Genomic DNA, 93730 nt, shown 5'->3' on the forward strand with positions numbered 1-93730 from the left:
CACCCTCACCATGGCGCAGGCCATTTCCGAAGCGATTGGCCAGGAAATGGAACGCGACCCGCGTGTCTTCGTCATGGGCGAAGACATCGGCAAGTACGGCGGTATTTTCAGCGCCACCACCGGGCTGCTCGACCGCTTCGGGCCGGATCGCATCATGGATACGCCGATCTCGGAGACGGCGTTTATCGGCGCAGCACTCGGGGCAGCGGCAGAAGGGTTGCGCCCCATTGCCGAGCTGATGTTCGTGGATTTTTTCGGCGTGTGCTTCGACCAGATCTACAACCACCTGGCGAAGAACACCTACATGTCGGGCGGCCGTGTCGCGCTGCCCGCGGTTATCACGACCGGCATCGGCGGCGGCTACAACGACGCGGCCCAGCACTCGCAATGTCTGTACGCCAGCTTTGCCCACATGCCGGGCATGAAGGTGGTCGTGCCGTCCAACGCGTATGACGCCAAGGGCCTGATGATCCAGGCTATCCGCGACGACAACCCGGTCATCTTCTGCTACCACAAGGGCATCATGGGCCTGTCGTGGATGTCCTATTTCGAGGGCAGCACGAACGCGGTGCCCGAAGAGGCCTACACGATTCCCTTCGGGCAGGCCCGCGTGGCACGCGAGGGCCGCGACGTGACCATCGTCACGCTCTCGCAGATGGTGCAGAAGTCGCTGCTCGCGGCCGAGCAACTGGCGGCCGAGGGCATCGATGTCGAGGTGATCGACCTTCGCACCATCGTGCCGCTCGACCGTCAGGCCGTGCTGCGCTCGGTGGCCAAAACCGGGCGGCTGCTGGTGGCCGACGAGGATTACCTGAGTTTCGGCCTGTCAGGCGAGATTGCCGCCATCGTGGCAGAGAACCTCGACACCGTCGCATTGCGCGCGCCCGTGCGGCGGCTGGCGGTGCCCGATGTGCCCATCCCGTATTCCCGTCCGCTCGAGCAGTTCGTCATTCCACAGGTCGACAGCATCGTCGTCCAGGTGCGTGCACTGGTGCAGCACCAACCCGTTTCCTATTCACTCAAGCGAGAAGCAGCATGATCGACATCGTGATGTCCGACGCCGTCTGGCAGGACGTTGAAGACGGTACCGAGGCCCTGTTGCAGGATTGGCTGGTCAAGCCCGGCGATGCAGTGAGCGCGGGGCAGGCACTGGCGGTGGTCGAGCTGGTCAAGACCACGCACGAAGTGGCAGCGCCTGCTGATGGCGTTGTCGCTGTGCTGGAGGTGGCGGCGCAAGACACCTTCGGGCGCGGTGCCGTGCTCGCCCGGCTGGAGCCGAAAGCATGAGCGAAGCCCTCGCTTTCGTGCCCGATGCTGGCGAGCGTCGTGTCGTGCCGATTGCCGGCATGCGCGGTGCCATCGCCCGCACCATGAGCGCCGCCTGGCAGGTGCCGCGCGTGGCGCAGTCGATCGAGGTGGATGCCACCCGGCTCGAGATCGCCGTGCAGGCATTGCAGCAGCAGCTCGGGCCGCAGTGCAAGGTCACGCTGACGGCCTTCGTGCTGCGTGCGGTGGCGTTGACACTGCGCGAGCATCCGCGCCTGAACGCCCGCTTGCTCGAGAAAGAGATCGAGCTGATGCCCGAGGTCAACATCGGCTTGGCCGTCAGCCTGGATGAAGGGCTGATGGTGCCGGTGCTGCGCAATGTCGACACGCAGTCAGTGGCCGACATTGCCGCCGAAAGCCGCCGCTTGGCGGCAGGCGCCCGCGCCGGCATGTTGTCGGCCGGCAGCTATCAGCACGGCACCTTCACAGTGACCAATCTCGGCATGACGGGCATCGACAGCTTCACGCCCATCATCAACGTGCCGCAGGTTGCCATCCTGGGGGTGACGCGCGTTGCCAAGCGGGTGGTGGTCAAGGGCGACAGCATCGTGATCGCGCCAATGATGGGCCTGCATCTGATCTTCGATCACCGCGCGGTGGACGGCTACCCGGCCGCACGCTTCCTGACCGATCTGAAGACGCGTTTGGAAACTGTCGAAGGCCTGTGATGCTCGCGTCCGACTTTCTCTCCGACGGAATCCACTGCGCAGAAGAGCAGGAGTGGAACCGCGCGCAACTTGCGCAACCGGTCCTGCGGCCTGCGGTGCGGCTGTGGACGTATGCGGGCCCCGGTGTTGTCCTGGGCCGTGCGCAGGCGGCCTTGCATCCGGGCATGGCAGGCGGCGCCACACCGGTGGTTGTGCGCGACGCCGGAGGCGGTGCGGTGCTGGCCGGGCCCTGGATGTTGTCGGCGTCGATCGTGCTGCCGGCCGATCACCCGCTGGTGGCGGGCACCGGCACGGTGTCGAGCTACCGATGGTTGGGCGTGCTGCACGCAGGGCTGCTGCGAGACCTCGGCATTCCCGCCTATGCCGTGCCGCCCGAGGAACTGCAGATGACGCCGCCGGCCCGATCGCTCAAGTGGGCCTGTTTCGGTTCGTTGTCGCCGTGGGAGGTGGTGGTCGGGCAACGCAAGATCGTCGGCCTCGCGCAGGTACGTCGGCGCACAGGTGTGCTGCTGACGTGCGGCGCGCTCATCTCGCCGCCGGACTGGCCGCTGCTTTGCGCGGCATTGGGGGCAAACCCAGCGGATGCCCAGCGCCTGCAGGCCTGCACGACGTCCTGCACCGAGCAGCTGGGTGCGCCGCTGCTGGCAACCGTACTGGCCGAGGGCCTGCACCACATGCTGGTCGATGTGCTTGGCGAGCATGACCCCACGAATGAATCCCGCCATTCGCGCCGCGTGCCGCATCCGGCGCAGGCCACCCGGTCTGCCACGGCAGGCCCGTGAGTCGACGGTCAACGTTGTGCATTTCAACAAGATAAGGCGCGCGCTGTGCTCGCCCGATAACGGAGGCAACCAACATGAAACCCACGCCAGCCGCTGGCTCCGCCATGCGGGTTTTGGACAAGCAACCCAAGGTGTCGCGACGCGGCTTTCTGCGCGGTGGCGGCTTGGCCGCCATCAGCGTCACGGTCGTTCCTGCGGCCATGGCGGTTACCAAGGATGTGGTGGTCGAGCAGAGCTTTCCTCGTCTAGGCACCGTCACCGGCAAGACGCTGGTGCGCATGGCGCGCGACATCTATCCGCACGACAAGCTGGCCGAGAAGTTCTACGTGGAGGCGGTCGCGCCCTATGACGTGGCCGCAGGCAAGGACCCCGCAGTGAAGGCGCTGCTGATCGATGGCGTGCACGACCTGGACCAACGCGCCAGGCAACGCTATGGCGTGCCCTATGCCCAGGTGAAGACCGAGAACGAACGTGTGTTGCTGCTCAAGGACATCGAGTCCACGCCCTTCTTCAAGAAGGTCCAGGGCGATCTGGTCACCGGCCTCTACAACAACAAGAAGCTCTGGCCCCTGTTCGGCTACGAGGGCTCGTCGTGGCAGAAGGGCGGTTACCTGCACCGCGGCTTTGACGACATCGACTGGCTCTAAGCCTCGGCACATAAAAAAACGGAGACAACCATCATGACGGATCAGGCAAAGTTTTCCCTCGACGACGACAGCGTCGTCGTGATCGTCGGCTCGGGCGCGGGCGGCGGCACACTGGCCAACGAGCTGGCGCAGCGCGGCGTCAAATGCGTGGTGTTGGAAGCGGGGAAGCACTACACGCAGGCCGATTTCGAGAACGACGAGTGGGCCATGTTCAACAAGATTTCGTGGCTGGACAAACGCATCTCGGCGGGTGGTTGGCACCACACCAAGACGTATCCGAACCTGCCTGCCTGGATCGTGAAGGGCGTGGGTGGTTCCACGGTGCACTGGTCCGGCGTGGCATTGCGTTTTCAGGAACACGACTTCCACACCAAAACCACTTACGGCGCCATCGACGGGGCCAACGTGCTGGATTGGCCGATCACGCTGTCCGAGCTTGAACCGTACTACGAACTGGCCGAGAAGAAGATGGGCGTGTGCGGCACCAAGGCCAGCGGCTTGCCCCCCATGCCGCCCAACAACCACTACAAGGTGATCGAGGCGGGGGCGAAGAAGGTCGGCTACAAGCACATCGTGCGTCCGGCTGCGTCGAACTCCGAACCGTACGACGGTCGCCCGGGCTGCATGCAGATCGGCTTCTGCATGCAGGGCTGCAAGATCGGCGCGAAATGGTCGACGCTCTACACTGAAGTGCCGCGCGCCCAGGCTACGGGCAATGTCGAACTGCGGCCCGAGTCGATGGTGCTGCAGATCCAGCATGACAAGCAGGGTCGCGCCAATGGTGTGCTCTATGTCGACAACAAGGGCCGCAAGCAACTGCAGAAGGCGCGGGTGGTCTGCGTTGCGGGCAACTCCATCGAATCGCCGCGGCTGCTGCTGAACTCGGCGTCGGGCATGTTCCCCAACGGGCTCGCAAATTCTTCAGGGCAGGTGGGCAAGAACTACATGAACCACGCGACGGCGGCGGCGGTGTCGATCCACAAGAAGCCGGTCTACATGTATCGCGGCTTTGACATCGCGGCGGTGGTGGCCGATGAGGTGCCACTCAACACCAAGCGCGGGTTTGTCGGCGGCTATTACCTCGAAGGCCTGGCCATTCATCTGCCGTACACGGCCGCGTTCATGAAGCCGGGCGGCTGGGGGCGCGATTTCACATCGGCCATGGAGATGTACGACCACATGAGCTGCGTGTGGGTCTGCGGTGAAGATATGGCCCGCGAGCAGAACACCATCACGCTGCACCCCACGGAGAAAGACCAGTACGGTCTGCCCATCCCGATCGTCACCAAGACTTATCACGAAAACGACGAAAAGATTACCGCGCACGGCCTGGTGCAGTGGCGCAAGGTGTCCGAGGCGGTGGGTGCGACACGCGTGATCGACATGCCTGCCTATCCGGCCAGCCACAACATGGGCACCAACCGCATGAGTGCGAAGGCCAGCGACGGCGTAGTCAACCGCTGGGGCCAGGCGCACGACGTGAAAAACCTGTTCATTTCGGACGGCAGTCAGTTCACGTCCAGTTCGGCGGCCAACCCCACGCTCACCATCGTGGCCCTGGCGATCCGGCAGGCCGAATACATTGCCGGGGCATTGAACAGGAGGGAAATCTAAGCCAGCCAATCTCGTTTCCCTTGCGCTGCCGTTACGTTGCCATTACGTTGCGGCAGCCGGGTAAATCGATTAGCGTAGAACCGCATCTGCCCTCGCTCCAATGCCGGCAAAGACCGGTAGCACGGGCTTCGCACCCTTTCAAATGCGGCGGCTAAGGAGACAGTCGTGCAGCAAAAAGCACACCGCGCACATATCGAGCGGCTGCTCGCCTTCTCGCAGCAGCCGGGCGAGGCGCAGGGCGTCATCGAGCGCTCATGGCGGCGCTGCCTGGACGACTACGGCCGCGACCCCAGTCGCCCCACACCCGCTTATATCGTGGAGGCGCAGCGCCTGCGCGAGCACAAGGATCAGATCGAGGATTTCCTGAGCGTCGCGCGTACCGGCATGGAGCAGCTCTATAAGCGTGTCTCGGGCCTCGATTACGTGCTGCTACTGACCGATGCCTACGGCGTCACGGTCGACTTCATCGGCAACGACAATCTGGATCGCGAACTCAAGCGTTCTGGCCTGTACCTGGGGGCCGATTGGAGTGAGTCGCGCGCCGGTACCTGTGCGGTCGGCACCTGCATCGTCGAGCAGGCCCCTGTGACGTGCCATCAGACCGATCATTTCGACGCATGCCACATCACGCTCACCTGCAACAGCGCGCCGTTGTTTGACCCGACTGGCAACTTCCTGGGCGTGCTCGATGTGTCCGCTCTCAGTGCGCCGGCACCGCGCGAAGGGCAGCACCTTGCGCTGCAGATGACCGCCATGTACGCGCAGAAGATCGAAGACGCGAACTTCCTGCGCTACTTCCGCGACCAGTGGATCTTGCGGCTCGGTTCAACGTGGTCGCTGGTGGATGTGGATAGCGAGATCATGGTCGCCTTCGATGGCAATGGGGTGATTCGCGGGGTCAACAGCGGCGGCCGGCGCAAGTTGCGGCTTGAGAGCGATCCGCACGCCGACGTACGTGGCCATCTGCTGACCGAAGTGTTTCGCGAAAACATGAGCGAGCTGTGGCGCATCGCCCGTGCGGGCACCTCATCCGAGCGTACTGCGATTCGGATGTTCGACCACGGGCTGTATTACGCGACGGGGATCCCGCCACGCGGCGCCCCTGGTAAGCCGTCTATGCCGTCGGCGTCGGCCTCTGCGCCGGCGCTGCCCAGCCCCGAGGCGAGCGCTGCGCTCGAGGCTCTCGGTGCCGACGACCCGCAGATGCAGCGGTTGATCCTGCAGGCCAAGCGCCTGGCCAACAAGCCGCTCAACATCCTGGTGCAAGGCGAGACCGGCACCGGCAAGGAAGTCCTGGCCAAGGCCCTGCATACCGCCAGCGAGCGTCGCAGCAAGGCGTTTGTCGCGGTCAATTGCGCGGCCATTCCCGAATCTCTGATCGAGAGCGAGCTGTTCGGCTACACGCCTGGCACCTTCACCGGCGCCCGCAACAAAGGCATGCGTGGCCTGATTGCCCAGTCGGACGGCGGCACGCTGTTCCTAGACGAAATTGGCGACATGCCGCTCCATCTGCAGAGCCGGCTGTTGCGTGTGCTGTCCGAACGCGAGGTGATGCCGCTGGGCTCCGAAAAACCGATTCCGGTCGACCTGCGCGTGATTGCCGCCTCGCACCGTGATCTGCGCCAGCTGATTGCCGAGCAGCGCTTCCGCGAGGATCTCTACTACCGGCTGTGCGGCGCAACGCTGCACCTGCCGACGCTGCGTGAGCGCTGTGACAAGGACTACCTGATCGCACGTATCGTCGAAGAAGAAGCGCGTCAGCTCGACATGCACGCGAACCTCGCGCCGGCCGCGCTGGCGGTGCTGCGCAGCTACCCGTGGCAGGGCAATGTCCGGCAGTTGCGCAACGTGCTGCGCTTTGCGCTCGCCATGAGCGACGACGGCCTGATCGATGTCGACGCATTGCCGCCGGAGGTTCTCGAGAGCACGATAGACGGTGGGGCGTGCGGGGCTTCAAGCGCCGCCGATGCCGCGCCGGACAACGAGCGGGAAGTCCTGCTGGCCGCGCTGCGCCGGAACAAATGGCGCATCACCCACGTTGCGCACGAGCTTGGCATCGCGCGCGCGACGGTCTATCGGCAGATGGAACGGTTCGGGATTGTTGCGCCGAATCAGCAATAAGGTTGGGCGCCCCGGAAAAGCCAAGGGCGCTTGTCTCTGGGGTGGGGCGAATCGGTGTCGTTCTGGGGGAGGGGCGGCGGGTTGAACACCCGTCCGGGAAGCTAGAAATACAAAAAGGGTTACAGGCAGAACCTGTAACCCTTTTTTTATTCTGGTGCCGCTGACCGGAATCGAACTGGTGACCTTCGCATTACGAATGCGCTGCTCTACCGACTGAGCTACAGCGGCGTCGGAAACAGCGATTCTAACAGAACTTTTTGTCGCCCTGCAAGAACCGCCGGAACAACAATCTCACATGGCGTCGTTACGCTGTTTTCTTGGCTTCGAGGTGATATTGCGTGACGCGATCCACCTCGTTCTTTGAACCCAGAACCACCGCCACGCGCTGGTGCAGCTGTTCGGGCTGGATGTCCAGAATGCGTTGCTCGCCGTTGGTGGCGGCGCCGCCTGCCTGTTCCACCAGGAACGCCATGGGGTTGGCTTCGTACATCAGGCGCAGCTTGCCGGCCTTCCCTGGCTCGCGCTTGTCCCAGGGGTACATGAAGATGCCGCCGCGTGTGAGGATGCGATGCACGTCCGCCACCATCGAGGCGATCCAGCGCATGTTGAAGTCCTTGCCGCGCGGGCCTTCCGTGCCAGCCAGACATTCGTCGATGTAGCGGCGCACGGGCGGGGCCCAATGGCGCATGTTCGACATGTTGATGGCGAATTCCTTCGTGTCGGCCGGAATCCTCACGTCGCGGCTGGTCAGCACGAAGCTGCCAACTTCGCGGTCGAGCGTGAACATGTGCACGCCGTTGCCCACCGTCAATACCAGCGTGGTCTGCGGGCCGTACACAGCGTAGCCCGCGGCGACCTGCTTGGCGCCCGGCTGAAGGAAATCGGCCTCGGTCACGGCTTGGCCGGCCTGGGGCATGTGCAGCACCGAGAAGATCGTGCCGATCGAGACGTTCACGTCGATGTTGGACGAGCCGTCGAGCGGATCGAACAGCAGCAGGTATTCGCCCTTCGGATAACGGTGGGGAATCTCGTAGAACGATTCCATCTCTTCCGAAGCCATGGCAGCCAGGTTGCCGCCGTATTCGTTGGCTTCGAGCAGGACTTCGTTGGCGATCACGTCCAGCTTCTGCTGGGTTTCGCCTTGCACGTTGCCGGTGCCGGCCGAGCCGAGCACGCCGGCCAGCGCGCCCTTGTTGATGCTGTGCGAGATCGCCTTGCAGGCGCGCGCCACGACTTCGAGCAGCAGGCGCAGCTCGGCCGGGATGGTGTTGTGCTCGCGCTGCTCTTCGATCAGGTAGCGGGTGAGGTTGATGCGCTTCATGGGTTCTCCTGAGACGGGCGCGATTTTACGATACAAGCGGTGACATTCAGGCCAACGCCTTGCCGACGATCTCGCGCACATCGCGCGAGAGGCTCGGATGTGCCGCCACGCGCTTGAGCGCGTCCTGCATGGCGTCGCGCAGCGTGGGCACGTACTTGCGCCAGCGGTCCAGCGCGCGTGCCAGGCGGGCGGAGACCTGCGGGTTGATGGCGTCGAGCGCGAGCACCTGCTCGGCCCAGTAGGCATAGCCCGAACCATCGGCGGCGTGGAACTGCGCGGGGTTGCCCGAGCAGAAGCCGAAGATCAGCGAGCGCGCGCGGTTCGGATTGCGCAGCGTGAAGGCCGGATGGGCCATCAACGCGCGCACGGTGGCCAGCGTCGGTTTGCCAGCGGCACCTGGCTGCATGGCTTGCAGCGAGAACCACTTGTCGATGACGAGCGCATCGTCGGCAAAGCGCGTGTAGAAATCGGCCAGTGCGGCTTCGCGGCCCGGGGCATAGCTGGTGACCATTGCGGAGAGGGCGCCCATGCGGTCGGTCATGTTGGTGGCGCGGGCATATTGCTGTTCGGCCAGGGCCAGCGCTTCGGGGGCTTCGGTTTCCACCAGATAGCCGAGGGCGATGTTCTTGAGCGCGCGCTTGCCTGCAGACACAGCATCGGGCGAGTAAGCGCCTTCGGTCTGGTTGTCTTGATAGGCACGCAGCAGCTCCGCGTTGAGCTTTTCTGCCAGCGTGCGGCGCAGCGTGCGGCGGGCCGCGTGAATGGCAGCCGGATCGGCCACATCCATGCGCTCGGCCAGATAGCCTTCGGCCGGCAGGATCAGCATCTGCTCGCGGAAGGCCGGATCCAGCGAGGTGTCGGCGACCACGGCACGCAGGGCTTCAACTAGCGCTGGGTCGACCTCAGGCGCGCGGCCATGCTGGATGTCCGTCACCATGCGCAGCAGTGTGTCGGTGGCCAGGCGCTGGCCGGCTTCCCAGCGGTTGAACGGGTCTGAATCGTGCGCGAGCTGGAACGTGAGCTGCTCGGTCGTATAGCCGTATTCAACGATCACCGGCGCCGAGAAATTGCGCAGCAGCGAGGGCAACGGCGCTTCGGCCACATCTTCGAAGACGAAGGTCTGCTTGGTTTCAGTGAAGTCCAGCACGCGCGTGGTCACCGGTGAGGGCGATGCGGCTTCGCCACGCAAACGCAGCGGCAAATCGTGGCCCTGCTTGTCGATCAGCCCGATCGCAAACGGAATGTGGAACGGCTGCTTCTGGATGCCGCTGGTGGTCTCGATGCCGACCGGCTCGCAGCGCTGGCGCAGCGTGAGCGTGTAGGTGTGCGTGGCCGCATCGTGGCGCCCTTCAACGGCCACGACCGGCGTGCCAGCCTGGCTGTACCAGCGGCCAAATTGCGTGAGGTCGCGGCCGTTGGCATCGGCCATGGCAGCGCGGAAGTCGTCGCAGGTGACAGCCTGGCCATCATGACGCTGGAAGTACAGGTCCATGCCCTTGCGGAAGCCGTCGCGACCGAGCAGGGTCTGGTACATGCGCACGACTTCGGCGCCTTTTTCATACACCGTGACGGTGTAGAAGTTGTTGATTTCTTCGTAGCTGTCGGGCCGCACCGGGTGGGCCATCGGCCCTGCATCTTCCGGAAACTGCGCCTGGCGCAGCACGCGCACGTCTTCGATGCGCTTGACGGCACGGGCGCTGGCCGCAGCGGCTTCGTTACCGGCGGCCGCGGCCATGTCGGCGGAGAACTCCTGATCGCGGAACACCGTCAGGCCTTCTTTCAGGCTCAGCTGGAACCAGTCGCGGCAAGTGACGCGGTTGCCCGTCCAGTTATGGAAGTATTCGTGGCCGACCACCGATTCGATGTTCGCGAAGTCCACATCGGTTGCCGTCTCGGCATTGGCCAGCACGTACTTCGTGTTGAAGATGTTCAGGCCCTTGTTCTCCATTGCGCCCATGTTGAAGTCGCCCACGGCGACGATCATGAAGCGGTCGAGATCCAGCTCCAGGCCGAAGCGGCGTTCGTCCCAATGAATCGAGTGGATGAGCGAATCCATTGCGTGGCGGGTCTTGCCGAGGTCTTGCGCTTCCACCCACACCTGCAGCAGCTTCTCTTTGCCGGAGGCCGACCGGATGCGTTCTTCAATGCACTCCAGCTTGCCTGCCACCAGGGCAAACAGGTACGACGGCTTCTTGAACGGGTCGTGCCACACGGCTTCATGGCGGCCGTCCGGCAGGTCGCGCTCCGACATGAGGTTGCCGTTGGACAGCAGCACCGGGTAGTCCGCTTTCGATGCGCGCAGCGTGACGGTGTAGACCGTCATCACGTCCGGGCGGTCGAGGAAGTAGGTGATCTTGCGAAAGCCCTCGGCCTCGCACTGCGTGAAGAAGTTGCCGTTGGAAACGTACAGGCCCATCAGCGAGGAGTTCGCTGCGGGATTGCAGTAGGTGGTGAGTTCCAGCGTGAAGCTGGTGCCAACATCGGCCGGTACGGCATCGATGGTGAGGGTGTCGCCGGAGGCTTGCAAGCCGGACAGCGCTTTACCGTCGACGGTTGCGCCCGCCAGTTCCAGTCCTTCACCCACCAGCACGAGGGGCTTGCCGGCGTCCGTGCGCGTCATGCGCAAGCGGTTGACGACGCGGGTGCGCTCGGGCACGAGATCGATCTCCAGGGCCACTTCGTCAATGCGGAAAGCGGGCGCGGTGTAGTCCTTGCGGTAAATCGTGACGGCGGTATCGGTGCGCAACATCGGTAACATCCTCGTAGCGGTACGCAAAAGGCCATTGTACTCAGGCCCTTGGCGGGAATCTTCCGCGCGGGGCGTCACTCTGAGTAACAGAGCGCGCGCAGCCCCGCTTCCGGGGCCCGCGACCATCTGTCTGATTGAGAGTAGGGGGATTTTCTATGTGGAAATGGATCAAGACATCGGGCGTCTGGCCGATGGCCGGCGCGCTGATGGCGGCCAGCCTGCTGGCGGGCTGCGCGAGCACCGTCACCAGTCAGGTGACGGCGTTCCGGCAACCCGGCTGGACCGACAACCCGCCGCGCACCTATGCCTTCGAGCACACCGCAGCGCAGCAAAATGATCTGGAGCGCCAGACCTACGAGGCCTGGACATCAGACCAACTGGCCGCCCACGGCTTTACCAGCGTGCCGCGTGCCAGCGCACGCTATCTGGTTCGCCTGGACTACTCGACTGCCACGCAGCTCGTGCAGGTGCGCCAGCCTGTGTACCCGGATCCGTATTGGGGCCCAGGGCCCTGGGGGCCATGGCGCAGTCCTTGGGGGCCCTGGGGTCCGTGGGGGCCGCAATACGTGGATACCAACGTGCAGGTGCCGTTCTATGCCTATCACGTGGAAATTGACGAGGCAGCCACCGGCAAGCGCGTGTATCAGGTGACGGCGCAAACGCAGGGTGGGGATGGATCGCTGACGGCTGTGATGCCCTATCTGGTACGCAGCGCATTTGCCAATTTTCCGGCGCCGAACGCGCAGCCCATCCTCGTAGAGCTGCCCATTGATCCATCGGTGAAACCGGCGGCGAAACCCGCATCCGGGCCGGCACCCAAGTAGTGCGCCAGGGTGGGTTTTGGCCGGCGGTCTACGTTAGAATGCATGACCTAATCTGTAGGCCGCCAGCCGTATCCCGCTTGAGCGTTGTCACTTCATCCCTTCCCGCGCCGACCGCCACCCCTGGCCGGCGCTGCCTCCGCCCCGTCGCTACCCTCCTGACGGTGCTGCGCAACGCGTGCGGCCTCGCTCCCGGTTTCCCTCTGTTCCCACTGTTTTTCGCCACTTCGTCTCAGGGAGTTTCCGCCTGAGCGCACGGGCGCCTCATCTGCGGAACTCTTCATCAGGATTCATTGCTATGAACGACAAGCTTCACGACGCCTCGCCGGATTCCCAAGACCAAGGCGCCGAGGCCGAGCTGCGCCGCGCCGCGTTTGAATATCACCGCGCTCCGACGCGCGGCAAGATTGAGGTGCGCCCGACCAAGGCGCTGATCAACCAGCGCGACCTGTCGCTGGCGTATTCGCCGGGCGTGGCGTATCCGTGTACGGCCATTGAACAAGACCCGTCGCTGGCGGCGGAATACACCTCGCGCGGCAACCTCGTCGGCGTGATCACCAACGGCACCGCTGTGCTGGGCCTGGGCGACATCGGGCCGCTGGCCAGCAAGCCGGTGATGGAAGGCAAGGGCTGCCTGTTCAAGAAGTTTGCCGGCGTCGATGTGTTCGATATCGAACTGGCCGAACGCGATCCGGACAAGCTGGTCGACATCATTGCCTCGCTGGAGCCGACGCTGGGCGGGATCAACCTTGAAGACATCAAGGCGCCGGAGTGCTTCTACATCGAGCAGAAGCTGCGTGACCGCCTGAACATTCCCGTTTTTCACGATGACCAGCACGGCACGGCGATCATCTCGTCGGCGGCGCTGCTCAACGGCCTGAAGGTTGTCGGCAAGGACATCGGCAGCGTAAAGGTGGCCGTGTCGGGCGCGGGTGCCGCGGCCATCGCCTGCCTGGACGTGATGGTGGGCCTGGGCGTCAAGCGCGAGAACGTCTACGTGGTCGATTCGAAGGGCGTGATCTACGTCGGCCGCGATGCCAAGATGGAGCCGAACAAGGCGCGCTACGCGCAAGACACGTCGGCCCGTACGCTGGCCGACATCGTTCGCGATGCAGACGTGTTCCTGGGCTGCTCGGCCGCCGGCGTGCTGACCGCCGACATGGTCAAGACCATGGGTCCGAAGCCCATCATTTTGGCGCTGGCCAACCCCGAGCCGGAAATCCGCCCGGAAGTGGCCAAGGCCGCGCGCCCGGACTGCATTATCGCTACGGGCCGTTCGGATTACCCGAACCAGGTCAACAACGTGCTGTGCTTCCCGTACATCTTCCGCGGTGCGCTCGATTGCGGCGCCACCAAGATCACGGAAGAGATGAAGCTGGCATGCGTGAAGGCCATTGCTGAGCTGACGGAAGCCGAAACGAACGACGCGGTAGCCCAGGCTTACGCGGGCCAGGACCTGACCTTCGGCCCGGATTACATCATCCCGAAGCCGTTCGATTCGCGTCTGATCGAGAAGATCGCGCCGGCCGTCGCAAAGGCCGCGGAAGAGTCCGGCGTGGCTACGCGCCCGATCAAGGATCTGGATGCCTATCGCGCCCAGCTGAGCGACTTCGTGTACCACACCGGCCTGACCATGCGCCCGGTGTTCTCGGCTGCCAAGGCCAACCCGAAGCGCGTCGTGTACGCCGAAGGTGAAGAAGAGCGCGTGCTGCGCGCCGTGCAGACGGTGGTGGACGAAGGCTTGGCCAAGCCGATCCTGATCGGCCGTCCGCACGTGATTGAAATGCGTATCCAGAAGGCGGGCCTGCGTCTGAAGCCGGGCGTGCACTTCGAACTGGTGGACCCGGAAGACGACCGCCGCTATCACCAGTACCACACCGCTTACCACGAGCTGATGGGCCGCAACGGCGTGACGCCGGACATGGCGAAGTCGGCGCTGCGCCGTTCGAACACGCTGATCGGTGCACTGCTGGTGCGTCTGGGTGATGCCGATGCGCTGCTGTGCGGCACGGTTGGCCGCTTTGATGCCCACCTGGAACACGTGCGCGACGTGATCGGCCTGGCCCCGAACGCCAAGGTGTTCGCGGCCATGAACGGCCTGATGCTGGAGAAGCACACGCTGTTCATCACCGACACGTTCGTCAACGAGATGCCGAGCGCGGAAGAGCTGGCCGACATCACCAAGCTGGCAGCAGAAGAGGTGCGCCGTTTCGGCCAGGAGCCGAAGGTGGCGATGCTGTCGCACTCGATGTTCGGGTCGTCGAAGAACGCATCGGCCCGCCGCATGCGCGCTGCGTATGACCTGCTGAAGACCGAAGCGCCGGATCTACAGGTGGAAGGCGAGATCCAGGGTGACGCGGCGTTGTCGGAAGACATTCGCCACCACTTCCTGCCGAAGAGCGCCTTCTCGGGCAGCGCAAACCTGCTGGTGATGCCGTCGCTCGATGCTGCCAACATCGCGTTCAACCTGCTCAAGATCACGGGCGGGCAGGGCGTGACGGTCGGCCCGATCCTGCTGGGCGCCGCCAAGCCGGTGCACATTCTGAACCCGTCGGCCACATCGCGTCGCATCGTCAACATGACGGCGCTGGCTGTGGCGGATGTGTCGGCTACGCGTTGATCGGTTGATCCGACCATTGGGCCGCTGAACGTTGGCGGTCCAAAAGAAAACGGCGCCTGGGGAAAGTCCAGGCGCCGTTTTTCTTTGCTGCCGACTACTTAGAACTTCGCGCGGATGCCCACGCCGAAGGTGTCTGCCGAGCTGAGGTTCGTTACCTTGTCGCGCATGTACGCGGCGTACACATCGGTGCGCTTGGACAGCGAGTAGTCGTAGCCGACTGCCCACGTGTTGCGCTTCACGTCAGCCGCACCCGAGGTCTTCGTGTACGCGTACGACGCCAGGATGCTACCCGGGCCCACCGGCACCGACACGCCCAGTTGGCCGCCGTTGCTCTTCGCATCGCCCGAGTTGATGGCGTTCTTGATGTACTGGTATTGGCCGTACACCTTGGCCACGCCAAAGTCGTACGTGGCACCCAACTGCGCTGCCGTCTGGCGCGAGAAGCCTGCCACCAGCGCGTTCAGGTCACCCGGCGCGCCGTCGAAGCGCACTTGCTGGAAGGCTGCCGTGGCCGCGAAGTTGCCATGGAAGTACAGGAAGTTGCCGCCCCACTTGTTCTGGCCGTTGTGGCCGGCTTGCTCGCCCGCGCCGTAGATGAAGTTGGCGGTCAGACCGTTGAAGTCCGGCGTCGAGTACATGATCGAGTTGTTCCAGCCCGAATCACCCACCAGACCCGAGATGCCGCCGGGGCCGCTCAGGCCGTTGCCGAGGTACGTGTGGAACACCATCGGCGAGAACGTGTACGAATCGATGAACGGGTTGAACAGGATCGTCGAGACAAAGTACGGCGGCGTCAGACGGCCCAGCTTGATCGAGCCCCAGGTATTCGATTGCAGGCCCACGAACGAGTTGCGGGCGAAGAACGTATCGCCGTCAAAACGGCCGGACTTGCCGGTGTCCGGGCGGAAGAATGCTTCCAGCGTGAAGATGGCCTTCAGGCCGTTGCCCAGATCTTCGCTGCCCTTCATGCCCCAGTACGAGGTCGACATACCGCCCGAGTTGACGCCCCAGGCGCGATCCGATGCGCCCAGGCTCTTGGTGGCGCCCGCCCAGGCATCCACCTGGCCGTACAACGTGACGGACGACTGCGCTTGCGCACCGGCACTTGCTGCCCCCAGTGCCGACGCCACTGCCAGCGCGGCCACGCCACGCTTGAATTTCGACTGCATTGCTACCTCCTTTGTTGTTGAAGATCACTGCGGGTTGCGCCGCATTCTTTGATGCGGTCACAGGCCGGCTGGTCAGGCTCCATGCCGATCGGTGTCCCATGCCCCATGACACCGCGCCCACAGCGTTGTTTTTGCTGATGAACCTGAAAAATCAGTTTGCTGCGATCAAATCGGTCAGGCGGAAGCCCGCGATGCGATGAATCTGTTCGAGCGACGTACGCAGCTCGGTATCGCGGTCGTTCTCAACGCGCTTGCTGAAGTTCTCGATGATTCCGTGGCGGTCATAGCCGCGCACTGCCAGGATGTATGGGAAGCCGAATTTCTCGTTGTACTGGGCGTTGAGCGCCTGCAGGCGCGCAAACTCTTCCGGCGTGCACAGGTTCAAGCCCGCGCCGCTTTGTTCGCGCGTCGACTCGGCGGTCAGTTCACCGCGCACGGCAGCCTTGCCGGCCAGCTCCGGGTGGGCGCGCACCAGCTTGAGCTGAGGCTCAATGCCTGCGGTATCCACGGCATTGCGCATGGCGGCTGCGAGTGCCTCGGCCGAAGCAAACGGGCGCTGCGTGGCGGCCTGTTCAGCAACCCACGGCGAGTGCTCGTAGATGCCACCCAGGACTTGCACGAACTGGGGTGCGTCCATGCCGTTGAGTTGCGAGAGGGTGTAGGTGGTCTGGCTCATGCTGCGGTGCTCAAAACGGGTTGCTTTGAATACGGATGGTTCTGGATCCAGTGCTGGGCGATGTCGATGCGTCGGCAGATCCACACCTTGTCGTGCGATTGCACGTAGTCAAGGAAACGCTGCAGCGCACGGAAACGCCCCGGGCGGCCCAGCAGACGGCAGTGCATGCCGATCGAGAGCATCTTCGGCAGTGCGAGCCCGTTGGGATCGCCTTCTTCGTACAGCACGTCGAAGGCGTCCTTCAGGTATTGGTAGAAGTGGTCTGCCGTGTTGAAGCCTTGCGGGCTGGCGAAGCGCATGTCGTTGGTGTCCAGCGTGTACGGCACCACCAGGTGCGGCTTGCTCTCGCCCGACGAGGTCTGCACTTCGGTCCAGAAGGGCAGGTCGTCACCGTAGTAGTCGGCGTCGTAGGCGAAGCCGCCGTGCTCGACCACCAGGCGGCGCGTGTTGGGGCTGTCGCGGCCGGTGTACCAGCCAAGCGGCGCATTGCCGGTCAGCTCGCGGATGATCTCGACGCCGATGCGCATGTGCTCGCGCTCGGTGGCTTCGTCGATGTTCTGATAGTGGATCCAGCGCCAGCCGTGGCAGGCGATTTCGTGGCCCAGGTCAACGAAGGCTTGGGTCAGGTCCGGATGGCGCTGCAGGGCCATCGACACACCGAAGATCGTCAGCGGCAGGCCGCGCTTTTCAAACTCGCGCAGGATGCGCCAAACGCCTGCACGCGAGCCGTATTCGTAGATGCCCTCCATGCTCATGTGGCGGTCCGGGTAGGCCGCAGCGCCAATGATCTCAGAGAGGAACTGCTCGGAGCCGGCGTCGCCGTGCAAGACGCAGTTTTCACCGCCCTCTTCGTAGTTGAGGACGAACTGCAGTGCTACGCGCGCGCCGCCCGGCCAATTGGCGTTGGGCGGGTTCTTGCCGTAACCGATGAGATCGCGCGGATAGTTATTGTTTGTCATGGTTTTTTTCATGTCGAGGAGACTTCATACAACACAGGCCAGACAGTGGAATGCGGCTTTCCAAATTCACGACATCACAGCGGCGTCATGAACAAGACAAAGCGCCATCGCGTCAGGCCGGAACTGCCCGGGCAGCCTGCGCCAGTTCCAGCGCGAGCCTCCGGTGAACCGTGAGATGGGCGTCGAGCTCAAGCGTGGTCAGGCGGCCGTCTTCGATGACCACGCGCCCGTTGATCACGCTGTGCGCCACATTGGATGGGGCGCAGAACACCAGCGCCGCGACCGGGTCGTGGTCGGCGCCGGCAAAACCGACTTGGTGACGATCGAAGCTGACAAAGTCGGCCGACATACCGGGTGCGAGCGCGCCGATGTCGTCGCGGTTGAGCACGCGTGCGCCGCCAAGCGTGGCGATCTCCAGCGCCTCGCGCGCGCTCATCGCGGCGGGGCCAAAGCCGACACGCGCGAGCAGCATGGCCTGGCGTGTTTCGCCGAGCATGTGCGCTCCATCGTTCGATGCACTGCCATCCACGCCCAGGCCGACCGGCACGCCGGCATCGCGCATGGTGCGAATGGGGGCGATGCCCGAAGCCAGCCGCATGTTCGAGCACGGGCAATGCGCGACGCCGGTGCCGGTGCGAGCGAATACGTCGATGCCGTGCGCGTCGAGCTTCACGCAGTGCGCATGCCAGACGTCGCGGCCGACCCAGCCGAGGTCTTCCGCGTACTCGGCCGGCGTCATGCCGAACTTCTCGCGCGAATATGCGATGTCGTTGTCGTTCTCAGCCAGGTGGGTGTGCATCGACACGCCGTAGCTGCGTGCGAGCTTGGCCGATTCGCGCATCAGGTCGCGCGAGACGGAGAAAGGTGAGCACGGTGCCACCACCACACGCAACATCGAATGGCGATCGGCGTTGTGCCAGGTTTCGATCAGGCGCTGCGTTTCCTTCAGGATGGCCTCTTCGCCTTCGACCACGCGGTCCGGCGGCAAGCCGCCCTGGCTGCGGCCGACGCTCATGCTGCCGCGGGCTGCGTGAAAGCGCATGCCGATCTGTTGCGCGGCTTCGATCGAATCATCCAGCCGACTGCCGTTCGGATACAGATACAGATGGTCGCTGGAGGTCGTGCAACCCGAGAGCAGCAGTTCCGCCATCGCCGTGAGTGTGGACACACGCACCATCTCGGGCGTGAGGCCTGCCCATACCGGATACAGGTTCGTCAGCCAGCCGAACAGTTCTGCGTCCTGCGCGGCGGGAAGGGCGCGCGCCAGGCTCTGATACATGTGATGGTGCGTGTTGACGAAGCCCGGTGTGACCACGTGGTCGCGCAACTCCATCACGCGCACGTTGGGCTGACCGATGGCCTCGCGATACTGCGACGGCAGATCCGCCGTGGCGCCGACCCATTCGATCACGCCACCGCGCGCAACCAGGGCGCCGTCCGGGATCTCGCGGCGTTGCGCATCCATGGTGACCAGCACGTCGGCATGACGGGCGATCAGAAGCGGGTCGTTGTGCGCGACAGTGGCGTTCATGCAATTACTCCGTGCCGTGGGTGTTGGCAGCAGCGTCGCGCATTGCGTGCTCGGCCGACGGCATGCCGTTGTAGTAAAGGTTCAGGATGACCGCGACCAGCGTGCCGAGCACGATGCCGCTGTGCGTGACCGGCTCCAGCCAATGCGGCAGGTACTGGAAGAAGGTCGGTGCCAGCGTCGGGATCATGCCGAAGCCGATCGAGATCGCCACGATGAACAGGTTGTGGCGGTACTTGTTGAAATCGATCGAACCGAGAATGCGCACGCCCGTGGCGGCCACCATGCCGAACATCACGATGCCCGCGCCACCGAGTACGAACGAGGGCACAGACGCCACGATGTGCGCCATCTTCGGGAACAGGCCCATCGCGATCAGGATCAGGCCGCCCATGGCTGCCACGAAGCGCGAACGCACACCCGTGACCGTCACCAGCCCCACGTTCTGCGAGAACGAGGTGTACGGGAACGTGTTGAACAGGCCGCCGATCACGGTGCCCAGACCGTCGGCGCGCAGGCCGCGGGTGAGGTCATCGGTGGAGAGCTTCTTGCCGGTGATTTCCGCCAGCGCGAGGAACATGCCGGTCGATTCCACCAGCGTGATCAGCATCACGATGCACATCGAAGCGATGGCGCCGAAGTGGAAGGTGGGCATGCCGAAATGCAGCGGCGTGATCACGGCCACCCAGTCGGCCTCTGTGATGCCGGCAAAGCTGACCTTGCCGAACGCCATGGCGATGAACGTGCCGATCACGATGCCCAGCAGCACGGCGATGTTGCCGATCAGGCCACGGCCGTACTTCGTCAGCAACAGAATGATGACGAGCACTGCCAGTGCAATGCCCAGGCTGCTCAGATCACCGTAGGCCGGGTTGGGCACGGTCTTGAGCACGCCGTCGACCATGGTCTTCATGGTCGGCTGGCCGCCAGCAGCCCAGTTGATCCCCACGCCCATCAGCGACATGCCGATCAGCGTGATGACGGTGCCCGTCACGACCGGCGGGAAGAGCCCAAGCACCCGCCCCATGAGCGGCGCGACGATGATGCCGAACAACCCCGCCGCAATCACCGCGCCGTAGATGCCCAGCAGGCCGATGCTGGGGTCTGTGCCGATGGCGATCATCGGCCCCACCGAAGCGAAGGTCACGCCCATCATGACCGGCATGCGAATACCGAACTTCCACACACCGAAGGCCTGGATGAGTGTGGCAAGGCCGGCGGCAAAAAGATCTGCGTTGATCAGGAAAGCGAGCTGTTCCTTGGGCAGATGCAGTGCACCGCCCACAATTAAAGGCACTGCCACGGTGCCTGCATACATCACCAATACATGTTGAAGGCCCAATGCGAGCAGGCGTCCGTACGCCACGCGCTCATTGGTCAGGTCCGCCGTGGGGGCGGCGATGGTGCTGCTTGCCATAAAGGTCTCCTTTGGGTGGTAAGCCGGACGGCGTCCAGCTTTGAGCCTGCCCACGTTCCTGCTGCGTGCTTCGGGCTTGCCTGGTGACACTCGCCGTACTCGTGCAGGGCTGTGTTTCCGGGGCCAACCTTGGGCTGATTGCTGCGGATCGTGAACAGGTTCTTGGGCGGCCGGCCTCTGTCGTGCCGGCTCGCCCTATACAGCTAAACCGGTCCTAGACTTTGTCCTTCCCGCCGCGCGGGCCCAATACCGAACGCAGATCGAAATCAGCGGGCGCTTCGGGGCGCACGCGATCCGCGCAACATTGCAAGTGCTGGGCCATGTGGGCCTGTGCAGCGCTGGCGTCGCCACGCTCCAGGGCATTGAGGATGTCGAGGTGTTCGTCGAACGAGCAGGCGTTGTTGCCCGGGGCCTCGACGCTGGCGATCATCAGGGTGGTGCGCGACACCAGCCGGCGCATCATTTCGACCACCAGCGGATTGCCCGACTGCTCGGCCAGCGCCACGTGAAATTCCGCAGACAGGCGAATCCAGCGAGGACGATCGTGCGTAACAAACGCCTGGCGTTCCTGCTTGACGAGTTCCATCAGGGGTGCGATGGCCGCCTTGGGGTTGCTGCTATGGCCAACCTTGTCGAGCACCGCGCGCTCCAGGATCTGGCGCAGCTCGAACATGGCATGGGCTTCGTCAATGGAGGGCGCCGCGATGAACGCGCCGCGGTTCGGCTCCAGGTCGACCAGACCGTCGGCGGCCAGTTGGGAGAAGACCTTGCGCACCGTATGACGGGCGGTGGCATAGATTTCGCAAAGCGCATGCTCCGTCAGCTTCGTGCGCGGGGGCAGGCGGTGTTCCATGATCGCGTCGTAGATCTCGTGATACATCCGTTCTTCGACCGACATGCGTGTTGCCCCCGATGTCTTGGCGCCCGACTTCGACGCCACTTCCGTGGAGACCAGCTTGAGATTCTTGGACATGGCAGACCTGCCTTTCATTAGTGCGCCGCGGCATAGACCACTGCGAAAACCTGTTGACAATTATTCATAGCCGCCTTCAATATTGTCAACAAAATGCGTTCGGGAATCCGACAAACTAGGGAAATCCCTGTTTCGAGCCAGGTCTAGGGACACGGCAGAGATAAGGCGTCGGACCCAGAACGAGCGACGGCTTTGCCGGTTTGGCATGCTCCTCCCCACATGGGTGGCAGGCGTAAACCGGCTGGACGCGCGCCGGGATGCGTGCATAGCACGTACCGAGCGGGCCCCGACGCCAGCCCTTGCCACACAAGGGTTTGGCGCGAGGTGCAAGTGGAGGCAGCGGCGCTTCTGAAAATTCAAACTACAGAGGAAGACAAATGGGACGCTTGACCACCCATGTGCTCGACACCGCCGCAGGCACGCCAGGTCAAAACCTGGCGATTGCACTGTTCAAAATTGTCGACAATCAGCGGCAACCAATCAAATCGGTCCGCACCAATCATGATGGCCGTTGCGATGCGCCGCTGCTCGAAGGCGACGCGCTGCAGGCTGGCGTGTATGAACTGGACTTCGGCGTGGGCGAGTACTACCGCGCTGCCGGCGTCAAACTCCCCGAGCCCGCGTTCCTGGACGTGGTGACGCTGCGCTTTGGCGTGGCCGATACCAGCGCGCACTACCACGTGCCGCTGCTGGTGTCGCCGTGGTCGTATTCGACCTATCGCGGCAGCTAACAGGGCAGGGAGTCATCATGGAAGGCTATATCCTCGACTGGGCCAACTTGCTCTTGCGTTGGCTGCACGTGATCGTCGCGATCGCGTGGATCGGTTCGTCGTTCTACTTCGTCTGGCTCGATAACAGCCTGACCAAGCCCATCGCACCGGATCTGAAGGACAAGGGGGTCGACGGTGAACTGTGGGCCGTGCACGGCGGCGGGTTCTACAACCCGCAGAAGTACCTGCTGGCACCGAAGCAACTGCCCGACCATCTGCACTGGTTCTACTGGGAGTCGTACTCGACCTGGATGTCGGGCTTCGCCCTGTTGACGGTGGTGTACTTGTTCAACGCCAACGTCTACATGATCGATCGCAGCGTGTTCGACATGACGGCGACAACGGCCGTGCTGCTGGCGCTGGGTTTCCTGGTGGTCGGCTGGCTGGTGTACGACACGATCTGCCGCGTGTTCGGCAAGAACGACCGCGTGGTGGGCATTCTGGTGGCCATCTATGTGGTGATCGCGGCGTTTGCGGCGTGCCACCTGTTCTCGGGCCGTGCAGCGTTCCTGCTGATCGGCGCGATGATCGCGACCATCATGAGCGCCAACGTGTTCTTCTGGATCATCCCGGGGCAACGCAAGGTGGTCGCTTCGCTCAAGGCTGGCGAGAAACCGGACCCGATCCACGGCAAGCGCGGCAAGCAGCGCAGCGTGCACAACACGTACTTCACGCTGCCGGTCCTGTTTGCGATGCTGTCGAACCACTACAGCATGACGTACGCCGCCAAGTACAACTGGGCTGTGCTGGTCCTGATCATGCTGGCTGGCGTGCTGATCCGTCAGTTCTTCATCCTGAAGCACAAGGGCGTGATCAACTGGGGCTATCCGGCAGCAGGCGTAGCGGTGCTGGTGGGTGTGGCGGTTTGGCTGGCTCCGGTGCCCCGTCCGGCCGTTGCGGCCACGGAAAGCGCGCCGGCCGCAACGGCGCAAGGCGTTGCGGTTGCTGCCACCGCGGCATCCGGCGGCTCTGACTTCGCCAAAGTACAGGCAGTCGTTACCGCACGGTGCTACCAATGTCACTCGGCTCATCCTACCCTGATGCCTTCGCCGGCTAAGGGCGTGTTGCTCGATACGCCGGAAGAACTGGGCAAGCATGCGCAGCTCGTCTACCAGCAGGTCGTGCAGCAGAAGCTGATGCCGCTGGGCAATGTGACGCAGATCACCGACGACGAGCGCACGATTATCGCCAAGTGGTTCGAAGGCGGCGCCAAGACGAACTGAGGCGCACGCTGATCAACAACAGAAAGGTTTATCGGAGCATGCCATTCGTTCCCTAGCGGGTGGCATGACCGGTGAGGGTTGAACGGGGCTACGGCCCCGTTTTTTTTGCTAAACATCAGCGGCGATGTGCTCCGCGTCGCCCGATTTCGGCTCGGTGATACAAGCCTTGGGGCGTTGGAGGGAGCACTGGGGGGCGCCCTCCAAGCGGGCTGCGAAGCGTAAGCAAGCTCTGAGCTGGCGCCAGAGCTCGATCTCTACGACTTACTTCCCAACGCCGAGCAACGCCAGCACTCCCAGCACCAGGAAGATCAGCGCCGCAATCCGATGCACCAGCGTGATCGGCATGCGCGCCGCAAACTTGTTGCCCATCAGCACAGCCGGTACGTTGGCCAGCATCATGCCGAATGTCGTGCCCGCGACCACCCACACGATGTCGTGAAAGCGCGCGGCCAGGGCCACCGTGGCGATCTGCGTCTTGTCGCCCATTTCGGCAAAGAAGAACGCGACGATGGTCGTGCCGAAGATGCCCAGGCCACGCTGCGTGTCGCTGGGCGCTTCTTCTTCGTCCAGCTTGTCGGGAATCAGCATCCAGCCCGCCATGGCGATGAAGCCCACACCGAGGATCCAGCGCAGCACGTTTTCGCCCAGTACGTGCGTAATCCAACCGCCGACCGCGCCGGCAAAGGCATGGTTGACGAGCGTGGAGACGAAGATACCGAGGATGATCGGGACCGGCTTGCGGAAACGCGCAGCCAGCAAGATCGACAGCAATTGCGTCTTGTCGCCGATTTCAGCGAGCGCGACGATGCCGGTGGAGACGAGAAAGGCTTCCATGTTGTTGTGGTGTCCGGGCCGTGTGCGAACCAATGACGCGCCACTGCCGGCCCTGTCCGCAGTGGGTTGTCATCGGTCTCGCCAGGCGCGTCACCGGGTGCCGGGGTGGCACCCTGAGTGCGGCTGACCACGCCATAACCGTCTGCCTGAATCTTAGCGATCCTGGCGACGGTCAAGTCTGTTGACGTGGCCCCCGGGGTATCGACCCCGGGCGGCTACTCCCCAATGGAAGCGAGGATTATAAGTGCATCAGGCGTTGGCGCCAACTGCGAATTTGGCGGGCTCGCCTTGGATGTAAGTGGCGGATACAGCACGGTCCTCACCCAGCAGCGCCAACGAAAACAGCAGCTCTTCCAGCGTTTCCGAGCGCGCATTGCGGCGTGCCAGAAGCGGCGTGGCCGCCGGGTCCAGGACGATGAAGTCGGCTTCCGCGCCCGGCACGAAGCTGCCGATGCGGTCTTCCCAGCCCAACGCTTCGGCGGCGCCGCGCGTGGCCAGGTAGAACATGCGCAGCGCAGTCAGGTGATAGCCGCCCATGCGCGCGACCTTGTGCGCCGTGCCCATCGTGCGCAGCATTGAGAACGAGCTGCCCCCGCCAACGTCAGTGGCCAGCGTCAGTGCCAGGCGGTGCGCGTCGTTCTTGTGGAAGTTGTACAGGCCGCTGCCCAGGAACAGGTTGGACGTGGGGCAGTGCGCCACGGCCGCGCCGGATTCGGCCATGCGCTGGCGGTCGCCGTCGTCCAGCCAGATGGCGTGTCCGTAAAAGGCGCCTTTGCGCAGCAGGCCGTAGCGGTCGTAGACGTCCAGGTAGCTGCGTGCGTTGGGGAACAGGTCAGCCACCCATTTCACTTCGTCGGGGTTTTCGGCGACGTGGGTCTGGATGAAGACGTCTTTGTATTGCTTGGCGAGCTCTGCGCAGGCTTGCAGCTGCGCTTCGCTCGATGTGGGCGCAAAGCGCGGTGTGATGGCGTAGGCCAGACGATCCTTGCCGTGCCAGCGGGAGATCAGGTCAGCCGTGTCACGCGCGCCGGATTCAGCCGTGTCGCGCAGATATTCCGGGCAGTTGCGGTCCATCATCACCTTGCCGGTGATCATCCGCATGCCGCGTTGTTGAGCTTGCGTGAACAGCGTCTCGGCCGAGCTGCGATGCACGGTGCTCCACACCATCGCGCTGGTCGTGCCGTTGCGCAGTAGTTCGTCGAGGAAGAACGAAGCGACGCCGGCGGCGTACTCCTCGCTTTCGAAGCGGCGCTCTTCCGGGAAGGTGTACGTCTCCAGCCAGTGCAGCAGGCCCGGGGACGGCGACGCGATGATGTCCGTCTGCGGGAAGTGGATGTGCGTATCGATGAAGCCGGGCACGATCAGCTTGCCGCTGTAGTCGTGCAGTTGCGTGCCGGCGGGCAGGTTCTCGCGCAGTGCGGCGTAGTCGCCGGCCTGCACGACCTTGCCGCCCGCGACCACGAGCAGGCCGTCTTCCCAGTACTCATAAGCATCGCGCTCGCGATACTGCGGGTCGTGCAGGAAATGCAGCACGCGGCCGCGGTAAGCGTGAACGTTGTTGGAAGGCGGGGGCATCGTGGTCATCGTCGTCTCGTGGATTTTTAGTGTGTGGCTTTCCAGTGGTCGTCGACCTTGGCAAGCCACAGGGCTTTGTCCTGTTCGGGCAGGAAGGACGCCTCGAAGCTGTTGCGTGCGAGCGTGTGCGCATCGGCCGCAGACAGGTCGAGGGCGTTGAAGGTGGCGAGCCAGTTGGTGTTCATGTAGCCGCCAAAGTAGGCCGGATCATCGGAATGCAGCGTCACTGCGCAGCCCGCGGCCAGCAGTTGTTTGAGCGAGTGGTCGCGCAGGTCCGGATAGACCTTCAGTTTTTCGTTCGACAATGGGCAGACCGTCAGCGCGATACGTTCGGCGGCGAGGCGCTTGATGAGTGCGGCATCGTCGATGGCGCGTACGCCGTGATCGATGCGCTCCACCTTGAGGATGTCGAGGGCGTCGGTCACGTATTGCGCCGGGCCTTCTTCGCCGGCGTGGGCGACCAGGCGCAGGCCGAGTTCCTTGCAGCGTGCGAACACGCGCGCGAACTTCTCCGGTGGGTTGCCGCGCTCGGACGAATCCAGCCCCACGCCGATGATGCGGTTGGTCGGGTCCTGGATATAGGGCAGCGCCGCTTCGAGCGTGTCGAATGCGTCTTCCTCGCTCAGATGGCGCAGGAAGCAGAGGATCAGCGCGCTGGAAAAACCATGCTCGCGCTCGGCGTCGTCCAGGGCGCGGACGATGCCGTGAATGACCACATGCATGGGCACGTTGCGCGCGGTATGCGTCTGTGGGTCGAAGAAGATTTCGGCGTGGTGGACGTTGTCGGCAAGCGCGCGCGCGACATAAGCGGCCGTCATGTCGTAGAAATCCTGCTCGGTGAGCAGCACGCTGGCGCCCGCGTAATACAGGTCGAGAAACGATTGCAGATCGTCGAAGGCGTAGGCGGCACGTACTTCTTCCACCGACGCATACGGCAGCTTCACGCCGTTGCGCTCGGCCAGCGCAAACATCAGTTCGGGTTCGAGCGAGCCTTCGATGTGGATGTGCAGTTCAGCTTTGGGGCTGGTGGCGATGCGTTCTGCAAGCGCGGAAGAGATCGGCATGATTAGACAGGCGTGGGGACTCGGTAAGGGACCGCCGCGCCGCTGCTGGCACTGGTGAGCGCATGCTGTTGCAGCTCTCGCACCTGCAGAAGTTGCGCGACGACGGATACCGCAATGATATCCGGCGCCTTGTCCACGATGCCCGCCACGCCAATCGGGCACACCATTTCTGGCAGGCGTGCCGGGTCTACGCCGTGCTCGACCATGCGGTGCTCGAAGCGCGCGCGCTTGGTCTTGGAACCGATCAGGCCGAAGTAGGCAAAGTCCGTGCGGCGCATGATGCGTTCGCACAGCGCGAGGTCCAACGCATGGTTGTGCGTCATGACCAGGAAGTAGCTGCCGGCGGGCGCGTGATCGATCACGGCTTCCGGCGTATCGGTGGATTCGATGACGACGTTCGACGGCACTTCCGTGGGGAAGGGGAACATCGCATCGCGCTCATCCACCCACGTGACGCGGCAGGGCAGATGCGCCAGCGCGCGCACGATGGCGTGGCCGACATGGCCCGCGCCGCACAGCACGATCGACATGTCGGGCGGCAGGACGGTTTGCGTGAAGCCGCTGGCGTCGAGTTGCACGCCGGCCGCGGCGGCGTCGCCTACGTTTGCTTCAACCGCCACCGCAGGATCAGCGCAGACGAAGCGGCGCAGGCTGCGGCGTTGGCGCATGGCGTCGTCTGCCAGCGCGATCCATCCCACATCACGCGTGTCGAGTCGCTCAAGCGACAGCCGCACCACGCCGCCGCAGCATTGGCCAAGCGCAGGCCCAAGTGGAATGCGTACGAACTGGCGGCGAGCTTCGCCGGTGGCCTCGGGCGCATCCATCATGATCTGGGCGATTTCCATCGCGCGCCATTCCAGATGGCCGCCGCCGATGGTGCCGAAGAAACCGTCGGTGCCCACCAGCATGAGCGTGCCTGGCTCGCGCGGGGCAGAGCCTTGCACGTCCGTCACCGTGACCAGCACGCACGGCTGCCCGGCCTGCACGGTGGCAAGCACATCGGCGAAGCGGAAGGGGCGCAGTTGCGTGTGGTCCATGGGGGCTCCCAACTCAGGCCGACAGCGGGGCGCTGCGGATAGCGTCCACAGCCTTGAGGATTTCCTCGCTGGTGGCGGGTGCATTCAGCGGTGGGCTCGTACGGCCATCGCCCACGGCAGCCACCGCATCGCGAATGGCGAAGAACACCGAGAACGGCAGCAGCAGCGGCGGCTCACCCAGCGCCTTGGAGCGGTGGATGCTGTCTTCCACGTTGGCGTTGTTGAACAGGTGCACGCGGAAGTCCGTCGGGCAGTCGTTGACCGTCGGGATCTTGTAGGTGGACGGCGCGTGCGTCATCAGCTTGCCGTTTTTGTTCCACCACAGCTCTTCGGTCGTCAGCCAACCCATGCCCTGAATGAACGCGCCTTCCACCTGGCCGATGTCGATGGCCGGATTGATCGATCGGCCGGCGTCGTGCAGCACGTCGGCGCGCAGCAGGCGCCATTCGCCGGTGAGCGTGTCAACCACTACTTCCGAGACTGCCGCGCCATAGGCGTAGTAGTAGAACGGACGGCCCTTGAGCTTGGCTTGATCCCAGTGCAGCTTGGGCGTGGCGTAGAACCCGTCGGACCACAATTGCACGCGGGCAACATAGGCCTTGCCGATCAGTTCATCGAATGGCACGCGGCGTGCACCGATTTCCAGATGGTCGCCCACGATCGCCACCGTCTCGACGGGCACTTCGTAGTGCTCGGCGGCAAACGCGATCAGGCGCTGGCGGATCTGGCGTGCGGCGTCTTGCGCAGCCTTGCCGTTCAGGTCGCTGCCGGTCGAGGCGGCCGTAGCGGATGTGTTGGCCACCTTGCTCGTGTCCGTCGCCGTCACGCGGATGCGCGTGAACGACACGCCCAGTTCGTGCGCCACCACCTGCGCGACCTTGGTGTTCAGGCCCTGGCCCATTTCGGTGCCGCCGTGGTTCACCAGGATCGAGCCGTCGTTGTAGACGTGCACGAGCGCGCCGGCCTGGTTGAAGTGCTTCACGTTGAACGAGATGCCGAACTTCACCGGCGTCAACGCCAGACCGCGCTTGAGCACCGGGCTGGTCGCATTGAACGCGCGAATCGCTTCACGGCGCGCGCGATAGTCGGAGGTGGCCTCCAGCTCGTCGAGCAGTTCGTGGATGACGTTGTCTTCCACGGTCTGGCCATACGGCGTGACGTTGTTCTTGTCCTTGCCGTACAGATTGGCGCGGCGCACATCGAGCGGGTCCTTGCCGACCGAGCGCGCGATGTTGTCCATGATGTACTCGATGGCAAACGCGCCCTGGGGGCCGCCGAAGCCGCGGAAGGCAGTGTTCGACTGCGTGTTGGTGCGTGCGCAGAAGCCGTCGATCTCTACCTCGGGCAGCCAGTAGGCGTTGTCGAAGTGGCAGATGGCGCGCGTCATCACGGGGCCCGACAGGTCGGCCGAAAAACCGGCGCGCGACGTCATGTCCACCTTGACGCCCTGGATGCGTCCGTCGTCGTCGTAGCCGGCTTCATAGGCGAAGCGGAAGTCGTGCCGCTTGCCGGTGATCATCATGTCGTCGTCGCGGTCCGGACGCAGCTTGACCGGGCAGGCGAGTTTCCATGCCGCCAGCGACGCACAGCAGGCGAACAGGCCCGACTGCGATTCCTTCCCGCCGAAACCGCCGCCCATGCGGCGGCATTCGACCAGCACCTGGTTGGCGTGCCAGCCCAGCATGTGCGACACCATGTGCTGCATCTCGGTCGGGTGCTGTGTCGAGCACCACACGTGCATGCCGTTGTCTTCCTTCGGCACCGCGTACGAAATCTGGCTTTCGAGGTAGAACTGCTCCTGGCCGCCCAGCGACATCTTGCCGGTTTCAGAGCGGGGTGCAGTGGCGATGCGCTCAGCCGGTTCGCCGCGCTTGAGGTGCATCGGGGGCAGCACGGATTTGCCGGCCGCACGCGCCTCTTCCGGGGTCAGCATCGGGGGCAGAACTTCGTATTCGATATTGCCCAGACGCGCCGCGCGGCGCGCAGCATCGTGCGATGTGGCCACCACGATGAACATCGGCTGGCCGATGAAGTGCACCGTGTCGGTGGCGAGGATCGGGTCGTCGTGGATGATCGGGCCGCAATCGTTCGTGCCGGGAATATCGGCCGACGTGAACACCGCCACCACGCCGGGCGCGGCCTTCACGCGGTCCAGATCCATGTTGACGATGCGCGCATGCGCCTGCGTGCTCATGCCGAGCGCCGCGTGCAGCGTGCCGGCCAGTTCGGGAATGTCGTCGGTGTACGTGGCGGTGCCCGCAACATGCAGGTGTGCGGATTCGTGCGGGCGAGAAATGCCCACCACAGCGCCGCGCTGGCCAGACATGGCCGCAGCAATATCGGCTTCCGCCAGCAGGAAGGCTTCGGTTTGCTTGTTCATGTTCTTACGCTGCCGTGAGGGTATTCAATTCGACCGCGCGCACATTGATCTGTTCGGGTGCGAGTGGCGTATCGGTGCGGGTTTCCAGCCAGAAGCGGTACACCGTGTTGGCGGCCGATACGCGGCGATAGTTGTCGGTGGCGCGCATGTCGGTCAGCGGGGTGTAGTCGCGCGACATGGCTGCCATGGCAGCACGCACGGTCGCTTCATTCCAGGGCTGGCCGACGATGGCGTTTTCCGTCTCCGTCGCGCGCTTGGACGTTGCCGCCATGCCGCCGTAGGCGATGCGTGCGCTGCGCACGATGTCACCGTCCAGTTCGATGGCCAGCGCTGCGCACACGGCAGAAATGTCTTCGTCAAAGCGCTTGGACAGTTTGTACGTGCGAAAGCGCAGAGCATCACGGCCCTCACGCGCGGGGATGCGCAGGCCAGCCACGAATTCCCCTTCTTCCATCGCGTTCTTCTGATAGGCGAGGTAGAGGTCTTCGAGTGGCAATTCGCGGCGGACTTCGCCACGTTGCAGCACGACGCGCGTGCCGATGGCAATGAGCGCAGGCGCGGAGTCACCAATCGGCGAGCCGTTTGCGACGTTGCCGCCCAGCGTGCCGGCATTGCGGATCGGCAGCGAGGCAAAGCGCTTCCACAGCTCGGTCGTCTCAGGGTAGTCCGCCGCCAGGAATTCGTAGGCTTTTTCCAGCGAGACAGCAGCGCCGATCTCGATCCAGCCGTCGCGCTTTTCGAGTGCGTACAGGTCGGCCACTTGGCCGATGTACAGGATGTCGCCCAGGTCGCGGAACTGCTTGGTGACCCACAGGCCGACGTCGGTGCTGCCGGCCAGGATGCGGATGTTCGGATGCGCGGCTTTGATGGCGGCAAAGGCCGATGCGGTGCGCGGTGCGTAGAAGCGCGGTGCGTTCTCGGTGCCGACCGGCGCATAGCTGAAGGTGTCCTTGCGTTGCAGCTTGCGCAGCGTTTCGGCCAGTTGCGTGCGGTCGATGCCGGCAGGGGAGGGCAGCTCGAACATGCGTTCGCCGGCGTCGATGATCGGACGGTAGCCAGTGCAGCGGCAGAGGTTGCCGGTGAGCGAATCGCAGATGGTCTGGCGCGAGGGAATTGGAGCCTGATTGCCGGTGTTCTCGTACAGGGCGTAGAGCGACATGACGAAGCCTGGCGTGCAGAAGCCGCACTGCGAGCCATGGCACTCCACGATGGCCTCTTGCACCGGGTGCAGCGTGCCATCCTTGCCACGCACGTCTTCCACGGTGAACAGCGCCTTGCCGTCGAGCGTGGGCAGGAACTGGATGCACGCGTTGACGGCCTTCAGGCCGACGCTGCCGTCTTCCTGCAGTTCACCGAGCACGACGGTACAAGCACCGCAATCGCCCTCGGCGCACCCTTCCTTGGTGCCGGTGCAGTGTGCGTCTTCACGCAGGTATTGAAGCACCGTCCGGGTGATCGGGGCGTCCGTGACGGTGCGGACCTGGCCGCGGTGGAAGAAGCGGATGGGCTGAGTCTCCATGGGGGTTCTACGCCTGTTTGTGTGTGTAACGGAACCATAGCACCGGGCCAGGAATGCAATATTTGGCCCATGTGATAACCCGCATCGGAAAGCCAAAATCCGGGGTATACCCGCCGGTAGCGGTCTGGCGGCGCGGCGTGCAGGTGACATACACTGACAGCGTCCCCAAGCACTTCTTTTAGAAGGGTCGGCGCAGCCGTTACCCGCCTCCAGATGCACGGCAAAGATCACCTCGATACCTACCTCCTGCGCGTTCTCTACACGCTGCTCACCGAGCAGAGCGTGACGCGTACGGCGGTCAAGCTCGGCCAGTCGCAGCCGGCCATCAGCAATACGCTCAAGCGCCTGCGCGAGATCACCGGCGACGCCATCCTGGTGCGCGGCAAGAACGGCATGGTGCCGACCGAGCGCGGCCACGATTTGCTGGCGCTCGCGCAGCAGAGCCTGGAGGCGATGGAGCGCATCGCCCGCCCGTCGCAGGAATTCGACCCCGGCAACACCACCCGCACGTTTCACCTCGGTGCGCCGGATTACCTCGATGCCTTTTTCCTGCCCAACATCGTCGAGCGTCTGCGCAAGCAGGCACCGCAGGCCAAGTTGGTGGTGCATCCGCTCAATGCCGGCGTCGATTACCTTGCCGCGCTGGAGCAGGGCGGCATGGACCTCGTGATCGGCAACTGGCTCTCGCCTCCGGAACATCTGCACATTTCGCCGTTGTTCGACGATGAAGTCGTCTGCATGTTGGGGGCGCAGCACCCGCTGGCGCGCAAGGGGATCTCGCTCAAGCACTACGTGGAAATGCCGCATCTGGCGCCCGCGCCGTACGCCGTCATGCAGCGCAGCATGATCGATCAAGCACTTGCGGAGCAGGGGCTGAAGCGGCAGATCCAAGTGTCGCTGCCATATTTCGGGCTGGTGCCGTATGTGCTGATGCGCACCGATCTGGTCTTCACCACTGGCCGCCAGTTCGCTGCGCACTGCGCCCAGTATTTGCCGATCCGCATCCTGCCGACGCCCATGGCGTTCCCGAAGATGCGCTTCTACCAGCTCTGGCATGAACGCAGCCATGCCGCGCCCGATGTGATGTGGCTGCGCCGCATGATCGGCGAGGTGGCGGCAGAGTTGCCGCAGCATTCGCAGTTGGAATCGGCGGTGGCCTGAAGCTGCACCGCCGCCGCTCAGCCATGCCGCCGCGCGGGGGGGCTACTTTCCGCTTGCGACGGCCTTCCCGTAGTCCGGGAAAAACACCTGTTCCCCGTTGACCTTGAAACCGGCGATCACTTGCTGACCCTCCGGTGACGTGATCCATTCGATCAGCCTGGTCGCATCAGCGTAGTTGACGCTGGGGTATTTCTTCGGGTTGACCGCGATGATGCCGTAGGGATTGAACATGCGCGGGTCTCCGGCCAGCACGATGTCGAGACCCGTCTTGGCGCGGTAGGCGCCGTAGGTTGCGCGGTCCGAGAGCGTGTAGGCGTTCATCTGCGCGGCCATGTTCAGCACTTCGCCCATTCCGAGCCCCGCGCTGACGTACCACGGCCTGCCTTTCGGGTCGATGTTGGCCGTCTTCCAGTAAGCCTTTTCCATGACGTCGGTGCCGGAGTTGTCACCGCGCGAGATGAACTTGGTGCCGGCTTTTTCGCCCGCCGCGGCGATGGTCTCCATCCCCTGGATGACGTTCTTCTGGCCACGCACGTGAGCCGGGTCTGCCTCGGGGCCGACGAGGATGAAGTCGTTGTACATCACGTCGCGGCGGTCGATGCCGCCGCCTGAGGCGACGAAGGCGTCTTCCAGTTGGCGGGCGTGCACGAGCACCACATCCACGTCCCCCGATTCACCCAGCTTGACTGCCTTGCCGGTGCCAACGGCAATCACGTGCACATGGATGCCAGTGGCCGCCTCGAACTTGGGTAACAGGACTTTCAGCAGACCGGAATTTTCAGTGCTGGTGGTGGTGGCCATGCGGAGATCGCCAGCATATGCGGCCGTGGCGAGCGCGAGTGTCATGCAGATGACTGCAGACAGCCGAAGGGTTTGGGACAATCCGGGCATGTTGTGGGGTCAGCGGGAAGGCGTGGACGCTTTATGTCGGATGCTGCATGATGACAGCAACGTCGGGGGCGGTCAGCGGCCACGATATGCCCGCCCCGGGGATGAGCAGGATTGTTCTCCCGGGCCACGGCGGAAGTAAATAGGAAACCATAAACATAATGACATTCCAGTTCGAAGTATTTCCGGTGGTGGGGCCGGACGACAACCCGCGCGCCAACGGCAAAGTGTTTCAGTTGCTGCGGGCGGTGCGCGAGACGGGGTCGCTGCACCGGGCGGCCAAACAGGTGGGGCTGTCGTACCGGCACGCCTGGGGGGTGATGCGGTCGTGGGAAGAAATGCTCGGCCGCTCGCTGCTCGACATGGAGCGCGGCCGGGGGGCTTCGCTCACGCTCTTTGGCGAGCGCATGTTGCGCGCCGAGATGCGCTTGCGTGAGCAACTCGATCCGGCGCTGCACCAAGCCATGGGGCAGTTCCTCTCCGAGCTGGAAGATGCCTCCCAGTCGCAGGCGCGCATCCGTTTCTCGGGCAGTCATGATCCGGCCGTGGAAGTGCTGGCCGAGACGTTCGCGCGCCAAAGCCACGGTGCCCACATCGATACCGTGTTCTGCAGCGCTGTTGAAGGGCTGATCTGCCTGCAGGAAAAGCAATGCGAGGTGGCCGGCTTCTATGTGGCACCGCAGCAGGGTGCTGGCTCGATCGCGCACCAGACCTTGCGTAAGTGGCTGCGCCCGACGGCCGTACGCCTGATCGCCCTGGCCGATCGCGAGCAGGGGCTGATGATGTCGGCGGAATGGGCCGGGCGGGTGCAGTCATTGGGCGACCTGGCGCGTACGCAGGCCCGCTTCATCAACCGCCAGCGCAGTTCGGGCACGCGTTTGCTGTTCGATCAACTGCTGGTGGCTGCGGGTCTGTATCCCGACCAGATCCACGGGTATGACGAGCAGGAATTCTCCAGCGACAAGATCGCCGTGGCCGTGCAGGAAGGGCGAGCGGACGTCGGCTTCGGCCTGCGCCCGGGCGCCGAAGCCCATGGCCTGCACTTTGTGCCGCTGACGCGCGAAACGTATTACCTGGCGGTGCGCCGCAATGACGCGCTGTCGCCCTGGGTGCGCGAGCTGATCGAGCGCATTGGCCAGCCAGCCTTTCGCGAAGGGCTGGGCCACCTCGCAGGCTACCGACCGACCGAGCACGTTTCGCTGCTGACCGCAGAGCAGGCGCTGCCCTGGCACGCTGACGAGGCCCGCGCGCTGGCCCGCTGAAGTCGTGCGAACATGGCGGGGTTTGCGCGATCGAGCGCCCCGTCCATGTTCTGCCCATGTCACGTTTCTCCGTCTGGACCCAAGCCCTGCGCATGCTGCGCCGCGACTGGCGCGCCGGCGAACTGAACCTCCTGCTCGTCGCGCTGGTGCTGGCCGTGGCCGCGCTGGCGTCCGTCAGTTTCCTGGCCGACCGCATGCATGCCGGCTTGGAGCGCGATGCGCGTCAACTGATCGGCGCGGATGTGCTTGTCGTGTCCGACCAGCCGTTGCCACCCGACATCGAGGCGCATGCGCGTGCGAGCGGCCTGCAGGTCACGCACACCGCCACCTTCCCCAGCATGGCGAGCACGTTGGCCAAGGGCGCCTCAGGCGAACCCGCTTCGCAACTCGCCGCCATCAAGGCCGTCGACATGGGTTACCCGCTGCGCGGCACCCTCAAGGCGAGCGATGACGGGCGCGACACCGTGGGCGCGCCAATCCGGGGCATTCCTGCCGCAGGCACGGTGTGGGTGGACGCACCGCTGCTCGAAGCGCTCGGCATTCGCGTGGGCGATGCGATCCGCCTGGGCACGCGCACCTTCAAGATCGCTCACGTCATCACCCAGGAACTCGATCGCGGCGCCGGCTTCATGAATTTCGCCCCCCGGGTGATGTTGCCGATGTCGGATCTGGGTTCGACGGGCCTCGTCACCTACGGCAGCCGGGTGACGTATCGCTTGCTGGTGGCGGGCCCTGATGCCGCTGCCAGCGCGTTCCGCACCTGGGCCGAGAACGAAACGAAGACGCGCCAGCTGCGTGGCGTGCGCGTTGAGTCGTTGCAGAACGGCCAACCGCAGATGCGCGAAACGCTGGATCGCGCCGAGCGCTTCCTCTCGCTCGTCGCCTTGCTGGCCGCGATGATTGCCGCAGTGGCGATCACCATGGCCGCGCGCCGATACACCGCGCGGCATACCGATGCGGTGGCCGTCATCAAGTGCCTGGGGCTCAAGCAGGGGCAGATTCTCGGCACGTTCGCGCTGGAGTTTTTGTTGATCGGCGTGCTGGGTTCGGCCGTGGGCGTGGCGCTGGGTTATGGCGCGCACTGGTTGTTGCTTGCGTCGCTCGGTGATCTGGTCACGGTGACATTGCCCGCGCCATCTGTTTGGCCTGCGGTAGTGGGCGTGGCGGCGGGGCTGGTGCTGCTCATTGGCTTTGCCGTGCCGCCGTTGCTGAGCCTCGTGCGCGTGGCGCCGCTGCGCGTACTGCGGCGCGATGTGGCTGAGCGCGCCGTTGCTGCGTGGATTGGCTATGCGCTGGGCGCGGCGGCATTCTTCGCGTTGCTCGTGGTATCTGCGCGCGACGTGAAGCTCGGTGCGCTGACGGCCGCCGGGTTTGCCGGCGCCATCGTTGTGTTTGCGCTCCTGGCCGCCGGTGGCTTGCGCGCGCTGGCGGTATCGCTGGGGCGTGGTCGTGCGCTCAGCGTGGGTTGGCGCTTTGCACTGGCCGTACTGGAGCGCCGTCGCGGCGTGAGCGTGCTGCAAACCGTATCGCTTGCCGTCGGCCTGATGGCGCTGCTGTTGCTCGCCATGACGCGCAATGACCTGATCCGCTCGTGGCACAACGCCACCCCGGCCGATGCGCCCAACCGTTTCATCATCAATATCCAGCCCGATCAGATGCGGGCAGTGGCGCAGGCCCTTGCCCAAGCTGGTGTGGCGGACCCACAGCTCTATCCGATGGTGCGCGGACGCCTAACCCAGGTGAATGGCCAGGTGATCGACCGCCAGACCTATGCCGAATCGCGCGCCCGCAACCTGGTCGAACGCGAATTCAACCTGTCGTACGCTACCGAGCCGCCGCCTGAAAATCGCATTGTTTCCGGCCAATGGTTCAGCGGGCAGGAGCCCGAGGCCTCGGTGGAAGAGGGCATTGCCAAGACGCTCAACCTGCGCCTGGGCGACGTGCTGCGTTTCGACGTCGCCGGGCAGACGGTGGATGCGCCCATCACGTCATTGCGCAAGCTCGACTGGAGTTCGATGCGCGTAAATTTCTTTGTGATCCTGCCGCCCGTGGCGCTGCACGACATGCCGCAGACGTACGTGACCGCGTTCCGAATTCCCGCCGGGCAGGCCGATCTGCCGGCCAAGCTCGTGCGTGAGTTTCCGAACCTCACGGTGGTCGATACCGAACTGATCTTGCAGCAGGTGCAGGGCGTGCTGGATCAGGTAACGGCGGCGGTGGAATTCCTCTTCGTCTTTACGTTGGCGGCGGGTGTGCTGGTGCTCTATGCCGCGCTCTCCGGCTCGCGTGACGAGCGCTTGCGCGATGCCGGCGTGCTGCGCGCGCTGGGCGCGGGCTCCGCTGTGGTACGCCAGACGCAGTATGCAGAAGTGCTGATCGTTGGCGGCTTGGCCGGGCTGATGGCCGGCGTGGGCGCAATCGCCATCGGTTGGGTGCTCTCGGCGCACGTGTTCGATTTTCCGTATCGTTTCAACCCGGCGATCCTGCCGGTGGGCGTTGTGAGCGGCATGGCTTGTGCCTTTGTTGGCGGCTGGCTGGGCTTGCGCGACGTGCTGCGTCGCCCGGCCATGGCAACGCTTCGTGACGCATGACGACGCCTGAATTTTTTGACGTGACTGACGCTGTATGACTGACGCAACTTCCGGCCAGGAAACCCTGGCTTTTGACCTGATTGGCGGCGAAGCGCGCGTGCGCGAACTCGTTGATCGCTTCTACGACCTGATGGATCTGGAGCCCGAGTTTGCCGTGCTGCGCGCACTGCATCCGCAAAGCCTGGATGGATCGCGCGACAAGCTGTTCTGGTTCCTGTGCGGTTGGCTGGGCGGCCCGAATCATTTCATCGAGCGCTTTGGCCACCCGCGCTTGCGCGCGCGCCATCTGCCGTTCGAGATCGGCACGCAGGAGCGTGATCAATGGATGCGCTGCATGGCACTCGCCATGCAAGATATCGGCTTGGACGAAGCCCTGCGGATGCGCCTGATGCAGGCGTTCTGGCAGACCGCCGATTGGATGCGGAACGTGCAGCGCTAAGGTGCCGCGCTATAGCGCACCTTACAAAAAAAAGGAGACCCCGATGATCGGTTTGCCCACCGCCGATGACGTGCTCGCGTTTTGGTTCGGCAACGCGCCGCTGATCGACGCACGGCCGGAATGGTTCACCAAATCCGACGCGTTCGATACCGAGATCCGCGCGCGCTTCATGCTGCTGTGGGAAGCGCTTTCTACGGGCGACGCCGACACCTGGATGGATACGCCGCTCGAAGCCATCGCGCGCATCGTTGTGCTCGACCAGTTCTCGCGCAACATGTTTCGCGGCAGTGCGCGCGCGTTTGCCAGCGACGCGGCTGCGTTGCACACCGCGCAGATCGTCGTGGCCGCGGGCTGGGATGCGCGACTGCCGACGCGCCATCACCGCATGTTCTGTTACCTGCCTTTCGAGCACAGCGAGGCACTGTCTGCGCAGGACGAATCGATTCGCCTCTACACGCGCCTGCGCGATCAGGAAGGTGATGCGGACTCGCTCATCTGGGCGGAGAAGCACCGCGAGATCGTGGCGCGCTTCGGGCGTTTCCCCCATCGCAACGAAGCCCTCGGGCGCGTTTCCACACCCGAGGAAGTTGCGTTTCTGACCCAGCCAGGGTCGTCGTTTTAGGCCAACGGCGCCTTCCTGCTCAACGGCTCAACACCGAATACATCAGTGTTCCCGAGAAGGTGAGCAGTACGAGCGCTGCACCGCGCAACAGTTTGGGCGTGTGAGACGCCCACGTGCGCCGTGTCGTGAGCAGCATGCCCAAATACGACCAGCCGATAGCAATGGGCACCAGCACGACCAGGAACGTGGCGATGGTCCGCCCAAAATCGGCTGCGGACTGGAATGCTGCGAGCGGGAAGAGCGTGCTTGCAAACAGCAGCGCCTTCGGGTTCATCAACGTGGTGGCGAACATGTCGCGCAAGCTGACAGGATTCGCCACAACGTGCTGCAGTGCACCGCTTTGTCGCCAGATCTTTGCGGCCAAGTAGAGGATGTAGGCCGAACTCAGCAGTTTGACGACGGCTGGCAGCCACGGCTGACTGACCGACAGCGCGGTCAGAAAGAATCCCCACAGCGATATTGAAGTGACATAGCCCAGCGCCTCTACGGCAATGAGCGGGCTCGTCCGCCGCACGCCTACTTTGAGGCCGGACGAGAGCAGCAGCATGTTCGTCGGCCCCGGCATGATCAGCACCAGGGACGCGTACAGCGCCATCGTAAGCAACGAATCTTGCATGTCGCCCTACGTGCGCTCGCGACGCTCCGACCACTTGTCGACGGTCTCGCGGGGCGCACGCGCCAGCATGTCGATCAACGCGGCGGGGTCGTCGCTCACGTGCAGCAGGTCAGCGTGGTGGCGCTTGAGGAAGCCTTCCTGCACAGCATGGTCGATGAAGGCGAGCAGTTTGTCGTAGAAGCCCGCTACGTTCAGCAGGCCGATCGGCTTGTTGTGATAGCCGAGCTGCAGCCACGTAAATGTTTCGAATAGCTCTTCGTACGTGCCGACGCCGCCGGGCATGGCGATGAAGGCATCCGCACGATCGGCCATCATCTGCTTGCGCTGGTGCATGCTGTCGACGATGTGCAGCTCGGTCAGGTCTTTATGGCCGACCTCCTTGCGCACCAGCGATTTCGGGATGATGCCGATCACCGGAGTGCCGCCTTGCAGCACCGCGTCGGCCACCACGCCCATCAGGCCGACGTTACCGCCGCCATAGACGAGCGTGAGGTCACGCTTGACCATCTCGTTGCCCAGCGCGATGGCATTGGCTTTGTATTCCGGGCGCTCGCCGGGGCTGGAACCGCAATAAACGCAGATCGATTTCATTGGGCGGGAGTTTTGTTGCCGGAGGTGCTGATGGGCGGATCATTGCTGCGGCTCACCGCCAGCAAATCGAACGCCCGCCGCGGCTTGCCGCGCAGGTAAGGCGCGAGGATCGACAGGATGTGGTAGCTCGCGCCGTGCAGGTGGTCGCGGATTGCGTTCTGGTCGTTGTACTGGCGCGGGTGCTGCACGAACTGGAACGACAACCAGTAGGTGGCGATCACGACGATGTTGGTGCAGATGACATCGATTTGCTCGGCCGTGGCTTCCATCTCGCCGTCTTCGATGAACTGGTGGCAGATGTCCATGGCGAAGTGGCGCTTCTGCTCGACGATGCGCTTGAAGTTCAGTTCAAGCATGCGGTTGCGTGCGAGCAGATCGTTGATGTCGCGGTACAGGAAGCGGTAGTTCCAAAGAAACTCCGACATGTACTGCAGGTAGCCCCAGGTCTCGTCGAGTGTGGCCTTGTGGTCATCCGGCAGCTTCAGACGGCGCGCGATCTCCTGCTCGAACTGCACGAAGATCGAGTTGATGATGTCGTCCTTGTTGCGGAAGTGGTAGTACAGGTTGCCCGGGCTGATCTCCAGCTCTTCGGCGATCGTCGTGGTGGTGACGTTGGGCTCGCCCAGGTCGTTGAACAGGCGCAGCGACACTTCGAGGATGCGATCGCGCGTGCGGCGCGGGCCGGTGGAATGCTGCTTGGTTTCCATTGACTGCCAAGGCCGGTGGCCCTGTCTCCGTGGCGTATTGGTGCCCGGATTATAAGAGATCGTGCTTGTGCAACGACCCCTACATGCTGTGGGGTCGACATTGCCAAACGTTGTCGCCGGTTTTTCGCTGGTGTTCCTAATGCAACAGCGAGGCCACCCATGGCCAGGCGATCGCCAACCACGTCCCCGCGCACAGCAGCAGGGCCAGCATGACGGCTGCGCTGCCGAAATCCTTGGCACGCTTGGAAAGCCCGTGCTGTTCCAACGAGATACGGTCGACCGCCGCTTCCACGCTCGAATTGAGCAGCTCGACGATGAGCACCAGCACCAGCGTACCGAGCATCAGAATGCGCTCGACCACCGTGGCTGGGATGACGAACGCGCAGGGCAGCAGGATTGCGCACAGCGTCAATTCCTGGCGGAACGCGCTTTCCTCGTCGATGGCGAAGCGGATGCCGCTGATGGAGTTCTTGAGCGCAAACCATGCCCGCGTGATGCCGCGATTGCCCTTATGCGGGTTGTCGGCCGGCGAATAGGCGCCGGCCGCTGGTGGTGCAGGCGGATTTTCCAGACGCCGGTCTGGCGGGGTGGTGGGCTTCATGGAACGCAAGGCTCAGGCACCCGCGGCGGTGGACGGCTCGGCGGCCTTGGTGTTGCCGGCCGGCGCGGCGGGCATCGGGCGCAGGTGCGCGAGGAATTGCTCCGAGGCCGCGCGCCACGAGAACTTCTCGGCATGCGCACGCGCCGTGGCACGGTCGATACGCAGCGCTTCCAGGCATGCTTCGCGCAAGTCTTCGCGCAACGCACCGGCCGGCGAATCGCCCAACACGTCGATCGGCCCCGTCACCGGATACGCGGCAACCGGCAGGCCGCTGGCCAGTGCCTCCAGCAGTACCAGGCCGAACGTGTCGGTGCGGCTCGGGAAGACGAACACGTCGGCCGAGGCGTACACCTTGGCCAGCTCCGGTTGCTTGAGTACGCCGAGGTAGCTCGCGTTCGGGTACTTCGCCTTCAGCCCGGCCAGGGCGGGGCCTTCACCCACCACCCATTTGGAGCCCGGCAGATCCAGCTCCAGGAAGGCTTCGACGTTCTTCTCCACGGCCACACGGCCGACGTACAGGAAGATCGGATGGGCCGTATTAAGCACGTTGCTGCGCTGGGCGGTGAAGATGTCCAGATCCACGCCGCGCGTCCACAGCACGCCGTTGGTGATGCCGTAGTCGGCAAGGTCTTTCAGCACTACGGGTGTCGGTGCCATCACCGCCTGGGCAGGGCTGTGGAACCAGCGCAGAAAGCGATACGTCCACGCCAGCGGAATGCCGAAGCGCGCCTGCACGTACTCCGGAAAACGGGTGTGGTACGCGGTCGTGTAGGGCAGCTTGTGGCGCAGCGCGTAGGCGCGTGCGGCGAGGCCCAGCGGGCCTTCGGTGGCAATGTGTAGCGCCTGCGGGGCGAACTTCTCGATGCGCTCGCGCACGCGCTTGGCCGGCAGGATCGACAGGCGGATTTCCGGATACGTCGGGCACGGCACCGTCTTGAATTCCAGCGGCGTGATCATGTCGACGATGTGCCCCATGGCTTCCAGTTCGCGACGCGTCTGGGTGAGGGTACGGACGACGCCGTTGACCTGCGGTTCCCAGGCATCGGTGACGATCATGACTTTCACGGGCTCTCCTTGGGGGGTAGGTTGGGCTGCGGCGTGCTGCACGAGGTCGATGCTGGTGTTGGTCATAGGGGCTTCCATTAGGCGGCGGCCGCAGCGGCACGGCGTGCGCGGCGGGATGTGCGCGGCGCATCGAGCAGATGCGTCCAGTAGACGATCTGCAGTTCGCCTTCCATGGTTTCGACCAGGGCAGAAAGGCTCTCCACCCAGTCGCCGTCGTTGCAGTAAAGCTGGCCGTCGATCTCGCGGATCTCGGCTTTGTGGATATGCCCGCAGACCACGCCGTCGCAGCCGCGGCGGCGCGCTTCGTCCGTCATCACGCGCTCGAACGAATTGATGAAGTTGACTGCGTTCTTGACCTGATGCTTCAGGTATTGCGACAAAGACCAGTACGGAAACCCAAGCCGCACGCGGATGCGGTTGAAGTGCCGGTTCATCGCCAGGATGAAGGTGTAGAGCGAGTCGCCCACGTAGGCCAGCCAGCGGGCGTGCTGCATCACGCCGTCAAACAGGTCGCCGTGCACAACCCACAGGCGCTTGCCAGTGGCGGTCACGTGCACTGCATCTTCAGCGACTTCGATATCGCCAAAGTTCAGGCCGTGGAACTGACGCGCCATCTCGTCGTGGTTGCCCGGGATGAACACCACACGAGTACCTTTGCGCGCGCGGCGCAGCACCTTTTGCACCACATCGTTGTGTGCCTGCGGCCAGTACCAGCCCTTGCGCAGTTGCCAGCCGTCAACGATGTCCCCCACCAGGTACAGCGTGTCCGATTCGTGGTGCTTCAGAAAGTCGAGCAGGTAATCGGCCTGGCAGCCCGGCGTGCCGAGGTGGATGTCCGACAGCCAGATCGTGCGGTAGCGCTGGATTTTTTCGGCAGGCGGGTCAGTGTCCGTATCAGCCGAGTGCTCTGGCGCCAACGTGGAAGCTGGCGTGGCGGCCGGTGCTTCGTGCTCGCGCACATCGCCGCGGCCCGCTGGCACAGCCGAGCCCAGCGCGCCGGCAGCGGCAAGTCCGGCAGCCATTTGCATCAGAGGCGGTGGAGCATTCCAGTCGGAACCGGTGAGGGGAGCAGCGCGAAAGCGTTGCGCGAGGCGGCGGAGGAAACCAGGGCGCGATGGCAGATTTGGCAGGACCATGTCGGCAACAGAGGCTGCGTTGGACGGATTTCGCCATCGCTGCATGAAAGAGCCGTGTCAGAAACATGACCGTCACATGACGTGTTTGCCGAGAAGGGGGTGGGCTTGCGCCCGAGACCTGCGCCGGGCGCGCGTTTCAGGCCGATGAGATCGCGGAGAGGCCTTCAATGCGGGCGAGTTCCGTCAGCACAGCGTCGCGCACGCGAGCGTCGCATAGCAGCGACACATGGCCGATGCCCCCAAACGGGATGTGCCGCGCGCCTTCCAGCCAGGACGCACCGGCCGGGCCGACGATGGAATCGTGCCACGAAAAAATCGACGTGATGCGTGCGCGCACGTCAGGCGTTTCGGACGCTGCAAGCTGGCGCAGCCAAGGACTCGCCCAAGCCATCTGGCGCACGTTGTGGCCGCGCCCCGTACGCGCCATCGCGGTGCCCCGATGCGGCGTGCCGAGCGTGATGACGTGGGCGATGGGGCAGGGCTCCGATTGGCGCAGCAGCGCTCGGGCGGCGAGCCCGCCCATGCTGTGGCAGAGCAGGACGGGCGCACGGCCATGCGTGCGCGTCAGGCGCGCGACGGCGGCGGCAATGTCGCGGGCGTAGTCGTCGATGTCGCCCAGCAGCGGCATGAGATCGATGGCATCCGTGGGGTGCCCGGCGGCGGCCACGTATTGCTGCATTGGCAACCACACCGCGTGATTGCAGCCGTAGCCGTGGATCATCAGCACAGGCACGCGGTTGCCATCGCCCGCCGGCGCTTGGAACGCAGCGTGCGCCCGGAACGGTTGCAGCACATTGAACATCCACGCTACGGATACACATTCGCGCAGCCAACACCCCATGAAGCCGGCGACGCCGATACGATGCGTACGCGGCACGGGCATGCGGTCCCACACGGGGTCGTCCGGTATCGCGGTGCCCAGGCTCTTCAGGGACACCAGGAACGCCCATCCGACCGAAAGGAGATAACCCAGCACCAGCGCCGCGCCAGCGAGCAGGCTTGCAGTCGGCCAACTCCATCCGCCCCAGTAATGCGCCGCCCAGCCAACCGCCAGCGTTGCCGCACACTGCAGCGCCACGGCAATGCGGCGCGCAGTGGCCGCGGTCAGGAAGGCGAGGGGAACAGGCGAGGTGGGCAGATCGGCGCGCGTCATGGTGGAGGTCGCCGCCGAGCGTGAAACCGATCAGTCGCGCACCAGCCGCGTGCCGGCCAGGCGATCGTGCAGGAACTGGCGCTGCGGATCGAGCCACGCCAGCGCGCCCCAAGCCAGCAGGCACGCCAGAGCGACACCCGCGCCGGCCCAGCGGGACGCTCCGCTCAGGTGGATCACGCCGACTGCCGCGGCCACCCATATCCACGCCAGCAGATAGCGCGCAACTGCGCGCCCCAGCGAAATACGCGATCCATCGGCGTTGACCACGCGCATGCGCCACGTCTGCATCGCCAGCGTCTGGCCGCGCTTGCGCCAGAACCAAACGAAGTACAGACCGAGCGCCAAAAAGCCCCACACCTGCAGCCCCACATCGCCGGTGCGCGCCAGGGGCGGCACGATCAGGCGCAGGAGCAGAAAGACAGCCGTGGCGCCAAACATCACGCCAAACAGCAGCAGGCCCTCGTAGAGCATCGCGGCAAGACGGCGGCGCAGCGTGGGCGCGGCAAGCGGATCAGGTGCCGCAACGGGTGAAGATGAGGAAACGGAGGTGGCCATCGAACAGAGTGTGAGCGCCGTCAGCGCAGTCCATCATGTGCCGGCGCGCTGGGTGTCGTGCGGCACGTGGTTCGGATTATGCCAAAGGGTTTGCCGGCCTCAGCCGCCCAGCACCGTGGAGGGTGGCGGATTGCCGGATTCTCCACCGGTGGTGGTGGACGGTGCAACAGGGTGTACAGGCGTGAGCGGCGCGCTTGCAGGTGCCGTAGCGGCAGGTTCGGGCGCAGGGGCTGCAACCGGCGCGGATGCCGTGGCTGTCGGCTTGCTCGTCGGCGCCGACTTAGTCGTACCTGGCTTGGTGCGCGCACCGTGATGGATCGATTTGGCCGCGTCCTTCGCCAACCTTGCGCCGCCCGGCAGCGCCGTCACTGCTGTCGGATGCTTTTGCGCCTTGGCCGCGGCAGCCAGCGCTTTCTTCTGCTCTTCCGTCAGTTGCTGGTAGCTCTGCCAGGCCTCGCTCTTCTTCTGCACCGGAAGCGACTTGGTGGTCTGGAAATTCTCACGAGCGCGGTGGCGTTGCTCCGGCGTGAGCTTGACCCAATCCGCCATGCGCGTTTGCAGGCGCTGCTGCTGAGCCGGCGTGTATTTCGGATATGCCCGGGCGATCTGCAACCACTTTTGGCGGGCCAGTTCTGGCAGGCTGTTCCATTCGGGCGCCAGCGGCGCGAAGATGCGCTGCTGCACGATGGTCAACTCGGCCCAGTTCGGGTGGACGGCGGGTAGCGGATTGGTTGCGGGCGGTGTCGGCAGATCAACCGGCGCGTTGACTGTCACGCCCGGCGCCGCTGCAGGCGCCGAAGCGGCCGGAACCTGCGCGATCGCCAGTCCCGCCATCAGGCCGGCAGCGCCGATCAACGCGACGATGCTGGCGCGTAGGCACAGGGTCTTTGCGCCTCGCGGTGATTGGCCGGGGGTGTGTTGGAAGTTGCTCATCGATCAGCCTTTCACTGATCGTGCTTGAGGTACTGATGGAAGCCTTGATCGGCGTAAGCGGCCAGCGGCAGATCATCGAGCAGCATCGCGGCATCGACCTCCGCGAGCTCGTCCACGCGTTGCTGCTGTTGCCACTGATAAATGCCTGCGAGGCCCGCCACCAGAGCGATGGTCGGCCACAGCAGGCCGAGGCGACGCAGGACTGCGGCGGCGCGTTGCAGCGGCGACGGCACTTCGCCTTCCGTCTCGAAAGACACGGAGCCGACGCCCGGCATCGCCAAGGCGGGCGAGCGCACTGTGCCGGGCACTTCCGCTTTCTTGTGCGCAAGCGCTGTCCGGCGCGCCGCTGCGAGGCGGTCGCGTACGTCGGGCGGCAACTGTCCGGCCGACTCATTCAGAGCGGTTCGGACGGCATGCACAAAACGGCGTTCTCGGAGTTCTACCTTGTTCATAGTCGGATCCCTCGCGCCCGCAGCGCTTGGGCCAGGGCGTGTGTTGCCCGCGAGCAGTGCGTCTTTACACTGCCCTCGGAACAGCCCATTGCCTGGGCTGTCTCGGCAACATCCATGTCCTCCCAATAACGCATCAGGAAGGCCTCCCGTTGACGTGTGGGCAGCTTCTCGATTTCGCGTTCCAGGATTTCCAGCATCTGCGAGCGCTCGAATTTGTCGGCGCTGCTTTCCGCCGCTGTGGTGCCGGCTTCGCTTTCGATCAGTTCAAGCGGGTCGGTGTCGTCGCCCTCAGCGTCCGTGCGGAAGCTGGAGAACAGGCTCACCCAGGTGTTGCGCACCTTGGAGCGGCGAAACCAGTCGTGAATCGTGTTCTGCAGAATGCGCTGGAACAGCAGGGGTAGCTCGGCGCTCGGCTTGTCGCCGTATTTCTCGGCCAGCTTGATCATGGCGTCCTGCACGATATCAAGCGCGGCATCGTCGTCGCGCACCGCGAAGACCGCCTGCTTGAAGGCGCGTTTCTCGACGCTTGAGAGAAAGGCCGACAGTTCCTGTTCAGAGGCCATACAACGGCGGGTGCGAATCCTGTGAGGCAGCCACGCGAAAATTCACATTCACAGGATGTGATGATCACGCCGCGCGGCGTCAACGGCCTTGGCCGTGAAAAATGTTGCGATGCTAGCAAAAATGCGGCTCCGCGGACAGTCCAACGGTCGGGCGGGCCGCCAGGAGTGGGGAATCGCGCCGACGCTGGACCGCTATGCGGCATTGCAGTATTATTCCCGGTTCACAACATCTGTGGTTTGTCTCATCTGGCCGCCCATCAGGCGGACCATCCATGCAGACGCGCACCGCTCAAATCCGCGCCACAAGCCCGGTAGAGAGCATCCAAACAATTTTTTGCCGAAAATTGCAAAGGACTGACATGAATATGCCAAGCGCGGAATTTTCCCACGCCAATAGCGGTTCATCTGCCGACATGATGGGGGCTGACATCCTCGTCAATGCGCTCGCGGCAGAGGGCGTCGAGTTCGTCTGGGGTTACCCCGGCGGCGCGGTGCTCTATATCTACGACGCGTTCTACAAGCAAAACAAGATCGAACACATCCTGGTGCGCCATGAACAGGCGGCAGTCCATGCGGCTGACGGCTATGCGCGCGCCACGGGCAAGGTCGGTGTCGCCCTCGTGACTTCCGGCCCGGGCGTGACCAATGCCGTGACCGGCATCGCCACCGCTTACCTGGATTCGATCCCGATGGTGATCATCACCGGCAACGTGCCGACGCACGCCATCGGACAGGACGCCTTCCAGGAATGCGACACCGTCGGCATCACCCGACCGATCGTCAAGCACAACTTCCTGGTCAAGGACGTGCGCAACCTCGCTTCGACCATTAAGAAGGCGTTCTTCATCGCCTCGACCGGCCGTCCGGGCCCGGTGGTGGTGGACATCCCGAAGGATGTCTCGCGCGAGATGTGCAAGTACGAGTATCCGAAGGCGATCGAGATGCGCTCGTACAACCCCGTCAACAAGGGGCACTCCGGCCAGATCCGTAAGGCGGTGAGCCTGCTGCTGCAGGCCGAGCGTCCGTACATCTACTCCGGTGGCGGCGTGGTGCTTGCCGAGGCCAGCGAAGAGCTGCGCCAACTGGCTGCGCTGACGGGTTACCCGGTCACGAACACGCTGATGGGCCTGGGCGCATTCCCGGGCACGAGCAAGCAGTTCGTGGGCATGCTGGGCATGCACGGCACGTACGAAGCCAACATGGCGATGCAGAACTGCGACGTGCTGATCGCCATCGGTGCGCGCTTTGATGACCGCGTGATCGGCAGCCCGGCGCACTTCACGTCGCAGCCGCGCAAGATCATCCACATCGACATCGATCCGTCGTCCATCTCCAAACGGGTGAAGGTCGACATCCCCATCGTCGGCAACGTCAAGGACGTGCTGCAGGAGATGATTGCCCAGATCCAGTCCGGCGAAGCCAAGCCGAACAAGACGGCGTTGGCCAAGTGGTGGGAACAGATCGAACAGTGGCGCAGCGTCGATTGCCTGAAGTACGACCGCAATTCCGAGATCATCAAGCCGCAGTACGTGGTCGAGAAGATTTGGGAACTGACCAACGGCGACGCTTTCGTCTGCTCCGACGTCGGTCAGCACCAGATGTGGGCCGCGCAGTTCTACAAGTTCAACGAGCCGCGCCGCTGGATCAATTCCGGTGGCCTGGGCACGATGGGTGTGGGCCTGCCGTACGCCATGGGCATCAAGAAGGCGTTCCCGGACAAGGAAGTCGTCACCATTACCGGTGAGGGCTCGATCCAGATGTGCATCCAGGAGTTGTCGACCTGCCTGCAGTACAACACCCCGGTGAAGATCTGCTCGCTCAACAATGGCTACCTGGGCATGGTGCGCCAGTGGCAGGAAATCGAGTATGACAACCGTTACTCGCATTCCTACATGCAGGCGCTGCCCGACTTCGTAAAGCTGGCCGAATCGTATGGTCACGTGGGCATGCGCATCGAAAAGACCGCTGACGTCGAGCCCGCGCTGCGCGAAGCTTTCCGACTGAAGGATCGCACCGTGTTCCTCGACTTCCAGACCGACCCGACCGAAAACGTCTGGCCGATGGTCCAGGCAGGCAAGGGCATTTCCGAAATGCTGCTCGGCGCGGAGGACCTGTAATGCGTCACATCATTTCCGTCCTGCTGGAAAACGAAGCCGGCGCACTGTCGCGTGTGGTGGGGCTGTTCTCGGCGCGCGGCTACAACATTGAGACGCTGACGGTCGCTCCGACCGAGGACGCGTCGCTGTCGCGGATGACGATCGTTACGACCGGTTCGGACGACATCATCGAGCAGATCACCAAGCACCTGAACCGCCTGGTGGAAGTCGTCAAGGTCGTCGACCTGACCGAAGGTGCGCACATCGAGCGCGAGCTGATGCTCGTGAAGGTGCGTGCGGTCGGCAAGGAGCGCGAGGAGATGAAGCGTACGGCGGATATCTTCCGCGGCCGCGTCATCGACGTGACCGAGAAGACTTACACGATCGAGCTGACCGGCAACGGCAGCAAGCTCGACGCGTTTCTCGATGCCATCGATCGCACTGCCATTCTTGAGACCGTCCGTACGGGCGGCTCGGGCATCGGCCGCGGCGAGCGCATTCTGAAGGTTTGAACCGGCGCGTGCGTGCTGCCGGACTCCATCGATATTTGAAAATTAGGACATCACCATGAAAGTGTTTTACGACAAGGACGCCGACCTCTCCCTGATCAAGGGCAAGAACGTCACTATCATCGGCTATGGCTCGCAAGGCCACGCCCATGCCCTGAACCTGAACGACTCGGGCGTGAAGGTGACGGTCGGTCTGCGTAAGAACGGCGCGTCGTGGAACAAGGCCGTCAACGCCGGCCTGCAGGTCAAGGAAGTGGCCGAGGCTGTGAAGGAAGCCGACGTTGTCATGATCCTGCTGCCGGACGAGCAGATCGCCGACGTGTACAAGAACGAAGTGCACGGCAACATCAAGCAGGGCGCTGCTCTGGCATTCGCCCACGGCTTCAACGTGCACTACGGTGCCGTGATCCCGCGCGCGGACCTGGACGTCATCATGATCGCACCGAAGGCTCCGGGCCACACCGTGCGTGGCACGTACACGCAAGGTGGCGGCGTGCCGCACCTGATCGCCGTGCACCAGGACAAGTCGGGCGCCGCACGTGATATCGCCCTGTCGTACGCTACCGCCAACGGCGGCGGCCGTGCCGGCATCATCGAAACCAACTTCCGCGAAGAAACCGAAACCGACCTGTTCGGCGAACAGGCTGTGCTGTGCGGCGGTACCGTCGAATTGATCAAGGCTGGTTTCGAGACGCTGGTGGAAGCTGGTTACGCTCCGGAAATGGCGTACTTCGAGTGCCTGCACGAGCTGAAGTTGATCGTCGATCTGATCTATGAAGGCGGCATCGCCAACATGAACTACTCGATCTCGAACAACGCCGAATACGGCGAGTACGTCACTGGCCCGCGCGTCGTGACGGAAGAGACCAAGAAGGCCATGAAGCAATGCCTGAAGGACATTCAGACCGGCGAATACGCCAAGAGCTTCCTGCTGGAGTACAAGGCAGGCCAACCGACGCTAATCTCGCGCCGCCGCCTGACCGAAGAGCACCAGATCGAGCAAGTTGGTGCCAAGCTGCGCGCGATGATGCCCTGGATCGCCAAGAACAAGCTGGTTGACCAGACGAAGAACTGATCGGTTGCATCCTGTGCGAGAAAGCCAGCCTTCGGGCTGGCTTTTTTTTATGCTGATTCCAAGGCGCCAAACATTGTTTCAAGTGCTGGCGCGGCCCCGTGTCGGCTAGAATGCCGCATTTCCTTCAAGACGCTGTCGAGGTCTGATTTGAACAACACGTATCCGCATCCCATCATCGCCCGCGAGGGTTGGCCGTACCTGGGCGGGATTTTCATCGTCACGCTCATCGTGCAGGCCGCCGCCGGCTTCGGCTGGGCTTGGCCGTTCTGGGTGCTGACGCTGTTTGTGCTGCAGTTTTTCCGCGATCCGGCCCGCGCCGTGCCAACGCAAGCCAATGCGATTCTGTCCCCGGCCGATGGTCGCATTGTCGCCGTCGAGCAGGTGCGTGACCCGTATGCGGATCGCGACTCGCTAAAGATCAGCGTGTTCATGAACGTGTTCAACGTGCACTCGAACCGCGCGCCGGTCGATGGCACGGTGCAGCAGGTGCAATACTTCCCTGGCAAATTCGTCAATGCGGACCTGGACAAGGCGTCGCTCGAAAACGAGCGCAACGCCATCGTGCTGCGCCGTGCTGATGGCCAGCTCGTCACTTCGGTGCAGGTGGCTGGATTGATCGCGCGGCGCATCCTTTGCTATACCAAGGCAGGCGAAGCGCTCACGCGTGGCCAACGCTATGGTTTCATCCGCTTTGGCTCCCGCGTTGATGTGTACCTGCCGCTGACGGCACGCCCGCGCGTGACCATCGGCGAAAAAGTGTCCGCCACGCTCACGGTGCTTGCTGAGCTGGACTGATTCGGAGGCCGCCATGCCCGCGTTCAACCGACGCAAGAAGCGTTTTACCGCCGGCAACGTGACGCACTTGCGTCCGCTGCGGCACAACCAGCCGCGTTCGGATGACGACGATCTTGAGATCGTGCGTCCGCGCCGTCGCGGCATCTATCTGCTGCCCAACGCGTTCACGACCGCAGCGCTGTTCGCCGGCTTCTTCGCCATCGTGCAGGCGATGAACCTGAACTTTGAGACGGCTGCGATCGCCATCTTCGCGGCGATGGTGCTCGATGGCATGGATGGCCGAGTCGCCCGCATCACCAATACGCAAAGCGCGTTCGGCGAGCAATACGATTCGCTATCGGACATGGTGTCGTTCGGCGTTGCGCCGGCATTGGTCATGTACGAATGGATCCTGCGCGATCTGGGCAAGTGGGGCTGGCTTGCGGCGTTCGTGTATTGCGCTGGCGCCGCACTGCGTCTCGCGCGTTTTAATACCAACATCGGGTCGGTCGACAAGCGCTTCTTCCAAGGCATGCCGAGCCCGGCAGCCGCAGCGCTCATCGCGGGCTTTGTCTGGCTGGCGATCGACAACAAGCTGCCGGTCAAAGAGCTGTGGATGCCGTGGGTGGCCTTCGGGCTGACGCTGTATGCAGGGCTGTCGATGGTGTCGAACGCACCGTTCTACAGCGGCAAAGCGCTCGACGTTCGTCACCGCGTGCCATTTGGCGTGATGGTGCTCGTGCTGGTGTTGTTCGTGGTGATATCGAGCGATCCGCCGGTTGCGTTGTTCGGCCTCTTTGTTGGTTACGCTGTATCGGGCTACTTGCTGTGGGGCTGGCGTGCGCTGCACGGGCAACAGGGGAGTCCGCGCTTGCCCAAACAAGCGTCGGGCGATGCGCATGAGTGACCGATGCGCTGCACCAATGTGCGCTTGCGCCGATTTTTGAATTCGTCTATAGTCGATCGCATGCTTTCGCGCCCGATTTCCATTCTGATTACGCTAGTCTCGATTGGTGGCCTACTAGGTCGTCAGGTCGGGACACGCGCATAGGAAATCGCAAGACAAGGCAAGCAGAAACCGCCAAGTTTTCGCGAACCAGGATTCACAGCGCCCCGGCCTGCAACCATGCACGCCGGGGCGTTTTGCATTCTGCGCCGCAAAAACCATTCGAGACACCCACTAAGACCGACGCCAAAAACGTCACCCCACCAGGAGCCGCCATGAGCGACAAACTCATTATTTTCGATACCACCTTGCGCGACGGCGAGCAGTCCCCTGGGGCGTCGATGACCAAGGAAGAGAAGATCCGCATCGCCAAGCAGCTTGAGCGGCTCAAGGTGGACGTGATCGAAGCCGGCTTCGCGGCCAGCTCCAACGGTGACTTCGAGGCGATCCGCGCGATTGCCCAGTCGGTCAAGGATTCGCGCATTTGCTCGCTGGCCCGCGCGAATGACCGCGATATTTCCCGCGCCGCTGAGGCGCTCAAGCCGGCCGGCCAGTTTCGTATCCACACGTTCATCGCTACATCGGCGTTGCACATGGAGAAGAAGCTGCGCATGTCGCCGGATCAGGTGTACGAGCAGGCGCGCCTGGCGGTGCGCTTCGCGCGCCAGTTCACCGACGACATCGAGTTCTCGCCGGAAGATGGCAGCCGCTCCGACATGGATTTTCTGTGCCGCGTACTGGAAGGCGTGATCGCCGAGGGCGCGACCACCATCAACCTGCCGGATACGGTGGGCTACGCGGTGCCGGAGGGTTATGCCGCGCTGATCCGCTCGGTGCGCGAGCGCATCCCGAATTCCGATAAGGCGGTCTGGTCGGTGCATTGCCATAACGACCTTGGAATGGCGGTCGCGAACTCGTTGGCCGCTGTCAAACTGGGCGGCGCACGCCAGATCGAATGCACGATCAACGGCCTGGGCGAGCGTGCCGGCAATACCAGCCTCGAAGAGGTGGTGATGGCCGTGAAGACGCGTCGCGACTACTTCAATCTCGACGTTGGTGTCGATACCACGCAGATCGTGCCGGCATCCAAGCTGGTTTCGCAGATCACCGGTTTTGTCGTCCAGCCGAACAAGGCTGTCGTGGGCGCCAACGCGTTCGCGCACGCTTCGGGCATCCACCAGGATGGGGTGCTCAAGGCGCGCGACACATACGAAATCATGCGTGCCGAAGACGTGGGCTGGACAGCCAACAAGATTGTCCTGGGCAAACTCTCGGGCCGCAATGCGTTCAAGCAGCGCCTGCAGGAACTGGGCATTGAGCTCGACTCAGAAGCCGAACTGAACGCAGCCTTCACCCGCTTCAAGGAGCTGGCTGATCAAAAGGCCGAGATCTTTGATGAGGACATCGTCGCCATCGTTTCGAACGAAGCACAGCACAGCGAGGGCGAGCATTTCCGGTTCGTGTCGCTGGCCCAACGTTCGGAAACTGGTGAGCGTCCGCACGCGCGCATCGTCTTCGTTGCAGACGGCAAGGAAGTGACGGGCGAAGCGGAGGGCAATGGCCCGGTTGACGCGACGCTCAATGCGATTGAGAGCAAGGTCGCCAGTGGCGCCGAGCAGCTGCTGTATTCGGTTAACGCCATCACGACAGGCACTCAGGCGCAGGGCGAAGTGACGGTGCGGCTGTCCAAGTCGGGCCGCATCGTCAACGGTGTGGGTACCGATCCGGACATCGTTGCGGCTTCGGCCAAGGCTTACCTTGCCGCACTGAACAAGCTGCAGGACAAGAGCAGCGAAAAACTCAACCCGCAGATCTGATCGCGGGTTTTACCAACACACGCAGGAGTCAGCCTAGACCCCAACACGATCACCACTGAGCGCGCACCCGGTTATCCACCGGAACGCGAAGCGGGTGCGGCGGCACTGGACACGTCAGGAGCGTGCGCCACGCCAGCCGTCTTTGAGAGCGATGTCTGTGCGATCCACGACATGGCCGACCCGAATGTCCACGCCAGGCGATGCGCCTCGCGTGGATGTTGCCGTTCTGGCGTTTAGCGCTGGCTTACCGACTGGAATCGTGATCGTGGTCGTACATCGGGTCTGGGGTGACCTGCGTGAGGCGCACGATGCCGTCGCGATCGAAATAGAAGTTCATCAGCGATGGCCACACGCCCTCGTGCCTAAAGCGATACGACCACACCTGCCGATCCATCAGCCGGAAATAGGCGGTCTCTTCGGGCTTGCCGAACGTCTGCAGCACGTCAGCTCGCGTCGCTGTGCCGACGCGGATCTGCGCAAAATCCATTGTGGTCAGAATCTGCCGGAATGAGACAAGCTTGCCGCTCGCATCGAAATCAGCGGCATATGTGAATTGCCCATAGGGCTGCGTTGGATATAGCCAGCGCGTGCCGCCATTCGCACGCGGATACCTCTCGGGCGGTTTGCCAAAGCGGGCTTCCACGGCAGAAGCAGGTTGGCCGACCAGTGCTTCGCCCGTTTGTATGGGCGCCAGCACGGTACACGCGCACATTGATGTCAGCGCTACAGCGAGCAGCGCCGCGCTCCGCCATATTGATCGAATGCTCACAATGATTCTCCCGGGGCTTTCAGTGTAGGAGCCCGTGCGAGTGGTGCTGGCTTGTGCCGACATGCAACGGCGCTTTACCATCCGCGCTTCACGGAGATTTGCCATGGTGTTTCGTTGGTTTGTGGCCGCGCTGGCGGCTGTAGGGTTGTGTGGCGCGGCAACTGCCCAGCCTGAAGCAGCGCCAATCCGGCTGGCGCTGATTGAAGGGCTGTCTGGCCCGTTTGCCAATGCGGGCGAGGCGGTGGATCGCAATCTGCGCATGGCCATTGAGAACGTCAATGCACGCGGCGGTGTGAAGCTGCCCGATGGCCGTCATCCGCTTGCGCTCGTGCGCTTCGATAGTAAAAACACCGTCGACGAATCGTTGCTGCAATTGCAAGCCGCTACGGACGGGGGTATCCGTTTCGTTCTGCAGGGCAATAGTTCGGCGGCTGCGGCTGCGTTGTCGACGTCGATTTCGCGCCACAACGACCGTCATCCGGACGCGCGCGTGCTGTTCCTGAACTACGCCGCCGTCGATCCGGCGCTGACCAACGAGGCATGCAGCTTCTGGCATTTCCGCTTCGACGCGTCGGCAGATATGCGCATGCACGCGCTGACGGAAGTGATTCGCGCGGACAAGGCGATCAAAAGGGTCTATCTGATTGGGCAGGACTACACGTTCGGTCGCCAGGTGGCGCAATCGGCGCGTCAGCAGTTGGGTGAGAAGCGGCCGGACATAGCGATCGTGGGCGAGGTTCTGCACTCGATCGGCAAGGTGAAGGACTTTGCGCCGTATGTGGCGCGCATTGCCGCGTCGGGTGCGGATACGGTCATCACCGGCAACTGGGGCAACGATCTGACGCTGCTCGTCAAGGCTGCACGAGATGCCGGGCTCAAGGCGCGCTTCTTTACGTTTTATGGCAACTCGCTCGGCGCACCAGGCGCGATGGGCGAAGCCGGCGTCGGTCGCGTGGTGGCCGTGGCAGAGTGGCACCCGAACCTGGGTGGCGCCAAGTCCGATGCGTTCTATAGGGCCTTCCGTGCCCGCTATCCGGCACCCGCCGACGACTACCCACTGCTGCGCGACCAGATGATGATCGACATGCTGGCCGCCGCCATCGAGCGGGCCGGTACCACGGAGGCCACCGCCGTGGCACGTGCGCTGGAAGGCGCATCGCTGGACAACGGCTTCCACCGCGTCACCTTGCGAGCGGAGGATCACCAGGCCATACAGCCGCTTATCGTCACGCAGATGGAGCGGGCGGGTACGCTTGGCGCGCCCTTCGATATCGAGGGCTCCGGCTACGGTTTTCGTACGCTAAAAGTGATTCCTGCTTCGCAAACCGCTTTGCCGACAACTTGCAAAATGGTGCGCCACTGAGCGGGATGACACAGAACTGTCGTCAGGGCGGGGTTCTGGGCTATAATCGCGGTCTTGCTGTCCAGACCGGTTTTGGATCGGGTGGGTAGCAAGATCATTGTTCAACACGGCACCAACGGCGGCTATTCAGGCGCTGCAGTGTCCGCAAGTCAAAGGAATCAAAATGTCCGTCGCTGACATCAAGAAGCAAGACATCGTCAAAGATAACGGCCGCAGCGCCAACGACACGGGTAGCCCGGAAGTGCAGGTTGCACTGCTGACTGCCCGCATCAACGAACTGCAGCCGCACTTCAAGGCGCACATGAAGGATCACCACAGCCGTCGCGGCCTGCTCCGCATGGTGAGCCGTCGTCGCCGTCTGCTGGACTACCTCAAGAGCAAGGACGCTGACCGTTACACCGCGCTGGTTGCAAAGCTGGGTCTGCGTAAGTAATGGTGGGTATCACGCACTGCGCGTGATGAAAAGTGCCTGCGTCAGCGTGCTGATGCAGGCATTTTGTTTTTGGCGGCCGCGTTTGTGGCCGCGCCGGGCAACCGGTGAGTGATGGCAGCCGGCCGATTCAATCGATGAGGCGGCTGCCATGGACCGGAGGCGGCAGGAAGCAGGGCCTTGTGTCATTCCAGCGCGGCGTTGGTGCCAGCGCGGCGCTGGAATGGCATAAAACACACCTCTGCAACCGCACCGTCTTCCGGAACGTGTTTGTCGCGGCGTAATGGAAATCGACTTTGAATCGTCGGTGCCGCGAATACCGAACAGGAGAAAACATGTTCAACAAGATCGTCAAAGAATTCCAGTGGGGCGGCCATAAGGTCCGCATGGAAACGGGTGAGATCGCCCGCCAGGCGAGCGGCGCTGTGCTGCTCGACATGGACGACACCGTCGTGCTCGCTACCGTGGTGGGCGCCAAGAACCCGAAGCCGGGTCAGGACTTCTTCCCGCTGACCGTCGATTACCTCGAGAAGACCTACGCTGCGGGCAAGATTCCCGGTGGCTTCTTCAAGCGTGAAGGCCGTCCGTCGGAAAACGAAACGCTGACCTCGCGCCTGATCGATCGTCCGCTGCGTCCGCTGTTTCCGGAAGGCTTCTACAACGAAGTCCAGGTCGTCATCCACGTGCTGTCGATCAACCCGGAAGTGCCGGCCGACATCCCGGCGCTGGTCGCTGCTTCGGCTGCGCTGGCTGTGTCGGGTCTGCCGTTCAACGGCCCGGTGGGCGCTGCCCGCGTGGGTTACAAGGATGGCCAGTACCTGCTGAACCCAAACCGTGCGCAACTCGCGCATTCCGATCTGGACCTGGTTGTGGCCGGTACCGAGCGTGCCGTGCTGATGGTCGAATCCGAAGCGCAGCAACTGTCGGAAGAAGTCATGTTGGGCGCCGTGGTGTATGGCCACGAGCAAATGCAGATCGCCATCAACGCGATCCACGAATTGGTGCGCGACGGCGGCAAGCCTGAGTGGGATTGGCAAGCGGCTCCGAAGAACGAAGCGCTGGTCGCCAAGGTGTCCGAACTCGGCCTGGCTGATCTGCAAGCTGCATACCAATTGCGCCAGAAGTCGGCCCGCAGCCAGAAGCTGAAGGAAGTCTACAAGTCGGTTGCCGCCAAGCTGGCCGAGGCCGGTGTGGAAGCCGACGGCGTGGAAGTCGACAACATCCTGTTTGAGCTGGAATCGAAGATCGTGCGCGGTCAGATCCTGAGCGGCGAACCGCGTATCGACGGCCGCGACACCCGCACGGTGCGCCCGATCGAGATCCGCTCGTCGGTGCTGCCGCGTGCGCACGGCTCGGCCCTATTCACGCGTGGTGAAACGCAAGCGCTGGTGGTGGCCACCCTGGGCACCAAGAGCGACGAGCAGATCATCGACGCGCTGCAAGGCGAGTACCGTGACCGCTTCATGCTTCACTACAACATGCCGCCGTTCGCCACGGGCGAAACCGGCCGCGTGGGAAGCCCGAAGCGCCGCGAAGTCGGCCACGGCCGTCTGGCCAAGCGCGCACTGATCCCGGTGCTGCCGAAGGACGATGAATTCGCTTACACGATCCGTCTGGTGTCCGAAATCACTGAGTCGAACGGTTCGTCGTCGATGGCTTCGGTGTGCGGCGGCTCGCTGTCGCTGATGGACGCTGGCGTGCCCATCAAGGCGCACGTGGCCGGCGTGGCCATGGGCCTGATCCTGGAAGGCAACAAGTTCGCAGTGCTGACCGACATCCTCGGTGACGAAGATCACCTGGGCGATATGGACTTCAAGGTCGCTGGTACCGACGCTGGTATTACCGCACTGCAGATGGACATCAAGGTGCAGGGCATCACCAAGGAAATCATGCAGGTGGCACTGGCACAAGCCAAGGAAGGCCGTCTGCACATCCTGGGCAAGATGCAGGCAGCCATGGGTGGCGCACGCACCGAGCTGTCGGAGCACGCTCCGCGCATGATCACGGTCAAGATCAATCCGGAGAAGATCCGCGACGTGATCGGCAAGGGCGGTTCGACCATCCAGGCGCTGACCAAGGAAACCGGCTGCACGATCGACATCCAGGAAGACGGCACGATCACCATCGCGTCGACGTCGTCGGAAGGCATGGCAGAAGCCAAGCGCCGCATCGAAGGCATCACAGCAGAAGCCGAAGTGGGCAAGATCTATAACGGCACCGTGCTGAAGCTGCTGGATTTCGGCGCAATCGTAAACATCCTGCCGGGCAAGGATGGTCTGCTGCACATCTCGGAAATCGCCAATGAGCGCGTGAACCAGGTTTCCGACTATGTGAAGGAAGGCCAGGCTGTGCGCGTGAAGCTGCTGAGCACCGACGAGAAGGGCCGCATGCGTCTGTCGATCAAGGCTGCCAAGGCTGAAGAAGGCGACGTGCCGGCCGCTGCACCGCAAGCACCGGGTGCTGACGACGCTGCCTCGCAACAACAGCAGCAACAGCAGCAGTAAGCGGGCGGTTTCCGCTAAGAAAAACGGCTGGACGATGTCCAGCCGTTTTTTTGTTTACACTGCGTCGCGAGTTCCTCCCGTTGCCCCTTCGCGCCCCATCATGAGCCGCCTGTTCGAGCAAAATCGCATCGCCATCGTCTGGGATTTCGACAAGACGCTGATCCCGCGCTACATGCAAGTGCCGCTGTTCGATCGCTTCAATATCGCCGAGCAGGGTTTTTGGGACGAGGTGGCCGCAGGCTCGCGCGAAATCGAATCGCGCGGTCAGAAGGTCAACCACGAAACGTTCTACCTCAACGTGCTGCTGCGCCATGTGCGCGACGGCCGCATGGGTGGCCTCGACAATGCCACGCTCCGTGAACTGGGCGCCGAACTCGAATTCTTCCCCGGCGTGACCGATTTCTTCGAGCGCAGCAAAGCGTGGGTGCGCGACAACGCAACCTACCAAGCGTTCGACATCAAGCTTGAGCATTACATCGTCAGCACGGGCCTGACGGAGATGATCAAGGGCTCGCCCATCGCCCCATACATCGACGGCGTGTGGGGCTGTGAATTCCTTGAGGCGCCCGACGCCAACGCTGATGGCAGGCAGGTCGTCTCGGAAATCATCTACGCCATCGACAACACCACCAAGACGCGCGCACTGTTTGAGATCAACAAGGGCGTCAACAAGCACCCGGAAGCGGTGAGTGTGAACTCGTCGATTGCCGAGGACGAGCGCCGCGTGCCGTTCGCCAACATGATCTATGTGGCTGATGGGCCGAGCGATATTCCGGCGTTTTCGGTCGCGCGCAAGGGCGGTGGTCGCACCTATGCTGTCTACAACCCAGAGAGTCCGCGCTCGTTCGAGCAGGCCGACAACTTGCGTGCCGATGATCGCGTCGACATGCTCGGCCCGGCCGACTATCGCGCCGGCTCGCCGACGGAGATGTGGCTCAAGTTGCATATCGGCAAGATCGCCGACGGCATCGTTCACGGCAAACAAGAAATCATGCGCGAAACCACGCGCGGCATTCCGCAGCACTTTGTCGAACCGAAGCGTAGCGTCTCGTAACTCACGCGCAGCGTCGTAACCCTCATCGATCCGATTCCCATGAAAGCGATTGAAATCACCCAATACGGTGGCCCCGAAGTCTTGAAGCTGGGCGAGCGCCCGATGCCGGAGGCCAAGGCCGGCGAGGTACTGATCCGCGTGCGTGCAGCGGGCGTGAACCGGCCTGATGTGTTCCAGCGGACGGGCAACTATCCAGTGCCGCCCGGCGCCTCCGATATTCCGGGGCTTGAAGTTGCTGGCGAGATCGTCAGTGGCGATCTGGCGCACGCCGACAATCGCTACGGCCTGAAGGTGGGTGATCGCGTCTGCGCGCTGGTACAAGGCGGCGGCTATGCGGAGTTCTGCACAGCGCCGCTGGGCCAAGTGCTGCCCGTGCCGGCCGGCTTGTCCGATATCGAAGCCGCTGCATTGCCGGAGAACTATTTCACCGTGTGGTCGAACGTGTTCGACCGCGGCTTGCTGGGGCAGGGCGCACACGGCGCCGATGAAACGCTGCTCGTGCAGGGGGGCTCCAGCGGGATCGGCACGACGGCGATTCAGATCGCGTCTGCGTTGGGTCACCGCGTGTTCGCCACTGCGGGCAGCGCCGACAAGTGCGAGGCCTGCGTCGAACTCGGCGCCACGCGCGCCATCAACTACAAGACCGAAGATTTCGTCGAAATCGTCAAGACCGAGACAGGACGCGGCGCCGACGTGGTGCTCGACATGGTCGGCGGCAGCTATGTCGCGCGCGAAATTGCCTGCACCGCCGATGACGGCCGCATCGTATTGATCGCGTTGCTGGGCGGCGCCAAGGCCGAGGTGCCACTGGGCGACATCCTGCGCCGGCGCATTACGCTGACGGGCTCGACGCTGCGTCCGCGTCCGGTTGCATTCAAGGCGGCCATCGCGGCCAATCTGTATAAGACGGTCTGGCCGTTGCTCGTGTCCGGGCGCATCAAGCCGGTCGTGCATGAGGTCTTACTGGCCGCACAGGCGGCCCAGGCGCATACCTTGATGGAATCGAGTGCTCACATCGGCAAGATTATGTTGGTTTGGGATTGACTCTAAGACGTCAAAATTGACCCCGTTTTTGCCGCCGCGGTAGAATGCCGGGTTTATTTGACAGTCGACCGGGCAAAACGTGAACGCAAGACCGAAGCTGGTGGTGGGCAACTGGAAGTTGCATGGCACCCTGAGCGCGAACGCCGCACTGCTTGAACAGATCAAAGCGGCCGGCAAAACCAACGCTACGCTGGCCGTATGTGCGCCATTCCCGTACCTGGCGCAGTGTCAGTCGCTGCTCGCCGGTTCTGCGGTGGGCTGGGGCGCACAGGACGTGTCGGCTGAAACGCGAGGCGCGTTCACCGGCGAAGTGGCGGCGTCGATGCTGTCGGAATTTGGCTGTGGCTACGTGATTGTCGGTCATTCCGAGCGTCGCTCGTACCACGGCGAAACCGACGCGCAAGTGGCGACCAAGGCGCTGCGTGCACTGGAACATGGCATCACCCCGATCGTCTGTGTGGGCGAAACGCTCGCGCAGCGCGAAGCTGGTGAGACCGAGCAGGTGGTAGCCCGCCAACTGGATGCGGTGCTGGAAGCGCTGTCGGTCGAGCAACTGGGTCGTATCGTCGTGGCGTACGAACCGGTTTGGGCAATCGGCACGGGCAAGACTGCCACCAGCGAGCAGGCGCAGGCTGTGCACGCGTTCCTGCGCGCACGTGTTGCTGCCCGCGACGCTGGCGTGGCGCAGCGCTTGGCGATTCTGTACGGCGGCAGCGTCAAGCCGGACAATGCGGGCGAGTTGTTTGCAATGGCGGACATCGATGGCGGCCTGATCGGCGGTGCATCGCTGAAGGCAGAAGATTTCCTGGCGATCGGTCGCGCATAAGCGATCGATCGAGTCGCCATGTCACACATGTGCGACTGCAACATATTACTGAGAGAAGCGAAATGGCAATTCTGAAAACTCTGCTGCTGGTTGCGCAAATTCTGAGCGCGCTGGGCGTGATCGGCCTAGTGCTGTTGCAGCACGGCAAGGGTGCGGACGTTGGGGCGGCGTTTGGGTCCGGCGCGTCGGGCAGCTTGTTTGGCGCCACCGGCTCGGCCAACTTTCTGTCGCGTACGACGGCCGTGCTGGCAACCGTGTTCTTCATTGCCACGCTGGCGCTGACGCTGATCGGCACCAACAAGGGCAGCGTGTCGGCAGGTGTGATGGGTTCGGTTGCGCCTGTTACGTCTACGGCATCGGCACCCGTGGCCTCGGCTCCTGGTGTTGCTCCGGGCGCAGCTTCCGCGCCCGCTGTGCCAAAGTAATTTGATGTAACGATCGCGGCGTACCGATGGGGTTTTCCGGCGCGCTGCGAGGCATAAGATTTTTGTTTGTGCATTGAACAAAAGCTTTGCTTTGCGGTAGAATGCAAGGCTTGAAACAAAGCAGGAAACGGCAAGGGCGTTAAGTCTCAACCGGGTTCCTGATAGAGTTTCTTCCCCCAGCCGACGTGGTGAAATTGGTAGACACGCTATCTTGAGGGGGTAGTGGCGAAAGCTGTGCGAGTTCGAGTCTCGCCGTCGGCACCAATCAAATTCGGGGTCTGTTCAACGGGATGTTCCGCGCAGGCCCCTCCGCAAGACGACGCGTAGTCGAGGCGTCGTAAGGCTGCGGACCCGGCGCCTTCGATGGGGCGACAAGGCGCCGCCTGCGGGCAGTGCTGTTGCAACCATTCAAAAAGGCGGGCGTCCCTTGAACCTCGAAGCCTATTTCCCCGTACTGTTGTTCATCGTTGTCGGCGTTGGCCTTGGGCTTGCTCTGATGACCATCGGCCGAGTCCTCGGTCCGAACAATCCCGATCCTGACAAGCTCTCGCCGTACGAGTGCGGCTTCGAAGCATTCGAAGACGCGCGCATGAAGTTCGACGTGCGCTATTACCTCATCGCCATCCTGTTCATCCTGTTCGATCTGGAGACTGCGTTCCTGTTTCCCTGGGGCGTGGCACTGCGTGAGATCGGTTGGCCGGGGTTCTTCGCGATGGGCGTGTTTCTTCTCGAGTTTCTCGTGGGCTTCGTCTACATCTGGAAAAAAGGCGCGCTCGATTGGGAGTGATGTGAAATGGCGATCGAAGGCGTACTCAATGAAGGCTTTGTCACGACCACCGCTGACAAGCTGATCAACTGGACCCGTACTGGGTCACTCTGGCCGATGACGTTCGGCTTGGCCTGCTGTGCTGTCGAAATGATGCACGCTGGCGCATCGCGTTATGACCTGGACCGTTTCGGCGTGGTGTTTCGCCCGTCGCCGCGTCAGTCTGACGTGATGATCGTGGCCGGCACGCTGTGCAACAAGATGGCGCCCGCGCTGCGCAAGGTGTACGACCAGATGGCCGAGCCTCGCTGGGTCATCTCGATGGGTTCGTGCGCGAACGGCGGCGGTTACTACCACTATTCGTATTCTGTCGTGCGCGGCTGCGATCGCATCGTGCCGGTCGACGTATACGTGCCGGGCTGTCCGCCGACGGCAGAAGCACTGATCTACGGCATCATCCAGCTGCAGGCCAAGATCCGTCGCACCAACACCATCGCGCGCAAGGCCTGACATGACCGACAAGCTTGCCATTCTGAAGGCCGCGCTGGAAAAGGCGCTGGGCGATCGCGTTCAAAGCCTGACCGAGTCCGTTGGAGAACTCACCCTCGTGGTGAAGGCTGACGATTACCACGACGTTATGCGCACGCTGCGCGACGACGCTTCGCTCAAGTTTGAGCAACTGATGGATCTGTGCGGCGTCGATTATGCCGACTACGGCGACGGTGCCTGGAACGGTCCGCGTTTTGCGGCTGTGTCGCAACTGCTGTCGATCACGCACAACTGGCGCGTTCGCGTACGCGTGTTCGCGCCGGACGACGATCTGCCGGTGGTGTCATCTGTGACTACGATCTGGAGTTCCGCTGACTGGTTCGAGCGCGAAGCGTTCGACCTGTACGGTCTGGTATTCGAGGGCCACCCGGATCTGCGCCGCATCCTGACTGACTACGGCTTCATCGGTCACCCGTTCCGCAAAGACTTCCCCGTGTCGGGTTACGTTGAAATGCGCTACGACCCGGTGCAGCGCCGCGTGGTCTACCAGCCGGTAACCATTGAGCCGCGCGAGATTACGCCGCGTGTGATCCGCGAGAATCAATACGGTGGTCTGAAGCACTGAAGGGCGCCCGATCATGGCAGATATCAAGAACTACACCCTGAACTTCGGTCCGCAACACCCGGCCGCACACGGCGTGCTGCGCCTAGTGCTTGAGCTGGACGGCGAAGTCATTCAACGTGCCGACCCGCACATCGGTCTGCTGCACCGCGCGACTGAAAAGCTCGCCGAGCAGAAGACCTGGATTCAGAGCGTGCCGTACATGGATCGCCTCGACTACGTGTCGATGATGGTCAACGAGCACGCCTACGTGATGGCAATCGAGCGCCTGCTAGGCCTCGAAGTACCGCTGCGTGCGCAGTACATCCGCGTCATGTTCGACGAGATCACGCGGATCATGAACCACCTGATGTGGATTGGTTCGCACGCGCTGGACGTGGGCGCCATGGCGGTGTTCCTGTACGCCTTCCGCGAGCGTGAAGACCTGTTCGATATGTATGAGGCGGTTTCGGGCGCGCGCATGCACGCTGCCTACTACCGTCCGGGCGGTGTCTATCGCGATCTGCCCGACACGATGCCGCAATACAAGGCATCCAAGGTGCGCAACGAGAAAGCCCTGGCGGCCCTGAACGAAACGCGTTCGGGTTCGCTGCTGGACTTCATTGAAGACTTCACCAACCGCTTCCCGAAGTATGTTGACGAGTACGAAACGCTGCTGACCGATAACCGGATTTGGAAGCAACGTCTGGTTGGTATCGGCGTGGTGAGCCCGGAGCGTGCGCTTAACAAAGGTTTCTCCGGTGCAATGTTGCGTGGTTCAGGCATCGAATGGGATGTGCGCAAGAAGCAGCCGTACGAAGTGTACGACCGCGTCGATTTCGACATCCCGGTTGGCGTGAACGGCGATTGCTACGACCGTTATCTGGTGCGCGTGGAAGAAATGCGCCAGAGCAATCGCATCATTCGTCAGTGCATCGAGTGGCTGCGCAAAAACCCCGGTCCGGTGATCACCGATAACCACAAGGTGGCGCCGCCGTCGCGCGTGGACATGAAGACCAACATGGAGGAGCTGATTCACCACTTCAAGCTCTTCACGGAAGGTATGCACGTGCCCGAAGGTGAGGCATACGCCGCCGTTGAGCACCCGAAGGGTGAGTTCGGCATCTATGCAATCTCCGACGGCGCCAACAAGCCGTACCGTCTGAAGATCCGCGCACCGGGCTTCGTTCATCTGGCCGCGCTCGACGAAATGGCGAAGGGCCACATGATTGCCGACGCGGTGACGATCATCGGTACGCAAGACATCGTGTTTGGCGAGATCGATCGCTGAACCAGCAGGAAACAAGGTTTGACGCGCAGGCAAGCGCGGCTGTGAAACGAGGACGCCCGCCGGGGTAAGGCAGCTAGGTAACACGCCCCGCGTCCCGCACCAATCGCAACGAACATGCTATCAGCAGAAGCTCTCAAGGAAATTGACCGGGCGGTCGCGAAATATCCCGCCGACCAGAAGCAGTCCGCCGTGATGGCGGCGCTTGCGGTCGCGCAGAGCGAGAAAGGCTGGGTCTCGCCCGAAGTCATGCAGTTCGTGGCCGAGTACCTCGAAATGCCGCCGGTGTGGGTCGAGGAAGTGGCGACGTTCTACAACATGTACGACACCAAGCCGGTGGGCCGCTTCAAGCTGTCGGTGTGCACGAACTTGCCGTGCGCGCTGTCGGGCGGCGAACGCGCGGCCGATTACCTGAAGAAGAAGCTCGGCATCGGTTTCAACGAAACCACGGCCGACGGCAACTTCACGCTGAAGGAAGGCGAGTGCATGGGCGCGTGCGGTGATGCGCCGGTCATGATCGTCAACAATACCCACATGTGCAGCTTCATGAGCAACGAGAAGCTCGACGCGCTGATCGCCGACCTCCAGTCGAAGGCGCCGACCAAGGGAGCAGGCAAGTAAATGACCTCTCTGCACGACCGACATATCCAGCCGTTGATTCTCGCGGGCCTGAACGGCGACAACTGGCACCTCGAAGATTACGTCAAGCGTGGCGGCTATCAACAGCTCAAGCGCATCCTTACCGAGAAGGTCACCCCTGAACAGGTCATTGCTGACGTGAAAGCGTCGGGCCTGCGCGGTCGTGGCGGTGCGGGCTTCCCGACTGGTCTGAAGTGGAGCTTCATGCCGCGCCAGTTCCCGGGTCAGAAGTATCTGGTCTGCAACACGGACGAAGGCGAGCCGGGTACGTTCAAGGATCGCGACATCATCCGCTACAACCCGCACGCGTTGATCGAAGGCATGGCCATCGGCGGTTACGCGATGGGCATCACCGTGGGCTACAACTACATTCACGGCGAAATCTGGAACGAGTACAAGATCTTCGAGCAGGCGCTTGAAGAGGCGCGTGCTGCGGGCTTCCTGGGTGACAACATTCTGGGCTCCGGTTTCAATTTCCAGCTGCATGCGCACCATGGTTATGGCGCGTACATCTGCGGCGAAGAGACCGCCCTGCTCGAATCCCTGGAAGGCAAGAAGGGGCAGCCGCGTTTCAAGCCGCCGTTCCCGGCGAGCTTTGGTCTGTACGGCAAGCCGACTACCATCAACAACACCGAAACCTTTGCCGCAGTGCCGTTCCTGCTGTCCATCGGTCCGGACAACTACCTGAAGATGGGCAAGCCGAACAACGGCGGCTCGAAGATCTTCTCTGTGTCCGGCGACGTGGAGCGTCCGGGCAACTACGAGATTCCGCTCGGCACGCCGTTCTCCAAGCTGCTGGAGCTGGCCGGCGGCATGCGCGGCGGAAAGAAACTCAAAGCGGTCATTCCGGGTGGTTCGTCGGCGCCGGTGGTGCCGGCCGACCTGATGATGGCCTCCGACATGGACTACGATTCGATCGCCAAGGCTGGCTCGATGCTGGGCTCGGGCGCAGTGATCGTGATGGACGAAACGCGCTGCATGGTGAAATCGCTGCTGCGCCTGTCGTACTTCTATTTCGAAGAGTCGTGCGGCCAGTGCACGCCGTGCCGCGAAGGCACCGGCTGGCTGTATCGCGTGGTCGACCGCATCGAGCACGGCAAGGGCCGCCAGGAAGACCTGGACCTGCTGAACAACGTGGCCGAAAACATCATGGGCCGGACTATCTGCGCACTCGGCGATGCCGCTGCGATGCCAGTCCGCGGCATGCTCAAGCACTACTGGGATGAGTTCGCGTATCACGTCGAACACAAGCAGTGCATGGTGCCCACCTACATTTAAGCGTGGCAGAACATGGTTGAAATCGAAATCGATGGCAAGAAGGTCGAGGTTGCCGAAGGCAGCCTAGTGATGGAGGCGGCTCGCCAGACGGGCACCTATATTCCTCACTTCTGCTATCACCGCAAACTGTCGGTCGCGGCCAACTGCCGGATGTGCCTGGTCGAAGTCGAGAAGGCGCCCAAGGCTCTGCCCGCCTGCGCCACGCCTGTAACCGCGGGCATGAAGGTCTTCACAAACTCCGAAAAGGCGGTGAAGGCACAGAAGTCCGTGATGGAATTCCTGCTGATTAACCACCCGCTGGATTGCCCGATCTGTGATCAGGGTGGCGAGTGCCAACTGCAGGATCTGGCTGTGGGCTACGGCAAGTCTGAATCGCGCTACCAGGAAGAGAAGCGTGTGGTGTTCCACAAGAACGTGGGCCCGCTGATCTCTATGGAAGAGATGACGCGGTGCATTCACTGCACGCGTTGCGTCCGCTTTGGTCAGGAAATTGCCGGCGTGATGGAACTGGGCATGCTCAACCGAGGTGAGCATTCCGAGATCACGACGTTCGTTGGGCAGACCGTTGACTCCGAGTTGTCGGGCAACATGATCGACCTGTGCCCGGTCGGCGCGCTGACCAGCAAGCCGTTCCGCTATTCGGCCCGTACGTGGGAGCTGGCACGCCGCAAGTCGGTGTCGCCGCACGACGGCCTGGGCGCGAACGTGATCGTCCAGACGAAGAACCAGCGCGTCATGCGCGTTCTGCCGCTGGACAACGAAGCCATCAACGAATGCTGGCTTTCCGACAAGGACCGTTTCGCCTATGAAGGCGTGAACAGCGACGATCGTCTGACTCAGCCGATGCTCAAGCAAGGCGGTCAGTGGAAAGCCGTCGACTGGACTACGGCGCTGGAATACGTCGCCAACGGCCTGAACGAAATCAAGCGTGACCATGGCGCTGAGCAGATCGGTGCATTGGCCAGCCCGCACAGCACGCTGGAAGAGCTGTTCTTGCTGCAAAAGCTGGTACGTGGCATTGGCAGCGACAACGTCGATTTCCGTCTGCGCCAATCCGATTTTTCCGTCAAGCCGACGGGCGCTCCGTGGCTAGGCCTGCCGATCGCCGATGTGTCGTTGCTGCAGCGCACGCTGGTTGTTGGCGCCTTCCTGCGCAAGGATCATCCGCTGCTGGCTGCGCGTCTGCGGCAGGCAGGCAAGAAGGGTGCACAACTGAACGTGATCGGCGCCGGTGGCGAAGATCTGTTGATGCCCGCCACGCAACTGTTGGGCGCACCGTCGCAATGGCTGTCGCTGCTGTCGCAAGTGGCGGTGGCCGTGGCTGCTGCCAACAACGTTGCCCGTCCAGGCGGTACCGATGGCATCGAAGCCGGTGACGTTGCCAAGCGCATTGCTGCAAGCCTCGCTTCGGGCGAGCGCAAGGCTGTGTTCCTCGGCAACGCTGCGGTGGCGCATCCGCAATTCTCGCAACTGCACGCGCTGGCTCAGTGGGTTGCGCAGCAAACCGGCGCGACGCTCGGCTTCCTGACGGAAGCGGCCAACACAGTTGGTGGCTACATTGCCGGTGCGCTGCCGCAAAGCAATGGCCTCGACGCCGCCGCCATGCTGGCGCAACCGCGTCGTGCTTACGTGCTACTGGGCGCCGAACCTGAATTCGATACCGCGAACCCGGTACAGGCACGTGCGGCGCTGGACCAGGCTGACACTGTGATCGTTCTGGCGCCATTTGCCTCCCGCGCTGCACTCGAGTACGCCGACGTGCTGCTACCGACCGCGCCGTTCACGGAAACTTCCGGCACCTTCGTCAACTGCGAAGGTCTGCCGCAAAGCTTCAACGGCGTTGTGCGCAGCCTGGGCGATTCGCGTCCGGCGTGGAAGGTCCTGCGCGTGCTGGGCAACCTGCTGAACGTGTCGGGCTTCGAATACGACAGCTCGGAAGTGGTGCGCGACGAAGTGCTGGCCAAACCGGTCACCGACCGTTTGTCGAATGCGACGATCGCGCAGAGCGCCGCTCCTGCTGCCGCCGCCGCCGGCATCGAGCGCCTGGCCGATGTGCCGATCTACCACGCCGATCCGATCGTGCGCCGCGCTGGTTCGCTGCAGCTGACGGCTGCAGCACGCGCCGCCGTGCGCGCTGGCTTGCCGGCGGATCTCTATGCGCAACTGGGCCTGGCCAATGGTGACGCCGTGTGCGTGACGCAAGGGCAGAGCAGTGTGGTGCTGCCGGCCGTGCTGGACAAGTCGCTGGCTTCCGGTGTGATCCGTGTGTCCGCCGCCACCGAGGCTTCGGCACAGCTGGGTGCGATGTTCGGCACCGTAAGCGTTGAGAAGGTTGAATCGTCCGCGTTGGCGGCTACGGTGTAAGGGTCAACATGATCGAGTCGATTACTTCTTTCGGTACCGCCACCTTTGGTGGATGGTGGCCGCTGATCTGGACGCTGGTCCGCGCGGTTTGCATCATTCTGCCGTTGCTGCTGTGCGTCGCTTACCTGATCCTGTGGGAGCGCAAGCTCATCGGCTGGATGCACGTGCGTCTGGGCCCGAACCGCGTGGGCCCGATGGGCTTGCTGCAGCCGATTGCCGACGTGCTCAAGCTGCTGCTCAAGGAAGTCATGGTGCCGAGCGCGGTCAGCCGCGGCATGTACATCATCGCGCCGCTGATGGTGCTGATGCCCGCCGTGGCGATCTGGGCGGTGATTCCGTTCCAGGCCGAAGCGATGGTGTCGAACATCAACGCCGGCCTGCTGTACGTGATGGCGATCAGCTCGGTGGGCGTGTACGGCGTGATCCTGGCTGGCTGGGCTTCGAACTCCAAGTACGCATTCCTGGGTGCGATGCGCGCCTCGGCGCAGATGATTTCGTACGAAATCGCCATGGGCTTCGCGCTCGTGACGGTGCTGATGGTGACTGGCAGCCTGAATCTGTCGGACATCGTTAACTCCCAGAACCGCGGTTTCTTTGCGGGTCACGGCATCAACATCCTTTCGTGGAACTGGCTGCCGCTGCTGCCGATGTTCGGCGTCTATTTCATCTCGGGCGTGGCCGAAACGAACCGCCACCCGTTCGACGTGGTGGAAGGCGAATCGGAAATCGTGGCTGGCCACATGATCGAATACTCGGGCATGGCGTTCGCGCTGTTCTTCCTGGCCGAGTACATCAACATGATCGTGATCTCGGCGCTGACCGCGACCTTGTTCCTGGGCGGCTGGGCTTCGCCGATCGACGCACCGGTCCTCAACTGGATTCCGGGCTTCTTCTGGCTGCTGATCAAGGTTTTCCTGCTGCTGTCGGTCTTTATCTGGCTGCGTGCATCGTTCCCGCGTTATCGCTATGACCAGATCATGCGTCTGGGCTGGAAGATCTTCATTCCGCTCACTGTGGGCTGGCTTGTCGTCGTCGCCATCTGGTTGGTGTCGCCGTGGAACATCTGGAAGTAACGGGACAATAGGAAGGCACCATGTTGCTTGCCATCAAGGAATTTTTTAACAGCCTGCTCCTGAAGGAACTCTTCAAGGGGTTGGCGCTGACCGGGCGCTACCTGTTTGCGCGCAAGATCACTGTTCTCTTTCCGGAAGAGAAGACGCCGCTGTCGCCGCGTTTCCGCGGTCTGCATGCGCTGCGTCGCTATCCGAACGGCGAAGAACGATGCATCGCTTGCAAGCTGTGCGAGGCCGTTTGCCCGGCTCTGGCCATTACGATCGAGTCGGATCAGCGCGACGACGGCACTCGTCGTACCACGCGCTACGACATCGACCTGACCAAATGTATTTTCTGCGGCTTCTGTGAAGAGGCTTGCCCGGTGGACGCCATCGTCGAGACGCACATCCTGGAATACCACGGTGAAAAGCGCGGCGACCTGTATTTCACCAAAGACATGCTGCTGGCCGTGGGTGATCGCTTCGAGCCGGAAATTGCGGCCAACAAGGCGGCCGACGCAAAGTACCGCTGATTCAGAACGTCCGCCGTGCGGTTGGCGGGCGGGTGCAGTTGACATCCCGGTTGGACAACGGCTCTTTGAGAGCCAACCAGTTGCGGTGGCGTTACGCCATCGCGGCTTTGGACAAGCGCGTGCCGCAAAACGGCCCGTGCCAGGATCATGGAAATCACGACGATCATCTTCTATTGTTTCGCGCTCGTGCTGGTGCTCGCAGCGCTGAAGGTCATCACCGCGAAGAACCCGGTGCACGCGGCGCTGTTCCTCGTGCTCTCGTTCTTTACCGCGGCGGCGATCTGGATGCTGCTCAAGGCAGAGTTCCTCGCCATTACGCTGGTGCTGGTCTACGTTGGGGCAGTGATGGTGCTGTTCCTGTTCGTGGTGATGATGATCGACATCGACATCGAGCACCTGCGACGCGATTTCTGGACTTACGTGCCGATGGCAGCCTTCGTGGGCGTGGTCATCATCCTGGAAATGACCGTCGTGCTGACCAAGACCTTCATGGGGCGCGTACAGCCGGTGCAAGAGTTGCCGAAGGGCTTTACCGGCCCGAACACGCAGGCGCTCGGGAAGCTCATCTATACCGATTACATCTATGCCTTTGAAGTGGCTGGCGCGGTGTTGCTGCTGGCGATTGTCGCGGCCGTGGCCCTGACCGCCCGCCGCCGCAAGGACACCAAGGCCCAGAACGTGTCCGATCAAATCCGCGTGAAGCGCAAGGACCGCGTGCGTCTGGTCTCGATGCCGTCGGAAAAATCGGCTGGCGCAGCTTCGGCTGAATCCAAGAGCTGAGCCCCGGGAGAACCCATATGTCTTCGCTATCCCTTGCCCATTACCTCGTGCTCGGCGCGGTGCTGTTTGCCATCAGCATCGTCGGCATCTTCCTGAACCGTAAGAACGTCATCGTGCTGCTGATGGCGATCGAACTGATGCTGCTGGCGGTCAACCTGAACTTCGTCGCGTTCTCCCATTACCTGGGCGATCTGGCAGGGCAGGTGTTCGTGTTTTTCATCCTGACGGTGGCCGCGGCGGAATCCGCGATCGGTCTCGCCATCCTGGTGGTGCTGTTCCGTAATCTGGACACCATCAACGTCGACGATCTGGACAGCCTGAAAGGCTGACCTCCGCATCCACCTATAAGAAGCGTTCCATGGCTACCACGCTCAATCCCAACCTGCTGCTGGCGATTCCGCTCGCGCCGCTGGCCGGCGCGGCGATCGCCGGGCTGTTCGGCACCAAGTTCTTCGGCGAGAAGATCGGCCGCACGGCGTCCCACAGCGTCACCATCCTCGGTGTTGCGATCGCCTTCATTCTGTCGGCGCTGACGCTGTCCGACGTCATCAACGGCGCTGGTTACAACGGCACCGTCTATGAATGGATGACGGTTGGCTCGCTAAAGATGGAAGTCGGCTTCCTCATCGATTCGCTCACGGCGATGATGATGTGCGTGGTGACCTTCGTCTCGCTGATGGTGCACATCTACACCATCGGCTACATGGCTGAAGATGACGGCTACAACCGTTTCTTCGCGTATATCTCGCTGTTCACCTTCTCGATGTTGATGCTCGTGATGAGCAACAACTTCCTGCAGCTGTTCTTCGGTTGGGAAGCAGTGGGTCTGGTGTCGTATCTGCTGATTGGCTTCTGGTTCAAGCGTCCGACCGCCATCTACGCCAACATGAAGGCGTTTCTGGTTAACCGCGTGGGTGACTTCGGCTTCGTGCTCGGGATTGGCCTGCTGCTGGCTTACAGCGGCAGCCTCAGCTACGCCGACGTGTTCGCCGCTCGAGACAACCTGGCCACGATTGGCTTCCCGGGCACCGACTGGCACATGCTGACGGTCGCCTGTATCTGCCTGTTCATCGGCGCGATGGGTAAATCGGCGCAGTTCCCGCTGCACGTATGGCTGCCGGACTCAATGGAAGGCCCGACGCCGATTTCCGCACTGATTCACGCGGCAACCATGGTGACCGCCGGTATCTTCATGGTTGCGCGCATGTCGCCGCTGTTCGAGCTGTCGGACACCGCGCTGTCGTTCGTGCTGATCATCGGCGCCATCACTGCGCTGTTCATGGGTTTCCTGGGCATCATCCAGACCGACATCAAGCGCGTGGTGGCGTACTCCACGCTGTCTCAGCTGGGCTACATGACCGTCGCACTGGGCGCATCGGCTTATCAAGTGGCCGTGTTCCACCTGATGACGCACGCGTTTTTCAAGGCGCTGCTGTTCCTCGGCGCGGGCTCGGTCATCATCGGCATGCACCACGATCAGGACATGCGCAACATGGGCGGCCTGCGCAAGTACATGCCGATCACGTGGCTGACGTCGCTGGTGGGGTCGCTGGCGTTGATCGGCACGCCGTTCTTTGCGGGTTTCTATTCGAAGGACTCGATCATCGAAGCGGTTCGTGAATCGCACCTGCCGGGCGCCGGGTTCGCTTACTGGGCGGTGCTGGCCGGCGTGTTCGTGACCGCGTTCTACTCGTTCCGCATGTACTTCCTGGTGTTCCACGGTGAGGAGCGTTTCGGCAAGGCCCACGCCCATCACGACGATCACCATGAAGAGGAAGAGGGCGACCACGATCACCACCATGGTCTGGCCCCGGGCCAAAAGCCGCACGAGTCGCCGTGGGTGGTGACGGTGCCGCTGGTGTTGCTGGCGATTCCGTCGGTCATCATCGGCGCAATGGCAATCCAGCCGATGCTGTTCGGCGAGTTCTTCAAGCACGGTGTGGTGTTCTCGGAAGTCATCTTCAATGCTGATAACCACGAAGCAATGAAGGTGTTGGCCGAAGACTTCCACGGCTGGGTCGAGATGGCGCTGCACGGCTTCACGTCGGCACCGTTCATCCTTCTGCTGGCGGGCGTCGTGTTGTCGTGGTTCTTCTACCTGAAGCGCCCGGATATTCCGGCAGCGATCGCCAAGCGTTTCTCTGGCGTCTACAAGCTGCTGGACAACAAGTACTACATGGACAAGATCAACGAGATCGTCTTCGCCAACGGTGCGGTCAAGTTTGGCCGTGGCCTGTGGAAGGGCGGCGATCAGGGCGTGATCGACGGTGTTGTCGTCAACGGCAGCGCGCGTCTGGTGGGCTGGTTCGCGACGGTCGTGCGCCTGCTCCAGTCCGGCTTCATCTATGACTATGCGTTCGCGATGATCATCGGCACGGTTGGGCTGCTGACGTATTTCGTGTTCCTGGCAGGCAAATAAGGGATTACAAAAATGGTTCTGTCTTTTGCGATCTGGCTGCCGATCTTCTTCGGCGTGCTGGTGCTGGCCTCGGGCTCAGACCGCAATCCCGGTTATGTCCGCTGGATGTCGTTGATCGGCTCGCTGATCAGCTTCGTGATGACGCTGCCGCTGATTACGCGTTTCGATAAGACGACGGCTGCGATGCAGTTCGTCGAGAAATCGTCGTGGATCGAGCGCTTCCACATCAGCTACTACCTGGGTGTCGACGGCATCTCGATGTGGTTCGTGGTGCTGACTGCATTCATCACCGTCATCGTGGTGATTGCTGCATGGGAAGTGATCACGGAGCGCGTGGCGCAGTACATGGCCGCGTTCCTGATCCTGTCGGGTCTGATGATCGGCGTGTTCGCGTCGCTCGACGGTCTGCTGTTCTACGTGTTCTTCGAAGCCACGCTGATCCCGATGTACATCATCATCGGTGTGTGGGGTGGCCCGAACCGCGTCTACGCGGCATTCAAGTTCTTCCTGTACACGCTGCTGGGCTCGTTGCTGACGCTGGTTGCGCTGCTGTATCTGTACTTCCACAGCGGCACGTTTGAAATCCTGCAGTGGCATCAGGTCAAGCTGTCGATGAACGAGCAGATCCTGATCTTCCTCGCGTTCTTCATGGCTTTTGCGGTGAAGGTGCCGATGTGGCCGGTGCACACCTGGCTGCCGGACGCCCACGTGGAAGCGCCAACCGGCGGCTCCGTGGTCCTGGCTGCCATCATGCTAAAGCTGGGCGCCTACGGTTTCCTTCGGTTCTCGCTGCCGATCGCGCCGGATGCGAGTCACAGCCTGTCGGCATTCATCATTGCGATCTCGCTGGTCGCCGTGATTTACATCGGCTTGGTCGCGCTGGTGCAGGCCGACATGAAGAAGCTGGTCGCGTATTCGTCGATTGCGCACATGGGCTTCGTCACACTGGGCTTCTTCATCTTCAACGAGATCGGCGTCGAGGGCGGTATTGTCCAGATGATTTCGCACGGCTTCATCTCGGGTGCCATGTTCCTGTGCATTGGCGTGCTGTATGACCGCGTGCACTCGCGCCAGATCGCCGATTACGGCGGTGTGGTGAACACGATGCCGAAGTTCGCGGCGCTGTCGGTGTTCTTTGCGATGGCCAACTGCGGCCTGCCGGCAACCTCGGGTTTCGTCGGCGAGTTCATGGTGATCCTGGGTTCGGTCAAGTTCAATTTCTGGATTGGTTTGCTGGCCGCCACGGCACTGATCTTTGGTGCTGCGTATTCGCTGTGGATGGTCAAGCGCGTGATCTTCGGTGATGTGACCCACAAGCACGTTGCCGAATTGAAGGACCTGAATTGCCGCGAGTTCTTCATGCTGGGCGTGCTGGCGATCGCCACCCTGTACATGGGCCTCTATCCGAAGCCCTTCACCGATGTCATGCATGCGTCCGTGGTCAACCTGCTGACCCACGTGGCTCAGTCGAAGCTGTAAGCAGCGAGAAGAAACTATGCAATCGTCCTCCTCTATTGCGGCTTTTGCCCCAATCGTTTTTCTCGCGCTGGGCATTGGTGCTGTCAACTGGATTGACTTGGCGCGCGGCCAGAAGCGAAGCAGCGTGGCTTACCCCGTTTCGTTGGTGATTACGCTGGTGCTGGCCGTGTGGTTCGGGCTGAACGCTGCCAACGGCGAGACGCACTACGTCTTCGGCAACATGGCCGTCATCGACCCGATGGCCAACGTGCTGGCGTCTTTCTGTGCGCTGACCCTGTTTGCCACACTGGTCTACACGCGCCGCTATTTGGCCGACCGGGACATGTACGCAGGTGAGTTCTACATGTTTGCCCTGTTCACGCTGGGCGGTCAGGTGGTGATGATCACCGGCAACAACTTCCTGGTGCTCTATCTGGGCCTGGAATTGCTGTCGCTAGCGTCGTACACACTGGTTGCGCTGCGTCGCCGTTCGAACGTGTCGTCCGAATCGGCCATGAAGTATTTCATTCTGGGCGCACTCGCATCGGGCCTGCTGCTGTACGGCATGTCGATGCTGTACGGCGCGACTGGTTCGTTGGAACTGGGTAAGGTGTTTGACGCTATCAAGAACGGCGAGATCAACAAGACGATCCTCGTGTTTGGCGTGGTGTTCATCGTCGCCGGTCTGGGCTTCAAGCTGGGTGTGGCGCCGTTCCACATGTGGGTGCCGGACGTGTACCAGGGCTCGCCGACGGCCGTGACGCTGCTGATTGCCGGCGCACCGAAGGTGGCGGCGTTCGCGATGACGTTTCGCATTCTGGTGGAAGGCCTGCTGCCGCTGGCGTTCGATTGGCAGAACATGCTGATCGTGCTGGCCGTCGTGTCGTTGGCTATCGGCAATATCACGGGCGTTGTTCAGACCAACTTCAAGCGTCTGCTGGGCTATTCCACCGTCTCGCACATGGGCTTTCTGCTGCTGGGCCTTGTGTCGGGCGTCAGCTCCGGCAAGCCGGATTTGACGGCCCAGGCCTACAGCGCGTCGATGTTCTATGCGATTACCTACGTGCTGACCGCATTGGGTGGCTTCGGCATGATCCTGCTGCTTGCGCGCAAGGGCTATGAGGCAGAAGAGATTGCCGACCTGAAAGGCTTGTCGAAGAAGAGCCCGTGGTTTGCGCTGCTGATGCTGTTCATCATGATGTCGCTGGCGGGCTTGCCGCCCACAGTTGGCTTCTACGCCAAGCTGTCGGTCCTGGGCGCGGTGGTGGATGCCGGTATGCCGTGGCTGGCCGTCGTGGCGGTGCTGTTCTCGCTGGTCGGTGCGTTTTACTACCTGCGCGTCATCAAGGTCATGTACTTTGATGCGCCGGCAGATGATGGCCCCGTGGAGGCCACCTTCGGCCTGCGTTCGTTGCTGTCGGTCAATGGCTTGCTGGTGCTCTTGCTGGGTATCTTCCCGGCCGGCCTGATGGCTGTGTGCTATCAGGCAATCCGCCTGACGTTGGCTTCGTAACACGCCGAGCACCATGAGCACTTCGACGGGCGGTCTGTTTGTCATCGTGTTGGCACTGATCTGTGCCAACCTGCCGTTCGTCAATCAACGCGTGCTGGCTCTGGTGCCGGCACGCTGGCCGCGCAAGCCGTTCTGGCTGCGCGGCACCGAGCTGATTGCCATGTATGTTGTGGTGGGGCTGATCGGCTTCGGTATCGAATCGAGCCAAGGCAATGCGTTTGCGCAAGGCTGGCAGTTTTATGCGATCACCGCTTGCCTGATGCTGGTGTTCGCGTTTCCCGGCTTTACGTGGCAATACCTGATTCGCCATCCTCGCGATTCCCGTTAATTCCCGCCGGGCAGGTTCTCGCTGTCTCGGCATGAGAGAGCGCCATGTCCGATTACACCCCGCTGAACGCCACCCCTGATGGGACGCAGGACCCGGATGCCGGTCTGCGCGAGACGCAGGTTGCCTCTGCGTTGATGCACCAGGGCAAATTTCTCACGCTCAAGCAAGACATCGTCCGTCTGCCGGACGGCCGCAATGCCAGCCGCGAATACCTGATTCACCCCGGCGCGGTGATGATGATTCCGTTGTTCGACGACGGCACCGTGCTGATGGAGCGTCAGTTCCGCTACCCGGTCGGCAAGGTGATGATTGAATTTCCGGCCGGCAAGCTCGATCCGCAGGAAGGCGCACTCACATGCGGCAAGCGCGAACTGCGTGAGGAAACCGGCTACACGGCTGAGCGCTGGGACTACCTCACGCGCATTCACCCGGTCATTTCGTATTCCACCGAGTTCATCGATATCTATCTCGCGCGCGATCTCAAGCAGGGTACGGCCATGCTGGATGAAGGCGAATTTCTCGAAACTTTCGTCACGCCGGCCGGCCAGCTGATCGATTGGGTGCGCGAAGGTAAGATTTCCGACGTGAAGACCATCATCGGCACGTTCTGGCTTGAGAAAATTCTGTCAGGAGCGTGGACGCCGGGTGCCGTCTGAGGCGCTTATAGCCGCCGCTTGATCACACCGTTTTCCTGTCGTTGTTACCATAGCGAACGGTCGTGCGAAAAAATTAGCACGACCGTTCACAAATTTTCGAATCGGGGATACACTCATCCCCATGCGCTGGACCGATCATGAAAGTGCTGGACCTCCGCTGTGCCAATGACCACCGCTTCGAAGGCTGGTTCGGATCCGATGCCGACCTGCAATCGCAGCAAAAGCGCGGGCTATTGACGTGCCCAGTTTGCGGTCATAACGAGGTTGAGCGCTTGCCGAGTGCGCCGCGCCTGAATCTGTCGTCGTCACGTGCGGAGACCGCCCAGAAAAGCGGCACCGCCAAGGCAGCTGAAGGCGAGGGCGGCGCGCCCGCAGCCCTGCAACAGCTCTATCTGAAAGCCGTGCGCCACGTCTTGGCCAATACCGAGGACGTCGGCGAGCGGTTTGCAGAAGAGGCGCGCCGCATGCATTACAACGAGGCGCCGGAGCGGGGCATTCGCGGGACGACGTCTCGGGAGGAAGCGCAGGAACTGGCAGAGGAAGGCATCGACGTGATGCCGCTGTTGGTGCCCGACGCGCTCAAGCAGCCCGTGCACTGACAGCCTCGATTCAGGTCCGCGCCGGTCCGACAGAACGTTCTCCACCGATTTGCCGCGGTGGGGAGCCAACCACAGGAGACAGGCATGGATCTGAACTACTCGGCGGCCGATGATGCGTTCCGCCAGGAAGTCCGCGGCTGGCTGGAAGCCAATCTGCCCAAGGACATCCAAGACAAGGTGTTGAACCACCGCCGCCTGAACCGCGACGATTTCGTTCGTTGGCACAAGGCGCTCGCGGCCAAGGGTTGGTCGGTACCTCACTGGCCGGTCGAGTGGGGCGGCACCGGCTGGTCTCCCATCCAAAAGCACATCTGGGACGAAGAATGCGCGGAGGTCGGCGCGCCCGGCGTGCTGCCGTTCGGCGTCAGCATGGTCGCCCCCGTGATCATGAAATACGGCAATGAAGCGCAGAAGCGCTATTTCCTGCCGCGCATCGTTGACTGCACCGATTGGTGGTGCCAGGGTTATTCGGAGCCAGGTTCCGGTTCCGATCTGGCCTCGGTGAAGACGCGCGCCGTGCGCGAAGGCGATCACTACATCGTCAACGGTCAGAAGACCTGGACCACGCTCGGCCAACACGCCGACATGATCTTCTGCCTGGTCCGCACGGACCCGGACGCGAAGAAGCAAGAGGGCATTTCGTTCCTGCTGATCGACATGAAGACGCCGGGCATTACCGTGCGCCCCATCATCATGTTGGACGAAGAGCACGAAGTGAACGAGGTGTTCTTCGACAACGTCAAGGTACCGGTTCAAAACCTGATCGGTGATGAGAACCGCGGCTGGACATACGCCAAGTATCTGCTCGGCCACGAGCGCACGGGCATCGCGCGTGTGGGCAATTCCAAGCGCGAACTGGCGTTTCTCAAGCGCGTTGCCAAGCAACACCAGAAGAACGGCAAGCCGCTGCTGCAGGACCCGGTGTTCGGTGCCAAGGTGGCGTCGCTGGAAATTGAACTGCTGGCACTGGAGATGACGGTGCTGCGCGTGGTGTCGAGCGAGAACGCCGGCAAAGGCCCCGGCCCCGAGGCGTCGCTGCTCAAGATCAAGGGCACGCAGATCCAACAGATGCTGACCGAGTTGATGGTCGAGGCAGTGGGGCCGTATGCCCAGCCGTTCGACCCGAGCTACCTGGAAGGCGACACCTCGCAGGCGGTGACGGGCGACAACGATGCCGCGCCGCTTGCGCCGTACTACTTCAACTATCGCAAGACCTCGATCTACGGTGGGTCGAATGAGATCCAGCGCAACATCATCTCGCAGATGATCCTTGGCGTCTGAGCAGAACGGCGACAGAACACATATCGGAGACAAATATGGATTTCTCGTTCACCGACGAGCAGAAGCAACTGGCCGATGCAGTGCGCCGCTTCATCGACAAAGACTATGGTTTTGAGGCCCGCAACAAGGTCGTGTACTCGCCGGAAGGCGTGTCACAGGCTCACTGGGATGCGCTGGCCGAACTGGGCCTGACCGCGTTGCCGGTGCCCGAAGCACAAGGCGGTTTTGACGGCCGCGCAATGGACTTGCTGGTGGTGATGCAGGAACTCGGCCGCGGCCTGGTCGTGGAACCGTATCAGGCGACCGTGCTTGGCGCGCAGGCGCTCAAGCTTGCAGGCGGGCAGGATGCCTTGCTTGAAGAAGTCGCCGGCGGCGCCGTGAAGCTGGCTATCGCCTTCGGCGAGCCCCAATCGCGTTACGAACTTTTCAACGTCACCACGCGTGCCGCGCAGCAGGGCAGTGGCTGGACGCTCACGGGCGAGAAGGCGGTTGTGGTGCATGGCGCGCAGGCAGACAAGCTGATCGTCTCGGCGCGCACGGGCGGCGAAGCGCGTGATACGTCGGGCCTGTCGCTCTTTGTTGTCGACCGCACTGCGGCCGGCGTCACGGTCAAGGACTACCGCACGATCGACAACCTGCACGCTGCGGACATCCGCTTTGACAACGCACCGGCAACGCTGCTTGGCGCCGCGGGCGAAGCGTGGGAAACGATCGACGCCGTGGCGGATCTTGGTTGCGTGCTGTTGTGCGCTGAAGCGATCGGCCTCATCGATGCACTGAACGCTGCAACGCTGGAGTACACCAAGACCCGCCAGCAGTTTGGCGTGCCCATCGCGCGCTTCCAGGCATTGCAGCACCGCATGGTTGACATGTTCATCCATGGCGAGCAAGCGCGCTCCATTACCTATCTGGCCGCTGCGCATTTTGAAGATGGCGACGTCGAGGCACGCCGTCGCTATGTGTCTGCGGCCAAGGCGCGTGTCGGACAGGCAGCGCGTGACGTTGGCCAGGAAGCCGTGCAACTGCACGGCGGCATGGGCGTCACGAACGAACTGCCCGCCGCGCACATGTTCAAGCGGCTGACGATGATCAACACGACGCTGGGCGACGTGGATCATCACCTGGCACGCTTCGCATCGCTGCCTGGCTTCCAGCAAGCAGCGTAACGGCAAACCTGAACGCCCCGCATTCGTGCGGGGCGTTGTCATTTGGAGGAGACGATATGGCGGAGAACGAAAGGGCAGAAGCAACGCGATCGTACGAGTTCTACTTCGATGATTTCGCAGTCGGTCGTACGCTGCAGATGGGTACCTACACCGTCACCGAAGAAGAGATCCTGACCTTCGCGCGGCAGTACGATCCGCAGCCGTTCCACATCGATGCGGAAGCCGCCAAGCACAGCATCTACGGCGGCATCATTTCCAGCGGCTGGATGACCTGCTCCATCATGATGCGGCTGATGGTGACCGGCTTCCTCGGCAAGGCGGCCAGCATGGGTTCGCCCGGCGTGGATGAAATCCGCTGGATGAAGCCGGTGTATCCGGGCGACACGCTGTCAGTGTCGAGCACATGCATGGAAGTACGTCCGTCGCAGTCGAAGCCGGACCGCGGCGTGGCCGTCAACCGCTGGGAGGCGCGTAACCAGCGCGGCGAACTCGTCTGCACGGTGACGGGCATGGGCCTGTTTGGCCGGCGCCCGAAGGCTTGATTACCCGTCATCGCATCACAACAAGGAGACAACCCAGATGCGCATCATCGAATCGCTCGACGAGCTCAAAGGCTTGATCGGCCAGGAAGTTGCCGTGAGCGACTGGACAGAGATCACGCAGCAGCAGGTGAACCTCTTCGCCGAGGCCACGGGCGATCACCAGTGGATTCACGTGGACGTTGAGCGTGCGAAGCGCGAGTCGCCGTTCGGAGCGCCGGTGGCGCACGGCTTCCTGACGCTGTCGTTGCTGCCGATGCTGATGGCGAACGCGATCGAGATGGCCGACGTGAAGATGGGCGTGAACTACGGCCTGAACAAGGTCCGTTTCACCGCGCCCGTGCCGGTGGGCAGCCGTGTGCGCGCCCGCGTGAAGCTGGTGGAAATGGAAGCGCTGCCACCATTGCCTAATGCGCCCACGCTGACAGGCGCTCAGATGACCTGGGCTGTGACCATCGAACGCGAAGGGCAGGAGCGCCCGGTTTGCGTGGCCGAATCGATTTCGCGCCGCTATTCCTGAGTCTCGCTTTTCGTAGGTTCACCAGGCCGGCGCAATGCCGGCCTTTCTTTTTCATTGGCTTGCCCTTGCACTCCGCTTGTTTTGTGCTTGTCTTCATGCGCCCCAAGCGGGCGCATCCTGTCGAACAAATGCGCGTTCTTGGCGCGGCTTTGGCACCGTTTTGGCGCGGATTTCCCTTCGAATGAGCCAAATGTGATGGCACGGTAGTTGCAATTTTGGGTCCCGGGGAGTCGTTCTCGCCACCAATAAACCCAAGGAGCCGCAATGAAACGTCGTGAGCTGTTGAAGCTGTCTGCCGTCGCCGCCGCAACGCTGTTGTCCGTGTCGAACTTCGCGTTTGCTCAGGCAAAGGACCCGATCAAGGTCGGTATCCTGCATTCGCTGTCGGGCACCATGGCCATCTCCGAAACGTCGCTGAAAGACGTGGCGCTGATGACGATCGACGAGATCAACAAGAGCGGTGGTGTGCTGGGCCGCAAGCTGGAACCGGTGGTGGTGGACCCGGCTTCGAACTGGCCGCTGTTTGCCGAGAAGGCACGTGGCCTGCTGACGCAGGACAAGGTGGCCGTGACGTTCGGCTGCTGGACGTCGGTGTCGCGCAAGTCGGTGCTGCCCGTCTATGAAGAGTTGAACGGCCTGCTGTTCTACCCGGTGCAGTACGAAGGCGAAGAGATGTCGAAGAACGTCTTCTACACCGGCGCGGCGCCCAACCAGCAAGCCATTCCGGCGGTGGAATACCTGATGAGCAAGGAAGGCGGCGGCGCCAAGCGCTTCTTCCTGCTCGGTACCGATTACGTCTACCCGCGCACGACCAACAAGATCCTGCGCGCGTTCCTGCACAGCAAGGGCGTGAAGGACAGCGACATCGAAGAGGTCTACACCCCGTTTGGTCACTCCGACTATCAGACCATCGTCGCCAACATCAAGAAGTTCTCGCAGGGCGGCAAAACCGCTGTCATTTCCACCATCAACGGCGATTCGAACGTGCCGTTCTACAAGGAACTCGGCAACGCTGGCCTGAAGGCCAAGGATGTACCGGTGGTGGCCTTCTCGGTGGGTGAAGAAGAACTGCGCGGCATCGACACCAAGCCGCTGGCCGGCCAGTTGGCAGCGTGGAACTACTTCATGTCGGTCAAGAACCCGGTCAATGACGACTTCAAGAAGAAGTGGGCTGCGTGGGTCAAGTCCAACAACCTGCCGGGCGGTGACAAGCGCGTCACCAACGACCCGATGGAAGCCACCTACGTCGGCATCATGATGTGGAAACAGGCCGTGGAAAAGGCCGGTTCCACCGACGTGGACAAGGTCCGCAAGGCGATGTACGGCCAGCAGTTCAAGGCACCGTCGGGCTTCACGCTGGTGATGAACAACAACCATCACCTGAGCAAGCCCGTGATGATCGGCGAGGTGCGCGGCGATGGCCAGTTCAACGTCGTGTGGAAGACGCCGACGGTGATTCGCGCCAAGCCGTGGAGCCCGTACATCCCCGGCAACGAGGGCAAGCCTGACATGGTTGCAAGCAAGTGATGTGGTCAGGTGGGCCGGCCATGTGTCTAACGTAGCCGGTCCTTTGAACGACGCTGTACGACGTGGCGGACCGGTTTCGACATCGGCCGCCACGTATCGGATTGCCATGATGCGCTTGTCCCGATTCTTTGCCGCGCTGCTGTGCGCGGTCTGTCTGGCTGCGATGCCCGCGGTATCTGCGTGGGCTGCCGGACAACCTTTGACCCAGGCCGATCTCAAGCCGCTGGCCGAAGACGATTTCGACGCTAAGGTAAAGACGCTCAACGCGCTCACCGCTGCGCCTGCCGAACAGGCCGGCCCGATTCTGCAAGCGTTGCAGAACGACGCGCTGTTCTTTGCGCCTGCCGCCGGCATGGTGCGCCAGGACGGCGAGCGCTACCTCGATGCGATTTCGGGCCAACCCGTGACCGTCAAGGCCGATGACCTGCAATCCCTCACGTTGAATAATGCCTTGCGTGCCCAGGTGGACAGCGCGGCGAGCGGCTTTGTGCTGCAATCGCCCGATCGCGCCGTGCGCGCGCAGGCCGTCGATACGCTGCTCGCGCATCCGGAAACGGCATCGCGCCCCATTGTCGACGCCGCACGCAAGCATGAGACCGATCCGGAGTTGCGCAGCAAGCTGCATCTGCTGTGGGCCAATCTCGCACTCGACGACGGCACACATGCCGAGAAGCTCGAAGCACTGAAGCTGCTCGCGGGCGACACCAACCCGCAGACCCGGCAACGCATTGCGCCGCTGCTCGCGAAAGACAGCGGCGCCGACGGCGAACTGCGTGCCGCCGCACAGCAAGCACTCGATAGTCTGGCCGCACAGGAGCGCAAATCTGAACTGATCGGCAACTTGTTTGCCGGCCTGAGCCTGGGCTCCGTGCTGCTGCTCGCGGCGCTCGGGCTGGCCATCACCTACGGCCTGATCGGCGTCATCAACATGGCGCACGGCGAATTCCTGATGATCGGCGCGTATGCCACGTACGTCGTGCAAACGATCTTCCGCAACTACTTTCCGAACGCGTTCGACTGGTATCTCCCGGCAGCGCTGCCTGCCGCGTTCCTGGCCGCAGCCATCGTCGGTTTTGCTCTGGAGCGGCTGGTGCTGCGCCATCTGTATGGCCGCCCGCTCGAAACGCTGCTCGCCACGTTCGGGATCAGCCTGCTGCTGATGCAGGCGGTGCGCTCCATCTTCGGTGCACAGAACGTGGAGGTAGCCAACCCGAGCTGGATGAGCGGTGGCGTTGCGCTCTATCCGGGGCTGATCCTGCCGTACAACCGGCTCGTGATTCTGCTGTTTGCGCTGGCCGTCGTGGCGATTGCGTGGGCGGTGCTCAATCGCACGCGCCTGGGCCTGTTCGTGCGCGCCACTACGCAAAACCGCACGATGGCGGCCTGCGTTGGCGTGCGCACCTGGAAGGTCGACAGCTACGCATTCGCGTTTGGCGCGGGCATTGCGGGGCTGGGCGGCTGCGCGCTTTCGCAGATCGGCAACGTCGGCCCGGACCTCGGCCAGAGCTACATCATCGATTCGTTCATGGCCGTGGTGCTGGGCGGGGTCGGGCAGTTGGCCGGCACGATCATCGGGGCGTTCGGCCTCGGGCTGATCAACAAGTTCATCGAGCCGTTCTATGGCGCGGTGCTGGCGAAGATCATCGTGCTGGTGTTGATCGTGCTGTTCATCCAGAAGCGTCCGCAGGGGCTGTTCGCCCTCAAGGGCCGCAGCGCGGAGGCCTGATATGACGACGACCAAGTTTTCTCTCGATATTCCGGCGCGCATGCCGTTGCTCTCGCGGCGCGGATGGTCTGCGCTGGTGCTGGTGTCGCTTATCGTGTGCATTGGCGCGCCGGTGTGCGCGCTGCTCGTGCCGGCAGGCAGCCCGCTGCATCTGTCGGCGTATGCGCTCACGCTCGTCGGCAAGATCATGTGCTACGCCCTTGCGGCGCTGGCGCTCGATCTGGTGTGGGGCTATTGCGGCATCCTCAGCCTCGGCCATGGCGTGTTTTTCGCGCTGGGGGGCTATGCGATGGGTATGTACCTGATGCGCGCCATCGGCCGTGAAGGTGTGTACAAGAGCGATCTGCCGGACTTCATGGTCTTCCTCGACTGGAAGGAGCTGCCCTGGTTCTGGCACGGTACCGAGCACTTCGCCTGGGCCGCGCTGCTGGTGGTGTTGGTGCCCGGCGTGCTGGCATGGCTGTTCGGGTTCTTCGCCTTCCGCTCACGCGTCAAGGGCGTGTACCTGTCCATCATCACGCAGGCGATGACGTATGCGGCCATGCTGCTGTTCTTCCGCAACGAGACGGGCTTTGGCGGCAACAACGGCTTTACGGATTTCAAGCGCATTCTCGGCTTCCCGATCTCTGCATTGCCAACCCGCACCGTGCTGTTCGTCGCAACGTTCGTCGCCTTGGCCCTGGCGTTCATTGCGTGCCGCGCCATCGTCACGTCCAAGTTCGGCCGCGTGGTCACTGCCATCCGAGATGCCGAAGCACGCGTGATGTTCTCCGGCTACAACCCGCTCGGCTACAAGCTGTTCGTGTGGACGTTCTCGGCAGTGCTGTGCGGCATTGCGGGCGCGCTCTACGTGCCGCAGGTCGGCATCATCAACCCGGGCGAGATGTCGCCGGGCAATTCGATCGAGATGGCGGTGTGGGTGGCCGTGGGCGGGCGCGGCACGTTGATCGGCCCGATCATCGGTGCGTTCCTCGTCAACGGGGCCAAGACGTTGCTGACCGCATGGGTGCCTGAATATTGGTTGTTTGTGCTCGGGGCGATCTTCGTGCTGGTGACGCTGTATCTGCCGAACGGCGTGCTGGGGCTGATGGGCAAGCTGCGCATGCAAAAGCGTGCGCCCACGCAAGCCAAGGCGCATGAAGCCGCGACCGTCACCGGAGACCACGCATGAGCACCTTCACCGAACTCCCCGATCGCGCGGAGACCGGCACCGCCACCGGCATGGGCCATGTGGTTGAGCCGGACACGATCGATGTCTCGCACGGCGCCATCCTGTACCTCGAAGATGTGACCGTGCGCTTCGGCGGCTTCCGCGCGCTGAATGCGCTCACGCTGTCGATCGACCATGGTGAGCTGCGCTGCATCATCGGCCCCAACGGCGCGGGCAAGACCACGATGATGGACGTGATCACTGGCAAGACGGGGCCGCGCAACGCCGACGTGACGGGTCGCGTGTTCCTCGGGCAGACCATCGACCTGCTGCGCCTGACCGAACCGCGTATCGCGCAGATCGGCATCGGCCGCAAGTTCCAGAAACCGACCGTGTTCGAGCAGCACACCGTGTGGGAGAACCTGGAACTGGCGATGAAGGCCGACAAGCGCTGGTGGGTGTCGCTGCGCGCGCGTCTGCTGAACGACGGCCGCCAGCGCATCGAAGAAACCCTCGGCCGCATCCACCTGGAAGCCGAGGCGTATCGGCCCGCGGGGCTGCTCTCGCACGGGCAGAAGCAGCGGCTTGAGATCGGCATGCTGCTGATGCAACAACCGCAACTGCTGTTGCTCGATGAGCCCGTTGCCGGCATGACGGATGAAGAGACGATGCAGCTCGCCGCGTTGCTCAACGGCCTGCGTGGCACGTGCTCGATCATGGTCGTGGAGCACGACATGGAGTTTGTCGCCGCGCTGGCGGGGGCGGAAGGGCGCGTGACCGTGCTTGCCGAAGGCAGCGTTCTGGCCGAAGGCACGCTCGATGCCGTCAAGCGCGATGAGCGGGTGATCGAATCCTATCTGGGGCGCTAGAAGACTCTGCAAAACGACTGCGCGTCCCGATCTTGCCGCTGTGATGCTCGCCGTACCCATGTACGGCTGCGCTTCTCAGGCCAACATCGAACCGCTCGCTACGTTTTTCAGAGCCCCCTCAAGGCAAAAGGAAAGAACGCGATGCTACAGGTCCAGCAACTGAACCAGTTCTACGGCGGCAGCCACATCCTGCGCAATGTCAGCTTCGACGTGCCGTCGGCCAAGCTGACCACGCTGCTTGGCCGCAACGGCGTCGGCAAGACGACCTTGCTCAAATGCCTGATGGGCGTGGTGCCCACCGCCAGCGGCGTGATCGATTGGAAAGGCCGCACCATCCAGAAGCTGCCAGCTTACGAGCGCGTCTCGCAGGGGCTCGCCTATGTGCCGCAGGGGCGCGAGATTTTCCCGCGCCTGACGGTGGAAGAGAACCTGCTGATTGGTGCGGCCGCCAAGCGTGCACCTTCCAAAGTGCCCGATTCCATCTATGAATTGTTTCCGGTGCTCAAGGAGATGAGGGGCCGGCGCGGTGGCGACCTCTCGGGCGGCCAGCAGCAGCAACTGGCCATCGGCCGTGCGCTGATGAGCGAGCCGCGCCTGCTGATCCTGGACGAGCCGACCGAAGGCATCCAGCCGTCGATCATTCAGGAGATCGGCCGCACGCTGCGGCGCCTGGTGGACGAGTTCGGCATGTCAGTGCTGCTGGTCGAGCAGTACTACGACTTTGCCCGCAGCATTGCCGACCGCTACGTCGTCATGAGTCGCGGTGAAATCATTGCCAGCGGCGACGGCGCCAACATGGAGGCCGATGGCGTGCGCGATCTGGTGGCGGTTTGACGCACAGGTGTCTTGTGAAAAAGTCGGGTGCCAAATGGGCGGCATCTGGCTATGATGGAAAACCTTTCCGTTTGCTTAGGGTGGGGCCCAATGTGAAGCGTGTAGCCGCGTTTCATGAGGGACCCCTCCCGATTGCATGACCGATGCGCCATCCCGATTTTCCTGTTCCGCCGCAGGCCTCCGCATTTGCATCCTGGGAAGCCTCATTGCGCCTGGCGTTTGCGCGGCGCGGTGAGCGCACCGTGCTGGCCACCTGCCGGCATCAGGGGCCGCTGCGGGTGCAGAAGGCGTTGTATCCGGAAGGCGAGGGCGTCTGCCATGCCGTCATGCTGCATCCGCCCGCAGGTATTGCCGGCGGCGATGTGCTCGATATCGACATCGAAGTCGGTGCCGATGCGCATGCGGTCCTGACCACGCCCGGCGCCACCAAGTGGTACAAGTCGCTCGGCCGCACGGCCACACAGCGTGTTGCCATCCGCATGGATGCAGGCGCGCGGCTCGACTGGCTGCCGCAAGAGAACATCGTCTTCAACCAGGCCTGCCCGATCATCGAACTGACGGTGGATCTGGCACCGGGCGCCACCGCCATCGGCTGGGACACGACCATGCTCGGCCGCCACGCCGCCGGTGAATCGTGGGCCGAAGGCCGCATCGCCATGCGCACCGCATTGCGTTGCAACGGCCAGCCGCTGTGGATTGAATCGGCCGCCTTCGACACGCAATCGCCCATGCTGAACGCGACGACGGGCATGGCCGGCTTCCACGTCGTCGGCACGCTCTGGGCCGTGGGCGCGGGCGCGACCGATGCCCTGGCCGAATCGATGGCCGAGCACCTGCCGTACAACGATGACCTGCGCGCAGGCGTCACGTGCCTCACGCAAGATGCGCCCGGCCTGCCAAACGTTTTGCTGCTGCGCGTGCTTGCACGCCGGCCTGAAGATGCACGCGCCCTGTTGTCGCAGACATGGCTGGCGCTGCGCGAACCGATGCATGGCGTAGCGGGCCGTCCGCTGCGCTTGTGGGCCACATGATGGCCACATGATGGCGACGTGACCCCGCATCGCCCGATCTGAACTGAATTGACCCTCACCGAAGAGAGCCCCTCGTGGAACTGACCCCGCGCGAAAAAGACAAGCTGCTGATCTTCACCGCCGCCTTGCTGGCCGAGCGCCGCAAGGGCCGTGGCCTCAAGCTCAACTACCCGGAAGCCGTCGCCTTCATCAGCGCCGCCATCATGGAAGGCGCGCGCGACGGCAAGACCGTCGCCGAGCTGATGCATTACGGCACCACGCTCCTCACCCGCAATGACGTGATGGACGGCGTGGCCGAGATGATTCCCGACATCCAGGTCGAAGCCACGTTTCCCGACGGCACGAAGCTCGTCACCGTCCATCACCCGATTGTTTGAAGTCCGCACGCCACTCACCACTACGAGTCCTGCCATGACGCATACCCTGTCTCGCTTCGTCCGGCCCGCTGCGGCCATTGCGCTCACGTTTGGCGCCTCCGTTGCCTTTGCTCACCCGGGGCATCCGGGCCATACCGCCGGGGGCAGCCTGCTCGCCGGGTTCCTGCATCCGCTCACCGGCGCAGATCACCTGCTGGCGATGGTGGCCGTGGGGGTGTGGAGCGCGCTGGCCTCGCGCTCGGTGCGCGACGCGTTGTGGGCACCGGTCGCCTTTGTTGCGTTGATGATCCTGGGCGCGCTGCTCGGCGCAGGCGGCGTGGCCTTGCCGATGGCTGAGCCGATGATCGCCGCATCGCTGCTGGTGTTCGGCTTGCTGATTGCCGCACGCGCGCAACTGCCGGCCTGGGGTGGTGCACTGCTGTGCGGCGCGTTCGCGCTGTTCCACGGCTATGCGCATGGCACGGAATTCCCCGCAGGCGCGCAAGCCATGTTCCCGTATTTCGTTGGCGGCTTTGCCGTGGCGACGGCGCTGCTGCATACCGCCGGTATCGGCGCCGGGTTTGCGCTGAAGCCGCGTCTGGCGTGGCTGGCGCGTCTGTCGGGTGTGGGCGTGGCGCTGTATGGCGCCGGCCTGCTGGCGGCGGCTGTCTGAGGGGCGCGACATGATCCCCGGTGAACTCCTCCCGCAAGACGGCGAACTGGAACTCAACGCAGGCCGCCCCACGATGACAGTCACGGTGGCAAACACGGGCGACCGCCCGGTGCAGATCGGCTCGCACTACCACTTCTATGAAGTCAATGACGCGCTGCGCTTTGACCGCGAAGCTGCGCGTGGCTTTCGGCTGAACATCGCCGCCGGTACCGCCGTGCGTTTCGAGCCGGGGCAGGAGCGCACGGTCGAACTTGTGGCGCTGGCCGGTGACCGCGTGGTCTACGGCTTCGCCGGCCGTGTGATGGGCAAGCTTTGAACGAGGCACGGACATGACATTGAAGATTGATCGCCGCGCCTATGCGGAAATGTTTGGCCCCACGACCGGCGACCGCGTCCGCTTGGCCGACACCGACCTCATCGTCGAAGTCGAACGCGACTTCACCATCTACGGCGAGGAAGTGAAATTCGGCGGCGGCAAGGTCATCCGCGACGGCATGGGCCAGAGCCAGCGCGAATCGAAAGACTGCGCCGACACTGTCATCACCAACGCGCTGATCATCGACCACTGGGGCATCGTCAAGGCTGACATTGGTCTGAAGAACGGCCGCATCTCGGCGATCGGCAAGGCGGGCAATCCGGACATCCAGCCCGGCGTGACGATCGTCATCGGCCCCGGCACCGAGATCATCGCGGGCGAGGGCATGATCGTCACCGCCGGCGGCGTTGACACGCACATCCACTTCATCTGCCCGCAGCAGATCGACGAAGCGCTCAACAGCGGCGTGACGACGATGATTGGCGGCGGCACCGGCCCCGCCACCGGCACCTATGCGACCACCTGCACGCCAGGTCCGTGGTACATGCAGCGCATGCTGCAGGCCGCCGACGCCTACCCGATGAACATCGGCTTTCTGGGCAAGGGCAATGGCAGCCTGCCGGGCGCGCTGCGCGAGCAGATCGACGCGGGCGCCATCGGCCTGAAACTGCACGAAGACTGGGGTTCCACACCGGCCGCCATCGATTGCTGCCTGGGCGTGGCCGACGACACCGATACACAGGTCGCCATCCACACCGATACGTTGAACGAATCGGGATTCGTCGAGGCCACCGTCGCCGCGTTCAAAGGCCGCACGATCCACACGTATCACACCGAAGGCGCGGGCGGCGGGCACGCACCCGACATCATCCGCGTGTGCGGTGAATCGAACGTGCTGCCGTCGTCGACCAACCCGACGCGGCCGTTCACCGTCAACACGCTGGACGAGCATCTGGACATGCTGATGGTGTGCCACCACCTCGATGCGTCCATCGCCGAAGACATCGCCTTTGCCGAGAGCCGCATCCGCCGCGAGACCATCGCCGCCGAAGACATCCTGCACGACCTGGGCGCGTTCTCGATGATCTCCAGCGACTCGCAAGCCATGGGCCGTGTCGGTGAGGTCGTCCTGCGCACGTGGCAGACCGCGCACAAGATGAAGGTGCAGCGCGGCAAGCTCGCTGGTGACCCGAACGACGCGCGCGGCGGCCACGACAACTTCCGCGTGAAGCGCTACGTGGCGAAGTACACGATCAACCCCGCGCTCACGCACGGCATTGCGCACGAAGTCGGTTCGGTTGAAGTCGGCAAGTGGGCGGACCTCGTGTTGTGGAAACCCGCGTTCTTTGGCGTGAAGCCGAGTCTGATCCTGAAGGGCGGGATGATTGCCTCTGCGGCGATGGGGGATGCGAATGCGTCGATTCCCACGCCGCAGCCTGTGCACTATCGGCCGATGTTTGGGTCGGCGGGCGGGGCGTTGGGGCGGACGTCGTTGAGCTTCCTATCGCAGTCCGCGGCCGCTGCTGGGGTGGCGGAGCAGTATGGGCTGGCCAAGACCACGGCGGTCGTCAAGGGCACGCGTACCGTGACCAAGGCGCACATGATCCATAACGACTGGCAGCCGGATATTTCTGTGGATCCGGAGACTTATCAGGTGGTGGCGGATGGGACTGTGCTGACTTGTGAGCCGGCTGAGGTGTTGCCTATGGCGCAGCGGTATTTTTTGTTTTGAGTTTTTTGAGTTTTTTGGGTTGGGGCTTGGTGGTTCATCCCTTGTTTCATCCCCTGCCGGGGCTGACCTACTTTTCTTTGTCTTGCCAAAGAAAAGTAGGTAAAAGAAAGGCGCGCCCGAGATGGCGAAAGACTCCTTGGATTTGTGTCGCGGGGAGGGAAGGGAGGCAAACTCGCTGCGCTCAGGCAGGCCTCCCTTCTTGATCCTCCCCGCAACAAAAATCCAAGGCGCCATCAAGGGCAGGAACGTCAACGGCCACACCGGCGGGGAACTGAGGTGGGCGCCGGGGCTCGTTGAGTGCGAGTGCGAGTGCGAGTGCGAGTGGAAGTGGAAGTGGAAGTGGAAGTGGAAGTGGAAGTGGAAGTGGAAGTGGAAGTGGAAGTGGAAGTGGAAGTGGAAGTGGAAGTGGAAGTGGAAGTGCGTGCGAGGGTTCAGAACGTACAACGGAGTGGCGTGCGGGCAGAAGATTGTGTGCTTTACCCCTTGC

The 93730-nt window shown here is 62.9% G+C and carries 87 protein-coding genes, 2 tRNA genes and 1 riboswitch (1 of these 90 cut by a window edge); of the genes, 61 read left to right on the top strand and 28 right to left on the bottom strand.

All coding sequences use genetic code 11. The features are described from left to right. From DOD19_RS04395 to DOD19_RS04425, 7 genes are all read left to right on the top strand, one after another. A protein-coding gene (locus DOD19_RS04395; RefSeq protein WP_024975240.1) for an alpha-ketoacid dehydrogenase subunit beta crosses the window boundary here: on the top strand, window positions 1-1039 show its 3' portion. 35 nt of this gene lie to the left of the window's left edge; 1039 of the gene's 1074 nt are visible here — the last part of the coding sequence; the start codon falls outside the window, past its left edge; the stop codon is at window positions 1037-1039. Beyond that, entirely contained in the window at window positions 1036-1287 is a 252-nt protein-coding gene (locus DOD19_RS04400; protein ID WP_024975241.1) for a lipoyl domain-containing protein, read from the top strand. The genes DOD19_RS04395 and DOD19_RS04400 overlap by 4 nt, the downstream gene beginning before the upstream one ends. Next, window positions 1284-1994 (top strand): dihydrolipoamide acetyltransferase family protein, encoded by a 711-nt coding sequence (locus tag DOD19_RS04405; RefSeq protein ID WP_112184201.1) that lies wholly within the window; start codon window positions 1284-1286, stop codon window positions 1992-1994. Before DOD19_RS04400 ends, DOD19_RS04405 begins: the two co-directional genes overlap by 4 nt. Continuing rightward, window positions 1994-2776 (top strand): lipoate--protein ligase, encoded by a 783-nt coding sequence (locus tag DOD19_RS04410; protein ID WP_112184203.1) that lies wholly within the window; start codon window positions 1994-1996, stop codon window positions 2774-2776. Before DOD19_RS04405 ends, DOD19_RS04410 begins: the two co-directional genes overlap by 1 nt. A 74-nt stretch (window positions 2777-2850) precedes the next feature. Continuing rightward, complete coding sequence (locus tag DOD19_RS04415) at window positions 2851-3423, top strand: gluconate 2-dehydrogenase subunit 3 family protein (protein WP_112184204.1); 573 nt, start codon at window positions 2851-2853, stop codon at window positions 3421-3423. Window positions 3424-3456: 33 nt separating this feature from the next. Beyond that, complete coding sequence (locus DOD19_RS04420) at window positions 3457-5037, top strand: GMC family oxidoreductase (RefSeq protein WP_112184206.1); 1581 nt, start codon at window positions 3457-3459, stop codon at window positions 5035-5037. 165 nt (window positions 5038-5202) lie between these two features. Beyond that, the gene (locus DOD19_RS04425) at window positions 5203-7158 is read left to right on the top strand and encodes a sigma-54-dependent Fis family transcriptional regulator (RefSeq protein WP_112184208.1); all 1956 of its coding nucleotides are present in this window, start codon (window positions 5203-5205) and stop codon (window positions 7156-7158) included. Window positions 7159-7310: 152 nt separating this feature from the next. On the opposite strand, the gene DOD19_RS04430 is transcribed toward DOD19_RS04425, so the two are convergent. The 3 genes from DOD19_RS04430 to pepN form a co-directional block, all read right to left on the bottom strand. Beyond that, window positions 7311-7386, bottom strand: a tRNA-Thr gene (locus DOD19_RS04430). A gap of 76 nt (window positions 7387-7462) precedes the next feature. Then, on the bottom strand, window positions 7463-8479 hold the full coding sequence (locus tag DOD19_RS04435; RefSeq protein ID WP_112184210.1) for a class 1 fructose-bisphosphatase: 1017 nt from the start codon (window positions 8477-8479) through the stop codon (window positions 7463-7465). Window positions 8480-8525: 46 nt separating this feature from the next. Then, window positions 8526-11228, bottom strand: a complete 2703-nt coding sequence (gene pepN / locus DOD19_RS04440) for an aminopeptidase N (RefSeq protein ID WP_112184212.1) — start codon at window positions 11226-11228, stop codon at window positions 8526-8528. Window positions 11229-11383: 155 nt separating this feature from the next. Between pepN and DOD19_RS04445 the strand changes: the two genes are divergently transcribed. Both DOD19_RS04445 and DOD19_RS04450 read left to right on the top strand, forming a co-directional pair. After that, window positions 11384-12052, top strand: coding sequence for a DUF4136 domain-containing protein (locus tag DOD19_RS04445; protein ID WP_112184214.1), 669 nt, complete (start codon window positions 11384-11386; stop codon window positions 12050-12052). Window positions 12053-12347: 295 nt separating this feature from the next. Continuing rightward, window positions 12348-14669 carry an NADP-dependent malic enzyme gene (locus tag DOD19_RS04450; RefSeq protein ID WP_112184216.1) on the top strand — a complete coding sequence of 774 codons (2322 nt, stop codon included), beginning with the start codon at window positions 12348-12350 and terminating at the stop codon, window positions 14667-14669. 98 nt (window positions 14670-14767) lie between these two features. Here DOD19_RS04450 and DOD19_RS04455 read toward each other — a convergent pair whose 3' ends face one another. The 6 genes from DOD19_RS04455 to DOD19_RS04480 all read right to left on the bottom strand — a co-directional run bounded on the left by DOD19_RS04455 (window position 14768) and on the right by DOD19_RS04480 (window position 21391). Then, the gene (locus tag DOD19_RS04455; protein WP_112184218.1) at window positions 14768-15838 is read right to left on the bottom strand and encodes a porin; all 1071 of its coding nucleotides are present in this window, start codon (window positions 15836-15838) and stop codon (window positions 14768-14770) included. A gap of 151 nt (window positions 15839-15989) precedes the next feature. Continuing rightward, window positions 15990-16514 carry a 2-oxo-4-hydroxy-4-carboxy-5-ureidoimidazoline decarboxylase gene (gene uraD / locus DOD19_RS04460; protein ID WP_024975252.1) on the bottom strand — a complete coding sequence of 175 codons (525 nt, stop codon included), beginning with the start codon at window positions 16512-16514 and terminating at the stop codon, window positions 15990-15992. Continuing rightward, entirely contained in the window at window positions 16511-17473 is a 963-nt protein-coding gene (puuE, locus tag DOD19_RS04465) for an allantoinase PuuE (protein ID WP_112184220.1), read from the bottom strand. The genes uraD and puuE overlap by 4 nt, the downstream gene beginning before the upstream one ends. 112 nt (window positions 17474-17585) lie before the next feature. Beyond that, window positions 17586-19004: an 8-oxoguanine deaminase gene (locus DOD19_RS04470; RefSeq protein WP_112184222.1), complete on the bottom strand. Its 1419-nt coding sequence runs from the start codon at window positions 19002-19004 to the stop codon at window positions 17586-17588. 4 nt (window positions 19005-19008) lie between these two features. Next, complete coding sequence (locus DOD19_RS04475) at window positions 19009-20418, bottom strand: nucleobase:cation symporter-2 family protein (protein ID WP_112184224.1); 1410 nt, start codon at window positions 20416-20418, stop codon at window positions 19009-19011. Window positions 20419-20632: 214 nt separating this feature from the next. Beyond that, on the bottom strand, window positions 20633-21391 hold the full coding sequence (locus tag DOD19_RS04480) for a GntR family transcriptional regulator (RefSeq protein WP_112184226.1): 759 nt from the start codon (window positions 21389-21391) through the stop codon (window positions 20633-20635). A 377-nt stretch (window positions 21392-21768) separates the two neighbouring features. Here DOD19_RS04480 and uraH point away from each other — a divergent pair, with 377 nt between their 5' ends. Both uraH and DOD19_RS04490 read left to right on the top strand, forming a co-directional pair. Further along, the gene (gene uraH / locus DOD19_RS04485) at window positions 21769-22122 is read left to right on the top strand and encodes a hydroxyisourate hydrolase (protein WP_012762338.1); all 354 of its coding nucleotides are present in this window, start codon (window positions 21769-21771) and stop codon (window positions 22120-22122) included. 17 nt (window positions 22123-22139) lie between these two features. Continuing rightward, complete coding sequence (locus DOD19_RS04490) at window positions 22140-23384, top strand: urate hydroxylase PuuD (protein WP_024975257.1); 1245 nt, start codon at window positions 22140-22142, stop codon at window positions 23382-23384. Between the two features lie 261 nt (window positions 23385-23645). Here DOD19_RS04490 and DOD19_RS04495 read toward each other — a convergent pair whose 3' ends face one another. The 6 genes from DOD19_RS04495 to xdhA form a co-directional block, all read right to left on the bottom strand. Further along, window positions 23646-24218, bottom strand: coding sequence for a TMEM165/GDT1 family protein (locus tag DOD19_RS04495; protein ID WP_024975258.1), 573 nt, complete (start codon window positions 24216-24218; stop codon window positions 23646-23648). 83 nt (window positions 24219-24301) lie between these two features. Continuing rightward, window positions 24302-24454, bottom strand: a riboswitch (yybP-ykoY riboswitch). 13 nt (window positions 24455-24467) lie between these two features. Continuing rightward, on the bottom strand, window positions 24468-25802 hold the full coding sequence (gene guaD / locus DOD19_RS04500; protein WP_112184228.1) for a guanine deaminase: 1335 nt from the start codon (window positions 25800-25802) through the stop codon (window positions 24468-24470). A 17-nt stretch (window positions 25803-25819) separates the two neighbouring features. Then, window positions 25820-26857, bottom strand: coding sequence for an adenosine deaminase (locus DOD19_RS04505; protein ID WP_112184230.1), 1038 nt, complete (start codon window positions 26855-26857; stop codon window positions 25820-25822). A 2-nt stretch (window positions 26858-26859) separates the two neighbouring features. Beyond that, entirely contained in the window at window positions 26860-27894 is a 1035-nt protein-coding gene (gene xdhC, locus DOD19_RS04510; protein ID WP_112184232.1) for a xanthine dehydrogenase accessory protein XdhC, read from the bottom strand. Between the two features lie 13 nt (window positions 27895-27907). Continuing rightward, on the bottom strand, window positions 27908-30274 hold the full coding sequence (gene xdhB / locus DOD19_RS04515; protein WP_112184234.1) for a xanthine dehydrogenase molybdopterin binding subunit: 2367 nt from the start codon (window positions 30272-30274) through the stop codon (window positions 27908-27910). A gap of 4 nt (window positions 30275-30278) precedes the next feature. Further along, complete coding sequence (xdhA, locus tag DOD19_RS04520) at window positions 30279-31793, bottom strand: xanthine dehydrogenase small subunit (protein WP_112184236.1); 1515 nt, start codon at window positions 31791-31793, stop codon at window positions 30279-30281. Window positions 31794-32006: 213 nt separating this feature from the next. Here xdhA and DOD19_RS04525 point away from each other — a divergent pair, with 213 nt between their 5' ends. Next, on the top strand, window positions 32007-32954 hold the full coding sequence (locus DOD19_RS04525) for a LysR substrate-binding domain-containing protein (protein WP_024975264.1): 948 nt from the start codon (window positions 32007-32009) through the stop codon (window positions 32952-32954). A gap of 42 nt (window positions 32955-32996) precedes the next feature. Here DOD19_RS04525 and DOD19_RS04530 read toward each other — a convergent pair whose 3' ends face one another. After that, entirely contained in the window at window positions 32997-33845 is an 849-nt protein-coding gene (locus tag DOD19_RS04530; RefSeq protein ID WP_112184238.1) for a substrate-binding domain-containing protein, read from the bottom strand. Window positions 33846-34003: 158 nt separating this feature from the next. Between DOD19_RS04530 and DOD19_RS04535 the strand changes: the two genes are divergently transcribed. From DOD19_RS04535 to DOD19_RS04550, 4 genes are read left to right on the top strand one after another with little or no spacing between them, the layout of a single operon-like run. Further along, a complete protein-coding gene (locus DOD19_RS04535) occupies window positions 34004-35104 on the top strand; it encodes a substrate-binding domain-containing protein (RefSeq protein WP_024975266.1) in 1101 nt (366 codons plus the stop codon). 56 nt (window positions 35105-35160) lie between these two features. Continuing rightward, complete coding sequence (locus DOD19_RS04540) at window positions 35161-37695, top strand: ABC transporter permease (RefSeq protein WP_112184240.1); 2535 nt, start codon at window positions 35161-35163, stop codon at window positions 37693-37695. Between the two features lie 34 nt (window positions 37696-37729). Next, window positions 37730-38134 (top strand): group II truncated hemoglobin, encoded by a 405-nt coding sequence (locus DOD19_RS04545; RefSeq protein WP_112184242.1) that lies wholly within the window; start codon window positions 37730-37732, stop codon window positions 38132-38134. Between the two features lie 43 nt (window positions 38135-38177). Further along, complete coding sequence (locus DOD19_RS04550; RefSeq protein WP_112184244.1) at window positions 38178-38756, top strand: DUF924 family protein; 579 nt, start codon at window positions 38178-38180, stop codon at window positions 38754-38756. Window positions 38757-38775: 19 nt separating this feature from the next. Here the strand turns inward: DOD19_RS04550 and DOD19_RS04555 are convergent, their stop codons facing one another. The 11 genes from DOD19_RS04555 to DOD19_RS04605 form a co-directional block, all read right to left on the bottom strand. Continuing rightward, window positions 38776-39372: a LysE family translocator gene (locus tag DOD19_RS04555; protein WP_112184246.1), complete on the bottom strand. Its 597-nt coding sequence runs from the start codon at window positions 39370-39372 to the stop codon at window positions 38776-38778. 6 nt (window positions 39373-39378) lie between these two features. Then, window positions 39379-39963 (bottom strand): TIGR00730 family Rossman fold protein, encoded by a 585-nt coding sequence (locus DOD19_RS04560; RefSeq protein WP_045206171.1) that lies wholly within the window; start codon window positions 39961-39963, stop codon window positions 39379-39381. Next, window positions 39960-40670 (bottom strand): TetR/AcrR family transcriptional regulator, encoded by a 711-nt coding sequence (locus DOD19_RS04565; protein ID WP_024975272.1) that lies wholly within the window; start codon window positions 40668-40670, stop codon window positions 39960-39962. Before DOD19_RS04565 ends, DOD19_RS04560 begins: the two co-directional genes overlap by 4 nt. 136 nt (window positions 40671-40806) lie before the next feature. After that, window positions 40807-41271 (bottom strand): diacylglycerol kinase, encoded by a 465-nt coding sequence (locus DOD19_RS04570; protein ID WP_112184248.1) that lies wholly within the window; start codon window positions 41269-41271, stop codon window positions 40807-40809. Between the two features lie 12 nt (window positions 41272-41283). Beyond that, window positions 41284-42327, bottom strand: a complete 1044-nt coding sequence (locus DOD19_RS04575; protein WP_204360035.1) for a glycosyltransferase family 1 protein — start codon at window positions 42325-42327, stop codon at window positions 41284-41286. An 86-nt stretch (window positions 42328-42413) separates the two neighbouring features. Beyond that, the gene (locus DOD19_RS04580; RefSeq protein ID WP_112184250.1) at window positions 42414-43364 is read right to left on the bottom strand and encodes a UDP-2,3-diacylglucosamine diphosphatase; all 951 of its coding nucleotides are present in this window, start codon (window positions 43362-43364) and stop codon (window positions 42414-42416) included. Between the two features lie 244 nt (window positions 43365-43608). After that, window positions 43609-44625, bottom strand: a complete 1017-nt coding sequence (locus tag DOD19_RS04585) for an alpha/beta fold hydrolase (RefSeq protein ID WP_112184252.1) — start codon at window positions 44623-44625, stop codon at window positions 43609-43611. Window positions 44626-44655: 30 nt separating this feature from the next. Continuing rightward, window positions 44656-45180, bottom strand: a complete 525-nt coding sequence (locus DOD19_RS04590) for an RDD family protein (RefSeq protein WP_112184254.1) — start codon at window positions 45178-45180, stop codon at window positions 44656-44658. Window positions 45181-45279: 99 nt separating this feature from the next. After that, window positions 45280-46113 carry a DUF3106 domain-containing protein gene (locus DOD19_RS04595; protein WP_112184256.1) on the bottom strand — a complete coding sequence of 278 codons (834 nt, stop codon included), beginning with the start codon at window positions 46111-46113 and terminating at the stop codon, window positions 45280-45282. 11 nt (window positions 46114-46124) lie between these two features. After that, a complete protein-coding gene (locus tag DOD19_RS04600) occupies window positions 46125-46565 on the bottom strand; it encodes a DUF3619 family protein (protein ID WP_112184258.1) in 441 nt (146 codons plus the stop codon). Then, entirely contained in the window at window positions 46562-47128 is a 567-nt protein-coding gene (locus DOD19_RS04605; protein ID WP_024975280.1) for an RNA polymerase sigma factor, read from the bottom strand. Before DOD19_RS04605 ends, DOD19_RS04600 begins: the two co-directional genes overlap by 4 nt. A 359-nt stretch (window positions 47129-47487) precedes the next feature. On the opposite strand from DOD19_RS04605, the gene DOD19_RS04610 reads away from it, so the two are divergent. From DOD19_RS04610 to DOD19_RS04635, 6 genes are all read left to right on the top strand, one after another. After that, complete coding sequence (locus DOD19_RS04610) at window positions 47488-49245, top strand: acetolactate synthase 3 catalytic subunit (protein ID WP_112184260.1); 1758 nt, start codon at window positions 47488-47490, stop codon at window positions 49243-49245. Beyond that, window positions 49245-49736 (top strand): acetolactate synthase small subunit, encoded by a 492-nt coding sequence (gene ilvN / locus DOD19_RS04615; RefSeq protein ID WP_021195003.1) that lies wholly within the window; start codon window positions 49245-49247, stop codon window positions 49734-49736. Before DOD19_RS04610 ends, ilvN begins: the two co-directional genes overlap by 1 nt. A gap of 55 nt (window positions 49737-49791) precedes the next feature. Then, the gene (ilvC, locus tag DOD19_RS04620; protein WP_004630832.1) at window positions 49792-50808 is read left to right on the top strand and encodes a ketol-acid reductoisomerase; all 1017 of its coding nucleotides are present in this window, start codon (window positions 49792-49794) and stop codon (window positions 50806-50808) included. A 147-nt stretch (window positions 50809-50955) separates the two neighbouring features. Next, on the top strand, window positions 50956-51603 hold the full coding sequence (locus DOD19_RS04625; RefSeq protein ID WP_024975282.1) for a phosphatidylserine decarboxylase: 648 nt from the start codon (window positions 50956-50958) through the stop codon (window positions 51601-51603). A 13-nt stretch (window positions 51604-51616) separates the two neighbouring features. Continuing rightward, window positions 51617-52489: a CDP-diacylglycerol--serine O-phosphatidyltransferase gene (pssA, locus tag DOD19_RS04630; protein ID WP_024975283.1), complete on the top strand. Its 873-nt coding sequence runs from the start codon at window positions 51617-51619 to the stop codon at window positions 52487-52489. Window positions 52490-52803: 314 nt separating this feature from the next. Next, a complete protein-coding gene (locus DOD19_RS04635) occupies window positions 52804-54345 on the top strand; it encodes a 2-isopropylmalate synthase (RefSeq protein ID WP_004630827.1) in 1542 nt (513 codons plus the stop codon). Window positions 54346-54589: 244 nt separating this feature from the next. Here DOD19_RS04635 and DOD19_RS04640 read toward each other — a convergent pair whose 3' ends face one another. Further along, window positions 54590-55057, bottom strand: coding sequence for a hypothetical protein (locus DOD19_RS04640; RefSeq protein ID WP_239497961.1), 468 nt, complete (start codon window positions 55055-55057; stop codon window positions 54590-54592). Between the two features lie 160 nt (window positions 55058-55217). Between DOD19_RS04640 and DOD19_RS04645 the strand changes: the two genes are divergently transcribed. The 39 genes from DOD19_RS04645 to ureC all read left to right on the top strand — a co-directional run bounded on the left by DOD19_RS04645 (window position 55218) and on the right by ureC (window position 93243). Then, window positions 55218-56477: a branched-chain amino acid ABC transporter substrate-binding protein gene (locus tag DOD19_RS04645; RefSeq protein ID WP_112184262.1), complete on the top strand. Its 1260-nt coding sequence runs from the start codon at window positions 55218-55220 to the stop codon at window positions 56475-56477. 163 nt (window positions 56478-56640) lie between these two features. After that, window positions 56641-56910 (top strand): 30S ribosomal protein S15, encoded by a 270-nt coding sequence (rpsO, locus tag DOD19_RS04650; RefSeq protein ID WP_012436069.1) that lies wholly within the window; start codon window positions 56641-56643, stop codon window positions 56908-56910. Between the two features lie 332 nt (window positions 56911-57242). Beyond that, window positions 57243-59411, top strand: a complete 2169-nt coding sequence (gene pnp / locus DOD19_RS04655; RefSeq protein ID WP_024975286.1) for a polyribonucleotide nucleotidyltransferase — start codon at window positions 57243-57245, stop codon at window positions 59409-59411. Window positions 59412-59511: 100 nt separating this feature from the next. Beyond that, window positions 59512-60465 (top strand): HAD family hydrolase, encoded by a 954-nt coding sequence (locus DOD19_RS04660; RefSeq protein ID WP_024975287.1) that lies wholly within the window; start codon window positions 59512-59514, stop codon window positions 60463-60465. Between the two features lie 39 nt (window positions 60466-60504). Next, window positions 60505-61509: an NAD(P)H-quinone oxidoreductase gene (locus DOD19_RS04665; protein ID WP_024975288.1), complete on the top strand. Its 1005-nt coding sequence runs from the start codon at window positions 60505-60507 to the stop codon at window positions 61507-61509. A gap of 79 nt (window positions 61510-61588) precedes the next feature. After that, window positions 61589-62335, top strand: coding sequence for a triose-phosphate isomerase (tpiA, locus tag DOD19_RS04670; protein ID WP_024975289.1), 747 nt, complete (start codon window positions 61589-61591; stop codon window positions 62333-62335). A 62-nt stretch (window positions 62336-62397) separates the two neighbouring features. Continuing rightward, complete coding sequence (secG, locus tag DOD19_RS04675; RefSeq protein ID WP_112184264.1) at window positions 62398-62760, top strand: preprotein translocase subunit SecG; 363 nt, start codon at window positions 62398-62400, stop codon at window positions 62758-62760. 179 nt (window positions 62761-62939) lie between these two features. Continuing rightward, window positions 62940-63024 (top strand) — tRNA-Leu (locus tag DOD19_RS04680). 163 nt (window positions 63025-63187) lie between these two features. Next, complete coding sequence (locus DOD19_RS04685) at window positions 63188-63547, top strand: NADH-quinone oxidoreductase subunit A (protein ID WP_004630810.1); 360 nt, start codon at window positions 63188-63190, stop codon at window positions 63545-63547. A gap of 6 nt (window positions 63548-63553) precedes the next feature. Then, entirely contained in the window at window positions 63554-64036 is a 483-nt protein-coding gene (locus DOD19_RS04690) for an NADH-quinone oxidoreductase subunit B (RefSeq protein WP_004630808.1), read from the top strand. A gap of 1 nt (window position 64037) precedes the next feature. Then, the gene (locus DOD19_RS04695; protein ID WP_024975291.1) at window positions 64038-64640 is read left to right on the top strand and encodes an NADH-quinone oxidoreductase subunit C; all 603 of its coding nucleotides are present in this window, start codon (window positions 64038-64040) and stop codon (window positions 64638-64640) included. A gap of 13 nt (window positions 64641-64653) precedes the next feature. Continuing rightward, window positions 64654-65907, top strand: a complete 1254-nt coding sequence (locus DOD19_RS04700) for an NADH-quinone oxidoreductase subunit D (RefSeq protein ID WP_024975292.1) — start codon at window positions 64654-64656, stop codon at window positions 65905-65907. Between the two features lie 114 nt (window positions 65908-66021). After that, window positions 66022-66525, top strand: a complete 504-nt coding sequence (nuoE, locus tag DOD19_RS04705) for an NADH-quinone oxidoreductase subunit NuoE (RefSeq protein ID WP_024975293.1) — start codon at window positions 66022-66024, stop codon at window positions 66523-66525. Beyond that, the gene (nuoF, locus tag DOD19_RS04710; RefSeq protein WP_112184266.1) at window positions 66526-67821 is read left to right on the top strand and encodes an NADH-quinone oxidoreductase subunit NuoF; all 1296 of its coding nucleotides are present in this window, start codon (window positions 66526-66528) and stop codon (window positions 67819-67821) included. A 12-nt stretch (window positions 67822-67833) separates the two neighbouring features. Then, window positions 67834-70185, top strand: a complete 2352-nt coding sequence (gene nuoG / locus DOD19_RS04715) for an NADH-quinone oxidoreductase subunit NuoG (RefSeq protein ID WP_112184268.1) — start codon at window positions 67834-67836, stop codon at window positions 70183-70185. An 8-nt stretch (window positions 70186-70193) separates the two neighbouring features. Next, window positions 70194-71258, top strand: coding sequence for an NADH-quinone oxidoreductase subunit NuoH (gene nuoH / locus DOD19_RS04720; protein WP_009241059.1), 1065 nt, complete (start codon window positions 70194-70196; stop codon window positions 71256-71258). A 20-nt stretch (window positions 71259-71278) separates the two neighbouring features. Continuing rightward, window positions 71279-71770 (top strand): NADH-quinone oxidoreductase subunit NuoI, encoded by a 492-nt coding sequence (gene nuoI, locus DOD19_RS04725; protein ID WP_003261939.1) that lies wholly within the window; start codon window positions 71279-71281, stop codon window positions 71768-71770. Between the two features lie 147 nt (window positions 71771-71917). Further along, window positions 71918-72550 carry an NADH-quinone oxidoreductase subunit J gene (locus DOD19_RS04730; protein ID WP_045206191.1) on the top strand — a complete coding sequence of 211 codons (633 nt, stop codon included), beginning with the start codon at window positions 71918-71920 and terminating at the stop codon, window positions 72548-72550. Window positions 72551-72567: 17 nt separating this feature from the next. Further along, on the top strand, window positions 72568-72879 hold the full coding sequence (gene nuoK / locus DOD19_RS04735) for an NADH-quinone oxidoreductase subunit NuoK (RefSeq protein ID WP_004630788.1): 312 nt from the start codon (window positions 72568-72570) through the stop codon (window positions 72877-72879). A gap of 29 nt (window positions 72880-72908) precedes the next feature. After that, window positions 72909-74969, top strand: a complete 2061-nt coding sequence (gene nuoL, locus DOD19_RS04740) for an NADH-quinone oxidoreductase subunit L (RefSeq protein WP_112184270.1) — start codon at window positions 72909-72911, stop codon at window positions 74967-74969. A gap of 12 nt (window positions 74970-74981) precedes the next feature. Further along, complete coding sequence (locus tag DOD19_RS04745; protein WP_024975298.1) at window positions 74982-76448, top strand: NADH-quinone oxidoreductase subunit M; 1467 nt, start codon at window positions 74982-74984, stop codon at window positions 76446-76448. Between the two features lie 16 nt (window positions 76449-76464). Next, window positions 76465-77940: an NADH-quinone oxidoreductase subunit NuoN gene (gene nuoN / locus DOD19_RS04750; RefSeq protein WP_024975299.1), complete on the top strand. Its 1476-nt coding sequence runs from the start codon at window positions 76465-76467 to the stop codon at window positions 77938-77940. A 13-nt stretch (window positions 77941-77953) separates the two neighbouring features. Next, a complete protein-coding gene (locus DOD19_RS04755; protein ID WP_024975300.1) occupies window positions 77954-78268 on the top strand; it encodes a DUF2818 family protein in 315 nt (104 codons plus the stop codon). A 44-nt stretch (window positions 78269-78312) separates the two neighbouring features. Then, window positions 78313-78924 (top strand): NUDIX hydrolase, encoded by a 612-nt coding sequence (locus DOD19_RS04760; protein ID WP_112184272.1) that lies wholly within the window; start codon window positions 78313-78315, stop codon window positions 78922-78924. A gap of 137 nt (window positions 78925-79061) precedes the next feature. Then, window positions 79062-79523: a DUF1178 family protein gene (locus DOD19_RS04765; protein WP_024975302.1), complete on the top strand. Its 462-nt coding sequence runs from the start codon at window positions 79062-79064 to the stop codon at window positions 79521-79523. Between the two features lie 84 nt (window positions 79524-79607). Next, window positions 79608-80804: an acyl-CoA dehydrogenase family protein gene (locus tag DOD19_RS04770; RefSeq protein ID WP_024975303.1), complete on the top strand. Its 1197-nt coding sequence runs from the start codon at window positions 79608-79610 to the stop codon at window positions 80802-80804. 35 nt (window positions 80805-80839) lie between these two features. After that, the gene (locus DOD19_RS04775) at window positions 80840-81970 is read left to right on the top strand and encodes an acyl-CoA dehydrogenase family protein (protein ID WP_112184274.1); all 1131 of its coding nucleotides are present in this window, start codon (window positions 80840-80842) and stop codon (window positions 81968-81970) included. A 56-nt stretch (window positions 81971-82026) separates the two neighbouring features. Further along, window positions 82027-82512 carry a MaoC family dehydratase gene (locus DOD19_RS04780; RefSeq protein ID WP_112184276.1) on the top strand — a complete coding sequence of 162 codons (486 nt, stop codon included), beginning with the start codon at window positions 82027-82029 and terminating at the stop codon, window positions 82510-82512. Between the two features lie 37 nt (window positions 82513-82549). After that, entirely contained in the window at window positions 82550-83029 is a 480-nt protein-coding gene (locus tag DOD19_RS04785) for a MaoC family dehydratase (RefSeq protein ID WP_024975306.1), read from the top strand. Window positions 83030-83293: 264 nt separating this feature from the next. After that, window positions 83294-84556, top strand: a complete 1263-nt coding sequence (urtA, locus tag DOD19_RS04790) for an urea ABC transporter substrate-binding protein (protein WP_024975307.1) — start codon at window positions 83294-83296, stop codon at window positions 84554-84556. Window positions 84557-84662: 106 nt separating this feature from the next. Continuing rightward, the gene (gene urtB / locus DOD19_RS04795) at window positions 84663-86282 is read left to right on the top strand and encodes an urea ABC transporter permease subunit UrtB (protein ID WP_112184278.1); all 1620 of its coding nucleotides are present in this window, start codon (window positions 84663-84665) and stop codon (window positions 86280-86282) included. A gap of 1 nt (window position 86283) precedes the next feature. Next, the gene (urtC, locus tag DOD19_RS04800; RefSeq protein ID WP_024975309.1) at window positions 86284-87453 is read left to right on the top strand and encodes an urea ABC transporter permease subunit UrtC; all 1170 of its coding nucleotides are present in this window, start codon (window positions 86284-86286) and stop codon (window positions 87451-87453) included. After that, entirely contained in the window at window positions 87450-88301 is an 852-nt protein-coding gene (gene urtD, locus DOD19_RS04805) for an urea ABC transporter ATP-binding protein UrtD (protein WP_024975310.1), read from the top strand. The genes urtC and urtD overlap by 4 nt, the downstream gene beginning before the upstream one ends. Before the next feature lie 141 nt (window positions 88302-88442). After that, the gene (urtE, locus tag DOD19_RS04810; protein WP_112184280.1) at window positions 88443-89135 is read left to right on the top strand and encodes an urea ABC transporter ATP-binding subunit UrtE; all 693 of its coding nucleotides are present in this window, start codon (window positions 88443-88445) and stop codon (window positions 89133-89135) included. Window positions 89136-89278: 143 nt separating this feature from the next. Continuing rightward, window positions 89279-90166 carry an urease accessory protein UreD gene (locus DOD19_RS04815; RefSeq protein WP_112184282.1) on the top strand — a complete coding sequence of 296 codons (888 nt, stop codon included), beginning with the start codon at window positions 89279-89281 and terminating at the stop codon, window positions 90164-90166. Window positions 90167-90240: 74 nt separating this feature from the next. Beyond that, a complete protein-coding gene (gene ureA / locus DOD19_RS04820; RefSeq protein ID WP_045206205.1) occupies window positions 90241-90543 on the top strand; it encodes an urease subunit gamma in 303 nt (100 codons plus the stop codon). Between the two features lie 34 nt (window positions 90544-90577). Continuing rightward, entirely contained in the window at window positions 90578-91195 is a 618-nt protein-coding gene (locus DOD19_RS04825; protein ID WP_024975314.1) for a HupE/UreJ family protein, read from the top strand. A gap of 10 nt (window positions 91196-91205) precedes the next feature. Further along, on the top strand, window positions 91206-91511 hold the full coding sequence (locus tag DOD19_RS04830) for an urease subunit beta (RefSeq protein ID WP_112184352.1): 306 nt from the start codon (window positions 91206-91208) through the stop codon (window positions 91509-91511). Between the two features lie 13 nt (window positions 91512-91524). Next, on the top strand, window positions 91525-93243 hold the full coding sequence (gene ureC, locus DOD19_RS04835; RefSeq protein ID WP_112184286.1) for an urease subunit alpha: 1719 nt from the start codon (window positions 91525-91527) through the stop codon (window positions 93241-93243). Window positions 93244-93730: the final 487 nt, after the last annotated feature.

Origin of the sequence: Ralstonia sp. GX3-BWBA (genome assembly GCF_003290055.1) — a bacterium.
Taxonomy (GTDB): domain Bacteria; phylum Pseudomonadota; class Gammaproteobacteria; order Burkholderiales; family Burkholderiaceae; genus Ralstonia; species Ralstonia holmesii.

Bases quoted from the DNA above. Each gene is read 5' to 3' on its own strand.
- DOD19_RS04830 (WP_112184352.1), top strand. From the start codon at position 91,206: ATGATCCCCGGTGAACTCCTCCCGCAAGACGGCGAACTGGAACTCAAC.
- nuoF (WP_112184266.1), top strand. From the start codon at position 66,526: ATGACCTCTCTGCACGACCGACATATCCAGCCGTTGATTCTCGCGGGC.
- DOD19_RS04765 (WP_024975302.1), top strand. From the start codon at position 79,062: ATGAAAGTGCTGGACCTCCGCTGTGCCAATGACCACCGCTTCGAAGGC.
- secG (WP_112184264.1), top strand. From the start codon at position 62,398: ATGGCAATTCTGAAAACTCTGCTGCTGGTTGCGCAAATTCTGAGCGCG.
- DOD19_RS04600 (WP_112184258.1), bottom strand. From the start codon at position 46,565: ATGAACAAGGTAGAACTCCGAGAACGCCGTTTTGTGCATGCCGTCCGA.
- xdhB (WP_112184234.1), bottom strand. From the start codon at position 30,274: ATGAACAAGCAAACCGAAGCCTTCCTGCTGGCGGAAGCCGATATTGCT.
- DOD19_RS04550 (WP_112184244.1), top strand. From the start codon at position 38,178: ATGATCGGTTTGCCCACCGCCGATGACGTGCTCGCGTTTTGGTTCGGC.
- DOD19_RS04785 (WP_024975306.1), top strand. From the start codon at position 82,550: ATGCGCATCATCGAATCGCTCGACGAGCTCAAAGGCTTGATCGGCCAG.
- urtC (WP_024975309.1), top strand. From the start codon at position 86,284: ATGACGACGACCAAGTTTTCTCTCGATATTCCGGCGCGCATGCCGTTG.
- puuE (WP_112184220.1), bottom strand. From the start codon at position 17,473: ATGACAAACAATAACTATCCGCGCGATCTCATCGGTTACGGCAAGAAC.
- DOD19_RS04595 (WP_112184256.1), bottom strand. From the start codon at position 46,113: ATGAGCAACTTCCAACACACCCCCGGCCAATCACCGCGAGGCGCAAAG.
- ureC (WP_112184286.1), top strand. From the start codon at position 91,525: ATGACATTGAAGATTGATCGCCGCGCCTATGCGGAAATGTTTGGCCCC.
- DOD19_RS04405 (WP_112184201.1), top strand. From the start codon at position 1,284: ATGAGCGAAGCCCTCGCTTTCGTGCCCGATGCTGGCGAGCGTCGTGTC.
- urtE (WP_112184280.1), top strand. From the start codon at position 88,443: ATGCTACAGGTCCAGCAACTGAACCAGTTCTACGGCGGCAGCCACATC.
- DOD19_RS04645 (WP_112184262.1), top strand. From the start codon at position 55,218: ATGGTGTTTCGTTGGTTTGTGGCCGCGCTGGCGGCTGTAGGGTTGTGT.
- urtB (WP_112184278.1), top strand. From the start codon at position 84,663: ATGATGCGCTTGTCCCGATTCTTTGCCGCGCTGCTGTGCGCGGTCTGT.
- nuoE (WP_024975293.1), top strand. From the start codon at position 66,022: ATGCTATCAGCAGAAGCTCTCAAGGAAATTGACCGGGCGGTCGCGAAA.
- nuoN (WP_024975299.1), top strand. From the start codon at position 76,465: ATGCAATCGTCCTCCTCTATTGCGGCTTTTGCCCCAATCGTTTTTCTC.
- nuoK (WP_004630788.1), top strand. From the start codon at position 72,568: ATGTCTTCGCTATCCCTTGCCCATTACCTCGTGCTCGGCGCGGTGCTG.
- DOD19_RS04640 (WP_239497961.1), bottom strand. From the start codon at position 55,057: ATGTGCGCGTGTACCGTGCTGGCGCCCATACAAACGGGCGAAGCACTG.
- DOD19_RS04535 (WP_024975266.1), top strand. From the start codon at position 34,004: ATGACATTCCAGTTCGAAGTATTTCCGGTGGTGGGGCCGGACGACAAC.
- rpsO (WP_012436069.1), top strand. From the start codon at position 56,641: ATGTCCGTCGCTGACATCAAGAAGCAAGACATCGTCAAAGATAACGGC.
- DOD19_RS04755 (WP_024975300.1), top strand. From the start codon at position 77,954: ATGAGCACTTCGACGGGCGGTCTGTTTGTCATCGTGTTGGCACTGATC.
- DOD19_RS04580 (WP_112184250.1), bottom strand. From the start codon at position 43,364: ATGCAAATGGCTGCCGGACTTGCCGCTGCCGGCGCGCTGGGCTCGGCT.
- pssA (WP_024975283.1), top strand. From the start codon at position 51,617: ATGCCCGCGTTCAACCGACGCAAGAAGCGTTTTACCGCCGGCAACGTG.
- DOD19_RS04695 (WP_024975291.1), top strand. From the start codon at position 64,038: ATGACCGACAAGCTTGCCATTCTGAAGGCCGCGCTGGAAAAGGCGCTG.
- DOD19_RS04505 (WP_112184230.1), bottom strand. From the start codon at position 26,857: ATGCCGATCTCTTCCGCGCTTGCAGAACGCATCGCCACCAGCCCCAAA.
- DOD19_RS04445 (WP_112184214.1), top strand. From the start codon at position 11,384: ATGTGGAAATGGATCAAGACATCGGGCGTCTGGCCGATGGCCGGCGCG.
- uraD (WP_024975252.1), bottom strand. From the start codon at position 16,514: ATGAGCCAGACCACCTACACCCTCTCGCAACTCAACGGCATGGACGCA.
- DOD19_RS04455 (WP_112184218.1), bottom strand. From the start codon at position 15,838: ATGCAGTCGAAATTCAAGCGTGGCGTGGCCGCGCTGGCAGTGGCGTCG.
- ilvC (WP_004630832.1), top strand. From the start codon at position 49,792: ATGAAAGTGTTTTACGACAAGGACGCCGACCTCTCCCTGATCAAGGGC.
- DOD19_RS04770 (WP_024975303.1), top strand. From the start codon at position 79,608: ATGGATCTGAACTACTCGGCGGCCGATGATGCGTTCCGCCAGGAAGTC.
- nuoL (WP_112184270.1), top strand. From the start codon at position 72,909: ATGGCTACCACGCTCAATCCCAACCTGCTGCTGGCGATTCCGCTCGCG.
- nuoH (WP_009241059.1), top strand. From the start codon at position 70,194: ATGATCGAGTCGATTACTTCTTTCGGTACCGCCACCTTTGGTGGATGG.
- DOD19_RS04815 (WP_112184282.1), top strand. From the start codon at position 89,279: ATGCGCCATCCCGATTTTCCTGTTCCGCCGCAGGCCTCCGCATTTGCA.
- DOD19_RS04730 (WP_045206191.1), top strand. From the start codon at position 71,918: ATGGAAATCACGACGATCATCTTCTATTGTTTCGCGCTCGTGCTGGTG.
- pnp (WP_024975286.1), top strand. From the start codon at position 57,243: ATGTTCAACAAGATCGTCAAAGAATTCCAGTGGGGCGGCCATAAGGTC.
- DOD19_RS04475 (WP_112184224.1), bottom strand. From the start codon at position 20,418: ATGGCAAGCAGCACCATCGCCGCCCCCACGGCGGACCTGACCAATGAG.
- DOD19_RS04480 (WP_112184226.1), bottom strand. From the start codon at position 21,391: ATGTCCAAGAATCTCAAGCTGGTCTCCACGGAAGTGGCGTCGAAGTCG.
- DOD19_RS04495 (WP_024975258.1), bottom strand. From the start codon at position 24,218: ATGGAAGCCTTTCTCGTCTCCACCGGCATCGTCGCGCTCGCTGAAATC.
- DOD19_RS04590 (WP_112184254.1), bottom strand. From the start codon at position 45,180: ATGGCCACCTCCGTTTCCTCATCTTCACCCGTTGCGGCACCTGATCCG.
- DOD19_RS04525 (WP_024975264.1), top strand. From the start codon at position 32,007: ATGCACGGCAAAGATCACCTCGATACCTACCTCCTGCGCGTTCTCTAC.
- uraH (WP_012762338.1), top strand. From the start codon at position 21,769: ATGGGACGCTTGACCACCCATGTGCTCGACACCGCCGCAGGCACGCCA.
- xdhA (WP_112184236.1), bottom strand. From the start codon at position 31,793: ATGGAGACTCAGCCCATCCGCTTCTTCCACCGCGGCCAGGTCCGCACC.
- DOD19_RS04665 (WP_024975288.1), top strand. From the start codon at position 60,505: ATGAAAGCGATTGAAATCACCCAATACGGTGGCCCCGAAGTCTTGAAG.
- DOD19_RS04585 (WP_112184252.1), bottom strand. From the start codon at position 44,625: ATGACGCGCGCCGATCTGCCCACCTCGCCTGTTCCCCTCGCCTTCCTG.
- urtD (WP_024975310.1), top strand. From the start codon at position 87,450: ATGAGCACCTTCACCGAACTCCCCGATCGCGCGGAGACCGGCACCGCC.
- DOD19_RS04700 (WP_024975292.1), top strand. From the start codon at position 64,654: ATGGCAGATATCAAGAACTACACCCTGAACTTCGGTCCGCAACACCCG.
- DOD19_RS04575 (WP_204360035.1), bottom strand. From the start codon at position 42,327: ATGATCGTCACCGATGCCTGGGAACCGCAGGTCAACGGCGTCGTCCGT.
- nuoI (WP_003261939.1), top strand. From the start codon at position 71,279: ATGTTGCTTGCCATCAAGGAATTTTTTAACAGCCTGCTCCTGAAGGAA.
- DOD19_RS04825 (WP_024975314.1), top strand. From the start codon at position 90,578: ATGACGCATACCCTGTCTCGCTTCGTCCGGCCCGCTGCGGCCATTGCG.
- DOD19_RS04780 (WP_112184276.1), top strand. From the start codon at position 82,027: ATGGCGGAGAACGAAAGGGCAGAAGCAACGCGATCGTACGAGTTCTAC.
- DOD19_RS04570 (WP_112184248.1), bottom strand. From the start codon at position 41,271: ATGAAGCCCACCACCCCGCCAGACCGGCGTCTGGAAAATCCGCCTGCA.
- DOD19_RS04415 (WP_112184204.1), top strand. From the start codon at position 2,851: ATGAAACCCACGCCAGCCGCTGGCTCCGCCATGCGGGTTTTGGACAAG.
- DOD19_RS04760 (WP_112184272.1), top strand. From the start codon at position 78,313: ATGTCCGATTACACCCCGCTGAACGCCACCCCTGATGGGACGCAGGAC.
- DOD19_RS04605 (WP_024975280.1), bottom strand. From the start codon at position 47,128: ATGGCCTCTGAACAGGAACTGTCGGCCTTTCTCTCAAGCGTCGAGAAA.
- ilvN (WP_021195003.1), top strand. From the start codon at position 49,245: ATGCGTCACATCATTTCCGTCCTGCTGGAAAACGAAGCCGGCGCACTG.
- DOD19_RS04540 (WP_112184240.1), top strand. From the start codon at position 35,161: ATGTCACGTTTCTCCGTCTGGACCCAAGCCCTGCGCATGCTGCGCCGC.
- xdhC (WP_112184232.1), bottom strand. From the start codon at position 27,894: ATGGACCACACGCAACTGCGCCCCTTCCGCTTCGCCGATGTGCTTGCC.
- DOD19_RS04410 (WP_112184203.1), top strand. From the start codon at position 1,994: ATGCTCGCGTCCGACTTTCTCTCCGACGGAATCCACTGCGCAGAAGAG.
- nuoG (WP_112184268.1), top strand. From the start codon at position 67,834: ATGGTTGAAATCGAAATCGATGGCAAGAAGGTCGAGGTTGCCGAAGGC.
- DOD19_RS04690 (WP_004630808.1), top strand. From the start codon at position 63,554: ATGGCGATCGAAGGCGTACTCAATGAAGGCTTTGTCACGACCACCGCT.
- DOD19_RS04745 (WP_024975298.1), top strand. From the start codon at position 74,982: ATGGTTCTGTCTTTTGCGATCTGGCTGCCGATCTTCTTCGGCGTGCTG.
- pepN (WP_112184212.1), bottom strand. From the start codon at position 11,228: ATGTTGCGCACCGATACCGCCGTCACGATTTACCGCAAGGACTACACC.
- DOD19_RS04530 (WP_112184238.1), bottom strand. From the start codon at position 33,845: ATGCCCGGATTGTCCCAAACCCTTCGGCTGTCTGCAGTCATCTGCATG.
- DOD19_RS04560 (WP_045206171.1), bottom strand. From the start codon at position 39,963: ATGAAATCGATCTGCGTTTATTGCGGTTCCAGCCCCGGCGAGCGCCCG.
- DOD19_RS04565 (WP_024975272.1), bottom strand. From the start codon at position 40,670: ATGGAAACCAAGCAGCATTCCACCGGCCCGCGCCGCACGCGCGATCGC.
- DOD19_RS04610 (WP_112184260.1), top strand. From the start codon at position 47,488: ATGAATATGCCAAGCGCGGAATTTTCCCACGCCAATAGCGGTTCATCT.
- DOD19_RS04470 (WP_112184222.1), bottom strand. From the start codon at position 19,004: ATGAACGCCACTGTCGCGCACAACGACCCGCTTCTGATCGCCCGTCAT.
- DOD19_RS04545 (WP_112184242.1), top strand. From the start codon at position 37,730: ATGACTGACGCAACTTCCGGCCAGGAAACCCTGGCTTTTGACCTGATT.
- DOD19_RS04660 (WP_024975287.1), top strand. From the start codon at position 59,512: ATGAGCCGCCTGTTCGAGCAAAATCGCATCGCCATCGTCTGGGATTTC.
- DOD19_RS04420 (WP_112184206.1), top strand. From the start codon at position 3,457: ATGACGGATCAGGCAAAGTTTTCCCTCGACGACGACAGCGTCGTCGTG.
- DOD19_RS04490 (WP_024975257.1), top strand. From the start codon at position 22,140: ATGGAAGGCTATATCCTCGACTGGGCCAACTTGCTCTTGCGTTGGCTG.
- DOD19_RS04435 (WP_112184210.1), bottom strand. From the start codon at position 8,479: ATGAAGCGCATCAACCTCACCCGCTACCTGATCGAAGAGCAGCGCGAG.
- guaD (WP_112184228.1), bottom strand. From the start codon at position 25,802: ATGACCACGATGCCCCCGCCTTCCAACAACGTTCACGCTTACCGCGGC.
- DOD19_RS04635 (WP_004630827.1), top strand. From the start codon at position 52,804: ATGAGCGACAAACTCATTATTTTCGATACCACCTTGCGCGACGGCGAG.
- DOD19_RS04450 (WP_112184216.1), top strand. From the start codon at position 12,348: ATGAACGACAAGCTTCACGACGCCTCGCCGGATTCCCAAGACCAAGGC.
- DOD19_RS04555 (WP_112184246.1), bottom strand. From the start codon at position 39,372: ATGCAAGATTCGTTGCTTACGATGGCGCTGTACGCGTCCCTGGTGCTG.
- urtA (WP_024975307.1), top strand. From the start codon at position 83,294: ATGAAACGTCGTGAGCTGTTGAAGCTGTCTGCCGTCGCCGCCGCAACG.
- DOD19_RS04775 (WP_112184274.1), top strand. From the start codon at position 80,840: ATGGATTTCTCGTTCACCGACGAGCAGAAGCAACTGGCCGATGCAGTG.
- DOD19_RS04400 (WP_024975241.1), top strand. From the start codon at position 1,036: ATGATCGACATCGTGATGTCCGACGCCGTCTGGCAGGACGTTGAAGAC.